The organism is Pseudomonas stagnisoli, assembly GCF_048595745.1.
In the GTDB taxonomy this organism is placed as follows: Bacteria; Pseudomonadota; Gammaproteobacteria; order Pseudomonadales; family Pseudomonadaceae; genus Aquipseudomonas; species Aquipseudomonas alcaligenes_A.
Map to the genome: position 1 here is coordinate 2,708,780 of NZ_CP184361.1, position 110,956 is coordinate 2,819,735.

A 110,956-nucleotide genomic window follows, 5' to 3' on the forward strand; every position below is an offset into this window, starting at 1 on the left:
CAGAGAAAACCGCTTGCCAACTTATTTCATCAGATGGAATATGTTGCCATCTCCAGGGCAACGAGGAATGCCAAGATGAAAATCGCCAGCTTCGACGTCGATGCGCAAAAGGGCTTCACCCCGCTGTGCCCGGACGAGCTGCCGGTTCCCGGCGGCGATACCATCGCGCCAGCCCTCAACCAGCTGGCCGCGCGTGCCAGCCTGCGCCTGGGCAGCAAGGATGCGCACAGCCCGCAAGCCGCCTGGGTGGCGCCGAGCCATGCGGAGATGCTCAAGCCGCTGCCGCTGGCCAATGCCGACCTGTCCTGGGTCAGCCACTGCGTGCCGGGCACGCCGGGCTTCGAGCTGCTCGACGAGCTGCCCGCGCCGCTGGACTACGACTACTTCGTGTGGAAAGGCGTGGAGCCGGACCTGCACCCCTACGGCGCCTGCTACCACGACCTGGCCGAGAAGCGCAGCACGGGCGTCATCGAGTTTCTCCGGCACAATGACGTGAACCGCGTGCTGGTCGGCGGCCTGGCCCTGGATTACTGCGTGAAGACCACCGCCCTGCAACTGCGCCGCGCCGGCTTCACGGTGGATGTCTATCTGCCGGCCTGCCGGGCCATTGCCGACGATACCGCCAACAGCGCCTGCGCCGAGATGCGCGCCGCCGGCATCGCCCTGCACGCCAGCCTGGATGAGCTGGATGCCGCGCTGAACATGGATGGAGACAACTGAGATGACCGAGAGCGTATTCGCCGAGCGCATCGTGCAGAACCTGCTCGACACCGATTTCTACAAGCTGACGATGATGCAGGCGGTGCTGCACAACTACCCCAATGCCGAGGTGGAATGGGAGTTCCGCTGCCGCAACGCCGAGGACCTGACGCCCTACCTGGCCGAGATCCGCTACCAGATCGAACGCCTGGCCGAACTGGAGGTGACCGCCGACCAGCTCGCCTTCCTCGAGCGCATCCCGTTCATGAAGCCGGACTTCATACGCTTCCTCGGCCTGTTCCGCTTCAACCCGCGTCACGTGCAGACCGGCATCGAGGATGGCCAGCTGTGCATCCGCCTGCGCGGTCCCTGGCTGCATGTGATTCTCTACGAGATCCCGCTGCTGGCGATCATCAGCGAGGTGCGCAACCGCTATCGCTACCGCGAAGTGCTGCTGGAGCAGGCCAGCGAGCGCCTGTACCAGAAACTCGACTGGCTCAGGGCCGAGGCTTCGGACAGCGAGCTGCAAGGCTTCCAGGTGGCCGACTTCGGCACCCGCCGGCGCTTCTCCTTCCGCGTGCAGGAGCAAATGGTGAAGATCATGAAGCGCGACTTCCCCGGGCGCTTCGTCGGCACCAGCAACGTGCACCTGGCGCGCGAGCTGGACCTCAAGCCGATAGGTACCATGGCCCACGAATGGCTGATGGCCCACCAGCAGCTCGGCCCGCGCCTGATCGACAGCCAGATCGCCGCGCTGGACTGCTGGGTGCGCGAATACCGCGGCCTGCTCGGCATCGCCCTGACCGACTGCATCACCATGGATGCCTTCCTGCGCGACTTCGATCTGTACTTCGCCAAGCTGTTCGACGGCCTGCGCCATGACTCCGGCGATCCGCTGCAGTGGGCGGAGAAGGCTATTGCCCACTACGAGAAGCTCGGCATCGACCCCATGAGCAAGACCCTGGTGTTCTCCGACGGCCTCGATTTCGAGAAGTCGCTGCAGCTCTACCGTGCACTTTGCGGGCGTATCCACGTAAGCTTCGGCATTGGCACCAAGCTGACCTGCGATATACCGGGCGTCGAGCCGATGAACATCGTGATCAAGATGACGGCCTGCAACGGCCAGCCGGTGGCCAAGATTTCCGACGCACCGGGCAAGACCCAGTGCCGCGACGAGAACTTCGTCAGCTACCTGAAACATGTTTTCCGTGTCTGAGGACCCCGCCATGAGCAACCGCCAAGCCGAAATCGCCGCCGCACTCGACGTCGTGCCGCCCTTTGCCGACGAAGCCGCCCTGGTGGCGGAAGTCGAGCGGCGCAAGCGCTTCATCAAGAACTGCCTGAAGAACTCCGGCCTCAAAGTCCTGGTGCTGGGCATCAGCGGCGGCGTCGACTCCACCACCGCCGGGCGCCTGGCCCAGCTGTCGGTCGAGGAGCTGCGTGCCGAGACCGGTGATTCGGGCTATCGCTTTATCGCCGTACGCCTGCCGCATGACACCCAGCACGACGAGCACGACGCCCAGGACTCGCTGAAATTCATCCGCGCCGACGAAAACGACACGGTCAACATCGCCGCCAGCGTGCGCGGCCTGGGCGAGCAGGTCGCGCACCTGCAGAAGCTAAGCGAAGCCCGTCGCGACTTCGTCAACGGCAATATCAAGGCACGCATCCGCATGGTCGCCCAGTTCGCCATCGCCAACGCCAACAACGGCCTGGTAATCGGCACCGACCACGCCGCTGAGGCAGTGATGGGCTTCTTCACCAAGTTCGGCGACGGTGCCTGCGACCTCGCCCCGCTGTCCGGTCTGGTCAAGGGCCAGGTGCGTGCCATCGCCCAGTATCTGGGGGCGCCGCAGCACCTGGTAATGAAAACGCCAACCGCCGACCTGGAAGAGCTGCGCCCCGGCAAGCCGGACGAGGAGGCTCACGGCGTGACCTACGCCGAGATCGACGCCTTCCTGCATGGTCAGCCGGTCAGCGAGGCCGCCTACGCCACCATCGTGCGCACCTATGACAACACCCGGCACAAGCGCGAGCTGCCACTGGCGCCCTGAGGCAAGCAACGAAAAAGCCGGGCGATTGCCCGGCTTTTTTCTGTCCCGACGCCATCAGGCCTTGGGCAGAGTCACACCCGTCTGGCCCTGGTACTTGCCGCCACGGTCGGCGTAGGACACTTCACAGGCCTCGTCGGACTGCAGGAACAGCATCTGCGCCACGCCCTCGTTGGCGTAGATCTTCGCCGGCAGGTTGGTGGTATTGGAGAACTCCAGCGTCACGTGACCTTCCCACTCCGGCTCCAGCGGGGTGACGTTGACGATGATGCCGCAGCGCGCGTAGGTGCTCTTGCCCAGGCAGATGGTCAGCACGTCACGCGGGATACGGAAGTACTCGACGGTACGGGCCAGGGCAAAGGAGTTCGGCGGAATGATGCAGACGTCGCTGTTGATGTCGACGAAGCTTTTCTCGTCGAAGTTCTTCGGGTCGACCACCGCCGAGTGGATGTTGGTGAACACCTTGAATTCGGCAGCGCAGCGCACGTCGTAGCCATAGCTGGAGACGCCGTAGGAGATCACCCGGCTGTCGTCGGCACCACGGATCTGGCGCTCGACGAAGGGCTCGATCATCCCGTGTTCCTGGGCCATGCGGCGAATCCACTTGTCCGATTTGATGCTCATGGCAGGCGTCCTGAAAGCAGTGGTTGAAAAATGATCGCGCATCTTACCGGTCACCAGGGCATCCAGCAAAGGGGCGCGGGCGAGTCGACGGGCAGCTCAGCCATCGTTAGGCTGTGCGCCTTTTCCAGTGCGCCACGGATGACCACATGTTCAGAAACCTGACACCCCTGCTCTACCTGAAGCTCAGATCACAGAGTATCAGCGGCCTGCACCTGCCTTCCGGCATGGCCTTCGACGAACCGCCCGTCCTGGCACTGCAGACCATCAAGGGCAAGCGCGAGGCCATTGCCGTTGGCCACGCTGCTGCAAAGCTGCAGGGGCAACCACAGGTGGAGATACTCAACGGTTTCGACCACCCGCGCACACTGCTGGCGGACTTCGCTGTTGCGGAGAAGACCCTGCAACTGCTCGTACGCCAGATCGCAGGGAAAACCTTTCTCAAGCCGGAAGTGGTGTTACATCCGCTCGAGCACCTGGAGGGAGGACTGACGCAGGTGGAGCGGCGCGGTCTCTATGAACTTTGTCACTGTGCCGGCGCGAGAAAAATCCACCTATGGGTCGGTCGCGAGCTCACCCTTGAGGAACTGCGCGCGCGGCAGTTCCCCACAGACGGCGGAACCCTGCTGACGCCCTGAGGCGTCAGTCGTCGCTGATCTCGATGGTCGGCATGGCCGATGCCCCCAGCCCTGCCAGAGCGATACGCGCACCGACGCTGCGCGCCATCTCCTGGTAGATCATGGCGATCTGGCTCTCGGTATCGGCCACCACGGTCGGCTTGCCACCGTCGGCCTGCATGCGGATGGCCATCGACAGCGGCAAGGATGCCAGCAGGTCGACGCCGTACTGGGCCGCCAGTTTCTCGCCACCACCCTCGCCGAACAGGTGCTCGGCATGGCCGCAATTGCTGCAGATATGCACGGCCATGTTCTCCACCACGCCGAGCACCGGGATATTGACCTTGCGGAACATCTCCACGCCCTTCCTGGCGTCGAGCAAGGCCAGGTCCTGCGGGGTGGTGACGATCACTGCGCCGGCCACCGGCACCTTCTGCGCCAGGGTCAGCTGGATGTCACCGGTGCCCGGCGGCATGTCGACGATCAGGTAGTCCAGGTCGTCCCAGGCGGTCTGGGTCACCAGCTGCAGCAGCGCGCCGGAAACCATCGGCCCGCGCCACACCACCGGCGTGTTGTCGTCGGTGAGGAAGGCCATGGACATCACCTGCACGCCGTGGGCCTCCAGCGGCACGAAATACTTCTGGTCGCGCACCCTGGGCCGCGTCCCTTCCGGGATGCCGAACATGATGCCCTGGCTGGGGCCGTAGATATCCGCGTCGAGAATGCCAACCCGGGCGCCCTCGCGAGCCAGCGCCAGCGCCAGGTTCGCGGCAGTGGTGGACTTGCCCACCCCGCCCTTGCCGGAGGCCACGGCGATGATGTTCTTCACCCCGGTCAGCGCCGGCACCTGCTCCTGGGCCTTGTGCGCGGCGATGGCCACATCCACCTGCACCTTGGCCGACTCCACGCCATCCAGGCCTTCCAGGGCCATCTGCAGCATCTGCGCCCAGCCGTTCTTGAACAGCCCGGCGGCGTAGCCCAGCTCCAGGCGCACGGCGACCTTGCCGCCCTGGATATCGACTTCGCGCAGGCAGCCGGCGGAGACCGGGTCCTGGTTCAGGTGGGGGTCGGTGAACTGACGCAGGCGGGCTTCGACCGCTTCGCGGGTGACGGCGCTCATGGGGCAACTCCGAAAGGCTGAGCAAAACAGGCGGGCATCTTACCGTAGGGTGGAAAACCACCGCAGGTCTTTTCCACCGCAAGCTCCGTCCGGAGGAAAATGCGGTTCGGTTTTCCTCCGTACACCCGGCCCCGCGGATGAAAAAAACCTTCCGCGCCTATATAGTGGCCGACTTCCCTCGTAACACCCGATGGCCCGATCACCATGTCCGAAGCCCGCAAGATTCTCGTCACCAGCGCCCTGCCCTACGCCAATGGCTCGATTCACCTCGGCCACATGCTCGAGTACATCCAGACCGACATGTGGGTGCGCTTCCAGAAGCTGCGCGGCAACCAGGCCGTGTACGTCTGCGCCGACGATGCCCACGGTTCGGCCATCATGCTGCGCGCCGAGAAGGAGGGCATCACGCCCGAGCAGCTGATCGACAACGTGCGTGCCGAGCACATGGCCGACTTCGCCGACTTCGGCGTGGCCTTCGACAACTACCACTCGACCCACTCGGACGAGAACCGCGAGCTGTCCGCGTCGATCTACCTGGCGCTGCGCGACAAGGGCCATATTGCCACCCGCGCGGTGACCCAGTACTTCGACCCCGAGAAGGGCATGTTCCTCGCTGACCGCTTCATCAAGGGCACCTGCCCCAAGTGCGCGGCCGAGGACCAGTACGGCGACAACTGCGAGAAGTGCGGCGCCACCTACGAGCCCACCGAACTGAAGAACCCGCGCTCGGCCATCTCCGGCGCCGTGCCGGTGCTCAGGGAGTCCAAGCACTTCTTCTTCAAGCTGCCGGACTTCGAGGCCATGCTCAAGCAGTGGACCCGCAGCGGCGCCCTGCAGGAAGCGGTGGCCAACAAGATCGCCGAATGGCTCGACGGCGGCCTGCAGGAGTGGGACATCTCCCGCGACGCGCCCTACTTCGGCTTCGAGATCCCCGACGAGCCGGGCAAGTACTTCTACGTCTGGCTGGACGCGCCGATCGGCTACATGGCCAGCTTTAAAAATCTGTGCTCCAAGCGCCCGGAACTGGACTTCGACGCCTTCTGGGGCAAGGACTCCACCGCCGAGCTGTACCACTTCATCGGCAAGGACATCGTCAACTTCCACGCCCTGTTCTGGCCGGCCATGCTCGAAGGCGCCGGCTACCGCAAGCCCACCGCGGTCAACGTGCACGGCTACCTGACGGTCAACGGCCAGAAGATGTCCAAGTCGCGTGGTACCTTTATCAAGGCGCGCACCTACCTGGACCACCTGAACCCGGAATACCTGCGCTACTACTACGCGTCCAAGCTGGGCCGTGGTGTCGACGACCTCGACCTCAACCTCGAAGACTTCGTGCAGAAGGTCAACTCCGACCTGGTCGGCAAGGTGGTCAACATCGCCAGCCGCTGCGCCGGCTTTATCCATAAGGGCAACAATGGGGTTCTCGTAGACGCCAACCCCGAGCCGGAGCTGTGGGCCGCCTTCCAGGCCGCCGCGCCGAGCATCGCCGAAGCCTACGAGGCGCGCGACTTCGCCCGCGCCATGCGCGAGATCATGGCCCTGGCCGATCGCGCCAACGCCTGGATCGCCGACAAGGCGCCCTGGGCACTGAACAAGGTCGAGGGCAAGCAGGCCGAGGTGCAGGAAATCTGCGCCCTGGGCGTCAACCTGTTCCGCCAGCTGGTGATCCTGCTCAAACCCGTGCTGCCCAAGCTGGCGGCCGACGCCGAGGCCTTCCTCAACGTCGCCCCGCTGACCTGGCATGATCTGGCCACCCCGCTGGCCAACCATCAGCTGAACCCGTTCAACCCGCTGCTGACCCGTATCGAACCCGCGAAGATCGACGCCATGACCGAAGCCTCCAAGGAAGACCTCGCCGCCGAAGCCAGCAAGCCGCAGGGCAATGGCGAACTGACCAAGGACCCGCTGGCCGCCGAGATCAACTTCGACGCCTTCGCCGCCGTGGACCTGCGTATCGCCCTGATCGAGAAGTGCGAGTTCGTCGAGGGCGCCGACAAGCTGCTGCGCCTGTCGCTGGATATCGGAGACGAGAAGCGCAACGTGTTCTCCGGCATCAAGTCCGCCTACCCGGACCCGAGCAAGCTGGAAGGCCGCCTGACCCTGTACGTGGCCAACCTGGCCCCGCGCAAGATGAAGTTCGGCGTCAGCGAAGGCATGGTCCTGGCCGCCGGCCCCGGCGGTGAGGAAATCTACCTGCTCAGCCCGGACAGCGGCGCCAAGCCGGGTCAGCGCGTCAAGTAATCATCTCCACCAGCACGGACGCTGCAATGACACCACGGATGGCTGCACCGCAGTCGGCCTCGCATGCCGACTGCGCAGAGCGGCACACCACACGCACCCGCATCGCGCACTGGCCGATAGCACCGGGACACCTGAGTCCGGTGGAGATCGCGGTCGCCCCTGGCCAACTATCCAGGTGCTGGCCTGTATCTCCGGCGGGCAGTCCTGCGGCGCGAGCACGCGCCGGTGACAGCCGGCTCGTCGCCCCGCGCCCCTCCGCTCAGCTGTTGCGCCCGGCCGCCTGCCGTGCCGCTCCCCATGCCACTCGAAACGAGACACTGGATGAAGAAGTCTGAACTCGTCACCACCTGCGTCATTTCTGGCGGGGTGCTGCTGGCCGCCCTACACCATGGCACCGTCTATCGGGACCAGTACCGTACCCGGGCGGAGTGTGAAGCCGACTGGGGGCGTTACTCAGGCTACTGCCAGGAGGAAAGCACTGGTGGCTCAGGCTATCGCTACTACGGTCCCAGCTACGAGTCCGGCGCTCGCCCGCGCACACTTGAGCCGCGCAAGGTGGCCGCTCGCGAGACCATCAAACGCAGTGGCTTCGGTTTCAGCGGCGCCCGCTTTTCGGCAGGCGGCTGATGCGCAGAATCGATTTTTTGCCCCGCCCGCACTGGCGCCAGCAGTGCGAAGACCTGGGCTTCACCTTTCACAGCATCGACGGCACTTACTGGGATGAGTCCGCCGCCTACGAGTTGACGTTGACCCAGGTCGAAACGCTCGAAACCGCGGCAGAGGAACTGCATCAGCTGTACATGGAGGCCGTGGAATGGGTGATCGAAACGCGTCATTTCGCCCCGTTCGCACTGCCTCCGGCTGCTGAAGCGCTGATCACCGAGGCCTGGGCTCGACGCGAACCGGCACTGTATGGCCGCTTCGATTTCTCCTGGAGCGGCCAGGGACAGCCGAAGCTGCTGGAATACAACGCCGACACCCCCACCGGACTGCTGGAAGCCAGCGTGGTGCAGTGGTACTGGCTGCGCGATGTGCTACCCGCTGCCGATCAGTTCAACTCGCTGCATGAGAAGCTGATCGAGCGGTGGCGCCAGATTGGCAAAGGGCGGGTACATTTCGCCGCCATCGAAGGCCACGAGGAGGACACCGGCAACGTTCTCTACCTTCTGGATGTGGCGCACCAGGCGGGGCTTGCAACGCACTACCTCCCCATCGAGGCTATCGGCTACGACACGCAGCGGCGCGCCTTCGTGGATCAGCATGCACACGTCATTGAGCACTGCTTCAAGCTGTATCCATGGGAATGGCTGCTCCAGGACGAGTTCGGCGCTCACATCGCCGAGAGCGGCATACTCTTTCAGGAGCCGGCCTGGAAGCTGCTGATGTCGAGTAAAGCCATGCTGCCAATCCTCTGGGAGCGCAACCCGGGCCACCCCAACCTGTTACCCGCAAGCTTTGCCGCCGACCTGCCTGAGCCCTACGTGCGCAAACCGCTGTATGCGCGCGAGGGACAGAACATCCAGATCATTGGTGCCGGGCAGCGCCTCGAAAGCGATGGACCTCATGCCAACGACGCCTGCATCTATCAAGGCTATGCACCGCTGCCGAGATTTGGCGACAGCTACACGGTGCTGGGTTGCTGGATGGTGGGGGACCAGGCCGCGGGGCTTGGTATCCGCGAGGACGCCACCCCCATCACCCGCGACAGCAGCCGCTTCCTCCCCCACTACTTCATCGAGTGATCGCCATGGCCATCCTGCACAACCTGCCCAACTTCCTGCTCTACTTCGCTACCGCGCTGGGCCTTTTCAGCCTGTTCATCAGCCTCTACCTGCACCTGACGCCCTATGCCGAGTTGCGGCTTATCCGCCAGGGTAACCTCGCCGCCGCAGTAGCTTTGCTGGGCGCGGTATTGGGCTTCGCGCTCCCGCTGGCAAGCAGCATCGCACACAGCGTGAGCGTGCAGGACATGCTGATCTGGGGCTTCATCGCCCTGCTGGTTCAGGCCTTGGTCTACGGAGTGGCCGCCCGCCTGCTGCCCGAGCTGAAACAAGGTATCGCCGAAGGCGAATTGGCGCACGGCGTGTTTCTCGGCGGCCTGGCCCTGAGCGTCGGCCTGATCAACGCGGCCTGCATGGTCTACTGAGAGACCCTGCGGTTGTAGCGCCCTGCCTGCGCCGGGATAATAGGCAACCTTTTTTGTGATCGCTCAGCCACGCGCATGACCGACTTCCTCCTCGCCCTGATCGGCGCAGCGCTGGTCAGCAATCTGATCCTCGGCCTGCCGCTGGCCGCCGATGCCCTGCGCCACACCCGCGCGCAGGCGCTGGGGCCGGCCGTCGCCTTGCTGATCCTGTTCGCCGCACCTGGCGCCTGGGTATTGCAGCAACTGCTGCAGGCGGTCGACCTGGCCTACCTGCACCTGTTGCTGTGCATACCGCTGCTGGCCGTGCTCGGCGGGTCGGCCCTGACCCTGCTGGCACGCTGGCGCCCCGACCTGGCCCAGCCCCAGCTATGGCCATTGCTGCTGGGTAATGGCCTGGGCGCCGCCGTTCTGGCCCGGTCGCTGGAGAGCTTCTCTGCCGCGCTGGCGCTGGGTATCGGCGGCGGCCTGGGCTTCTGGCTGGTGCTGCAACTGATGAGCGACCTGCTCGGGCGCATCGAGCAGTGCGATGTACCGGCCGTCTTGCGTGGTACACCGCTGCTGCTGATCGCCGCGGGCCTGATGAGCCTGGCCTTCCTCGGTTTCAATGGCCTGGGGGCGGCATGAGCGCACTGATCAGCATCCAGGCCATCGACGCCCTGCTGCCGCAGACTCAATGCGGAAAATGCGGGCACCCCGGCTGCAAGCCCTACGCCGAAGGCATCGCCAACGGCGAGGCAATCAACAAGTGTCCGCCCGGCGGCGACGCCACCATCCAGGCACTGGCACAACTGCTCGATGTGCCGGAGCTGCCGCTGGAGCTGCCCGCCGTACCGCCACAGATCGCCCTGATTCGCGAGGCCGAGTGCATCGGCTGCACCAAGTGCATCCAGGCCTGCCCGGTGGACGCCATCGTCGGCGCGGCCAAGCTGATGCATACGGTGATCAGCGCGGAATGCACCGGTTGCGAGCTGTGCGTGGCGCCCTGCCCGGTCGACTGCATCGACATTCTGCCGCTGGCCGACGCCGAAGCCTTGGCCCAGCGCCAGCGCGCCGACCAGTTCCGCCGCCGCCATCAGGCGCACCTCGCCCGCCTGGCGCGTGACGAAGCCAGGCGCAAAGCCGAGCGTGCCGCCCGTGCAGCGGTGGTTCCACCTGCCCCCGTCGCACAGCCAGCAGCGGCCAGCGACGACCAGTACAAGCGCCTGAAGATCGAGGCGGCCATGGCCAAGGTGGTGCTGGCCAAGGCCGAGAAGCAGCTGGCCCAGCGCGGCAATGCCGAGCTGCAGCGCCAGGTGGAGGAGCTGCGTCAGGCCGCCGAGCGTGCCCAGCAAGCTCTGGATCAAGCCACGCCGCCGGCGCCCGTTGCGCCCACTGCGGGCATCGCCGCGCTCAAGCAGGCCAAGATCCAGTTCGCCCTGCGCCGTGCCGAGCTGGACAAGGCCGTCCGCCAGGGCGCCGACGAAGCGACTGTGCAAAAGCTGCGCTCCACTCTCGAAGCTGCCGCTCAGGCCCTGCATGCCGCCGAGGACGCCAGTGGCAAGCCACTGCCCCAGCTGGTGCGTACCGACAAGCACCCCGTGGATCTCAGGCTGCGCGAACTGAAGACCGAGCACGCCTACGCCCGCGCCGAACTGCAGCGCCTGGAGCGGCGCCTGACGGCCAATGCCGCAGCGGTCGACCCGCAAGCCCTGCAGCAGGCCCGCCAGCGCCTGGCGGATGCCGAGCGACAGCTGCATGACCACCAGCAGCAGTGAACTGCGCTTCGACCCGCGCCCGAGCATGCAGCGGGTGCTGCTGGCCTGCCTGCCCGGTGCACTGGCACTGCTCTGGTTCAACGGCTGGGGCCTGCTGATCCAACTGCTGCTGGCCATCGCTACCTGCGTCGCCTGTGACCTGCTGACCCGCCGCCTGCGCGGCCAGCCACTGACGCCGAAGCCGCACAGCCTGTTCCAGCAGCCGTTACTGGCCGAAGGCAGCGGCCTGATCAGCGCCCTGCTGCTGGCCCTGGCGCTGCCCAGCTATGCGCCCTGGTGGCTGACTGTGGCCAGCGCCGCCTTCGCCAGCCTGTTCGGCAAGGCGCTGTTCGGCGGCTTCGGCAACAACCCATTCAACCCGGCCATGCTCGGCTACGCCTTCGCCCTGGTCGCCTTTCCCGCGCAGATGGTGCACTGGCCGGCGCCCGGCAGTGGCCACGACCTGCTGGCCGGGCTGCAGCAGATCTTCGGTTTCGGCCCCGGCCTGCCGGACGGCTGGAGCCAGGCAACGGTGCTCGACAGCCTGCGCCACAACGACCGCCTGACCGTCGACGAGCTGTTCGCCAGCCACCCGGCCTTCGGTGGCGTCGGCGGGCGCGGCGTCGAATGGGTCAACCTGGCCTTCCTCGCCGGCGGCCTGTTCCTGCTGCAGCAGAGGGTGATCCGCTGGCAGGCGCCGGCCGGCATGCTCGGCGCCCTGTTCGTCGCCAGCCTGCTGTGCTGGAACGGCTCGGGCTCGGACTCCAACGGCTCGCCACTGCTGCACCTGTTCAGCGGCGCGACCATGCTCGGCGCCTTCTTCATCGTCACCGAGCCGGTCAGCGGGCCGGACAGCCCGCGCGGCCGCCTGTACTTCGGCATCGGCGTCGGCCTGCTGACCTACGTCATCCGTACGTGGGGCGGCTACCCGGACGGCCTGGCCTTCGCCGTGCTGCTGATGAACCTGTGCGTCACCCGCCTTGACCGCCTGGGAGCGCCGCGATGAAGCGTGCCGTCTTGCTCCTGCTGCTGATCGCCCTGCTCGGCGCCGGCCTGCTCGCCCTGCTCCAGCATTTCGCCGCACCGCGCATCGAGCAGCAGCGCCAGGCCGCCGCCGAACGCGCCCTGCTCGACCTGCTGCCCGCCGGCAGCTACGACAACCGCCCGCTGCAGCAGCCCATCGCCCTGCCGGCTGGCGGCCTACTGGGCAATGGCCGCGCCGAACAGGGTTACCTGGCCAGCCTGAACGGCAGGCCCAGCGCCGTGCTGCTGCCAGTGTCAGCTCGCGGCTATGAAGGGCCGATCCAGTTGCTGGTGGCCGTCACCGCGGATGGCCGCCTGCTCGCCAGCAAGGTACTGCAGCAGCAGGAGACGCCGGGCCTGGCCGACCTGTCGGCACCCGCGCGGGTCAGCTGGCTGCGCAGCCTCGATGGCAAGAGCCTGGGTGCAGACTGGCGCCTGCGCGTGGACGGCGGGCGCATCGACCAGATCGCCGGCGCCACCGTCACTTCCCGCGCAGTGACGGATGCATTGCAGCGCGCCCTGCGCTTTTTCGATGCCGAACGCGAGCAACTGCTGGAGGCGCAACCATGAAGCGCGGCCTGCAGCTGCTTACCCTGGCGCCGCTGATCGGCTGTACCGACCTGCTGATCAAGGCACTCGGCATTGGCCTGGCCGGCCTGTTGCTGATCCCGCTGTGTGCCCTGTTGCTGGCGCCACTGCGCGCTCGTCTCAGCGGCAACGGCCTGGTGCTCGCCGCGCTGCTGATTGGCGCCACGCTGGCCAGCTGCGCCGAGCTGGCACTGCAGCTGTTCAGCACCGAGCTGGCCAACGCGCTCGCACTGTTCCTGCCATTATTGGCGCTGCCATGCCTGGCCCAGGCACTCGACGACGACACCAATATCGAGCGTGCTGCCCAGACAGGCCTGCTGTTCGCCCTGACCGCCCTGGCAATGGGTGTGCTGCGCGAGGTCCTCGGCCACGGCAGCCTGTTCGCCCACGCCAACTGGCTGCTCGGCCCGGCCGCCACGGGCTGGCACTGGAATGCCAGCCTACCCCTGCTGACGCACAGCGCCGGTGGCTTTATCCTGCTTGGCCTGCTATTCGCCCTGCTCTGCCACCTCAACCAAGACGACGCCCGATGAACGCCGCCAAGCGCTTTGAGATCTTCCGCCGCCTGCACGAAGACAACCCCGAGCCCAAGACCGAACTGGCCTACAGCACGCCCTTCGAGCTGCTGGTGGCGGTGACACTGTCTGCCCAGGCCACCGATGTCAGCGTCAACAAGGCCACGGCCAAGCTGTTTCCGGTGGCCAACACCCCGGAGGCGATCTACGCCCTGGGCGTCGAGGGCCTGTCCGAGTACATCAAGACCATTGGCTTGTACAACAGCAAGGCGAAGAACGTCATCGAGGCCTGCCGCCTGCTGATCGAGAAGCATGGCAGTGTGGTGCCAGACAACCGCGAAGACCTCGAGGCGCTGCCAGGGGTCGGCCGCAAGACCGCCAACGTGGTGCTCAACACCGCGTTTCGCCAGCCGGCCATGGCGGTCGACACGCACATCTTCCGGGTCAGCAACCGCACCGGCATCGCGCCCGGCAAGAACGTGCTGGAGGTGGAGAAGAAACTGCTCAAGTTCGTGCCCAAGGAGTTCCTGCTGGACGCCCACCACTGGCTCATCCTGCACGGCCGCTACGTCTGCCAGGCACGCAAACCGCGCTGTGGCGCCTGTCGCATCGAGGATCTGTGCGAATACAAGGGCAAGACTTCAGACGATTGACGAGCCTTTGAATCCCACATGGCTCCGATTGAAAAAATCTTTTTTACCGGCTCCAGCTTTGTGGTTATAAGGTGCGCCATCAGCATTCCGAACGCTGGAGTGGCCCCTTATGAGCACTGACAAAGAAGAACTCGAACTCGAAGATGATTTCGTCGTCGAGGAAGTTGAAGACGCCGGCGAGCGCACCGTGGAAGTCGCCAAGACCAACCTGACCAAGCGCCGCATCATCGACAACCTGCTCGAGGAACGTCGCCTCAAGAAACAGCTGAGCGACTACGACTTCGACCTCTGAACGCCGAACAGAAAAAAGCCCCGCGATGCGGGGCTTTTTCGTTGCAGCGCGGCCTCAGTCGTTGCGCGAGGGCGACAGCAGCTCGATCTTGTAACCGTCCGGATCCTCGACAAAGGCCAGGATGCTGCTGCCATGCTTCATCGGGCCTGGCTCGCGGGTGATCTTGCCGCCACGGGAGCGGATGTCCTCGCAGGCCTTGTAGACGTCTTCCACTTCCAGGGCGATGTGACCGTAGCCGGTGCCCAGCTCGTACTGATCCACGCCCCAGTTGTAGGTCAGCTCGATCACGCTGTTCTCGGCCTCGTTGCCGTAGCCGACGAACGCCAGGGTGAACTGGCCGTCCGGGTAGTCCTTGCGACGCAGCAGGGTCATGCCCAGCACTTCGGTGTAGAAGGCGATGGAGCGGTCCATGTCGCCGACGCGCAGCATGGTATGCAGCAGTCTCATCAGGTTTTCCTCTTCGTAAAAAACAGAACCCCGGCTCGTGGCCGGGGTTCGTCTGGCACGGGTGTTCAGCTTATCAGAACAGCTTGCGGCCCTTGCCGGCGGCGATGCGCATGCGCAGCGCGTTGAGCTTGATGAAGCCGGCCGCGTCCGCCTGGTTGTAGGCGCCGCCATCTTCCTCGAAGGTCGCGATGTTGGCATCGAACAGCGAGTCGTCGGACTTGCGGCCAACCACGATGACGTTGCCCTTGTACAGTTTCAGGCGCACCACACCGTTCACGTTGGTCTGCGAGGCGTCGATCATCTGCTGCAGCATAAGACGCTCCGGGCTCCACCAGTAGCCGGTGTAGATCAGGCTGGCGTACTTGGGCATCAGCTCGTCTTTCAGGTGGGCCACTTCGCGGTCCAGGGTGATCGACTCGATGGCGCGGTGGGCGCGCAGCATGATGGTGCCGCCGGGGGTCTCGTAGCAGCCGCGCGACTTCATGCCGACGTAGCGGTTCTCGACGATGTCGAGGCGACCGATACCGTTGGCACCGCCGATGCGGTTCAGCTCAGCGAGCACCTGGGCCGGGGTCATTTCCTTACCGTCAATGGCGACGATGTCACCCTTGCGGTAGGTCAGCTCGATGTAGGTCGGGACGTCCGGGGCCTTCTCCGGGGAGACGGTCCACTTCCACATGTCTTCTTCGTGCTCGGTCCAGGTGTCTTCCAGCACGCCACCTTCATAGGAGATGTGCAGCAGGTTGGCGTCCATGGAGTACGGCGACTTCTTCTTGCCGTGGCGCTCGATCGGGATGGCATGCTTCTCGGCGTAGTCCATCAGCTTCTCGCGGGACAACAGGTCCCACTCGCGCCAGGGAGCGATCACCTTGACACCCGGCTTCAGCGCATAGGCGCCCAGCTCGAAACGCACCTGGTCGTTGCCCTTGCCGGTGGCGCCGTGGGAGATGGCGTCGGCGCCGGTCTCGTTGGCGATCTCGATCAGGCGCTTGGCGATCAGCGGGCGAGCGATGGAGGTACCCAGCAGGTACTCGCCTTCGTAGATGGTGTTGGCGCGGAACATCGGGTAGACGAAGTCGCGGACGAATTCTTCGCGCAGGTCGTCGATGTAGATTTCCTTGACGCCCATGGCCTGGGCCTTGGCACGGGCCGGCTCGACCTCTTCGCCCTGGCCGAGGTCGGCGGTGAAGGTCACCACTTCGCAGTTATAGGTGTCTTGCAGCCACTTGAGGATCACCGAGGTATCCAGGCCACCGGAATAGGCCAGAACTACCTTCTTAACGTCCGCCATGCCAATCAACTCCACGGGTTGTACGGAAAACCGGGGATTCTACCGGCCGTGTGGAATGATTTACAGGGGCGCGACAGACTCTAGCGACAAAGCGACAGTTTTATTTGCCGGCGCGACGTCAGGATTTCGCCGCCGGGGCCGCCGTGGGAGCAGGCTCACTGGCGGCCGGTGCAGCTTCGGGCGCAGGCGCAGCGGGAGCTGCGGCGGGGGCCGGCTCAGGCGTCACGACTGGCTCGCGTGACAGCGTCAGGGTTACGCGGCGGTTCTGCGCGCGGTTGGCCTCACTGCTGTTTTTCACCAAGGGATAGCGTTCGCCATGGAAGCGCACGACGATCTGCTCGGCAGGAATCCCTCTGGACCTCAGGTACTCCTCCACCGCCAGGGCGCGCCGCCTGGAGTTATCGCGATTGGTCAGACGATTGCCACTGCTGTCGGAGTGGCCGTCTAGCTGGAAGCGATTGACGCTGGGGTCGGCCTTGATGAAATCGAGAATGATGTCGAGCTTGGCCTGGGCCAGCGGCTCCAGCTGCGTGCCGTTCGGAAAGCCCAGCTGAGTCTGGCGGATCTGGTCGAAATTCACCGGCAGCAGACCCGCCGTGCACTTGAGGTAGTCGTTATAAGCCTTGTTGAAGCGGATCGGCAGCAGGCGCACTTCCAGGCTGTCGCCCCCATGCAGGGTGCGATGACGCACCAGCGGACTGCGCCCCTCCATCAGGCCGGAAAGCAGGCGCCCGGCCTGCTCCTGGTTGCTGTTGAACGGTACCTGGCCGCTGCCAACCGCCAACGCCCCCAGGTTGATGTCACCGCGACCCGGCTGCCAGGGCGCCGCTGCCGCCAGCAGGGTCGCCGATCCGGATCCCAGCCAGCGCTCGCGCACTGTGAGCCGGAAAGTCGCCTGCTCGCCGGCGCGGCGCACGAACTCACCGCTGCCGAAATCGGCGATGGGTTGACTCAGACGACACTCGAACTGATCGCCCTCAACCTTCCACTCCACTTTCTCCATGCGCGTCTGGAAAGTGATGGCCGCGGCCGGCATGCACCAGGGCAGGCAGGCGAGCAGGCTGAACAGGAAGGCAGGGGATCGGCGCAAAGTCGGCTCCGTCGGGAGAAACGGCTATCACAGCCCATATCGGCGGCGCCGGAACAAACTTGATAGGCACAACGAAACGACAGCAGGGCCACTGGCAAAACTGGTAGCATTCGCCCCACGTTTCACCTGCCGGGAACTCCCATGTCCGACCGCCTTACCCTGCTGCGCCCAGACGACTGGCATATCCACCTGCGAGATGGCGCCGTCCTGCAGCACACCGTCCGCGACGTCGCGCGGACCTTCGCCCGCGCCATCATCATGCCCAACCTGGTGCCGCCGGTGCGTACCGCCGAAGAGGCCGATGCCTATCGTGCCCGCATCCTGGCTGCTCGCCCGGCCGGCAGCCGCTTCGAGCCGCTGATGGTGCTCTACCTCACCGACAAGACCTCGACCGACGATGTGCGTGCGGCCAAGGCCAGCGGCTTCGTGCATGCCGCCAAGCTCTACCCGGCCGGCGCCACCACCAACTCCGACTCCGGCGTGACCAGCATCGACAACATCTTCCCTGTGCTGGAAGCCATGGCCGAGGTCGGCCTGCCGCTGCTGGTGCATGGCGAGGTGACTCGCGCCGAAGTCGACGTGTTCGACCGCGAAAAGCGCTTCATCGATGAGCACCTGACCCGCGTGGTCGAGCGCTTCCCGACCCTGAAGGTGGTGTTCGAACACATCACCACCGGCGACGCCGCTGCCTTCGTCAAGGCCGCGCCCGCCAACGTCGGCGCCACCATCACCGCCCACCACCTGCTGTACAACCGCAACCACATGCTGGTCGGCGGCATTCGCCCGCACTTCTACTGCCTGCCGATCCTCAAGCGCAACACCCATCAGGATGCCCTGCTGGATGCCGCCACCAGCGGCAATCCGAAGTTCTTCCTCGGCACCGACTCGGCACCGCACGCCAAGCACGCCAAGGAAGCCGCCTGCGGCTGCGCCGGCTGCTATACCGCGCATGCTGCCATCGAGCTGTACGCCGAAGCCTTCGAGCAGCGCAACGCGCTGGACAAGCTGGAAGGCTTCGCCAGCTGCCATGGCCCGGACTTCTACGGCCTGCCGCGCAATACCGACCATATCACCCTGGTCCGCGAGGACTGGGTCGGTCCGACCGAGTTGCCGCTGGGCGAGCAGGTCGTGATCCCCCTGCGCGCCGGCGAGAAGCTGCGCTGGCGCCTGCAGGAGGACCAGGCATGAGCGAGGAACATTTCGACGACGAACTCGACGGCAGCCTGCCGTCCGGCCCGCGCCACCCGATGGCCGCGCGTTTCCGCGGCTACCTGCCGGTGGTGGTGGATGTCGAGACCGGCGGTTTCAACGCCGCAACCGACGCCCTGCTGGAGATCGCCGCGACCACCATCGCCATGGACGAAGGCGGCTTCCTCTATCCGGACCACACGCACTTCTTCCGCGTCGAGCCCTTCGAGGGCGCCAATATCGAACAGGCAGCGCTGGAGTTCACCGGCATCAAGCTGGATCACCCACTGCGCCAGGCGGTGAGCGAGGAGCAGGCGCTGACCGAGATATTCCGGGGCCTGCGCAAGTCGATCAAGGCCAATGGATGCAAGCGCGCCATCCTGGTCGGTCACAACAGCAGCTTCGACCTCGGCTTTCTGAATGCCGCGGTGGCCCGTTGCGACATCAAGCGCAACCCCTTCCACCCCTTCTCCAGCTTCGACACCGCCACGCTGGCCGGCCTCGCCTACGGCCAGACCGTACTGGCCAAGGCCTGCCAGGCGGCCGGCATCGATTTCGACGGCAAGGAAGCGCACTCCGCGCGCTATGACACCGAGAAAACCGCCGAGCTGTTCTGCGGCATCGTCAACCGCTGGAAGGAAATGGGCGGCTGGGATGAATTCGACCAGTAAGCCCCCTGCCCCGTGATGAAGAACCCGGCCCAGGCCGGGTTTTTTGTGCCCCATCGAAAGAAGGCGCAGCGCCGGCCAAAGGGAAACTCACGCAGCTGTGAAATCAATTCGCCAATCTTTGACAAGCATTCTCATTAGCATTAGTATCCTGCCAACAGTAATCCTACTCGATAGAGCCTGCAGCATGTACGTTTGCCTGTGCCACGGTGTGACAGACGGCCAAATCCGCGAAGCCATCTACGAAGGCTGCTGCAGCTATCGTGACGTGCGCGACAGCCTCGGCGTGGGCACCCAGTGCGGCAAGTGTGCCTGCCTTGCCAAGCAGGTGGTGCGCGATACCCTCGGCGAACTGCAGAGCAGCCAGAGCGCCCTCGCCGGCCAGGCAAGCTTCGTCGCCGCCTGACCCCGAACACAAAAAAGCCGGACCCAGGTCCGGCTTTTTCATGCCCGCAGGAAAACCTCAACCCTGTGGCACACCGCTGTGGAAACGGAACTCCTGATCCGGCGACTCGATCAGCTCACGCTCGGTGGCACGCACGCGCTCAACGGTGCGCTCGACATCACTCGCCTCGCCGTACTGATAGGCCAGCTTGAGATAGCCCTGGAAATGGCGAGCCTCGGACTTGAGCAAGCCGCCGTAGAACTTGCCCAGCTCCTCGTCCAGGTGCGGCACCAGCGCCTCGAAACGCTCACAGCTGCGCGCCTCGATGAAGGCGCCCACCACCAGGGTATCCACCAGTTTCTGCGGCTCATGGTTACGCACCTGCTTGCGCAGCCCGGAGGCATAACGCGAAGCGGACACCGGGCGCGGCTCGATGCGGCGCTTCTTCATGATGCGCAGCACCTGCTCGTGGTGAACCAGCTCCTCGCGCGCCAGGCGCGACATGAAATTGACCAGATCGAGCGCCTGGTTGTACTTGGCGATCAGCGCCATGGCCGTGGAGGCCGCCTTGAACTCGTTGTTCTTGTGATCGATCAACAGCGTCTGCTGATCGGCCAGGGCCGCCTCGACCCAGGCAGCAGGCGTCGGGCAGGCAAGAAAGTCATGGATGCTGAGTTCGGTATTCACGGCGCGAATGTTGGCAGGCAGTAACGAGGCGCGCCATTATACGGATGAAGGCGCGCGGGGCCAGCGATGCCGTGATGCAGGTCAAGACGCCGCCAGCGGCCGCCTCTATAGTGGGCTGCATTCAAGCACCTCAAGCACAGGGAGACGCTCATGCAAGCCATACGCAGCATTCTGGTGGTGATGGACCCCCAGCACCCCGAGGGCCTGGCGCTCAAACGCGCCAAGCTGATCGCCGGAGTGACCCAGTCGCATCTGCACCTGCTGGTCTGCGACAAGAAAGGCGACCACGCCGACTACCTCGCGCAGCAACAGGCCGCACTGCAGGAGGAAGGTTTCAGCGTCAGCATCCAGCAGGCGTGGCACGAAGGCCTGTACCAGACCATCATCTCCGTGCAGCAGGCCGAGGGCTGTGGCCTGGTGGTCAAGCAGCACGTACCGGACAACCCGCTGAAGAAGGCCCTGCTCACCCCCGAGGATTGGAAGCTGCTGCGCTACTGCCCGGGCCCGGTGCTGATGGTCAAGACCGACAATCCCTGGACCGGCGGCGTAATCCTGGCGGCGGTCGATGTCGGCAACAGCGATGCCGAGCACCGCACCCTGCATTCAGGCATCGTCAGCCACGGCTACGACATTGCCAACCTGGCCAAGGGCACCCTGCACGTGATCAGCGCACACCCCTCGCCCATGTTGTCCGCAGCCGACCCGACCTTCCAGCTCAAGGAAACCATCGAGGCGCGCTACCGTGCACAGTGCAAGGCCTTCCAGGCCGAATACGACGTGAGCGACGAGCGCCTGCATGTGGAGGAAGGCCCAGCCGATGTACTGATCCCCTACACCGCGCAGAAGCTGTCCGCGGTGGTCACCGTGGTCGGCACCGTGGCGCGCACCGGCCTGTCTGGCGCTTTGATCGGCAATACCGCGGAGGTGGTGCTGGACGCCCTGGAAAGCGACGTGCTGGTGCTCAAGCCGGACGAGATCATCGCCCACCTCGAGGAGCTGGTCGCCCAGCGCTGATCGCCCACACGAAAAAGCCGCCCTCGGGCGGCTTTTTTCATGGTGCCAGGTCAGACTCGGATTTCCATGCCCTCGCGCAGGAAGCGCGGTGCGATATAACGCTCGTAATGGGCCTCGGAGAGCAGGAAGAACTCGCGATCGATGGCCTCGCGCAGCTCCGGCAACGGCCAGTCGCGAAACTCCGGCAGCAGCACCAGGCCATAGGCATCCAGGCGACTGATCAGCCTCGAGGCGCGGGCAATCAGCTGATAGGCCCAGCAGTATTCCGACTGCTCGGGCACGAAGCGCACCTGGCGCTGCTCCAGCTGGGCGCGCAGGCGCAGCGGATCGAACACCTCGACCTTGCCCTGCATCACCTGCACCAGCAGCACCTCCAGGCGCCGCCACACGGCGCGCTTCTCCTCGTCGTTGTAAGCATTCCAGTTCACCACTTCATGGTGGAAACGCTTGCAGCCGCGACACACCAGGTCGCCGTAGACGGTGGAACAGAGGCCGACGCAAGGCGTCTTGATGCGCTGACTGGACATGTGTTGCTGGTAGATACGCGATGAAACGGGCGGCCCATGATAGCGAGTCCACCCCGGAGGGTCACCATGACCAACCAGACCTTTGTCGACTTGCCAGACAAACGACAAGCAGTAGCCTTAGAGGCCGATTGGATCCGGGTTTGCGCTTAACTTTGGCGTCCCGTTCCAGTAGAATCGGACCGCCTTTTTAGGCATCGATGTCCGTCAGAAGCTGTTTTCAAAGCGTCACGAGCACAGTTATCCGCCAGGAACGATGTTGGCGCAGCAAGGCTGCGCCAGCCCTCATCCCCCCTCGCTCCTGCGGCGTAAAACTTTGAAAGCAGCTTCTAGTATGAGGCTGTCGACACGTCGGCCAGTGCGCTCACAAAGCGCAGCGGCGCAATGTGCGACGGTTTTATGGATGAGCGTTGCGGGCCGCCGCGACCACTGATGAGGGTAATAACTGTGCTTGAAGCCTATCGCAAACACGTAGAAGAGCGCGCCGCTCTGGGGATCGTTCCTCAGCCGCTGAACGCCGAGCAAACTGCAGGCCTGGTCGAGCTGCTGAAGAACCCGCCGGCTGGCGAAGAAGCCTTCCTCGTTGACCTGATCACCAACCGTGTTCCGCCGGGTGTGGACGAGGCCGCCTACGTCAAGGCCGGTTTCCTCTCCGCTCTGGCCAAGGGCGAAGCCAGCTCCCCGCTGATCGACAAGAAGCGTGCCGTCGAACTGCTGGGCACCATGCAGGGCGGCTACAACATCGCCACCATGGTCGAGCTGCTGGACAGCGCCGAGCTGGCCGAAGTGGCCGCCGAGCAACTCAAGCACACCCTGCTGATGTTCGACGCCTTCCACGACGTCGCCGAGCGCGCCAAGAAGGGCAACGCCGCCGCCAAGGCCGTGATGCAGTCCTGGGCTGACGGCGAGTGGTTCACCAAGCGTCCGGCCGTACCGGAAAAAGTCACCCTGACCGTATTCAAGGTCACCGGCGAAACCAACACCGACGACCTGTCGCCGGCGCCGGATGCCTGGTCCCGCCCGGATATCCCGCTGCACGCCCTGGCCATGCTGAAAATGGCCCGCGACGGCATCAACCCGGATCAGCCGGGTTCCGTCGGCCCGATCAAGCAGATGGAAGCGCTGAAAGCCAAAGGCTTCCCGGTTGCCTACGTCGGTGACGTGGTCGGTACCGGTTCCTCCCGTAAGTCCGCCACCAACTCGGTGCTGTGGTTCTTCGGTGACGATATCCCCTACGTGCCGAACAAGCGCGCCGGTGGTTTCTGCTTCGGCACCAAGATCGCCCCGATCTTCTACAACACCATGGAAGACGCCGGCGCCCTGCCGATCGAATTCGACTGCACCAACCTGGCCATGGGCGACGTCATCGACGTGTACCCGATCAAGGGCGAAGTGCGCCGTAACGGCAGCGACGAACTGGTCACCAGCTTCCAGCTGAAGACCGACGTACTGCTCGACGAAGTCCGCGCCGGCGGCCGTATCCCGCTGATCGTCGGCCGCGGCCTGACCGAGAAGGCGCGTGCCGAGCTGGGCCTGGCCCCGTCCACCCTGTTCAAGAAGCCGGAATCCCCGGCCGACAGCGGCAAGGGTTTCACCCTGGCCCAGAAGATGGTTGGCCGCGCCTGCGGTCTGCCGGAAGGCAAAGGCGTGCGTCCGGGCACCTACTGCGAACCGAAGATGACCACCGTCGGCTCCCAGGACACCACCGGCCCGATGACCCGCGACGAGCTGAAGGACCTGGCTTGCCTGGGCTTCTCCGCCGACCTGGTGATGCAGTCCTTCTGCCACACCGCGGCCTATCCGAAGCCGATCGACGTCAAGACCCACCACACCCTGCCGGACTTCATCATGACCCGCGGTGGCGTGTCCCTGCGTCCGGGCGACGGCATCATCCACAGCTGGCTGAACCGCATGCTGCTGCCGGACACCGTCGGCACCGGTGGTGACTCGCACACCCGCTTCCCGCTGGGTATCTCCTTCCCGGCCGGTTCCGGTCTGGTGGCCTTCGCCGCCGCCACCGGCGTGATGCCGCTGGACATGCCGGAATCCGTACTGGTGCGCTTCAAGGGCAAGCTGCAACCGGGCATCACCCTGCGTGACCTGGTCCATGCCATCCCCTACTACGCCATCCAGGCCGGCCTGCTGACCGTCGAGAAGAAAGGCAAGAAGAACATCTTCTCCGGCCGCATCCTCGAGATCGAAGGTCTGAACGAGCTGACCGTCGAGCAGGCTTTCGAGCTGTCCGACGCCTCCGCCGAGCGTTCCGCTGCCGGTTGCACCATCAAGCTGCCGGAAAGCGCCATCGCCGAGTACCTGAAGTCCAACATCACCATGCTGCGCTGGATGATCGGCGAAGGTTATGGCGATGCCCGTACCCTGGAGCGTCGCGCCCAGGCCATGGAAGCCTGGCTGGCCAACCCGCAACTGCTGGAAGCCGACAAGGACGCCGAGTACGCCGCCGTGATCGAGATCGATCTGGCCGACGTCAAGGAGCCGATCCTGTGCGCCCCGAACGATCCGGACGACGCCCGCCTGCTGTCCAGCGTGCAGGGTCGCAAGATCGATGAAGTGTTCATCGGTTCATGCATGACCAACATCGGTCACTTCCGCGCTGCCGGCAAGCTGCTGGACAAGGTCAAAGGTGGTATCCCAACCCGCCTGTGGCTGGCTCCGCCGACCAAGATGGACCAGCACCAGCTGACCGAGGAAGGCTACTACGGCATCTACGGCAAGGCCGGCGCCCGCATGGAAATGCCGGGTTGCTCGCTGTGCATGGGTAACCAGGCACGCGTGCAGACCGGTGCCACCGTGGTCTCCACCTCCACCCGTAACTTCCCGAACCGCCTGGGCGACGCCACTGACGTCTTCCTGGCCTCGGCAGAGCTGGCCGCCGTTTCCTCGATCATCGGCAAGCTGCCGACCGTAGAGGAGTACATGGCCTACGCGAAGGATATCGACAGCATGGCTGCCGACATCTACCGCTACCTGAGCTTCGACCAGATCGCCGAGTACCGCGAAGCCGCGGCCAACGCGAAGATCCCGGTCATCCAGGCCTGAGCCTAGCCGAATGAAAAAGCCCCGCCCCGTGCGGGGCTTTTTCTTGACACAAAGCAGCACCCGGCGGGCTCGCGCCCGGTTAGAGTGCCGCATAACCACACACTGGGAGTGAAACGATGAAACGCCACCTCTGTATCGCCGCGCTGTGTCTGCTGAGCCTTACCGGCTGCGCCAGCGAGTACATCATCACCACCAACGATGGGCAGATGCTCACCAGCTACGGCAAGCCGGAACTGGACGAAGACACCGGCATGCTCGAGTTCGAAGACGGTGAGGGACGCAAGCAGCAGATCCCGCAGACCCAGGTCAAGCAGATGCTGGAACGCTGAGTTCGCGCCGCCCTCCTGACCCCGCTTCGGCGGGGTTAGTTTTGTCTGGCACATCGCTTGCTTAGTCCATCGCAACAAGCTGACACCAACGGCGGTGACAGCACTCAGACAATGGCGTCGTTTCCCGCGGGCACTGGCTGCACGCGTGAGCGACGCTTTTTTGTTCAACGGCGGAACAAACACGATGACCGATACCAGCAATACCCGTAGCGATGCCCTGGCCTGGGTCGCCGGCAGCGATGCACCGGAGAAGAGCGCACTGAATCTGGGCTTCATGGCCCTGACAGACTCCGCCTCGCTGATCGTCGCTGCGACACAAGGCTTCGCCCAGCCCTACGGACTGACCCTCAACCTGCAGCGCCAAGCTTCCTGGGCCGGCCTGCGCGACCGCCTGCTGAGCGGCGAGCTGGATGCCGCGCAGATGCTCTACGGTCAGGTCTACGGCATCGACCAGGGGCTCGGCGGTCCGGCCACCGAAATGGCCATCCTCATGGGCCTGTGCCAGAACGGCCAGGCCATCAACCTGTCGCAACCGCTCAAACAGGCCGGCGTGACCAGCGCCGAGGCATTGGCCGCGCGCGTGCACCAAGGTGGCGCAAAGCTCACCTTTGCCCAGACCTTCCCCACCGGCACCCATGCCATGTGGCTGTACTACTGGCTGGCGGCCCAGGGCATCCATCCGCTGGAGGATGTCAGCACCGTGGTGGTCCCCCCCTCGCAGATGGTCGCCCACCTGCGCGCCGCCCGCATCGACGGCTTCTGCGCCGGCGGCCCCTGGGGCGCCCTGGCGGTCGAGGAAGACCAGGGCTTCACCCTGGCCACCAGCCAGGACATTTGGGCAGACCACCCGGAAAAGGTGCTCGGCGTGACCCGTGAATTCGCCGAGCAGTACCCCAACACCGCCCGCGCTCTGACCATGGCCGTGCTGGAAGCCAGCCGCTTCATCGATGAGAGCGAAGAGAACAAGCGCGGCACTGCGCAGCTGATCAGTGGCAGCGACTACGTCGACGCACCGCTCTCGGCGATTCAGCCACGCTTCCTCGGACCAGTACGAGGACGGCCTCGGCCACGCCTGGCTGGACGCCCACCCGCTGCGCTTCTTCGCCGGCGGCGAGGTGAACATGCCGTGGCTGTCCGACGGCATGTGGTTCCTCACCCAGTTCCGCCGCTGGGGCCTGCTCAAGGACGATCCGGACTACCTCGGCATCGCCCGCCGCATCCATCGCCTGGACCTCTACCGCAGCGCCGCCGAAGCCCTCGGCATCGCGGTGCCGGAGCAGCCGATGCGCACCTCCACGCTGCTCGACGGCAGCGTCTGGGACGGCAGCGATCCAGCCGGATACGCCCGCTCCTTCGCCATTCATGCCCGCGCCAACGGCGCCGCCGCCATCGCCCTGTAACGGACCGAGATAACCGCCAGATGCTACGCATACTCCTGATCAACGATACGCCGAAAAAGGTCGGTCGCCTGAAGAGCGCGCTGGTCGAAGCCGGCTTCGAGGTGATCGACGAATCCGGCCTGACCATCGACCTGCCCGAGCGGGTCGAGGCGGTGCGCCCCGACGTGGTGCTGATCGACACCGAATCGCCCGGCCGCGATGTAATGGAACAGGTGGTGCTGGTCACCCGTGACCAGCCACGGCCGATCGTCATGTTCACCGACGAGCACGACCCGCAGGTGATGCGCCAGGCCATCCAGTCCGGGGTCAGCGCCTACATCGTCGAGGGTATCCAGGCCGAGCGCCTGCAGCCGATCCTCGACGTGGCCATGGCCCGCTTCGAGAGCGATCAGGCCCTGCGTGCCCAGCTGCAGGCCCGCGACGCCCAGCTGGCCGAGCGCAAGCGCATCGAGTTGGCCAAGGGCCTGCTGATGAAGATGAAGAGCTGCAACGAGGAAGACGCCTACACCCTGATGCGGCGCCAGGCCATGAGTCGCCAGCAGAAGCTGATCCAGGTGGCCGAGCAGATCATCGCCATGCACGACATGCTCGGCGACTGAGGCCTCGGGCGGTGCAACTGTACCGCCCGCAAGCCAACTGTTACTCCCGCTGCGACGGAGCAGATCCGCACTGTACGACCATCTGCAGACAACTGTGTACCTGCTGCTGCAGAGACACTGCGGCTATCGTGAGGGCATCCACCTGCCATCACGGAAGCGCCATGCCCACCGAAGAACGCCAGCTGCTGGCCGAGGCTGACCGCCGCGCCCTCGCCTACCTTGACCAGACACCCGCACGCCGGGTGTTTCCCGACGCCGATGCCATTGCTGCACTGGACACCTTCGATCAGGCCCTGCCGGAGCACGGCCGGGCCCCCGAACAGGTTCTGAAACAGCTCGACGAAGTTGGTTCGCCAGCCACCGTAGCCAGCAACGGCCCGCGCTACTTCGGCTTCGTCATCGGCGCCACCCTCCCCGCCGCTGCGGCTGCCGAGCGCCTGGTGCTGGCCTGGGACCAGTGCGCTTCCTCCTTCGACAACTCGCCGGTCGCCGACCGCCTGGAGAAAGTCGCCGGGCGCTGGGTCTGCGAGGCGCTCGGCCTGCCCCGCGAAAGTGCGGTGGGCTTCGGCACCAGCGCCACCGCCTGCACCCTGGCCTGCCTTTCCGCAGCACGGCGCACGCTGCTGGCCCGCCTGGGCTGGGACTTCGATGCCGACGGTCTGATAGGCGCACCGGAGATCCGCGTGGTGCTCTCGGAAACCGCGCACATCACGGTGAAGAAGGCCCTGCGCATCCTCGGCTTCGGCATGAACCGCCTGCACTACGCCGCGGTCGATGCCCACGGGCGCGTCGATCCGGCGCGCCTGCCCGCGCTGGACGCACGCACCCTGCTGATCCTGCAGGCCGGCGAAGTCAACACCGGCGAGTTCGACCGCTTCGCCGAACTGATTCCCGGGGCCCGCGCTGCCGGCGCCTGGGTACATGTCGACGGCGCCTTCGGCCTGTGGGCCAGAGCTTCCTCCTCGACACACCTGGCCGAGGGCGTGGAGCTGGCCGACAGCTGGACCAGCGACGGCCACAAGTGGCTGAACACCCCCTACGACAGCGCCATGGCCATCTGCCGCGACGCCGACGCCCTGGCCGCGGCGATGAACAGCGATGCCGCCTACGCCACGGCAAGCAAGGATGCACAGAAGAACCTGACCCTGGAATTCTCCCGGCGCGCCCGCGGCGTGGCGATCTGGGCGGCACTGGCCAGCCTTGGCCGCGACGGCCTGCGCGAGATGATCGACCGTCATATCCGCCAGGCCGGCGAGCTGGCCGAGGCGCTGCGCGCCGGTGGCTACCAGGTGCTCAACCGCGCGGTGCTCAACCAGGTGCTGGTGCGCGGCGACTCGGATGCGCAGACCATCGCCATCCGCGAGGCAGCCCAGGCCTCCGGCGAGGTCTGGTTCGGTCCGACCGTCTGGCAAGGCCGCCCGGCCTTCCGCCTCAGCCTGTCGTCCTGGCGTACCCAGGATGAGGACGTGCAGGCCCTGGCCGAACTGCTGCTGCGCCTGAAGCGACAGCTCTGACGCGGAAACGCCCCTCTCCCCAGCCCTCTCCCGTAAACGGGAGAGGGAGCCAAAGCGAGCCGCATGTACCCGACCCGCTGTGCAGACACGTCCCTGGTTCCAACAACTGCTCCGCCCCATTGCCACAGAACTGCTCTGGACAACGGCAGGCCCGCACCCTTATCTTCGCGCCAGGCCACATGCAGGTGGCCTGCGTCGCTCGGACGGTTCCGGGCGCTTACGTACTTCGAGGACAGCATGGCTGACAATGCCAAGCGCCGCTTTGCGCGCATCGATCGTCTCCCCCCCTACGTTTTCAATATCACCGCCGAACTGAAGATGGCCGCCCGCCGCCGTGGCGAGGACATCATCGACTTCAGCATGGGCAATCCGGACGGCGCCACCCCGCCGCATATCGTCGAGAAGCTGGTGCAGGTCGCCCAGCGCGAAGACACCCACGGCTACTCCACTTCCCGCGGCATACCGCGCCTGCGCCGCGCCATCTCTCGCTGGTACAAGGACCGCTATGACGTGGAGATCGACCCGGAAAGCGAAGCCATCGTCACCATCGGCTCCAAGGAAGGCCTGGCACACCTGATGCTGGCCACCCTGGACCACGGCGACACCGTACTGGTGCCCAACCCCAGCTACCCGATTCACATCTATGGCGCGGTGATTGCCGGCGCTCAGGTGCGCTCGGTGCCGCTGGTGCCGGGCGTGGACTTCTTCGCCGAGCTGGAGCGGGCCATCCGCGAAGCGATTCCGAAACCGAAGATGATGATCCTCGGCTTCCCCTCCAACCCCACCGCGCAGTGTGTGGAGCTGGACTTCTTCGAGCGGGTGGTGGCCCTGGCCAAGCAGTATGACGTGCTGGTGATCCACGACCTGGCCTACGCCGACATCGTCTACGACGGCTGGAAAGCCCCGTCGATCATGCAGGTGGAAGGCGCCAAAGATATTGCGGTGGAATTCTTCACCCTGTCCAAGAGCTACAACATGGCCGGCTGGCGCATCGGCTTCATGGTCGGTAATCCGGAACTGGTCAGTGCCCTGGCGCGGATCAAGAGCTATCACGACTACGGCACCTTCACCCCGCTGCAGGTGGCGGCCATCGCCGCCCTGGAAGGCGACCAGCAGTGCGTGCGCGATATCGCCGAGCAGTACCGGCAGCGCCGCAACATGCTGGTCAAGGGCCTGCATGAAGCTGGCTGGATGGTGGAGAAGCCCAAGGCCTCCATGTACATCTGGGCCAAGATCCCCGAGCCCTATGCCCATATGGGCTCGCTGGAGTTCGCCAAGAAGCTGTTGCTGGAGGCCAAGGTCTGCGTCTCGCCGGGCCTGGGCTTCGGCGACTATGGCGACGACCACGTGCGCTTCGCCCTGATCGAGAACCAGGACCGTACCCGTCAGGCCATCCGCGGCATCAAGGCGATGTTCCGCGCCGATGGTCTACTCGAGGCGCCACCCACCAAACCGAAACGCGCCACCGACAAGGCCAAGCCTGCAGCGGTGTAAGAAGGCCAAGGCCCTGACACGAGTCGGGGCCTTTTCATTTCAGCCCGAGTAATCCAGCGCCGTCCAGGCCCGCGACAGGTCGCTGGCAATGCTGCACCCGGGCCGCTCCAGAGCCTCGCCGGCACCATGGGCCAGGCGTGTCACCTCACCCTCGCCACCGCGCTCGGTCAACCACTGCAGGCGTCCGCAGTTGGGCGTTTCGATCACGTAGCTGGCGGCGATGCTCGATTCCTGCCCCGGCAGCTTGACCACGTCGAGCACCCTGCCGGCCTCCTCGATCCGCTTGCCATCGCGCACCAGCACGGCCCAGGCCGCGCCGCCCTCGATCACCAGGTAGGCGCCGTTGGCCTTGGGTTGTTCCAGTTGCGGCTGGGCACAACCCGCCAGCACGGCCAACAGCAGAAATGTCATCAGCTTGTGGTGCATATAAGCGACTCCTGTTCCGACTTCGGTTGCGATGCGCCGACGGCACTTGAGCTGTACTATTATCCAGTAGTGTTTATTTGTACAGTATTTTTCATTTACTCTTGTGCGGCCCTGGAACCCGAGGAGATCGACCATGCTGGACGTGCTGCAGCTGAAGAACAAAGTGAACCAGATGCCGCTGGAGAGCATCCGCGCCACGGTCGACGAGCTGCGCCTGGAAGGCCTGGTCACCGGCAGCAAGACGCCCTTCAAGCGAGTGCATTTCAACACCTGTTTCGCCGAGATCGAGGCGCTGCTGCAGCGCGCGGGCTACCACCGCCAGGTCGACGTGGTCGGCTACCAGGGCCAGGCCTACGCACTGTTCGATCCAGGCCGCTGGGAGGCAGTGGAAGTGTTGCGCTGGCTCAAGGAGTACGTCGAGGAGGCACAGCGCCAGCGCGTCTGAATCGGCGAGGCACCGAACCAAAAGCGCTCACACTGGCACACACCTGGCCCCCGCACGGTGCAGATGCTTGCACCGCCCTGCACCTGCGACAGCCAAGTCGCACCGTCCCTGGAAGCACCTAAGGTACTGACCAGAAAGACTTTTGTAGGCAGTTAAGGACATCGGAGAGGGTCTTGCCGACGACGCTCTCTGAGCGCGAAGGAAAACTGGCAAGGGCCTTGCAAAGGCCTTGTCAGATTCCAGCGCAGCACACCAACGGCGGTGAGCCGCGGATCACGGACAACGGCGTCCGTCAGAACACCCTCCCCCATCGGGCGTTCTGGCGTACGCCGTTTTTTATTGCCCATGAAAAGGAACACCCCATGAGTGAGCGTGATTCGAAAAAACCGGTCGACAACAGCCGCCGCAATTTCCTCAAGCAGTCCATCGCCATCGCCGGCACGGTCGGCGGCATCGCCGCCCTGGGCCTGTCCGCCCCCGGCTTCCTGCGCAGCGCCGCCTATGCCGCCGGCTCCGACGCCCCGGAAAAAGCCGCACTGAAGATCGGCTTCATTCCGCTGACCGACTGCGCCTCGGTGGTGGTCGCCGCCACCCAGGGCTTTGCCGCCAAGTATGGTCTGACCATCACCCCGAGCAAGGAGGCCTCCTGGGCCGGCGTACGCGACAAGCTCAACACCGGCGAGCTGGATGCCTCGCACGTGCTCTACGGCATGATGTACAGCTCCCAGCTCGGTATCGCCGGCCCGCAGAAAGACATGGCGGTACTCATGGGCCTCAACCAGAACGGTCAGGCCATCACCCTGTCCAAGCAGCTCAAGGAAGCCGGCATCACTACCGGTGAGCAGCTTGCCGCGCATATCAAAAAGGGTGGCAACCCGCTGACCTTCGCCCAGACCTTCCCCACCGGCACCCACGCCATGTGGCTGTATTACTGGCTGGCCCACTACGGCATCAACCCCTTCACCGACGTGAAGACCATTACCGTGCCGCCGCCCCAGATGGTGGCCAACATGCGCATCGGCAACATGGACGGCTTCTGCGTCGGCGAACCCTGGGGCGCACGGGCGATCTTCGACAAGATCGGTTTCACCGCCACCACCACCCAGCAGATCTGGGCCGACCATCCGGAGAAAGTGCTCGGCTGCTCCCGTGAGTTCGTCGAGCAGAACCCCAATACCGCCCGCGCCCTGGTCATGGCCCTGCTCGACGCCAGTCGTTTCATCGAAGCCAGCGCGGAGAACAAGAAGGCCACCGCCAAGCTGATATCCGGCAAGGCCTACGTCAACGCGCCGACCGAGGTGATCGAGCAGCGCTTCCTCGGCAACTATGAAGATGGCCTGGGCAACAGCTGGGAAGACAAGAACCCGATGGCCTTCTGCAAGGACGGCAGCGTCAACTTCCCCTACCACTCCGACGGCATGTGGTTCCTCACCCAGTTCAAGCGCTGGGGTCTGCTCAAGGACGACCCGGACTACGCCGCCGTGGCCGCCCAGGTCAACCAGACCAAGCTCTACAGCGAAGCCGCCGGCGCTCTCGGCATCGCCGTGCCAAGCAGCCCGCTGCGCAGTAGCACGCTGATCGACGGCAAGGTCTGGGACGGTTCCAACCCGGCGGCCTATGCCGCGTCATTCGCGATCAAGGCCTGAGGAGGTAAGTGAGCATGAATGCCCCTGTCAACGCGCCACTGCCGGTGGTCAAAGCCGCCGCGTCCAGCGTGCCTCCGCGTCCGGCCTCGCCGGTCGCGGAGGCGCTCGCCGCCCTGTGCAAGGCGGCCATCCCGCCACTGCTAGGCATCGCCCTGTTCATCGGCCTCTGGGCCCTGGTAGCAGCGCGCAGCGAAGGCCTGCCGGGCCCACTCTCAACCTGGTACGCGGCGCTGGAACTGTTTGCTGATCCGTTCTACGACAATGGCCCCAACGACATGGGCATCGGCTGGAACATTCTCAACTCGCTCGGTCGGGTGGGTGTCGGCTTCGGCCTGGCGGCGCTGATTGGCATCCCACTGGGTTTCGCCATTGGCCGTTTCGCCTTCCTCGGCGGCATGCTTGCACCGATCATCAGCCTGCTGCGTCCGGTATCGCCACTGGCCTGGCTGCCGATCGGCCTGCTGGTGTTCGAGGCCGCAGGCCCCGCCTCGATCTGGGTGATCTTCATCAGCTCGATCTGGCCGATCATTCTCAACACCGCCGCCGGCGTGGCCAGCGTGCCGCAGGACTACCTCAACGTGGCCCGCGTGCTCAAGCTGTCGGAGTTCAAGGTGCTGACCCGCATCCTGTTCCCCGCCGTGCTGCCGCACCTGATGACTGGCATCCGCCTGGCCATCGGCGTGGCCTGGCTGGTGATCGTCGCTGCGGAAATGCTCACCGGCGGCGTCGGTTTGGGCTTCTGGGTATGGGACGAGTGGAACAACCTCAACGTCGAGCACATCCTCATCGCCATCATCATCGTCGGCCTGGTCGGCTTGGCCCTGGAGCAGGCGCTCCTGCTGCTGGCCAAGCGCTTCGACTACGCGAATTAAGGAGCCATCGATGGACAAGTTCGTTGAGCTGACCGCCGTCAGCAAACACTTCGACACCAAGAAGGGGCGCTTCCAGGCCCTCAGTGACGTCAACCTGAGCATCGCCAAGGGCGAGTTCGTCTCGCTGATCGGCCACTCCGGCTGCGGCAAATCCACCGTGCTCAACCTGATCGCCGGCCTGCTGGAGGCCAGCGAGGGCGGGCTGATCTGCAACGGCCGCGAGATCGACGGCCCTGGCCCGGAGCGCGCCGTGGTGTTCCAGAACCACAGCCTGCTGCCCTGGATGACCTGCTTCGGCAACGTCCACTTGGCGGTAGAACGGGTATTCGGCGGCAAGGAAAGCAAGGCGCAGCTGAAGGAACGCACCCTGCAGGCACTAAATATGGTGGGCCTGAGCCACGCTACTCACAAGCACCCCAACGAGATCTCCGGCGGCATGAAGCAGCGCGTCGGCATCGCCCGCGCCCTGGCCATGGAACCCAAGGTGCTGCTGATGGATGAGCCCTTCGGCGCCCTGGATGCCCTTACCCGCGCGCACCTGCAGGACGAGCTGCTGCGTATCGTCGGCCAGACCCACAGCACCGTGGTCATGGTGACCCACGACGTCGACGAGGCGGTACTGCTCTCTGATCGCATCGTGATGATGACCAACGGCCCGGCCGCGACCATCGGCGATATCGTGCAGGTCGAGCTGGCCCGCCCGCGCGACCGCCTGGCGTTGGCCAATGACAGCCAGTACCACGAGTACCGCACGGCCGTGCTGGAGTTCCTCTACCAGCGCCAGCAACGCCCGGCGGCTTGAGCATGGCGGCATCATGAGCCCGGCCACATGCCGGGCTTTTTCTTGCCGCCAGGCAATCAGGACTGCGCCAAAGCCATCTCGCGCGGACTGCCTGTCGCGGTCGTCAGCCACTGGTCGATGCAGTCGACCACCGACTGTGGCGCACGCAACCAGGCGCTATGCGGGTTCTCCTGCGGTGGGCGCGGTGAAGCCAGATACAGCAGCTGCGGCTCGACCTGGATCAGTTCGGCCAGGCCCTGCGTGGATGCGGGCGGAGCGAACTTGTCACCCTCGATCTGGATATACAGCGAGGCCACCCGGTTGCGCGCTGCCGGCGCCAGGGTCAATCCCAGATGGCGATAGTGGCCACTGAAAGCCACCCGCCCCCAGTCGCGCATCAGCGAACGCGCCTCGCGGCCACCAAAGCCAAGCCGCTGTCCAGGCAGATGACCAAGCAGGCTGGCAAGCAGCCCGAACAGCAGCGCCACGCCGGGAGTCAGCAGACGACTCGGTCCCTGCCAGTGGCGATAGTGGATATTGCCGCAGGCCACGCCGACCACCGCCACCGGGCTGTCCGGATGGGCCGCGGCATAGAGCGTGGCGATATGGCCGCCGAGGCTGTGCCCCAGCAGCACGGGCACGGCCTGGGGAAAGTGCCGTCGCGCCAACTGCAGCAGTTTGGGCAGGAACTCCTCGACCAGCTGGCGGTAGCCGTAATTGAAGCGCCAGCCAGGCCGCGGCAGGCTCTCGCCCTGCCCAGGCCAATCGGCTACCAGCACATTGTGACCGGCCGCCACCAGGCGTTGGGCCAGGCCTGCATACTTGCGTGCCGTGACCCCCAGGGCCGGCAGGATCACTACCGTTCTGCGCGCTTCGGGATGCGCCGCATAGAGAGTGACCGGGCAATGGAACTTGCCACCGGCGAACTGTAAGGCATCGACCATGGCATTCACTCCTGTTGCTGTTGCGGCGAATCTAGAGCAACTGCTCTAGAAATTCCACAGCACGCAGAGCGGACATTGTCACCTCAAGCCCCCTGAGAAAAAGCAAAAAAATGCCGCGATATTCGCGGCAGGAGAGGTGAGCCAGAATCGGCCTGTATCAACCGTGATGTTCCACTTCCTGTGTGACAGGAAGATGACTGGCCAGCACGGGCAGGTCATGCGGGGCTTCCAGGCGTTGCTGCAGGCGCTCGACGAAACGCCCGGCGTCTGCCTGGGTACGGAATGGCACATCGCAGTCGTCCAGCCTGACGATCCAGCCGCCAGGTGTCGCTTCGGTCACGCTAATGTCCATGGTGTTTCCCCTCTCGGTAATGGCCAAGGCCAGGCGAGCATAGGCCAGGGTCGTGGCCGCTCGAAAGTTCGATTTCGTCTAGGCCCATAACCGATGATGCTGAACCAGATGGCGACATAAACCGCTCTAGCTCGCACCTTCAGGGACCACTCACTGCGCCAGATTGAAGCAGCGCCAGGTTGCCGGGAGATGACAGTGAGCGCTATCGTGGCGCATTGCCCCCGAAGGAGCTCCCCATGCCCTGGTACGCCTGGCTGATCATCGCACTGGCCCTCGGTTCGATCCTTGGCAGCCTCCTCCTGCTGCGCGACAGCGCGCGCAGGCTGCCGCTCACGCAAGAACAGCTCAAGCGCATCCGCGAGCGCAATGCCGAAGCCGATGCGCAGGACGCCAAGGACCGCTGAACCGACTCGCGCAAGGAAGCGGCATGCCCTACCTGATACTGCCCCTATCCGCACTTGGGCTGGGCCTCAGCCTCGGCTACGTCGATGGCGTGGGGGCCGTACTGACCGTCCTCTATATGGCCTGGGTAATGCGGGGCGCATATATCCTGCCGCACTGGTTGTGGTGGAGCATCGGACTGGCCGGTGGCATCGGCCTGGCTGCGCACCTGCTGCCCGGTTTCCAGGCCACGGCACTGTGGCCAGCCCGTCAGCTCAGCAGCGATGCTCCACCCTTCGCCTTGCGCCTGTCCTGGGACAAACTGCTGCTCGGCCTGATATTGCTGGCCTGGTGGCTGTCATGTCGCAAACCTCAGGTCCGGAATGCGCGCCTGGCGGCCGCGGCCGGCGCAACCACCCTGCTGCTGGTCCCCCTGCTGGCCATGGCTCTGGGCGTTGTCGGCTGGCAGCCCAAATGGCCGGAGCAGCTTTGGCTCTGGCTGGCGGTGAACCTGGGCGTGGCGGTGCTGACAGAAGAACTGCTGTTCCGAGCCTGGCTGCAACCCATGCTGGTGGCGCGCCTGGGTGCAGCATGCGGGATAGCGCTGACCGCCCTGCTGTTCGGCGCGGCACATCTGCCCTTCAGCCCGTTGTTCGCGCTGGTGGCCGGCTTCGCCGGACTGGGTTATGGCCTGGTGTTCCATCTCAGCGGCAGGCTATGGCCGGCGCTGTTGCTGCATGGCGCGGTCAATCTGACGCACTTGCTGTTGCTGAGCTACCCGCTACGTTCGGCCTGACGTCGATGCCGTAGGGCGCGAAGATGCGCTGCATCTCGCCGTTGTCACGCAACCGCTGCAGGGCCCTGCGGAAGTCCGCAGCACTGATAGGTGCCTGGGGGCTGAGGATGGCGTAATGCCGGTAACGCTGGTCCTCCCAGTCAGACACCAGCAACTGCTCGCGCAACTGAGGTTGCTCGCGCAGGCGCGCGCCGAGCCAGGAGCGGGTTATCGGCGCAACATCGGCGCGCCCCAGCAACACCAACCGCAGGTTGCTCTCGTGGGAATAGGTCAGGACGGCGTTGAAATGCTCTTCGAGCCACTTGGGGTCGTTATTGAAACCAGCGAAACCGTAGTGGTAGCCATTGAACAGCGCCATGCGCTTGTTCATCAGGTCATCGAAGTAGCGCTGGTCACGCTCCGGCGCTCGGCGAGCCACCAGCACCTCGGCATCCTCCAGCCCCATATCGATGCGGGTACCGGCAATACCCTGCCAGTTCCAGTCGGGATTCTCGAATATCGCGACATGCACGCGCGCCTGACGGAAATCATCGAACCGACGGTTGAGCGAGGTGGCGCGCAGGCCAAAGCGATGTTGTGTCTGTACCGCGTTGAGAGCCGCAACCAGCTCACCGAGCAGGCCGCGGTGCGCATCCTGCTCCGGCTTGATCACGTAAGGCGGGAAATGCACGGCGGCAATCACCACTTCATCCGCCGCACGGGCACCCGAGCTGAACAGCACTGCCAGCAGCAGAGCGCCAAGCAATCCCTGTCGACGCCGACACATATTGACCTCAAGGACAACGTAGCTGCACGAAGACTAGCCCAGCCGCAAGGCGGCGTAAATCAATACCTCTGCGCACTCAGCGTGGCATAGGGTTGGCTGTCTCGGCCACGGCATCTTTCGCTGTCCGCAGGTGATAACGACTGACCAGATCACCGAGCTTGCCGCTCTCCTGCAGCCCCTGCAGCAGCCCGGCCAGCTGCGAGGCATCCAGCGGCCCCTGCGGGCGCAGCAGGGCATGGTGGTGGTAGACCTGATCAGTGCGCTCGGACACCAGCAAGCGCGCGCTCTCCTGCGGGTGCTCGAGCTGGTAAAGGTGCAGGTAGGAGCGCGTTACCACACTGATGTCGGCTCGGCCATGCAGCAGCATGCGCAGGTTGCTGTCGTGGGAATAGGTCAGTACCGCGTTGAACTGGCGCCCCAGAAACTCCTGATCGGAATTGAAGCCGGCGAATCCGTAGTGATAACCACTGTACAGGGCCATGCGCTTGTCACCCACACGGTCGAAGTAGTGCTGGTCACGCCCCTCTTCCGCGCGCGCCACATAGACCTCGGCATCGGTGATCTGCAGATCAAGCTTCTGCAGGGGAATGCCCTGCCAACCCCAGTCGGGCGACTCGAACAGGATCATGTCATAGCGTGCCTGCAGCAGGTCACGATAGCGGCGGGTCACCGAAGTCGGGACCAGGTCGAAGCGGTAGACCTGCTGGCTCTGGTTGAGCGCCGCCAGCAGTTCCGGAAGCAGCCCCGAGGGCTCAGTGCTCTCGGGTTTTACTGCATAGGGCGGAAAGTGATAGGCGCCGACTCGCACGCGCTGCTCGGCCTGGACTTTTGGCATGCACAGCACGAGTGCTGACAGCAGCAGACAATGAAGAAGGCGCAATGCCAGAACCTCGACAGGGAGAACGCCGGAGAAATCAACACATCCCTGTGGCCCAGGCTGGCAGCTGACCAGCCCTGAAAGCAGCTTAGCCTATCCGTCAGGATTCCTTGAAGACCAGAGCCAGCGCCTCCTCGGCCAGCTGATCCAGAGTCATCTTGCCACCTGGGCGGAACCAGGTGGTGGTCCAGCTCAGCGCGCCGGTCAGGAAACGCCGCAGGACGAAGGGATCGGCCTTGAAGAAGCCGGCGGCACGCGCCTCGCCCAGCACGTCGAGCCAGATCTGCTCGTAGCTGTCACGCAGGCTGAGGATGTAGGCCTGGCTCTCCTCGGAGAGCGAGCGCCATTCGTATACCAGCACCCCCATGGCCTCGCCGGTACCGCCCATGATCGACTGCAGCTCGCAGCGGATCAGCCCCAGCACTCGCTCGCGCGGGCCGCGGGCCTCGTCCAGGGCGGCGCGCATCAGCGCGGTGTTGTAGAGGATGGTTTCCTCCATCACCGCCTTGAGGATTTCGTCCTTGCTTTTGAAGTGGTGAAAGATGCTGCCGGACTGGATACCCACGGCGCTGGCCAGGTCGCGGACCGTGGTGCGCTCGTAGCCCTTGCTGCGGAACAGGTGGGCGGCGGTCTGCAGCAGCTTGCCGCGAGCGCTGTCCGGGTCGGTCAGCTCGCCATTGGCGACCAGCTTCTGCATCACTTTTCGGGCTTTCTGTTCGTCCAGGCTCATCGCTCCCCCAGCTTGCGCTCGCGTACAGCGCCGATTGTACGCGAGCTTCATGGATACCGAGCAAGCGCTTGGGTAAAAAGAAGCACACAAAGGCTTTTCAACCAAGCGCTTGCTTGGTAGCCTTCACGACATCTGCCCCGCACGGACCCACAACCATGACCAAGACCGTACGCATCGGCTGCGCCTCCGCCTTCTGGGGCGACACCTCCACCGCCGCCGCCCAGCTGGTTCGCGGCGCCGAACTGGACTACCTGGTGTTCGACTACCTGGCCGAAGTGACCATGTCGATCATGGCCGGCGCGCGCATGAAGAAGCCGGACGAGGGCTATGCCACCGACTTCGTCGAGGTGATGGCGCCGCTGCTCGGCGAAATCGCCGAAAAACGCATCCGGGTGATCAGCAATGCCGGCGGGGTCAACCCGAGCGCCTGCTCCGCCGCCCTGGCCACCGCCTGCGACAGGGCCGGGGTGAGCCTGAAGATCGCCGTGCTGCATGGCGACAACCTGCAACCCAAGCTGGGCGAGCTGGCCAAGGCCGGCACCGTGGAGATGTTCAGCGGTGCCCCGCTGCCGCCGATGTGCGTGTCGGTCAACGCCTACCTGGGCGCACCGGGCATCGTCGCGGCGCTGGAAGCCGGTGCGGATATCGTGATCACCGGCCGCGTGGTCGACAGCGCCGTGGTCAGCGCTGCCCTGGTGCATGAGTACGGCTGGGCCTGGAGCGACTACGACAAGCTGGCTCAGGCCGCCCTGGCCGGCCATATCATCGAATGCGGCGCGCAGTGCACCGGTGGCAACTTCACCGACTGGCGCGACGTGCCGGACTACGAACACATCGGCTTCCCCATCGTGGAAGTCGGCGCTGACGGCAGCTTCGTGGTCGCCAAGCCGGAAGGCACCGGCGGCCTGATCTCCACCCTGTCGGTCGGCGAGCAGATGCTCTACGAGATCGGCGACCCGCGTGCATACTACCTGCCGGATGTGGTCTGCGATTTCACCCAGGTGCAGCTGCGCCAGGTCGGCGACAACCGCGTCGAGCTGAAAGGCGCACGTGGTCTGCCACCCACCACGCAATACAAGGTCAGCGCCACCCACCCGGACGGCTTCCGCTGCACCGCCAGCTGTCTGCTGGCCGGTATCGACGCCGTGGCCAAGGCCGAGCGGGTCAGCCAGGCGATCATCGCCAAGACCGAGGAAATGTTCGCTGCACGCGGCTGGGGCCCCTACAAAGAGGTGTGCATCGAGCTGCTCGGCTCGGAAGCTACCTATGGCCCGCATGGCCAGCGCCGCGATACCCGCGAGGTGGTGGTGAAGATCGGCGTGCGCCACGCGAAGAAAGAGGCGCTGATCCTGTTCTCCCGCGAGATCGCCCAGGCCGCGACCGGCATGGCGCCGGGGCTGACCGGTATCGTCGGCGGCCGCCCCACCGTATACCCGGTGATCCGCCTGTTCAGCTTCCTGGTGGACAAGAGCGCCTGCAACCTGGAAGTGGAATTGAACGGCGAGCGCCACCCGCTCGCCCTGCCTCAGCTGGACGCCTTCAGCTCGGCGCAGATCGCCGATGCAGAAGCCGTGGTCGCACCGGTTGGCCACGCCGACAGCAGCGTGCCGCTGATCAAGCTGGCCGTGGCCCGCTCCGGCGACAAGGGCAACCACAGCAATATCGGTGTGATGGCAAGAAAGCCCGAGTATCTGGCGTGGATCGCCGCTGCGCTGAGCGAGGCTGCCGTGGCCGAATGGATGCAGCATGTGCTCGATGGCCAGACCGGCAAGGTCAGCCGCTGGTACCTGCCCGGCAGCCACAGCCTCAACTTCCTGCTGGAGAACGCCCTGGGTGGCGGCGGCGTGGCCAGCCTGCGCATCGACCCGCAGGGCAAGGCCTTCGCCCAGCAACTGCTGGAGTTCCCGGTGCCGGTGCCCAAGGCCCTGGCCGAGCAGCTGTAACGCACAGGTTTTCGGTGACAGCGGACAGGAGCCGCTGCCCACCCAACGACGAGGACGATAACAACAATGGCATACGACTCAGTCTTCAAACCCGGCCTGTTCGCCGACCAGACCATTCTGGTCACCGGCGGCGGCAGCGGCATCGGCCGCTGCGTGGCGCATGAACTGGCCTATCTGGGGGCCCATGTGGTGCTGGTCGGACGCAAGCTGGAGAAGCTTGAAAGCACCTGCGCCGAGATTATCGGGGACGGCGGCAGCGCCAGCTTCAAGGTCTGCGACATCCGCGAGGAAGAGGCGGTCAAGGCGATGGTCGCCCAGGTGCTGGCCGAGCGTGAGCGCATTCACCACCTGGTCAACAACGCCGGCGGCCAGTTCCCGGCTCCCCTGATCGGCATCAACCAGAAGGGCTTCGAGACCGTCGTTCGCACCAACCTGGTGGGCGGCTTCCTGGTCGCTCGCGAAGTCTTCACCCAGAGCCTGTGCAAGCACGGCGGCAGCATCGTCAACATGCTCGCCGACATGTGGGGCGGCATGCCCGGCATGGGCCACTCCGGCGCCGCCCGCGCCGGCATGGAGAACTTCACCAAGACCGCTGCCTTCGAGTGGGGCCACTGCAACGTGCGGGTCAATGCGGTGGCACCGGGCTGGATCGCCTCCAGCGGCATGGACACCTACCCCGAGTCGATGAAGAGCCTGATCCGCAATCTCAAGGAGCACGTGCCGCTGCAGCGCATCGGCACCGAGTCGGAAGTGGCCGCGGCGATTGTCTTCCTGCTGTCGCCGGGTGCCAACTTCATCAACGGCAACACCATCCGCATCGACGGCGCCGCCAGCCTCGGCACCCGCGCCTGGCCGTTGGCCAGGGCGAAGAAGAGCGAGTCCTACAACGGCTTCCACCGGGCCTACATGCCCGACGTGTTCAAGGAGTAAGTCATGCCGGTCATCCAGAGCGACATCGACGTCCATGGCGACACCTTCGCGCAGAATCGTCAGGCCATGCTGACCGCCATCGCCAGCTTCCGCGACGTGGAACAGAAGGTGCTGGACAAGGCCGCCGAGGCCAAGCCCAAGTTCGTCAAGCGCGGCCAGCTGCTGCCGCGCGAGCGTATCAACCTGCTGCTCGACCCGGGCGCACCCTTCCTTGAGCTGTCCTCGCTGGCCGGCTACAAGCTGCACGACGACAAGGACGGTACCCAGGCCGGCGGCGGCATCATAGCCGGCATCGGCTACGTGGCCGGCGTGCGCTGCCTGGTGATCGCCAACAACAGCGCGATCAAGGGCGGCACCATCTCCCCCACCGGGCTGAAGAAATCCCTGCGCCTGCAGCAGATCGCCGTGGAGAACAAACTGCCGGTGATCACCCTGGCCGAGAGCGGCGGCGCCAACCTCAACTACGCCGCCGACATCTTCGTCGAAGGCGCGCGCGGTTTCGCTAACCAGGCGCGCATGTCGGCCATGGGCCTGCCGCAGATTACCGTGGTGCATGGTTCCTCCACCGCCGGCGGCGCCTACCAGCCGGGCCTGTCCGACTACGTGGTGGTGGTGCGCGGCAAGGCCAAGATGTTCCTCGCCGGCCCGCCCCTGCTGAAAGCCGCGACCGGCGAGATCGCCACCGACGAAGAGCTGGGCGGCGCCGAGATGCACGCCCAGGTCGCCGGTACCGCCGAATACCTGGCCGAGAACGATGCCGACGGCGTGCGCCTGGCCCGTGAGATCACCGGCCTGCTGCCGTGGAACGCGCAACTGCCGGTACGCCCGCCACGCCAGTACCGCGAGCCGCTGTACCCAGCCGAGGAGCTGCTGGGCATCGTCCCGGCGGATGCCAAGAAGCCCTACGACGTGCGCGAAATCATCGCCCGTATCGCCGATGGCTCGGAGTTCCTCGACTTCAAGAACGAGTTCGACAGCCAGACCGTTTGCGGCCACCTGGCCATCGAAGGCCAGCCCTGCGGCTTTATCGGTAACAACGGCCCGATCACCCCGCGCGGCGCGGCGAAAGCCGCGCAGTTCATCCAGCTGTGCGAGCAGAGCAACACGCCGATCCTGTTCTTCCACAACACCACCGGCTTCATGGTCGGCACCGAGTCGGAGCAGAACGGCGTGATCAAGCACGGCTCCAAGCTGATCCAGGCCGTGGCCAACTGCAGCGTGCCGAAGCTGACCATCGTCGTCGGCGGCTCCTACGGCGCCGGCAACTACGCCATGTGTGGCCGCGGCCTCGATCCACGTTTCATCTTCGCCTGGCCCAACAGCAAGACCGCCGTGATGGGCGGCGCCCAGGCCGGCAAGGTGCTACGCATCGTCACCGAGGACAAGCACCGCAAGGAAGGCAAGGAGGCCGACCCGAAGATGCTCGACATGCTGGAAATGGCCACCGCGCAGAAGCTCGACAGCCAGTCCACCGCGCTGTACGGCACCGCCAGCCTGTGGGACGACGGCCTGATCGACCCGCGTGACACGCGCAAGCTGCTCGGCTTCCTGCTGGATATCTGCGCCGAAGCCGCCGTGCGCCCGCTCAAACCCAACACCTTCGGCGTGGCCCGGCTCTGAGTCGGTCGCCCACCTTTCATTCGAGATCGCAGGAGAACAACAAGATGATCTTCACCCAGGAACACGAAGAACTCCGCCGCACCGTACGCAACTTTGTCGACAAGGAAATCAACCCGCACGTCGACGAGTGGGAAAAGGACGGTCGCTTCCCGATCCACGAAATCTTCAAGAAGGCCGGCGACCTCGGCCTGCTGGGCATCTCCAAGCCGGAGAAATTCGGCGGCATGGGCCTGGACTACAGCTACTCCATCGTCGCGGCCGAAGAGTTCGGCACCATCCGTTGCGGCGGCATCCCGATGTCCATCGGCGTGCAAACCGACATGTGCACCCCGGCACTGGCCCGCTTCGGCTCCGATGAGCTGCGCGAGCAGTTCCTCAAGCCGGCAATTGCCGGCGACATGGTCGGCTGCATCGGCGTCTCCGAAGTGGGTGCCGGTTCCGACGTGGCCGGCCTGAAGACCACCGCGCGCAAGGACGGCGACGACTACGTGATCAACGGCAGCAAGATGTGGATTACGAACTCTCCGAGTGCCGACTTCATCTGCCTGCTGGCCAACACCAGCGACGACAAGCCGCACGTCAACAAGTCGCTGATCGTGGTGCCGATGAACACCCCGGGCATCACCGTAAGCCCGCATCTGGACAAGCTCGGCATGCGCAGCTCGGAAACCGCCCAGGTGTTCTTCGATAACGTGCGCGTGCCGCAGCGCTACCGCATCGGCCACGAAGGCGCCGGCTTCATGATGCAGATGCTGCAGTTCCAGGAAGAGCGTCTGTTCGGCGCGGCCAACATCATCAAGGGCCTGGAGTACTGCGTCGACTCGACCATCGAGTACTGCAAGCAGCGGCAGACTTTCGGCAACCCGCTGATCGACAACCAGGTCATCCACTTCCGCCTGGCCGAACTGCAGACCGATATCGAGTGCCTGCGCGCCCTGGTCTACCAGGCCACCGAGCAGTACGTGAAAGGCCGCGACGTGACCAAGCTGGCCTCGATGGCCAAGCTCAAGGCCGGCCGCCTCGGCCGCGAAGTCTCCGACGCCTGCCTGCAGTACTGGGGCGGCATGGGCTTCATGTGGGACAACCCGGTCTCACGTGCCTACCGCGACGTGCGCCTGGTCTCGATTGGCGGCGGCGCCGACGAGATCATGCTCGGCATCATCTGCAAGCTGATGGGCATTCTGCCCGGCAAAAAGAAAGGCTGAGGACGCGACCATGGCCGAACTGCCGAACTGCCAAACCCTGCTGCTGGAACAGGTCGAGGGCGTGCTCTACGTCAGCCTCAACCGCCCGGAAAGCCGCAACGCCATGAGCCTGGCCATGGTCGAGGAGCTGCGCGCAGTGCTCGCGGCCGTGCGCAGCGACCGAGGCGTGCGCGCCCTGGTACTGCGCGGCGCCGACGGCCACTTCTGCGCCGGCGGCGATATCAAGGACATGGCCGGGGCGCGCGCCAAGGGAGGTGACGCCTATCGCGACCTCAACCGCGCCTTCGGCCGTCTGCTGGAAGAAGCCCAGGAGGCGCCTCAGGTGCTGGTCGCGGTGCTGGAAGGTGCGGTGCTCGGCGGAGGTTTCGGCCTGGCCTGCGTCTCCGATATCGCCATCGCCCACCAGAACGCCAAGTTCGGCCTGCCGGAAACCAGCCTGGGGATTTTGCCGGCGCAGATTGCCCCCTTCGTGGTCAAGCGCATCGGCCTGACCCAGGCCCGGCGCCTGGCCCTGACCGCCGCCCGCTTCGACGGTGCAGAGGCTCTGCGCCTGGGCCTGGTGCACTTCTGCGAAGGCGATGACCAGGCGCTGGTCGACCGCCTCGCCGAGTGCCTGCAGCAGGTACGCCAGTGCGCCCCCGGCGCCAATGCGGCAACCAAGGCCCTGCTGCTGGCCACCGAAACGGAGCACCTCGCCGGCCTGCTCGACCGTGCGGCTGGCCAGTTCGCCGAGGCCGTGCTGGGCAGCGAAGGCGTGGAAGGCACCATGGCTTTCGTGCAGAAGCGCAAGCCCAAGTGGGCGGAGTAACGCTCCCCTCGGGGAGAGGGAACAAATCGAAGTAGCCCGGATGCAATCCGGGAACCGACACCCCGGATTGCATCCGGGCTACGACTAGCAGGAGCACGACGATGCCCGCCTTCAACAAGATCCTGATCGCCAACCGCGGTGAAATCGCCTGCCGCGTCATGCGCACCGCCAAGGAACTCGGCTACCGCACCGTGGCCGTGTACTCCGAGGCCGACGCCGGCGCCCGCCACGTGCAGGTAGCCGACGAGGCCGTGTGCATCGGCCCGGCGCAGGTCAACCAGTCCTATCTGGTGATCGACAACATCATCAAAGCGGCGCAGAAGACCGGCGCCGACGCCATCCACCCAGGCTACGGCTTCCTCTCCGAGAACGCCGACTTTGCCCGCGCCTGTGAGGCCGCCGGCATCGTCTTCATCGGCCCGACCGTGGAAGCCATCCACCTGATGGGCAGCAAGCGACTGTCGAAGATCGCCATGCTCGAAGCCGGCGTGCCCTGCATTCCCGGCTACGAAGGCGCAGCCCAGGACGACGAGACGCTGGTGCGTGAAGCCGAGCGCATCGGCTACCCGCTGATGATCAAGGCCAGCGCCGGCGGCGGTGGCCGCGGCATGCGTCTGGTGCATCAGGCCAGCGAGCTGCAGGAGCAGATCCGCACCGCACGCTCGGAGGCGCAAAATGCCTTCGGCTCCGGCGAGCTGATTCTGGAGCGTGCGGTGATCCGCCCGCGTCACGTCGAGATCCAGGTGTTCGGCGACCAGCACGGCCACATCGTTTACCTCGGTGAGCGTGACTGCTCGGTGCAGCGCCGCCACCAGAAAGTGGTCGAGGAAGCGCCCTGCCCGGTGATGACCCCGGAACTGCGCCAAGCCATGGGCGAGGCGGCGGTCAAGGCCGCCGCGCGGGTCAACTATGTCGGCGCCGGTACCGTGGAATTCCTGCTCGATGCCAGCGGCGAGTTCTTCTTCCTGGAAATGAACACCCGCCTGCAGGTGGAACACCCGGTCACCGAGCTGATCACCGGGCAGGACCTGGTGGCCTGGCAGATCCGCGTGGCCGAAGGCCAGGCGCTGCCGCTCAAGCAGGACGACATCACCCTCACCGGCCACGCCATGGAAGTGCGCCTGTACGCCGAGGATTCGGCGCACAACTTCCTGCCGCAGACCGGTCGCGTGCTGCGCTGGGAGCCGGAGCTGCTCGAAGGCATCCGCATCGACCATGGTCTGGTCGAAGATCAGGAAGTCACGCCCTTCTACGACCCCATGCTGGCCAAGGTCATCGCCTACGGCGCGACCCGCGAGGACGCCCGCCGCAAGCTGGTGCGTGCCCTGGAGAACTGCGTGCTGCTGGGGGTCAACGGTAACCAGCGCTTCCTCGCCAACCTCTTGGCCAACCCGGAGTTCGCCGCCGGCAACGCCACCACGGCCTTTATCGCCGAGCACTTTGCCAGCGACGAAAGCCTGACCCCGCAGGCGCCAGCCGCCAGTGAGCTGGCCATCGCCGCCGCCCTGCTCTATCAGGAATCGGCCAACAGCCGCAGCCACCAGGCTGGCCTGGCCGGCTGGCGCAGTGCCGGCAGCGCGCCGTGGCGCTTCGTCCTCAGACAGGACGAACACAAACACGAGGTCGAACTGGACGTGCTTGGCGATGGCGCCCAGCCGCAGCTGCAGGCCCGCGTGGGCGACTGCCAGATTGAACTGCGCCTGCTGGCCAGCGACGGCCGCTGGCTGACCCTGGAACAGGACGGTATCCGCCGTCGCCAGGCCTATCACCACGACGGCGACCGCCTGTGGCTGTTCGGCCACTTCGGCAACCTGGAACTCACCGACGTGACCCACGAACCGGCCGGCGGGCAGAACGCCGCCAGCTCCGGCGCAGTGAAGGCGCCGATGGATGGTGCGATCGTCGATGTCCTGATCGAAGAAGGCGCCCGCGTCAGCAAGGGCCAACTGCTGGTGGTACTGGAAGCCATGAAAATGGAACACCCGCTCAAGGCCGGAGCCGACGGCGTGGTCCGCCGGGTCGGCGTGAGCCAGGGCGACCAGGTCAAGAACCGTCAGCTGCTGGTGGAAATCGAAGCCGACGCCTGATGCCGACTTAGCCCGGATGCAATCCGGGGCCAATCCAACCCGGATCTCATCCGGGCTACGCAAGACAGCCCCCTCTCCCTCCGGGAGAGGGTTGGGGTGAGGGACCAACGAGCCCACACTCAACAGACCACAAGAGACCGAGCATGTCCCTTTCCGGCAAGACCCTGTTCATCACCGGCGCCAGCCGCGGCATCGGCCGCGAGATCGCCCTCAAGGCCGCCGCCGACGGCGCCAATATCGTGGTCGCGGCCAAAAGCGCCGAGGCCCACCCGAAACTGCCGGGCACCATTTTCTCGGTGGCCGAGGAAATCGTCGCCGCCGGCGGGAAGGCCCTGCCCCTGCAGCTGGATGTGCGCGACGAGGAAGCGGTGAAAGCGGCCATGGCCCAGGCTGCCGAGCACTTCGGCTGCATCGATGCGCTGATCAATAACGCCGGCGCCATCCGCCTCAAGGGCGTGGAGCATCTGGAGCCCAAGCGCTACGACCTGATGTTCCAGATCAATACCCGCGCGGTGATGGTTTGCAGCCAGGCGGCGCTGCCCTACCTGAAGAAAACCCAGGGGCATATCCTCAGCCTGTCACCGCCGCTGAACCTCGACCCCAAGTGGTTCGCCAGCTACGGCCCCTACACCACCACCAAGTACGGCATGAGCATGCTGACCCTGGGGATGCACGAGGAATTCAGGAAGTACGGCATCAGCGTCAACGCGCTGTGGCCCAAGACCGTGATCGCCACCGCCGCCATCGAGTTCGAGGCCGGCGGCCCCGCCGTGATGAAGGCGGCACGACTGCCGGCGATCATGGCCGATGCCGCCTACGCCATCCTCAGTAGCAGTGAGCGCAGCATCAGCGGTCGCCTGCTGATCGACGAGGAGATTCTTCGCGAACAGGGTCAGACGGACTTCGAGCAGTACCGTTATGACCCGGCCGGCAAGCTGATGACCGACCTGTTCGTCGACTGACGCCGGCCCAAATGGTGCGGAGTCGCTCCGCGCCGCCGTCACTCAGTCGAGCAAACCATAATGTGGAGTAAGAGGGCTATTGCCGGGGTGCTGGGGACATGTCTGCCCAGAAGCGAATCCGGTGAGACAAGCCGGGCCGATGCTGTGATCGTTGGCATTCGCGGCCTGGATGTCTGGGATATAGGCTCATGGCTTCTGACTCGCAGAAGCCCTCTCCACAAGATCAAAGGCCCGGAGGCTCGCGCCGGGCAGGTTCGGCATACCAGTTTTCCTTTGGCACCCATTTGGCGTCCTGCGGATCGGCGATGTAGTGCGGCGACATGATCTGTACGCCGTACTCGTTGAAGACATCCTGAATATGGGCATGCAACGCTGACAACAGCGCTGCACGGGGGCGCGGCTGACTCGGTACAGCCTGCGCCACCAGTCGGTACTCCGGGTAGTAGTCCGAGAGTGCCGTCTGGAAAACCTGCGGCTTTGGCTCGGCCAGAATACCCTCGGTACGCCGGGCCGCTTCGATGAGCATCGCCTCAACCTGCCGCCAGGGGGTGTCGTAGCCGATGGTCACCGTGGTATCGATCACATACCCCTGACCTTTCACGCTGCGCGAGTAATTCTTGGTCACGCTACCGGTAATCATGGAGTTAGGAATACTCAGCACCTCACCCAAACCGGTACGGATACGGGTGTTAAACATGCCCATTTCAGTGACGGTGCCTTCGTGCTCCCCTATCCGCACGTACTCTCCCGGTCGCAACGTGCGGGCGTAGGTCAGGATCAGCCCGGAAGCCGCCTGGCCAATCACACTGGAAGCGCCTAGCGACACCATCAGGCCAAGCAACACCGAAAGGCCCTTGAATGCCTCGGTACCCGCACCGGGCAGGTAGGGATAGGCCATGGCCAATGCAAACAGCCACACGGCCAGCGCCGAAAGACGCCGCGTGGGGGCCAGGGTCTCCTGATTCAACCACGCATCGTTGTCGCCATGCGCAGCCATGCGTTTGAGCAGGCGCTGGACAAAGGCACTGAGCCCCCGGGCGATGAAGAAGATCGCCACGGCAACTCCCAGCCCCGGCACCGCGCTGACAATCCCATCAAACAGGTAGCGGGCCAGTTCGACCAGGTAGCTGTTGAGGCTCTCCCCCCAGGGGCGCGTATAGGGAAAGCGCGACAGCACAAAGCTGAGCCACTCATAGGTCAACAACAGGACTATCAGCCAGCGCACCACGTGCAGCACCCGCGAGACCACCGGGAACAGCTGATGGGCATCGACGACCTGAGTACTGCCCAGCTTGAGTGCTCTGGTATGCCGCAGCATCACGCCAGGCAACGCTCCGAGAACCTTACCGCGCACAAAATAGATCAGCCGGATCAGAAGCAGGAACACAACAGTGGCAGCAACCGAGTAAACCACTGCCAGCAGCATGAAACGCAGGTTGCGGCTTTCCTCGTTCTCGCTGACCACCTGATGCAGCACCTGGGCCGCTGCATTGGCAGCGGCCTCGACCGAGTCATGCTGAACAGGATCGACGTCCCCCGGCGAGACGATAAAGGCGCGGCGATCGCCCAGGCGCACAATGATGCTGTCGTGAACCGGTTGCAGACTGACCTTCAGCTCACTGCTGCCATCCAGCACCTCATTGATCACTGCGCGGGCACGTGCAGCTCGGATTTCAGGGGTTTCTCCGAGCAAAGTGGCACGCAAGACCAGAATCGTGCGATTGGCTACTTTCAGATCTGCAGCCGGCGCCTTCGTCTCACCGCCCGAATCATCTGCAGCCAGCGCGGCGGACGGCAACAGACACAGCAGCAAAACACGAAGCAGCCATTGCCACCGCACGGAATTCGCCATCGATGTCACTCCCCTGTGCATGCTCCAATGATCGATCAACTCATATTAGGGCACGCGATTAATACCGCGCCCAGGTTCAACCTACTCTCTGGTGAAGGGTCAACAACAATTCGTACGAATCAGCGCACGCCCAGCGCATTGCTCAGGAGATACCTCCGAAGGTACTCACCGCCAGCGAAGCTCGCGCCAGCCTCTATCGACACATGAATCAGTCGGCCGAGTCGCATCAGCCGGTCATGATTGCTGGCCAGCGGACTCATTCCGTGCGGGTGCCTGCAGAGGATTGGGAGGCCACTGTATCTGCTGTCTATTTCAGGCATGCGCGAGTCGATCAAGAAGGGCATGGCCGAGACTGTCGACGACTGCCCTAAGGAACTGGACTGGCAACTTGGCCTCAGAAAGATGCGCAGAAGCTCGCTGCAGCGGGCTTGAAGGATAAGGCAAAGGCGTTGAAGGACGCGGCACGGGAGAACCCGCTCCAGCCCCGCGCTGCGGGGAGCTGGTCGGTGCATACTCCCACCGCATCAGTATCCAGTATCGGCTGGTGTTTCAGGTGCTGCAGGAAGAGCAGACGTCAAAGGCACTCAGACTCTGGTCGCACTACGAGTAAAGCCGCTTCGACAAATCGTCGACAGTTCGTACCCCAGAAAAGCAAAAGCCCCGAAAACTGTTCGTTTTCAGGGCTTTTACAATGGGTTCTGGCGGTGAAGGAGGGATTCGAACCCTCGATACGGTTTCCCGTATACACACTTTCCAGGCGTGCTCCTTCAACCGCTCGGACACTTCACCGGATCTCGCCGCACCAGTCTGGTCCGTCGAGGCGCGCTAATGTAGCCGCACGCTCCTTCGAATGCAAACTTTTTTTCAGTCGATTCATGCGCTTATGCAGAATGGCCGGAATCCTGGTCGAGGTGCCGGGCGCCGAACAGCAGGTAGCCCAAGGATACGAACAGGCTGAAGGCCGATAACAACACCACGCCGGACTGACTGTGGATATGGGGGCTGCTGGCCAGCAGGGTCAGGCCGATCAGCAGCAACGGCAGCAGATAGGGAATGATACGGGTCATGGCAGTGCTCCTCAGGTGCGCGACCAACCTAAGTCATCGCTGGGTATAGCAGCCAATTGCCGATACCGATGGGGGTGATAGTCACTCAGGCGACAGATGGATGACCCTCCGGTCAGCCAAAGCGCTTTACCCCCGCGCCTGTGCTGGGTAACGTCAGCGCCACTTCCAGCAACCCAGGACTTGGATTTCCGCTATGAGCGACCTGATCAGCTATCAACTCGAAGACGGCATCGCCACCCTGACCCTCAACAACGGCAAGGTCAATGCCATCTCCCCCGACGTGATCGCCGCCTTCAATGCCGCCCTGGATCAGGCCGTGCAGGACCGCGCCGTGGTGGTCATCACCGGCCAGCCGGGTATTCTCTCCGGCGGCTATGACCTCAAGGTGATGACTTCCAGCCCGCAGAATGCCGTGGCCCTGGTCACCGCCGGCTCCACCCTGGCTCGCCGCATGCTGGCTCACCCCTACCCGATCATCGTCGCCTGCCCGGGCCATGCCATCGCCAAGGGCGCCTTCATCCTGCTGTCGGCCGACTACCGTATCGGCGTGGAAGGCCCGTTCAACATCGGCCTGAATGAAGTGCAGATCGGCATGACCATGCACCACGCCGGCATCGAGCTGGCGCGCGACCGCCTGCGCAAGTCCGCTTTCCACCGCTCGGTGATCAACGGCGAGATCTTCAACCCCGAAGGTGCCGTGGATGCAGGCTTCCTCGACAAGGTGGTGCCGGCCGAGCAACTGATGGCAACCGCCGTAGCCGCCGCCCAGCAGCTGAAGAAGATCAACATGACCGCGCACAAGAACACCAAGCTGAAGGTGCGCAAGGCTCTGCTGGAGACGCTGGACAAGGCCATCGAGCTGGATCAGCAGCACCTCGGCTGATTCCCGCCACCGATACACAAGCCCGGCCCAGCGCCGGGCTGTTTGTTTGTGGCGATCCGCGGGGAAACGCCTGGCAACAACCTCTGATCGGCGTCAATTGCCGAAAGCAGTGCACGCCCGTACACTTCGCCACCTTTTGTCTGCCGGTAGGCTCTCCAGAATGCTTTTCGTCGCGCGTATGTTGTTGATGGGCCTGCACTTTATTGCTGCTGGCGTGCTCGGTCTGCTGCTCGGCCTGTGCCGCCCGTTCAATCCGGACAACAGCCGCCTGTGCGCACGCCTGTACTCGCTGCCAGCCTTGTGCATGCTGCGCATCAAGCTCAAGAGCGATGTGACAAGCCTGTTTGGCCAGGACCGACCCTGCGTCGTGATTGCCAACCACCAATCCAACTACGACCTCTACGTGCTGGGTCGCGTGGTACCACCGCGCACCGTCAGCATCGGCAAAAAAAGCCTGAAATGGGTGCCTTTCTTCGGCCAGCTCTACTGGCTGGCGGGTAACGTGCTGATCGACCGCGGCAACGGTCGCCAGGCCAAGCAGGCCATGCTGCAAACCACCGAAACCCTGCAGCACCGCGACACCTCGATCTGGGTCTTTCCGGAAGGCACCCGCAACCAGGGCAAGGGCCTGCTGCCATTCAAGAAAGGCGCGTTCCAGATGGCCATTGCTGCCGGTGTGCCGATCATTCCGGTCTGTGTCAGCACCTATGCCGGCCGTTTCAAGCTGAACCGCTGGGACAGCGGCAAGGTGCTGATTCGCTCGCTGCCGGCCATCCCCACTCTGGGCCTGACCCTGGACGACCTGCCGCAGCTGATGGAACGCTGCCAGCAGGTGATGCGTGAGTGCATCGAACAGCTCGACCAGCAGCTGGCCAAGGCCTGACCCACCCGCCACCCATGGGGTAAGCTGCGGCATCGCCATGCAGAGGACACCCCATGGGTCAGGTCGTTGCCGCCGCTGCCTATCATCAAGGCCGCAAAGTCGCCGATATCGCTCTCGATGAGGGTCATCAATGGGCCGCCCGCCCCGGACACTTCGTCTGGATCGGCCTGCGTGATCCCGACAGCCGCCAGCTTCATGCCTTGCAGGAACAGTTCAACCTGCATGAGCTGGCCATGGAAGACGCCATCGCCCAGCACACCCGTGCCAAGCTGGAGATCTTCGGCGACGCACTGTTCATGGTGCTTTACTCGCCACTGCGCAAGGACGGCCGCCTGGAGTTCATCGAAACCCAGCTATTTGCCGGCAAGGGTTATGTAATCAGCGCCCGCTATGGCAACTCCGCGCCCTACTCCACCGTGCGTCAGCGCTGCGAGGCACGCCCGCTGCTGCTGGAGCACGGCGAGGATTTCGTACTCTACGCACTACTCAGCTTCGTGATCGAGAACTACCGGCCGCTGCTGGATACCATCCATGGCGAGCTGGAAGACATCGAGGAAAGCATCCTGGGCAGGCCGCTACAGCAGAGCGACGTGGAGCGTATCCATGGCCTGCGCCGCGACCTGCTGCGCTTGCGCCGACAGGTCGCGCCCATGACGGAAATCTGCAAGGAGCTGCAGCAACTCGATTTCCCATTCATCGACAAGCACATGCGCCCCTACTTCCGTGACATCGCGATTCACGTCAGCCGCCTGATGGAAGATCTCACCGGCCTGCGCGAGATGGCCGATCATGCCATCGAGATCGGCCTGCTGCTGGAGTCGTCACGGCAGAGCCTCACCCAGCGCAAGTTCGCCGCCTGGGCAGCGATACTGGCGTTTCCCACCGCCGTAGCGGGCATCTACGGAATGAATTTCCAGAACATGCCCGAACTGACCTGGCACTACGGCTACTTCGGCGTACTGGGCATCATCGGCATCGGCTGCGTCGGACTATTCGCCAACTTCAAGCGCATGGGCTGGCTGTAACGACGCCTGAGCCGTTCGCTAGACGCGCTCAGGCGCTCTGCGCACGTTTGCCTTGCGCCACGAAGCGCATCATCCATTCAGCCACCGTGGTGCCCTGGTGCTGTTGTGCCAGGCTCTCCACGGCACGGCTGTAGACCGGTTCGCCGATGCACTTCTGGCGAATGTCGAGCAGCGCGCGCGAGTAGTCGTGGACAAACTCGGGGTGGCCCTGGAAGCACAGCACCTGATCCTCGATGCAGTAGGCCGCCACCGGGCAGAATTCGCTGGCCGCCAGCAGGGTGGCGTTTTCAGGCAATGCCGTAACCTGGTCTTGGTGGCTGATCAGCAGGGTCAGCTCCTCCAACGCCGGGCTCATCCACTGCGGCCGCTGCTTCACCTCGTAGCGGTGGATGCCCACGCCCCAGCCCTGGCTAGCCCGCTCGGCGCGCCCCCCCAGCAACAGGGCCAACAGCTGATGACCGAAGCAGATGCCGAGCAGCTTGTCGCCCTGCTCGTAACGCTGCAGCAGGAAGGTCTTGAGCACCTGAATCCAAGGGTCGCTACCGAAGGAATCGGCCTTGCTGCCCGTCACCAGGTAGGCGTCATAGCGCTCGCCAACCGCCGGGTAGTCGCCCTGCACCACGTTGAACACCTCGAATTGCGCCGCCAGCGGCTGCTGCGCGAACAGCCGCTCGAACATGCGGCCATAGCCCTGATATTGGTCGACGAGTTCGGGGCGGAGTACATCGGTTTCCAGAATGCAGATACGCAGCGACATTGAGCGGATTACCTGAGGCGACCTGGGTGGTTGAGAAGGCGCCTAGCGTGCATCGAAGCCCCCTGGAACGCAATATCCACGGGGCTTTCCAGCGTGATCGGGCGATGTCCGGCAATTATCACTGCGTTCGATAGCCAACATGCCGAGCATTCACTTCTGTCGATGACCAGGCTCGGCAAAGATGCAGCCATACCCAGCCACCTCCAGAGGAGCCCGATATGAGCAGTTTCGCCGCCATCGCCAACCTGATAGCCGCCTCGGCCTTTCACAGCACCCCGACCCACCAACCGGATCGTGCCCGTCAGTAACCCTGGCGGCACGCTCACGCGGAGAATCCGCCATGACCATCAGCGCAGTCATCGACAGCAGCATCAGCTACGGCGTCACCTACGTCAGCCTCAGCGACTCCGGCCTGCACTTCGAGTCCGAAGCCGCCTTGCACATGGACGACGGGAGCCTGCTGACCCTGCGCACGCCGACCCGGCAGAGCGAGAAGCTGGCCATCCACGCCCTGCTGTGCGTGCAGAACGGCTGGTGCCAGGCAGCCTGAAGGCTCAACTGCCGCTCAGGCGCGCTGCCAGCCCCTCGCCCAGATGCCGGGCGAGAATGCGCCGCCAGCTACCATCGGCCTGCATCTGCACAAAGGCCTGCTGCATATCCAGCTGCAAACGCGGCGCCTCATGCAGCAACGGACTGCCGGCGATAAAGCTATGGATAGCGCCGACAGCACGGCCAAAGCGTATCGTCTCGTCGGCGTAACCAAGGCGCCGCCACAGGTAATGCACGCGCAGGTCGATCTCGTACCAGGCGATGACCCGACCACCGTGAAGCATGCGCGCAGCCTGTTCCGGATCAGTCACCTCCACCACTTTTTGCCCGGTCTGTTTGAGCGCCTGCGCCTCCTGCGCGCGTGGCGTTCCGCCCATTACCACCACTGGACCGGCGGCCAGCGCGTCACCCAGGGTGTCGAACGCCTGCTGCGGGCTGGCCAGCACGTATGAAGTCGGCAGCACATCCAGCAACCAGACAAAACCCTGCTCGCGCTCGGCCGTGCGCCCGAGGTTGAGCACGATGCCGTCGGGGTCATGGGCAACCGCCACCTGAACCCGTTTCCAGGGCACGCTGTGGTAGCGGCACTCACGCTGCAGGCGCAGGCACAGTTCGGCCATCAGATCACCAAAAAGGCCGCGATTATCGGCCCGGTCATCAGCGAAAGGCATTTGCCCCTGGCCGATATAGATATTCAGCGGCCGGTCCGCCAGTGCCCCCAGCGAAACCAACAGCAGGACCGCCATCAGGATGGCCCTGCATCCCATCATGTTCTGTACGCGCATCCGCACTCCTTATTGCGCACCCCGGCAAGACGGCAGGCAGCCCCGAAAAGCAAAACCGGCCACATGGGCCGGTTATGCTTTTCGCGCTCACAGGACGATCAGAAGCCTTCCCCTCTGGCCGCCTTCTCCAGCAACAGCGCGGGCGGCAGGAAACGCTCGCCGTACTGCTCGGCCAGGTACTGGGCGCGGGCGACGAAGTCCTGCACCCCGTACTGGTTGATGAACTGCAGTGCGCCGCCGGTCCAGGCCGCGAAGCCGATGCCGAATATGGAGCCTATGTTGGCATCGGCCACCGATTTAAGCACGCCCTCTTCCACGCAACGCACTGTTTCGATGGCCTGGATGAACAGGATGCGGTCACGCACGTCCTCCTGGGAAATCTGCGCATCGGCCTTCTCGAAGCGCGCCTTCAGCTCGGGCCACAGGTGCTTCTTGCCACCTTCCGGGTAATCGTAGAAGCCACCGCCGGCGGCCTTGCCCGGGCGCTTGTACTCCTTGAGCATCAGGTCGATCACGGCGAACGCCGGGTGCTCGGGGATGCTCTTGCCCTCGGCAGCGAGGTCGGCCACGGTCTGCTTGCGGATATGGTCCATCAGGCTCATCGACACTTCGTCGCTGATCGCCAGCGGGCCCACCGGCATGCCGGCCTTGCGCGCCTCGGCCTCGATCATCGCCGCGCTGACGCCCTCGCCGAGCATGGCGATGCCCTCGTTGGTGAAGGTGCCGAACACCCGCGAGGTGAAGAAGCCGCGGCTGTCCTCGACCACGATCGGGGTTTTCTTGATCTGCAGCACGTAGTCGAAGCCACGCGCCAGGGTTTCGTCGCTGGTCCTGGCGCCACGGATGATCTCCACCAGCGGCATCTTGTCGACCGGGCTGAAGAAGTGCAGGCCGATGAACTTGTCCTGCTTCTGCACCGCCGTTGCCAGGCCGGTGATCGGCAGGGTCGAGGTGTTGGAGGCGATCACCGCATCCGGCAGCGCGGCGGCCTCGGCGGCGGCGTTGACCTTGGCCTTGAGGGCACGGTCCTCGAACACCGCCTCGATGATCAGGTCGCAGCCCTCGAGATCGGCGTCACTGGCGGTCGGCTTGATGCGGGCGAGGAAGGCGTCGCGCTTGTCGGCGCTCATGTGGCCACGGCTAACCTTCTTGTCCAGCAGTTTGGCCGAGTAGGCCTTGCCCTTCTCCGCCGCTTCGACGGACACATCCTTGAGCACCACCTCGATGCCGGCGGCGGCCGACACATAGGCGATGCCGGCGCCCATCATGCCGGCGCCGAGCACGCCGACCTTCTTGGTCACGTACTGCGGGATGCCCTGCGGGCGCGAGCTGCCGGCGTTGATCTCGTTCAGCTGGAACCAGAAGGTGCCGATCATGTTCTTCGCCACCTGGCCGGTGGTCAGCTCGGTGAAGTAGCGCGCCTCGATGATCTGCGCGGTGTCGAAGTCGACCTGGGCGCCCTCGACGGCGGCGCACATGATCTTCTCCGGCGCCGGGAAGCAGCCCTTGGTCTTGTCGCGCAGCACGCTCGGCGCGATGGCCAGCATCTGCGCCACGGCCGGGGTGCTCGGCGTACCGCCGGGGATCTTGTAGCCCTTGGCGTCCCACGGCTGCACGGCACTCGGGTTAGCGGCAATCCAGGCGCGGGCCTTGCTCAGCATCTCTTCCGGAGTCGCGGCGATGTCGTGGATCAGGCCGGCCTTGAGCGCGGCGTCCGGGCGCACCTTCTTGCCTTCGGCCAGGTACGGCAGCGCCTTTTCCAGGCCGAGCAGGCGCACCATGCGCACCACGCCGCCACCGCCCGGCAGCAGGCCGAGGGTCACTTCCGGCAGGCCCAGCTGCACGCTGGAGTTGTCCAGGGCGATACGGTGGTGACAGGCCAGGCAGATCTCCCAGCCGCCACCCAGCGCGGCGCCGTTGATCGCAGCCACTACAGGCTTGCCCAGGGTCTCCAGGCGGCGCAGCTGGCCCTTGATGTTGAGGATCATGTCGTAGAACGGCTTGGCATCGGCCTTGGTGACCTTGATCAGCTCGTTGAGGTCGCCGCCGGCGAAGAAGGTCTTCTTCGCCGAGGTGATGATCACCCCGGCAATGCTGTCCTTCTCGGCTTCCAGGCGAGCAACGGTCTGGCCCATGGCCTCGCGGTACACCGCGTTCATGGTGTTGGCGCTCTGGCCGGGCATGTCGATGGTCAGGACGACGATATTGTCCTGGCCCTTTTCGTAACGGATGGCGTCAGTCATGTCTTCTGGTCCTTTTCGGGAGCCTGTAGGGTGGAAAACCCGCAACGCGGTTTTCCACCGCGCCGCCACGGTGGATGGCTGCGGCCATCCACCCTACACAGCCCTTAGATTCGTTCGATGATGGTCGCGATACCCATGCCGCCGCCGACACACAGCGTGGCCAGGCCGAAGCGCAGCTCGCGCTTCTCCAGCTCGTCGAGCAGGGTGCCGAGGATGGCGCAGCCGGTGGCGCCCAGCGGGTGGCCCATGGCGATGGAACCGCCGTTGACGTTGACCTTGCTCTCCGGCACGCCCATGTCCTTCATGAACTTCATTACCACCGAGGCGAACGCCTCGTTGACTTCGAACAGGTCGATGTCCTCCACCGACAGGCCGGCCTTGGCCAGCGCCTTGCGCGTGGCCGGCGCCGGGCCGGTGAGCATGATGGTCGGGTCGGTGCTGGTCACCGCGGTGGCTACGATGCGCGCGCGCGGCTTCAGGCCCAGCTCCTTGCCCTTGGCTTCGGAGCCGATCAGCATCAGCGCCGCGCCATCGACGATGCCCGAGCTGTTGCCCGGCGTGTGTACGTGTTCGATGCGCTCGACGTGCGAGTACTTGCGCAGGGCGGTGGCGTCGAAGCCCATCTGCCCCATCATCTCGAAGCTCGGCTTGAGCTTGCCCAGGCCCTCCAGGGTGGAATCACCGCGGATGAATTCGTCGCGGTCGAGCAGCACGATGCCGTTCTGGTCGGTGACCGGGATCAGCGACTTGGCAAACGAACCATCGGCGCTGGCGCGCGCGGCCTTCTGCTGCGAGCGCAGGGCGAAGCTGTCGACGTCGGTGCGGGAGAAGCCTTCGAGGGTGGCGATCAGGTCCGCGCCCACGCCCTGCGGCACGAAGTTGGTGTGCATGTTGGTCGCCGGGTCCATCGCCCAGGCGCCGCCATCCGAGCCCATGGGGATGCGCGACATGGACTCGACGCCGCCGACCACCACCAGGTCCTCGAAGCCCGAGCGCACCTTCATCGCGCCCATGTTCACCGCCTCCAGGCCCGAGGCGCAGAAGCGGTTGAGCTGCACACCGGCCACGCACTCGGCCCAGTCGGCGGCCAGCACGGCGGTCTTGGCGATGTCGGCGCCCTGGTCGCCCACCGGCGTCACGCAGCCCAGCACCACATCGTCGACCTGGGCGGTGTCCAGGCGATTGCGCGTTTCCAGGGCCTTGAGCAGGCCGACCACCAGGTCCACCGGCTTGACGCTGTACAGCGCGCCGTCCTTCTTGCCCTTGCCGCGCGGGGTGCGCACGGCGTCGAAAATATATGCTTCGGTCATGACGTCCTCGGTGCATGGCAGCGGCAAATGCCGGGTCGCCCTACCTTAAATCCACGCCCCATGGACTCAATGACCGATGCGCTCAGGCCCATTGACCGTTCGGCTCAGACGAGCGGTCGCACGGCAACGACGCAGGGTCCTCCGGGCCGCGAGTGGTCTGGCTCAAGGTCCGCGACGCCGGCAAAGACAGCTGCCAATAACCACGTGATTCTGCCGCTCAGACGCTAGAAACGAAGTGGTCTAAGCACGGTGTGACGAGGCCCCTAGGATTAACCATGCAAGGTGCCGCCGCCGGGTTTTGCCGGGGCGGCTTTTTTGTCCGCGCCACGGTGCCAGGCCCCGCCCTGCGAAGCTCTGCAGGCCACCGGCCGACACACCAACAAGAACAAAGGCAGAAGCGCCATGTGGAAACAAGCGAAGTACCGGCAGGCGACCCTGATCGTCCTCGCCACCACCGTCATCCTGATCCTGCCCAACGTGACTCGTCTGGTCAGCTGATCCTCCCGATACCCGCCGTGGCCCGATGCCGTAGCGCTCGGGCCGCGGAACAACCCCCGCAGAGACTGTGCTAGCGTGAGCTTTCAACGCTTCACGAGGTCTTTGCCATGCGCCATTTCCTGCTCTGCCTCAGCCTCGCGCTGAGCCCGCTGGCCGCCCAGGCCGGCGACATCGACTCCGCCGCTGCCCTGCACGCCCTGGCCCAACCCGGCGCCGTGCTGATCGACGTACGCTCCCAGGAAGAATTCGCCAGCGGCGCCCTGCCCGGCGCGAAGCTCATCCCCCACGGCGACATCGCCGCACGCATCGCCGAAGTGGCGCCGGACAAGAACACCCCGGTGGTTCTCTACTGCCGCAGCGGCCGCCGCTCCAGCATCGCTCAGGACGAGCTGCAGGCGCTGGGCTACACCCAGGTGATCAACGCCGGCGGCTACGACCAGTTCAAGCTGGCCCGCGACAACCAGAGCGAGAGCCCCACATGCACCAACTGCTGAGCCGCCTGCTGCTGGGCGCCGCCCTGCTCGCCCCGCTGACCCAGGCTGGCGAACTCAAGCTGGAACTGCCGCAGGGCAGCCGCAGCTGGAGCACGGCACAGCTACTGAGCCACCCCCAGGCGCAGCAGATCGAGATCGCCGCCGACGTGGCCTACAAGCGCGCCATGAGCTACCGCGCCTTGCCGCTGGCGGCGCTGCTCGACGGCGTGCAACCCGGCGACCACCTGCAGGCCGTGGCCCTGGACGGCTTCGCCGCCGAACTGCCCGCCGCCCCGCTGCTCAGCACCCAGGGCGCGCGCGCCTGGCTGGCGGTGGAAGACCCGGCGCAGCCCTGGCCGGCGCTGTCCAAGAACAAGCCCAGTGCCGGGCCCTTCTACCTCGTGTGGCAGAACCCCGAGGCCGCGCAGATCGGCCCGGAGCAGTGGCCGTTCCAGGTGGTTAGATTCCGTCTGCTGGCCCCGGTGGCGCAGCGCTTTCCGGCGCTGCTGCCGGCCGCCGATGCCAGTGCCGAGGTGCAGGCGGGGTTTGCGGTGTTCCAGAAGAACTGTCTGGCCTGCCATCGCCTGAATGGCGCGGGGGATTCGCAGTTCGGGCCCGATCTGAATATTCCGCATAACCCGACGGAGTATTTCGCGGGAGACTTTTTGCGGCAGTACATTCGGGACCCGCAGAGCCTGCGGAGGTGGCCGCAGGGGCGGATGCCGGGGTTTAGTGAGGCGGTTTTGAGTGACAAGGAGCTGGGGGAGTTGATTGGGTATTTGGGATACATGGCAAAAAGAAAGCTGCCCGCACACTGAGAGCACTGCAATCTAGTAGGGAGCGCATAATGACTGCGTTCCTTTATATGCTTATTCCCCTATGCCTGCCATGAAGTCAGTAGTCATTGCACGAGGATGCCATGATTCTTGAACCACTCGACAAACGAAATATAAACTGGGATTCATCCTGCCTCGAAATTAGAGACTGCCCTTTTTGCGGCACGGAAAATATTGATCCATCGTACATTCGCCCAGACAGACGCCCTATTCTAAAGTGCTCCAACTGCACTTCCTACTATGTATCCCCGGCGCCATCAGAGGATGCACTTAATGAATTTTACAGCTCTTATCATGAGACATATTTCGGAGGAAAAACTATAATCCCCAGCTCCGACCCGAGATTGAAATTCATTAAAAAGGACATGTCACACAACCGCAAATCCACATATAAAGTCTTGGATTTTGGGTGTGGAACTGGTTCTTTTTTATATCAAGCTAAAAAAATGGGCGCCTCGGTGACGGGTATTGAGCTTAATAGCTCCGCGGTATCAAAGTGTCACAAGCTTGGTCTCGACTCTATTTTTCTAGGCGGCTTTGATATTTTGAGGTCTCTTGATGAAAAATATGACCTTGTTGTTTTAAATGATGTAATTGAGCACCCATTAAATCCAGCCCAGCTGGTCACCGAACTGTGCGGCCTGCTCTGTGAAACCGGTAAAATTTTAATATGGACCCCAAATGGGGATGCCATAGATTCAGATCATCAAAAAATCACTCTCCGCGTGGACTTAGAACATATGCAATACTTAACCAGCGGAGCTGTATCAGCGCTATGCCACGAAAACAATCTTTCAGTTTGGCACTACCAACAACTTGGCTTTCCATCGAGCGGTAATTTTATAACCAATGCAACCGAGGGAGCTTGGACTTCAAAACTCAAAGGCAGACTGACTGCTCTTTTAAGGTCTTTGAAGCTGGTCGGCCTTGTAAAACCTTTATTGTCGCGCCTTGGATTTGCGAATAGCACTTACTCAACTCGCGGAAATTACAATCTGTTTTGCGTATTATGTAGAAATAAATAAGAACTGGGAATGATCTGAAGTAGCGAGCAGCCCGGATGTTCGTAGGGTGGACGACGCTCTGCTTATCTACTCTCGGAGCGAAACGGGACTTTCTGTATATCTGGAATCATGCTTCGCGCCCTTACGGCGCCTTACTTTTCTTTGTTTGCGGATCGTCGCCCGGCGCAAAGAAAAGCAAACAAAAGAAAGCGCACACCGACATCCAGGTTTGGCGGCTGCACCGCCAAACCTCCCTCCTTCCGGTGCCGCTCCGGGGGCCGGCTTAAAGGGCCATCCATGGCCCTTTAAGCGGGGACGCCTAGTCCTCTCGCCGCATCCATGCAGCTCGTCCACCTTCGCAACACCTCCACTCGGCCTCCTGACGGGGACTCGGGCTCCGGGTTGCCTGGTGGTTTTACTTTGCGCTGCGCGCAGTGATCGTTCCCACGCTTTGCGTGGGAATACAGCTGTTGGCGCTTTGCGCCAGTTGTGGAATTTGGTTGCTGATAGCTCTAAACGGAGCGTTGCGGGATGGGTTCCCACGCGGAGCGTGGGAACCGGACACAGGGCTTTCAGGCGGCGCCAAACGCCCCTTCAGGAGGGTGAGTGGAATCGTCGTGGAAAGGGTTGAGCGGCATGGATGCCGCGAAAGACGCGATGGGCCAGGGATGGCCCATCGTCGGTTGGCCGCATCCGGTCGTGCCCCTGGAGCAATGATGGAGTGAGGGAACCCCGCCGCAGGCGGGGCCGGATGTCGGGGGCAAGCGTTTTTGGTTACTTTTTCCCGGCCGGGCATGGCGCGACTGGAAAAAGTGACCCGCCCAGCAGGGCGGAACTGATGTCTCAACAAACACGCAAACGAGCAACGGCACATACAAATAACGCCAATCCTCAGCCAAGCAAGCCTCTCAGGTGCGCCAACAGCCCTGCCCCTCGCAAATCCAGACTTCGCATTACCGAACGGCGCCCCCCAGACGCGAACACACCGACTAAGAAATGCTTGCCGATACACCATCAGGAACTAGCGTATTCCTGACGGCCCAGTCCCGAAGACAAAGCCCCCACGCTCACCGCGCGCAAAGGAGGTAGCCCACCATGCCCACAGGAATCGTCGATGCGCTGTTCAAGGTCGGCTCTGCTCTGTTCGACCTGAGAAATGCACTGTCCGAGGCTCGCCAGGTCCGCAAGAAGACCGTCGCGGACTTCCTCAGCGGCATCGCCCAGACCATCGAGACAACCAGTGCCTCGCTCAGGCAAGGCATCTACCCACACGGGACCTGCCAGGAACTGCTGGCACACGCGGACCATATGGTGAAGGCCATCGGCGATCTGGTTGGTGAAACCGAGGCAACAGACCTGGCTAGCCAACTCAAGGAAGTCTGGCAAATTGAACAGCTGTACGGTCAATTGCAATCCGCAGCGCCGGAGGACAAACACAGAAGCCTGGACACCCTGGATCAGGCCGCCGGACTATTCCGCGCAACAGCGGCCTTCGTGCTGGTCAGTCCGTAAGCCAACTCAGCTCTTGAGTCATAGCAACGAACTGTCAGGCAGCACCAAACGCCCCTTCAGGAGGGTAAGTGGAGTCGTTGCGTAGAGGGGTAGCCGCATGGATGCGGCGAAAGAACTAGGCGCCCCCGCTTAAAGGGCCAGGGACGGCCCTTGTAAGCCGACCCTCAGAGCGGCGATGGAGCGAACGAACCCGGAGCGAAGCGGAGGGCCGGATGGCGGGGCAAGCGCTTTTGGTTACTTTTGGCGGGGCCGGCCATCCGGCAACTGCCAAAAGGAACCCGCCCAGCAGGGCGGAACAGATGCATCAGCCAGCGCGGCAACGGGCATCGACACGAACATAAAAGGTGGATAACGCCGCGCGGTTATCCACCCGACGGGCTCAAGCTCAGCAGGCAGTGCGGAGTATCAGGGCAGCACCCTCACCCCTGCCCCTCTCCCAAAGGGAGAGGGGTTGAAGAGCAGAAGCGCGCTCCGCGCGCCACGCCTCACTGCTGCTGTTGCTGCGTCTGCATCAACGCCGCCACATTAACGCGAGCATGCATCTGCTCACCGCCACCTCCACGCCGCATACCCCGCACCGGGCAGGCATCCAGGTAATCCAGCCCCACCGCCAGCTTCAGATGGCGCTCCGGCCGCGCCAGCTGGTTGGTCACATCGAAGCTGTACCAGGCATCGCCCAGCCAGGCCTCGGCCCAGGCATGGCTGGCCAGGTGGCCGCTGTCCTCGGTGTACAGGTAGCCGGACACATAGCGCGACGGCACCCCCAGGCTGCGCGCGCAGGCCAGGAAGGCATGGGTATGGTCCTGGCACACCCCGGCGCGGCCGGCGAAGGCTTCGGCGGCGGTGCTGTCCACCTGGGTGGCGCCCGGCGTGTAGGGCATGTGGGCGTGCAAGCCGTGCATCAGGCCGATCAGGCCTTCGCGGTCGTTGCGCCCGGCGCTGTTGGTACGGGCGAACTCACGCAGGGCGTCGTCGGCCTGGGTCAGGCGGGTGCTGCGCAGGTACGGCAGCGGCGAGCGGGTGTCGCGCTCGGATTCGCAGTGCTCGTCGATGTCCACCTGGCCGCGTGCGCCGATCACCAGCGCCTCGTGCGGCTCGTCCAGGGTCAGTACATGCAGGATGTTGCCGTAGGGGTCGCGCTGCGCGCGTACCGGGCGCGGCAGGTCGAGCTGCCAGCTGATCACCCGCTGGCGCGCGCTTTCCTGCGGGGTCAGGCGCAGGTACTGAATGCTCGCGCGCACCTGGTCGTCGTAGTTGTAGGTGGTGTCGTGGCGGATCGAGAGTCTCATACGACCTCCAGATAGGACGTGTGGATGGCGCTGCCCAGTTGACGGACGAGCAGGATGAAATCGGTGAGCCAGGTGTGCAGGCCCTCGTCGAGGACCTCGTCGATGCTGGTGTAGCGCAGGCGCGCGTCCAGTTCGGCGGCCAGGCGCTGGGCCGGGCGGCCGTTCTCGCCGGGCAGGCCGGCGAGCATCAGGTTGAGTTCTTCCATGCAGGCACGCAGGGAGCGCGGCACTTCCGGGCGCAGCAGCAGCAGTTCGGCGATCTTGCGGGTGCGCGGCGAGCCGCGGTAGATCTCGGTGAAGGACTCGAACGAGGACAGCGCACGCAGCAGTGCACTCCACTCGTAGTAGCCACGCGCCGAGGTGTCGCTGACTTCGTCAGCGGCCTCGCCGAGCATTTCGTAGCGTGCGTCGAGCAAGCGCAGGGTGTTGTCGGCGCGCTCGATGAAGGTGCCCAGGCGGATGAAGCGGTAGGCCTCGCCACGCATGATGGTGCCGAAAGTGGCGCCACGGAACAGGTGCGAGCGCTCCTTGACCCACTCGCAGAAGCGACTGATGCCATAACGCCCCAGGCCCTCGGCGGCGATGCCGCGCATCTCCAGCCAGGTGGCGTTGATGTTCTCCCACATGTCGGCGGTGATCCGCCCGCGCACCGCGTGGGCGTTGGCGCGCGCGGCCTGCAGGCAGCAATAGAGGCTGGCCGGGTTCTCCGCGTCGAGGGCGAAGAAGTGCAGCATGCGCTCGGCGTGCAGCTGGCCGTGGCGGGTCAGGTAGTCATCCAGGGTGCCGGTGATCAGCAGCGGCAGCGCCAGTTCATCGAGGCCGTCGCCACAGCCGTCGTGCGGCATCAGCGACAGCGAATAGCTGACGTCGAGCATGCGCGCGAGGTTCTCGGCGCGCTCCAGGTAGCGCGACATCCAGTACAGGTCGGAGGCAGTTCTACTCAACATGATCAGTCCTCCACCACCCAGGTGTCCTTGGTGCCGCCGCCCTGCGACGAGTTGACCACCAGCGAGCCCTCACGCAGCGCGACGCGGGTGAGGCCACCGGGCACCAGGCGGGTTTCGCGACCGGACAGCACGAACGGACGCAGGTCGATGTGGCGCGGGGCAATGCCGCTCTCGACGAAGGTCGGGCAGGTCGACAGGCTCAGGGTGGGCTGGGCGATATAGGCCTCGGGGCGGGCCTTGAGGCGTTCGCGGAAGGCCTCGATCTCGGCCTTGGTAGCGGCCGGGCCGACCAGCATGCCGTAGCCGCCGGAACCCTGGGTTTCCTTGACCACCAGTTCGGGCAGGTGGGCCAGCACATGGGACAGTTCCTCGGGCTTGCGGCACTGCCAGGTGGGCACGTTCTTGAGGATCGGCTCCTCGTCCAGGTAGAAGCGGATCATGTCGCCGACGTAGGGGTAGATCGACTTGTCGTCCGCCACCCCGGTACCGACCGCGTTGGCCAGCACCACGTTGCCGCTGCGATAGGCAGCCAGCAGGCCGGGCACGCCGAGCATGGAGTCCGGATTGAAGGCCAGCGGGTCAAGGAAGGCGTCGTCCAGGCGGCGGTAGATCACATCAACCGGCTGCGGGCCGGCGGTGGTGCGCATAAATACCTTGTCGTCACGCACGAACAGATCGGCGCCCTCGACCAGCTCCACGCCCATCTCGCGGGCGAGGAAGGCGTGCTCGAAGTAGGCGCTGTTGAAGCGCCCCGGGGTAAGCACCACCACGGCCGGATTATCCATCGGGCTGGAGCTTTTCAGGGTATCCAGCAGCAGGCTCGGGTAGTGGTCGATGGGCGCCACGCGCTGCAGGGAGAACAGCTCGGGGAACAGGCGCATCATCATCTTGCGGTCTTCCAGCATGTAGCTGACGCCGCTGGGCGTACGCAGGTTGTCTTCCAGCACGTAGAAGCTGCCGTCGCCGTCGCGCACCAGGTCGACCCCGGCGATGTGGGCGTAGATGTCGCGGTGCAGGTCGAGGCCCTGCATGGCCAGCTGGTAGCCCTCGTTGGCCAGCACCTGCTCGGCCGGGATGATGCCGGCCTTGAGGATGCGCTGCTCGTGGTAGATATCGGCGAGGAACAGGTTTAGCGCCTTGACCCGCTGGATGCAGCCGGCCTCGACGATGCGCCACTCGCTGGCGGGAATGCTGCGCGGAATGGTGTCGAAAGGAATCAGGCGCTCGGTACCCTGCTCGTCGCCATAGAGGGTGAAAGTGATGCCGGCGCGGTGGAACAGCAGATCAGCTTCGCGGCGGCGCTGGGCTTGCACTTCGGCGGGCGTATCAGCCAGCCAGCGGGCAAATTCCCGGTAGTGCGGGCGGACTGCGCCGCTCGCGTCGTACATCTCATCGTAAAAAGTGCGGGCCATGCCGTACTCCTTGTCACCCGGACAACGGAGTCATCGCAAGGGCCGTGCCACGAAATAAAATCCTTTTATTTCAATAACTTGACAATTCGCACCGAACATCACGCACCAGTTCGGGGCGCTTTTCGAGACACCACAATGGGTTACGCCCCAGCGCGTGGCAGTCACTCTATGAGGCACATAGGCAGCTTCGATTTCACCCTGCGCGGCGCGGCGGGCAGACTGCACAGCATCGAACGGCGGCTGCATCAGGCCCGCCACTTCGCCAGATCGGCGCTCCCCTACCTGCCGATCGCTCCTGCTGGCCGCTCCTGCTTGAGCGGCCTTTTTTATGGCTGCTTGAAAGCGCTAACCCGGATGTAATCCGCGAGGCAGGCGACTCCACCCCAAGATTGCATCCGGGCTACAGGGTTGTGCCCGCTCTGCGGCACGCCGGGGCCGATCAGACGGCGCGCGCCACCGCCGGCTCGCCAAAGGCCAGGCCCAGCCAGTGACGATAGAAACCCTCGGCCACCTGGTTCAGCGAGGCGATGCGCGCCGGCAGGTCGGTCAGCATCTGGCGCAGGCCCTGCTGGCTGGCCTGGGTTTCATCGAGCAGGTGCGACCAGTCCTGCAACCACCAGCGCACCAGCTCCTCGGTGACTTCCGGGTGGCCTTGCAGGGCCAGCACCTTGTCGCCCCAGGCGAACGCCTGGTTCGGGCACCAGGGGCTGGACAGCAGCCAGTCGGCGCCGGGCGGCAAATCGAAGGTGTCGCTGTGCCACTGGTACACCGGAAACTCGCGCGGCAAATGCGCCAGCCAGGGGCTGCCGGCATCGCGCCGCACCAGCGGCTGCCAGCCCACCTCGGTGTAGGGCATACGGTGCACCGCCGCGCCCAGGGCCTTGGCGATCAGCTGCCCGCCCAGGCAATGGCCGATAAGGGGGATGTCACGGCGGATGAAATGGCGCAGTGCTTCGATTTCCGCCCTGATCCAGGGCAGGTCGTCGTTGACGCTCATCGGGCCGCCCATCACCGCGACCGCGCGGGGGCGATCCAGGTCATAGCCGTCCAGCTGGTTGAGGTCGGTACGTAGCACTGTGAAGTCGAGGCCATGCTGTTCCAGAACGGTAGCAAGGTGGCCCGGAGCACAATAATCGACGTGGGTCAGAATCAGGATGTCGGTCATGACTACTCTCCGTTGTCCGCTTGCAAAGGCAAGGCCCGTGCCGAAACACGAACCCTCCCCCGTCTTACGAACTTATTTTTTCGAGCAGGCTAACCGAGGCGGGGCAGACAGGCCAGCCCCTCTCCCTTGAGAGAGGGTTCCCGCGAGGGCGGGTGAGGGTATTACAGGCCACTCGGAGTCGGCCCCGGCACCCTCACCCTACGCGGGCCGCCCCCCCCCTCTCCCGGAGGGAGAGGGGGGGCAAGGCTCAGGGAATGCACACGCCCTGCTTGTCGCTTTGCGCCAGGTCCATCAGCTCACGACTGGCCACGGTGTACATGGCGTAGTCGGTGCCGGTGGCCGCCCGCAGTTCGGCAAGCATGGCCAGCCAGCGCTGCACCAGCGGCCTGTGCTGGTCGAGCCAGTAGGCCACGCGTTCCTCGATGTCCTTGGGCCCCTCGGCCATCTGCAGCACGGCCACGGTGATGGCGCGCTGCTGCCCGTCCAGGTCATCGCGGAACGCCTCGCGGGCCAGGGCCTGCCAGTTGTTCTCCACCGGCAACGAGGTGAGCTGCTGCAGGTACCAGGACAGCTCCAGCGCGCCGCCCACGGCGAAGTAGGCAGTGGCCACGTCCGCCGCCGGCTGGCCGGTGACGTCGGCGGCCTCGATGATCGGCAGCAGGGTGTACAGGTGGCTGGTGCCCGCCACCACGCGCGCCAGCTCCTCGGGTGCGCCGGCCTCGACGAAGCTCTGGTAGCGCGCCAGCCATTGCTCGCGGGCCGGGCCTTCGAGCAGCTCGTCCAGGCGCCCGGCCAGCTCGGCCACACGCGGGGCGAAGTGACCGACGTCGCGGGCGGCGTCCAGGTCCTCGCGGCGGCTGCGCAGGAACCAGCGGGTGGCGCGACGGCCCAGGCGCATCAGCTCATCCATCAGCTGCAGCTGCAGTTCGGCCGGTACCTTGTAGTCCAGCGCCTCGATCTGCTGCCACCAGTGCGGCAGGCGGAACACGTCGCGCACGATCACGTAGGCGCCGGCAACGTTGGCCGCGCTCATGCCGGTGGACTCCTTCATGCGCTGCACGAAGGTGATGCCCATGTGGTTGACCAGGTCGTTGGCAATCTGCGTGCTGACGATCTCGCGCTTGAGGCGATGACGGCGCATGGCCTCACCGAACTTCTTGGTCAGCTGCGCCGGGAAGGCGGTCTCCATCTCGCGGGCCAGGTAGTCGTCGTCCGGCACCAGAGATTTCAGCAGCGCTTCCTTGAGGTCGATCTTGCTGTAGGAGATCAGCACCGACAGTTCGGGCCGAGTCAGCCCCTGACCGTTGGCGGCGCGCTCATTCAGCTCGTCATCCGTGGGCAGGAACTCCAGGGCGCGATCCAGCTTGCCGGCCGCTTCCAGTGCGGACATCAGGCGCTTGTATTCCGGCAGGCGCTCGCGGGCACGGCGCTCGGCCAGGGACAGGGCCTGGGTCTGCTTGTAGTTGTTGCCCAGCACCAGCGCACCGACCGCATCGGTCATCTCGGCCAGCAGCTTGTTGCGCTGCTTGCCGGTCATGTCGCCGGCCGCAACGATTTCGCCGAGGAGAATCTTGATGTTCACCTCGTGGTCGGAGCAATCCACACCACCGGCGTTGTCGATAAAGTCGGTGTTGCTGGCGCCACCGTTGAGGCCAAACTCGACGCGGCCGAGCTGGGTCATGCCGAGGTTACCGCCCTCGCCCACCACCTTGGCGCGCAGTTCGCAGCCGTTGACGCGCAGACCGTCGTTGGCCTTGTCGCCGACGTCGGCGTGGGTTTCCCTGCTCGACTTGACGTAAGTACCGATGCCACCGTTCCACAGCAGGTCGACCGGAGCCTTGAGCAGCGCGTTGATCAGCTCGGTGGGCGCCAGCTTGTCGGCCTGGATGTCGAAGCGCTGCTTCATCTGCGGGGTGATGGTGATGCTCTTGGCACTGCGCAGGAAGATGCCGCCGCCTTCGGAGATCAGCTTGCTGTCGTAGTCGGCCCAGGACGAGCGCGGCAGGGCGAACATGCGCTGGCGCTCGACGAAGCTGGCGGCCGCATCCGGGTTGGGGTCGATGAAGATATGCATATGGTTGAACGCAGCGACCATCTGCAGTTTGTCCGACAGCAGCAGGCCGTTGCCGAACACATCGCCGGCCATGTCACCGATGCCGATCACGGTGATCTCGTCCTTCTGCACATCGATGCCACGCTCGCGGAAGTGGCGCTGCACGCTGACCCAGCCGCCCTTGGCGGTGATGCCCATGCCCTTGTGGTCGTAGCCGGCCGAGCCGCCGGAGGCGAAGGCGTCGCCGAGCCAGAAGCCGTAGTCCAGGGCGATGCCGTTGGCGATGTCGGAGAAGGTCGCGGTGCCCTTGTCCGCCGCCACCACCAGGTAGGGATCATCCGGGTCGTGGCGCACCACGCCTTCCGGCGGCACCACCTTGCCTTCCTTGAGGTTGTCGGTGATGTCGAGCAGGCCGCTGATGAAGATGCGGTAGCAGGCGATGCCCTCGGCCAGTACCTCGTCACGGTTGCCACCCAGCGGCAGGCGGCGCGGGATGAAGCCGCCCTTGGCGCCCATCGGCACGATCACCGCGTTTTTCACCTGCTGCGCCTTGACCAGGCCCAGCACCTCGGTACGGAAGTCCTCCTCACGGTCGGACCAGCGCAGGCCGCCGCGGGCCACGTCGCCGAAGCGCAGGTGCACGCCCTCGACGCGCGGGCAATAGACGAAGATCTCGAACTTCGGCACAGGCCGCGGGATGTCTGGGATCAGGCGCGGGCTGAGCTTGAAGCTGAAGTAGTGCTTGGGCTGGCCGTCAGCGCCGTTCTGGAAGAAGTTGGTGCGCAGGGTGGCCTTGATCAGGTCCAGGTAGCGCCGCAGGATGCGGTCCTCGTTGAGCACCGCAACGTTGTCCAGCGCGGCGAGGATGGCCTGCTCGAGCTTCTGCTGCTTGTCCTCCAGGTCCTCAGCGGACAGCTTGCGCGCCAGGTAGAAACGGGTGCGGAACAGGCGCACCAGCTCCTTGGCGATATCGGCATGATTCACCAACGTCGCCGCGATATAGCTGAGGTCGAAGCCCAGGCGGATCTGTTTGAGATAGCGGGCGTAGGCGCGCAGCAGCGCCACGTCGCGCCAGGGCATCGAGGCGGTCAGCACCAGGCGGTTGAAGCCGTCGTTCTCGGCCGCGCCCTCGACGATACGCACGAAGGCATCCTGCAGGGTCTCGTTGAGCTGCTGGATATCGACATCGACGCCTTCGGCGGTGGTGAAGGCGAAGTCGTGGATCCAGAACTCACGGCCATCGGCTCGGCGCAGCTTGTAGGGGAACTCGCCAAGCACGCGCAGGCCGAGGTTCTCCAGGATCGGCAGGACGTCGGACAACGGCAGCGGCGTATCGGCGTGGTACAGCTTGCAGTGCAACTCCTGCTCGCCCTGGGCCAATGGCTGGTAGAAGCTCATCACCAGCTGGCGCTCGTCGGACAGGCTGAGCAGATGCTGCATGTCGACCACCGCCGAGTGCGGGGCGAAGCGTTCGGTGTAGCCGGCCGGGAAGCCTTTCGGGAAATCGGCCAGCACCTGGGTGCCCTGGGCCTCGCCGAAGCTTTCGACGATCAGGCTGGCATAGTCGTCCTTCCACGAACGGCAGGCCTGGATGACTTCCTTCTCCAGGCGCGCCGGGTCGATCTGCACGCGGTTCTTCGGGTCCACCTTGAGGATGAACTGCACGCGCGCCAGCACCGACTCGGAGAAGTAGGTCCAGAACTCGCAGTCGCTGGCCTGCAGGCGCTCCATGAGGATCTGCTGGATCTTCACCCGCGTCTCGGTGGAATACACGTCGCGCGGCACGTAGGCCAGGCAGTAGGCGAAGCGACCGTAGGGGTCGCGACGCAGGAACAGGCGCAGCTTGTTGCGTTCCTGGATCTGCACGATCGCAATGGCGGTGTTGAACAGCTCGTCCACCGGGGTCTGGAACAGGTCGTCGCGCGGCAGCACCTCCAGTACCTGCTCCAGCTCCTTGCCCAGGTGGGCCTTGGGATCGAAGCCCGAGCGCTGGACGATCTCGGCCACCTTGCGGCGGATATAGGGGATGCGGCTGACGCTGTCGGCATACACCGAGGAGGTGTACAGGCCCATGAAGCGGCATTCCTTGACCACCTTGCCCTTGGCGTCCAGCTCGCGGATCGAGACGAAGTCCGGGTAGGCCGGGCGGTGCACGCGGCTTGGCGTGGCGGCCTTGGCGAAGGACAGCAGCTGAGGTTCACGCAGGTAGTCCAGGGCCTCTTTCTCGATGTGCAGCTCATCCTTCTTCAGGCCGGCGCGCAGCTGTTTGGACAGGCCGAGCAAAGAAGCCTCGTCATAAACCAGGTGGCCACCGTCCTTCTCGTCGACCAGGGTGAACTCCTCGTAGCCAAGGAAGGTGAAGTGGTTGTCCAGCAGGTATTCGAGGAAGGTCTTCACCTCGGCCAGCTCGGCGCCGTCGACCTTCAGCTTGGCCTTGCCCAGCCAGGCCAGCAGCTGCTCGGCCTTGGCCTTCATCGGGGCGAAGTCGGCAACCGCCAGGCGCACCTCGGCGAGCACTTCGAGCAGGGCCTTCTCCAGGGTACGCAGCTCGCCGACATTGGCGCAGCGGTCGATCTCCAGGTACATCAGCGCTTCGTGCTGCACCTCCTTGCCGGTGCTGCCCTTGCTCAGCAGCTCTTGCAGCTCGCCGCCCTTCTTGCGCTTCACGCTGAACACGCTGTTCTGCAGGGTGTGGATGCTGTAGCCGCGACGGTTCAGCTCCATGCGCACCGAGTCGACCAGGAACGGCAGGTCGGCGTGCAGGACCTCGACGACAGTGTGGGTGGACTGCCAGCCGTGCTTTTCATAGTCGGGGTTGTACACGCGCACCAGCGGCTTGCCATCGAAGCGTTCGAGCAGGCGCCAGGAAGAAAGGGTGCTGCCGGCCAGGTCGCCAAGGCGGCGCTGGGTCAGCTCATCGAGGGAGACGATGCCGAAGAACTGCTCGGCGAACAGGCCTACTTGTGGCAGCGCCTTGTCGCTGACGTGCTGGGCCAGGGCCGCTTGCAGTTGATGCTGGAAGTCGGCCTTGCTGGCAGCAGTGAAGAACGCCATGGTGATGCTCCGCTGGTGTTGTTATTCGTCTTGGGCGCTAGGCGCCGGGCTTCCAAGCAGTCTAGGCGATAGCTGGAACTCGGCAGACGCACAGCGACCATTAGGTCAGCGCAAGCTTAGCGGCCGCCCATGGCAGCTGGATTGCGCCGGCGCGACATATTCGTTCATCGCCATGCAGGCACCTGCGCTGATAAGGTTCAGCTCTATGCAATCGGGAAAGGAAGCCATGCAGTCTCCGCTCCACCGTCATCTGTTCCTTCATTACGGCAACCTGCTGGTCAGCGCCATCGGCCTGGTGCTGCTGGCACTGGCTGCCTGGCTGCAGCCGCAGCTGCTGCCCGCCTTGCTGTGGGCCGGCCTGCCCATCTACCTGGGCGTGCTGCTGCCGCGCTGGGTCGGCCGCCGCGAGCGCCAGCGCCGCGCCGCCGCCATCCGCGATGCGACCCTGGCCAAGTGGGGGTTCAGCCAGCGCGACCACAGCGGCCCCTGGCTCAACTACATCGACCGTCCCTTCGTGCGCCATTGCCCGGAGTTCGCCGGGCGCTACTTCTATGGCGAGTGGCTGCTCCTGCACGACGGCTGGCTGGTGGTCAATCCGGGGCAGTCGAGCCTGAGTGAGGACGGCGCTGCGGTGACCTACGATTTCGACCGCCCCGGCACCTACGCCTGGGACGGCTGCACGCCCAAGGTGCCGTTCTACTGGCTGGCGATCATCGGCATCCCGGACTGGTGGGAAAAGCGCCATCGGGTGCTGCAACTGCGCGAGGGCGAGTTGCGCGATGTCGAGGTGTTCTGGCCGCTGGCGCACCCGGCCAGCCTGGTGCATGACGCCCTGTACCAGTACCTGAACGCCGCCCCGGTAGCCAAGCACGAGGCCGATCTGCTGTTTCTGCGCATGCTGCGCGAGGCCGGCATGGTGAGGCCGCTGGCCTTCGCCTACTACCTGGCGGTGCGCCTGTTCGGTGCGCCGGATGTGCGCGGACCGGCGCCTGCCAGCAGCCATCTGCAGCTGGCCAGCGAGCTGCCGGCGGCACTGCTGAACTTCGCCGAGAAACGGCGGTCTGCTTGAGCCACCACGGAAGTGGAACTGGTCGGCAGAGCCCATCCCGAGGGCATGCAAGCGCACCCGCCAATGCAGTAGAGTTGGCAGCCCGACCACCCGAATCCGGCACCGGTCAGTCCCTTTCCAGGAAGATTCTCGATGGAACATCGTGAGGCGCTGCTCGCGCTGCGGCAATTTCTCGCTACCCAGATCCTCGGGCAGGAAAAGCTCATCGAGCGCCTGCTGATCGCCCTGCTCGCCGACGGCCACCTGCTGGTGGAAGGCGCCCCGGGCCTGGCCAAGACCAAGGCGATCAAGGAGCTGGCGGAAGGCATCGAGGCCGAGTTCCACCGCATCCAGTTCACCCCTGACCTGCTGCCCGCCGACATCACCGGCACCGAGATCTACCGTCCGGAAACCGGCAGCTTCGTGTTCCAGCAGGGGCCGATCTTCCACAACCTGGTGCTGGCCGACGAGATCAACCGCGCGCCCGCCAAGGTGCAATCGGCGCTGCTCGAAGCCATGGCCGAGCGCCAGGTCAGTATCGGTCGCTCGACCTACGACCTGTCGCCGCTGTTCCTGGTGATGGCCACGCAGAACCCCATCGAGCAGGAAGGCACCTATCCCCTGCCCGAAGCCCAGCTCGACCGCTTCCTCATGCACGTGAAGATCGGCTTCCCGGACGCCAGCGTGGAACGCAAGATCCTCGCCCAGGCCCGCGGCGATGCGCTGAACGGCGAAGCCAAGCCGGAGCAGCGGGTCAGCCAGCAGGCGATCTTCGCCGCGCGCCAGGAAATCCTCGGCCTGTACATGGCCGACGCCGTGGAGGAATACCTGGTGCAGCTGGTGATGGCCACCCGCACCCCAGCCAAGCATGACGCCGAGCTGGCCGAGTGGATCGCCTACGGCGCCAGCCCGCGCGGCTCGATCGCCCTCGATCGCTGCGCGCGCGCCCACGCCTGGCTGGCCGGGCGCGACTTCGTCAGCCCCGAGGACATCCAGGCGGTGCTGTTCGACGTGCTGCGCCACCGCATCATCCTGTCGTTCGAGGCGGAAGCCGCCGGCATCGACCAGGACCGCGTGGTGCAACGCATCCTCGACGTGGTGGCGGTGGCCTGAGTGCAACCGCAAGTCGTAGCCCGGATGCCATCCGGGATTGCCCGCACCCCGCTCCCGGATTGCATCCGGGCTACCGGCTGACTGCCCCATGCACATCCAGCCCACGCCCCCCGGCATCCGCGTCAGCCTCGCCGAGCTGATCGAGATGCGCCATCGCGTGCGCGAGGTGCAACTGTTCTCCACGCCCGCAAGGCGCAGCCCGCTGATCGGCCTGCACCATTCCAAGCTGCGCGGGCGCGGCGTCGACTTCGACCAGGTGCGCGTGTACCAGGCCGGCGACGACGTACGCACCATCGACTGGCGCGTCACCGCGCGCACCCAGGAGCCGCACACCAAGCTGTTCCATGAGGAGCGCGAGCGGCCGATCTTCATCATGGTCGAGCAGAGCCGCCGACTGTTCTTCGGCTCGGCCCTGCAGTTCAAGTCGGTGCTCGCCGCGCATGCCGCTAGCCTGTTCGGCTGGTCAGCACTGGCCCACAACGACCGCATCGGCGGCCTGGTGTTCGGCGATGCCGAGCACCACGAGATCAAGCCGCGGCGCAGCAAGCAGAGCCTGCTGCAGCTGCTCAACCGCCTGGCTCGCGCCAACCAGGCCCTGCATCCGGAGGCGGCCGGTGAGCGCGACAGCTTCGGCCTGGCCCTGCGCCGCGCGCGCGAGGTGCTGCGCCCGGGCAGCCTGGTGATCATCGTCTGCGACGAGCGCACGCTGAACGATGCCGCCGAGCAGCAGCTCGCCCTGCTGGCCCGGCACACCGACCTGATCCTGCTGCCGGTGTCCGACCCGCTCGACCACGAGCTGCCCGACGCCGGCCTGCTGCGCTTCTTCGAACGCGGCGCGCAGCTGGAGCTGGACACCCGCGGCGGCGATTTGCGCGTGGCCTACGGCGGCCTGGCAGAACAGCGCCGCGCGCGCTGGCAGCGCCTGGCGCAGAAACTCGGCGTACCACTGCTGGCGCTGAGCACCGCGCAAGACCTGATCGAGCAGCTGCGCGATCACCTGAGCGGCCCGCAGGCGGGTAAGCGCGCATGAACCCGCTCGATCAGCTGCAACCGACCATCGCCCCGCCGCCGGTTTCCTGGTGGCCGCTGGCACCCGGCTGGTGGGCCCTGCTGGTCCTGCTGCCGCTGCTGCTCTGGGGCCTGTGGTACCTGCGCCGCTACCTGCCGCAACGCCGGCAGGCCGCACAAACCCAGGAACAACCGCTCGACCCGCTGCGCCAGGCTGCCCTGGCCGAGCTGGCGCGCCTGGTACGCCCCTACGACGGCCAGCATGCCGGTCCCTGGCTGCAGCAGCTCAACGCCCTGCTCAAACGCCTGGCACGTGCGCACTACCCCAACGACAACAGCCACGTGCTCAGTGGCCGCGCCTGGCTGGCGTTCCTCGACAGCCGCTGCCCGGCTGCCGGCCTGACCCGCTGGATGATCCTGGTCGAGGGTACGTACCGCAGCCACTGCAGCCTTGACGACAAGGCCATCAACGGTCTCAACCAGGCCGTCGACACCTGGATCCGCAAGCATGTTTGAGTTCGCCTGGCCCTGGATCTTCCTGCTCGCGCCGCTGCCCTGGCTGCTACGCGCCCTGCTGCCGGCGGCCGACAGTGGCGAAGCGGCACTCAAGGTCAGCTTCCTCAACGAGCTGGAGGGCCTCAGTGGCCAGCGTGCCCGCGCCAACCTGCCGGCCTGGCGCCAGCAGGCGCCCTTCGTGCTGCTGTGGATGTTCCTGATGCTCGCCGCCGCCCGCCCGGAATGGGTCGGCGAGCCGCTGCCACTGCCCACCAGCGGCCGCGACCTGCTGCTGGCGGTGGACGTCTCCGGCTCCATGGACCACGACGACATGCAGTGGGAAGGCGAGGACATCCAGCGCCTGGCGCTGGTGAAGAAGCTGTTCGGCGACTTCATCGAGGACCGCCGCGGCGACCGCATCGGCCTGATCCTGTTCGGCAGCCGCGCCTACCTGCAGTCGCCGCTGACCTTCGACCGCCACACCGTGCGCACCTGGCTGGATGAGGCGCTGATCAACATCGCCGGGCCGCAGACCGCCATCGGCGATGCCATCGGCCTGGCGGTCAAGCGCCTGCGCCAGCGCCCGGCCGACAGCCGCGTGCTGGTGCTGATCACCGACGGCGCCAACAACGGCGGCGAGATCGAACCCAAGGTCGCCGCGCGCCTGGCCGCCGAGCAGAAGGTCAAGATCTACACCATCGGCATAGGCTCCGACCCACAGCAGAGCGGCATCATGGGCATGCTCGGGCTGAACCCCGGGGTGGACCTGGACGAAGCCACCCTGATCGACATCGCCGAGCAGACCGGCGGCGCCTACTTCCGCGCCCGCACCAGCGAGGAGCTGCAACACATCGAGGAGACCCTCGACCAGCTGGAACCGGCTGCCCAGCTGCCGACCCGCGCCCGCCCGGCCAAGGCCCTGTATCCCTGGCCACTGGCCGCTGCCCTGCTGGTCAGCCTGTTGCTGGTGGCGCGCGAGCTGTGGCCGCAGCGCTGGCAGGCGCTGAACGCCCGCCTCGGAGGGCGCAGCTGATGGAGATGCTTTGGCCGCAGTGGCTGCGCCCCTTCTGGCTACTCCTGCTGCCGCTGCTCGGCTGGCTGCTCTGGCAGCTGTGGCACCGCGAGCGGCGCAGCGGCCGCTGGCAGTTGCTGCTGCCGGCGGCGTTTCAGGCCGTGCTGCTCACCGCCGGCCGCGCGCGCAGCAACAAGCTGCCGTGGATCGCCCTCGGGCTGGCCTGGCTGCTCACCCTGCTGGCCCTGCTCGGGCCCAGCTGGCAGCGCCTGGAGCAGGCCAGCCAGAAACGCGCCGACCCGCTGGTGGTGCTGCTTGAGCTGACCCCGGCAATGCTCGCCACCGATGCCGCGCCGAACCGCCTGGAACAGGCCAAGCGCAAGATCATCGACCTGCTGCAGGCACGTCGCGACGCGCAGACGGCGATCATCGTCTATGCCGGCAGCGCCCACGTGCTGGTCCCGCTGTCCGATGACCTGGCCACCGCGCGCAACCTGCTGGAGGCGGTCAAACCCTCGATCATGCCCGAGCCGGGGCGCCGCGCCGACCTGGCCGTGCAACGCGCCCTGGACCTGCTGGACCAGGGGGCTCAGGGCCGTGGCCGGCTGCTGCTGATCGGCAGCGAACTGAGCCTGGATGAGCGCGACGGCCTGCGCAGCGCCCTGGGCAACCGCGGCGAGCGCCTGGCCATCCTTGGTATTGGCACCGCCGAGGGCGCGCCGATTCGAGGAGCTGACGGCAGCTTCCTCAAGGATGCCCAGGGCGCCATCCTCGTACCGCGCCTGGACGCCGCCAGCCTGCGCCGCTTCGCCGGCGAGCTGGGCGGCCAGTACCGCAGCGCGCGCCTGGACGATAGCGACCTGCAGGGCCTCGACCTGCTCGCCGGCCCCGAGCAGTTGCGCGAGGGCGCCGAACCGACCCAGCTGGCCGCCTGGGCCGACCAGGGCCACTGGCTGCTGTTGCCGCTGCTGCTGCTCGCCGCCTGCGCCGGACGCCGCGGCTGGCTATTCTGCCTGCCCCTGCTGCTGTGCCTGGCGCCGCAGCCGAGCTACGCCCTCGGCTGGAACGACCTCTGGCTGCGCCCGGACCAGCAGGGCGAGCGCCTGTTGCAGGCGGACAAACCCAAGGAGGCCGCCGAGCACTTCCGTGATCCGCAGTGGCAGGGCGAGGCGCTGTACCGCGCCGGCGACTACACGGCCGCCGCGGAGCGCTTCGCCCGCAGCGACAGTGCCATCGCCCACTACAACCGTGGCAACGCCCTGGCCAAGAGCAACGAGCTGGCCGCGGCGGTGGATGCCTACGAACAGGCGCTGGAGCGCGACCCCGAGCTGCAGCCGGCGTTGCACAACAAGGCCCTGGTCGAACAGCTGCTGCGCCAGCAGCAACAGCAGCAACAGCAGCAGTCCCAGCAGAACGACGACCCGCAGCAGGGCGAGGAGCAGCCACAGCCCTCCTCCGGTCAGCCCCAGCCCGGTCAGCCGCAACAGGCCCAGGACTCGCAATCCCCCGCGCAGCCACAGCCCGCGCAGGAGCCGCCGGCCAACGCCCAGCCGCAGCAACAGGGCCAGGCCCGTGATGGCGCCGATCAGCCGCCCGCGCCGGACGGCCAGGCGCAACCCGGCGCCGGCGACCCGCAGGACGCACCCCAAAGCGCCAGCGCCGAACCGCTGGACGGTGAGCAGCGCGACGCGCTGGAACAATGGCTGCGGCAGATTCCGGACGACCCGGGCGAGCTGCTGCGGCGCAAATTCCTCTACGAACAACAGCAACGCCAGGAAAGATCACGATGAAACGCCTGCTTTGCGCCCTCCTCCTCTGCCTGTGCGGCACCCAGCTGTGGGCCGCCGGCTTCTCCGCCACCGTCGACCGCGCGCGCCTGAACGAGGGCGAGACCTTCGACCTGATCCTCGAATCCGAGGACGTCACCCAGTTCGGCATGCCCGACCTCGCGCCGCTGCGCGACCAGTTCGAAGTCGTCAGCACGCGCCAGGAGAACCGCCTCTCCACCTTCGCCGGCCAGGCCCGTTCCAGCACCCGCTGGATCGTCACCCTGCTGCCGCGGCAAAGCGGCTACGTGGTGGTGCCGCCACTCAAGCTGGGTGACGCACAGAGCCAGCCGATCACCCTGCAGGTGCTGAAGAACGACCCCAACAGCGGCGGCAAGCTGGCGCCGATCTTCATCGACGCCAGCCTGGATCGCGAAAGCGTCTATGTGCAGGCCCAGGCGGTGCTGACCCTGCGCATCTACCACTCGGTCTCGCTGTATGACGACAGCAGCCTGACCCCGCTGAGCATCCCCGATGCCCGCGTCGAGCAACTGGGCGACCCACGCACCTTCGAGACCGACATCAACGGCGTGCGCCACGGCGTGATCGAGCTGCGCTACGCCATCTTCCCGCAGCAAAGCGGCGCCCTGAACATCCCCTCGCAGGTGTTCAGCGCCACGCCGGTGGAACGCTCCAACAGCTATGAGTTCAACCCGTTCGGCCCGCGCCCCGGGCGGCCGACGCGGGTCAAGTCGCCGGAAATTCCGCTCGAGGTGAAGCCGCGCCCGGCCAGCTGGCCGGCCGACGTGCCCTGGCTGCCGGCGCGCGCGCTGAGCCTGAGCGAGGCCTGGAACCCGGAACCCAAGGCCGTGACGGTCGGCGACTCGCTGACCCGCAGCCTGATGCTGCGCGCCGAGGGCCTGTCCAGCGCCCAGCTGCCGCCCCTGCCGATCCAGGACAGCGCCGGCCTGCGGCGCTATCCGGACCAGCCGCAGCAGCGCAACGCGGTCAACGACAAGGGCCTGATCGGCAGCCGCGAGGAAAGCGAGGCCCTGGTACCGAGCCAGAGTGGCCGCATCACCCTGCCGGAAGTGCAGGTGCTGTGGTGGAACACCGAACTGGACCGCCTGGAAAGCGCCAGCCTGCCAGCCCGCACCCTGGAAGTGGCGAGCAACCCGAGCCTGGAAGTGGAAGCCCCGGTGGGCGGCCAGGCCGTCGCCCGCGACGCGGCCCAGGTCCTGCTGTGGCCCTGGCAGCTGGCCTGCGCCCTGCTCGCCCTGACCACCGTGCTGGGCTTCGGCCTGTGGTGGCACGCGCGCCGCCAGCCGGCCATCCTGCCCACCGCACAGACCGGCCCCAGCCCGCGTACCCTGCTCGACGACCTCAAGCGCGCCTGCCTGGCCAACGACCCGCAAGCCACCCGCCAGGCGCTCGACGCCTGGGCTCGCCAGCAACCGGAAACCCTGGCCGACATGGCGGCGCGCTTCGCCACCCTGTCCGATGCGCTCGACGGCCTGAACGGCGCGCTCTACAGCGAAACCGGCAATCAGTGGCAGGGGGAAAGCCTGTGGAAAGCCATTCGCAGCCTGCCGCCACTGGAGGCGGCGGCCAGCCCGCAGGAGAGCAGCCCGCTGCCGCCTCTGTACCCGCGCTGACAACCACGCCAAGGATGGAACCCATGACTCTCAGGGAAGAACTCGCCGCCTTCTACCGCCGCTGCGGCTTCAGCGACACCGCCGACCGCCAGGCCTGCACGGTGCCGGTCTACACCGGCTGCCTGCTGGTGCCGCTGCCGAACATCGAGACGCGCCACATCTACCTGAAGTACCACGACCTGCACCACATCGTGACCGGCTACAGCACCGGGCGCATTGGCGAAGGCGAGGTCAGCGCCTGGGAGCTGGGCACCGGCTCGATGCTCAACTCGCCCCTGCTCGGCACCATGAACCTGATCGCCCTCTCCACCGGCCTGGTGCTGCAGCCGAAACGCATGTGGCGCGCCTTCCGCTGCGGCTGCCGCAGCCGCAACCTGTACCCGCTGGCCATGCGCGAGCAAATCGACGCCGACCACTGGCCCGACCTGCCCGCCCTGCGCCAGGAACTGTTGGAAAGCCGCCGCGATCCGCTGCCGCTAGCCCTGCGCGCCATCGAGTTCGGCGCCTACGCGGCGGTGGCCATGCTGATCCACGCGCTGATCGCCATCCCCGCCATGATCACCCGCGTGGTCACCGATATCGGCCTGGGTTACAGCTTTATCCAGGCGGTAAAGCCGACCAGGCGCACCGACCTCTACTGATGGGAAGGAGTTCGATGCCCAACCTCAACAGCGTGGAACTCAAAACCCTGGTGCCGGCCAGGGACTTCGCACGCTCCAAGGACTTCTACCAGGCACTGGGCTTCCAGATGCCCTGGAGCGACGACCAACTCGCCTATCTGCACCACGGCACCTGCTCCTTCCTGTTGCAGAACTTCTATGTGCACGGGCAAGCGGAAAACTTCGTCATGCACCTGCTGGTCGAAGATGTCGACGCCTGGCACCGCCACCTCGCGAAAGAAGGTATCGCGGATCGTTTCGGCGTGCGCATGGGCGAGTTGGTCGAGCGCCCCTGGAAGATGCGCGAGTTCGTGCTGTTCGACCCCAGCGAAGTGCTTTGGCGCATTGCACAGAACATCCAGGCTAGATAACAGCGGTGTGTCGCCCATCCCGAGCGCAGCCGATAGCTAGAAGCAGGCAGATGTTCACGATGACGTCGCGTCCATCGTCGGGAGCCCAGCAAGTGGCCACCTTGCTCTACAGGATGCTGGGGGCCATCTTCCAAGCCACCTTTTACCTTGATGTTCGACATGCGCTTGGTGGAAGGCCATACCAGCGCTTGTAGGCTTGGGAAAAAGATGACTGGTCACTGTAGCCAAGGGCTTCGGCAATCTGGGCCATGGTGAAGGCTCCGGAATTGAGCATGTCACCCGCCAACTCCATCCTCAGTTCAGCCAGCAATTCTCTGAAGCTGGTTGCTTCATTCTGGAGGTGACGGCGCAGAGCGCGCTCGCTCATGTGAAGTTTGCTGGCGAGTGTTGGAAGATCCAGCATGCCCTGGCCGCTGAAAGCTCGCAGGTAGGTTTTCGCAATGGCAGCGACCCCCTGCCTGGTACGCCGCTTCTGGATCAGAGCGCTGCACAGTTGCTCGCACGACGCCGAAGTCAGGGGATTGCTCAACGGCAGTGGCGTTTTCAGGAAGGCGGGATCGAAAACCAGCGCGTTCAGCGCGCTGTCGTACTCGATGGTGATGTTCCAGTCACTGGGCACTGCCCCGTCGTTTCGCCCTGGTCTGGGGCCGCTGTAGAGAAATCTGCCCACGTCGAACTCATCAACCTGCAGGCTGCGTATCAGCTTATGGGCTGCCGCCATGTCGCGTTGAATGATGAATGATCGGATGGGCTCCGGGGCGACGGGCTCCCCGAACAGCAGAGCCATCTGCCCCTGAAGTGGCCTGGCTGTTATCGGGCACAGGGCGTAAGTCAGCGGCAGGAACCTGAGCGCCAGCTCCATGGCTTCCTGGACATTCTTGCTGCTAAGCAAGGCGAAACCCCATACGCCATAAGTAGTGATGCTGTACTCCCAGCCGACCTGTATGCCCAATAGCGGATGAGATCCGAGCTGGTTGAGCAGACTCTCGATGACCCGGATTTCCTGATGCGCCTGGATTTCTACCAGCGGATCTTCCAGTTGATCCCTTCGCAGCCCCGATCGCGAGAGCAGTTGCTGTTCGGTCAGGCCATTTCTCAGCCCAAATTCGACCAGGATACGGACGCTGCCGGGGTCTCTCAGGTAGGTCGCACTCATGGATAGCGCCCTTATCAAATCGGCCTTAATGGCCGAAAAACTAAAATCTTAAGCCGACACCGTTATTCGCGCTACCCGGTCCGGATTTCATAATTTCGCACGTAACTCCAAGCAGCTTCGTTCACCCGAGCAGTGGAAACGTACGTAATGGCCCTGACTTCAGAAGAGCTACAGATATTTCTTGAGGAGATATCCCGATATGCCCAGCAGCATATCGTTCCTGCCACCACGCCCTACGAGCACCCCATGGACACACAGACCATGGTCAGGTTTCTGGGCGAAATCGAATCGATGGGCATCATTCCCCAGATCGAGGGCGAGGCTATTGGTCTATGGGCTGATACCGACGACTCCTCGACGACCCAACTCAGCCTCGGGCTGCTGCGAACCCTGGGGCGAGCCAACACGGCACTGGCGTTAGCGACACATCGCCAGTCGCTGAGCAACTGGTTGTTGCGCGAGAGCGGCCTGCCGGCTTCAGGGGACGAAACTGCGTTGATCGTCACCGGGCACTTCGGCCTTGCACGCGGGAGCCTGGGACGCTGGCTGCAAGGCAGCGTAAGCCTCACAGATGAAGATACTGCCCTTCTCGAAGACTGGCTGAACCGCAGCAATCACGAGTCCGTCGCCTGCTCACTGCCGGACGTTCGACAGGTGCTGTGGCCGATCTGGCGAACTGGGGCGGTCCAGTGGCAGCTCGTTGCGATCGATCAGCTGGACCCTGTCGTTCAGGTTGCTCACGGTCTGGATGAGCTGGAGGTCCGCACGCTCCGGGCACGCACGGAGGCAGTCGGCGTGCATACGGACATGCCGACCGAACAAGCCCGCAAGCTTTACGCCAACATGCTCAAGATGGAGTTTCTTGGCCTGACAGCCATAGGTCTTGGCGTCCTTGACCGGAGCAGCGAGCTGGCGGTCGAGTTCAGCGGCATTCGCTCACAAGGCGGAAAGCCGATCAGGGAACACCCAGCGGTACAGATCATGCTCAGCGAGGTTCGTACCACCGTCCGGCAAGTCGAACAACGGCTCCACGGCCTCCAGTCCAGCGTTGAGGAGATTGCGCTCGAGGACGCCGCCTCAATTCGCATGACTTCCTGCGAGGCACTTGTACATGCCTGTCATCAGGTCATTCAGATCCACGGTGGCATCGGCTACATGCGTGATGCCGGGCCCGAGAAATACGTACGCGACCAAAACATGCTGAGACTTTCATCCGGTGCTGTTCTGGATCTGCCGCTCTTTATCCATGGAGTTGCGCAATGACCCTTTCCAAGCGTGATCTGCATCTGGATGGATATCTGCCACTCGACTCGAAGTTGTCGCCTCGCTGGCAGTTCGACGATCTACCGCTACTGGGACGTTTTCTGACGGCCTACAAGCAGGATGACCTCTGGATTCAAGACACCCTCCAGCTTCCGTGGCCATTGCAGGGTATCCGCAAGCGCGCCAGGGCATTTGCGGATGACCATATCGCGCCGATCTCGGCAAAGCTCGATCTTGCCGAGCACTTGCCCGCAGGCGGTATTCATCCTGATGCCCATCAGCTTCTGGTCGAAGCGGGTAAAGCGGGCTGGCTGAGCTATTTCCTGCCCAAGCCACTGGGCAGCATGCCGCTGCTCGCCGGGCTTTATCCGCCAATCCTGCAAGCCTCGCTGGTAGTGGAAGAGTTCAGCCGTGCCTGCGGCGGCATCATGCTGCTGCTCTCGGCGCATCACCTGGGCGCCATGCCGCTGATTCTATCGGGGAATCTTGCCGCGATTCGGCAGTACCTGTTGCCCGCCTACCGCGAATGCGAGGTGGGAACGCCCCATCTGATGGCTTTTGCCATCACCGAGCCCGGAGCGGGTTCCGATGCTGAGGAAGGGCATGGTGCGGAGCTGTACCGTCCCAAGGTATTGGCGCGACGCACCTCTGGGGGATGGCTGCTCAATGGGCGCAAGTGCTACATCAGCGGCGGTGACCTGGCTAAATCCATGACCGTGTTTGCGGCATTGGAAGGTGAAGGCATGGAGTCCTGGACATGCTTCTACGTCAGGAGCTCAGCAGCGGGCTTCAACGTGGCTCGCACCGAAATCAAGATGGGGATGAGAGCCTCGGGTGCCGCCGAGTTGGAATTCAATGATGTTTTCGTACCCGACGAAGCTGTCATCGGTGGCCTAAGGCAGGGCTGGGCCCTGAACCGGGCGACCCTGAACGCCTCCAGAATCCCTGTCGCATCGATGGGAGTTGGCTTGGCGCGTGCGGCAACTGAAGCGGCGGTCGAGTTTGCCCGCCATTACCAACTCGGCGGCAGAGCCCTGATCAATTATCAGGAGGTCCAGCTTCAGCTCGCAACGATGCTGGCCGAAACCCGCGCGATAAGGGGCATGGTCTGGCATGAGGCCAGAGCCAGCTGGAAACCCCGCCAGTTAAACGCGTCCGCCTGTAAGTTCCATGCCACTGACCGTGCGCAGAAAGTCTGCGAGATGGCCATGGATCTGCTGGCCGATCATGGCGGCCTGCATCGCAATCGCGTGGAGCGCGCGCTGAGAGATGTGAGGCTCACAAGGATCTTCGAGGGCACTAACCAGATCAATCGCCTGGCACTCATGGAGGACTGGCAACCCCAGTTACTCAGCCCGGTCGCGCATGGGATTGGAGCTTGACGATCCCGCAAGGCAATCAACCTTCATGCCGATACGCGCTGCCGCCCGGATTGAGAGCAGGCCAGCCAGCGCAGAGCATGAAGTCAAAGCACCGCATCGGAGAATAAACATGAGAAAAATACCGCTCTGGCAGGATGTCTTCTTCCAATACCCGGTCAATGAACTCGAGGTCAGCACCGGCAATGTTGCTCTGCCGATTTTCTACTACGACAGCTCTGTATGCATGGCGATCTTCATGGTTAACCTGGAGAACGCTCGCTCATTGGTCATGGACGAACGCCTGGAGGTCGTGCGTTTTCGCGGCGATCAGGCCATGGTGGCCATCGCCTTCTACGAGTATCGCCTGACTGCAATTGGCAGCTACAACGAAGTCGGCGTGGCGATCGCTGTTGAGCCCAAGGGAGTGGTCTCTCCGCGAATGCCGCTGCTGACCATGCTCGGTCCATTGGACAAAAATCCGATGGGCTTCCACGTCATTGATCTACCGGTCACGACTGACTCTGCCTGCGCAGCAGGCAGAGAGGTCTGGGGGCTGCCAAAGTTCGTCACGCCGATTGAATTCAATCTTCGGGGAAACAGGTTTCTGGGGCAGGTCAAAAGCCCAGATGAAGAATGCTCGATCATCTCACTGGAAGGCGCGGGTACCTTTGGCCTCCCGGCGCCATTGCTGGATTTGTCCCTCTATTCCGTGCGTGACGGCAAGCTCCTCAGATCCCTGGTCAATACACGCGGCGGATGCAAGTGCATGCTCGGCGGCAGCATGAGGGCAAGGGTTGATCGGCGGTCTTCTCATCCGATGGCCAACCGTTTGAGACAGCTCGGACTGGATAACGCAAAGCCGCGTTTCGTCATGGCCAGCCACAGACTCCAACTGCGACTGAATGCGGGCGCTCAGGTTCCGTCAATTGAGACGCCGCTGCCCCCAGGAGAACTGCGGTGATCGATTTCAGGGTTGAGGTGAAGTCGGATTCGGAAACTCGCAAGCCATTTGACGTTGGTTTCGAGTCCGGACTTCGTGGTCAGACACTCTTCGAGTGCCCTTATGACCATCAGAAACCTGATGGCCTGCGTTTGCGCCATGAATGGCTAAATGGCTATTTGACCGCTCTGGCGAACAAGCGGGTGGCGTCGTTTTTTTAAAGCGCATGAACATGCGCAGTGGCCCTTCAAGAAGGCTGATTGCGCATGAAGTTGCCCACACCAGGACAGCGCCTTATCACGCGCAGCGTGCCGCAAGGTCAAAAGCCCTTGCCAAGGCCACATCCAGATCAACGTGGGAAAAGCTGTGTGGTGCAGGTGGTAATCAAACGACTTGAACTCCGGCTAAGCACCGTACCGAAGGCTGCAACAAAAGGAGAAAAAAGCATGAGCTACGACCTCCGGGGGAAAGTGGTTCTGATCACCGGCGCAGCGGGCGGTATCGGCTCCGCTACCGCGCGGGAACTGTATAGGAATGGCAGCAGCCTGGTACTAACCGATACATCGCAGATAGCGGTGGACACCTTGGCTCAGGAGTTCAACAGCCAGAACGTACTGCCGCTGGTGTTCGATGTCACCGATGCCGAGGCGGCCAAGGAAGTGGTCCGCAGGGCGGTCGAGCGCTTCGGCCGTCTGGACGTTGCCTTCGCCAATGCAGGCATCTCCTGGCGGGGGGTGCCCGCGACACTGCGCACCTGCGACGAGGCTGAATTCAGGCGCATCATCGAGGTGGATCTGTTCGGGGTCTGGAACACAATGCGCGCCGCTCTCCCGGAGATCGTGCGCAACCGGGGCCAGGTACTGGTCACCTCCTCGATCTATGCCTACTTGAACGGTATGGCCAATGCGCCCTACGCCGCGTCCAAAGCGGCCGTAGAGTCACTGATCCGATCACTGCGCACCGAACTGGGTGCGACAGGAGCAAGCGCGAGCGTGCTCTATCCCGGCTGGACGGAGACCGCCATCGCCAAGGTCGCATTCGGCGGCAACGCCATCGCGACCGAGATGAACAGAACCGCATTGCCTGCATTTCTGCGCCGAACAATTCCGCCAGAGCAAGTGGCGCAGGGAGTGGTGCGGGGCTTACAAAAACGCCAGCCACGAATCGCCGTACCTGCACGCTGGGCGCCGATATCGATGATGCGAGGCTTGTTCAACATGTTTGCCGACCGGCTGCTGACACGTAACACGCACCTGCACCGACTCATCGGCCAACTGGAAGAAGAGGTCGTTCGAACGCGTGACTGCGACTGATACTCGCCCTGCCGCGAACGAAACCATCATGAAACGTACGACTCTCACCATCACGGCTAACGCTGGTGACCTCGACCAGGCCACTGAACAAGCCTTTCAAGAGTCTGGGTCAATGATCTGGGTAGCCCTGTCACTGCCAGGTTGAATCGTCCGGCGGGCACGGCGAGTCACGCTGCACGCGCGTTGATTCCTGGCGCGGCGCAGCCATCAGCCGGGGGCTTGATAAAGGCTACAGGCAATGTCCGATTTGGCAGGTCGGGGACGGATACAACCGTCAGCTACTCCGGCTGTAATCCGATGGGGAAGAACTCACCGCCGCTCCAGACGCCCAGCCAGGTCTGCCCGTCGATCTGCCGCTCCACGGCCAGGTCGACCAGCTGGTAGAACACGTTGCGGTGCACCAGCGCTTCCAGGTTGCGCCGCACGTGCAGGTAGGGTGCGGGCTCCTGAGTCTCGGGGTCGATCTCCACGCGCAACGGGTGTTCAGCGCCGGCCTCGATTTCCTCGTCGACATTGGTGGTGAAGCGCAGCAGCTGCCCTTCCCCCTCACCTTCCACCTGCAGGGTCACCGCAACGAAAGGCGCGTCGTCGACGATGATGCCGACCTTCTCCACCGGGGTGATCAGGAAGTACTTGTCGTCGTCGCGCCGGATGATGGTGGAGAACAGCTTGACCATCGGCTTGCGCCCGATCGGCGTGCCCAGGTAGTACCAGGTGCCGTCGCGGGCGATGCGCATGTCGATGTCGCCGCAGAAGTCCGGATTCCACAGGTGTACCGGCGGCAGGCCCTTGCCCTCGCCCTTGGGAATCTGCGCCAGCAGGTCGCCGGCCTTGCCCGGATCGGTCATGCGGATATCTCCTTGTACGGGTCGCCAGCAGTATGGCGGCTAGCGCTCGCTGACGCCCAGCAAGGTGCGCGCGTACTGTTCGAACGGCGCGCGCAGCTGGTCAGCGGGCTGGTTATCGTAAAACGTCAGGATTCCGCCGCGAACATGGATGCGCGCGGTATCTACCAGGTAGCGGGTGCCGGTCTCGATCAGCATCAGCTGGATCACCCCGGAGTCGACACCGAGACGGTCCAGCGCCTCCTCATCCTCCCACTCCACCACCGTGCCGATACGGTCGTCGGCACCGGCGAAACGGGCGTACAGCAGGTAGTGGGCACCGGCCGAACGCGCGTCGATCATCGCCTGGTCCAGGCCCTCGGGCTGGCTGGCACGACGCACCAGCGGGAAGTACTCGACGAAAGCCTTGAACGCTTCTTCCGCCACCACGTTGGGCCGCGGATGGGCGTCGCCCGGCGGCACGTAATGGCTTTGGGCGATGTAGACGAAAGAGTCGGCCTGCAGGCGCCAGGACGCGGAGCGACGAGTGTCGCTGTGGTCGAGCACGCCGGCATCGCGCAGGTGGTATTCGGCGCCAGCGGCCAGGTCGCTGGCCTTCATGCAGCCGCCGAGCGCGCACAGCGCCAGCAGCAGGATCAAGCTACGCATTGGGTTTCTCCCTGCCGGTGACGGAATACCGGCGGATAGAGCGACATAGCAGCTTCCGCGCCAACCCTCACAATCCCCTCTGCCACTCCTGACGCAGCTGTGCACTGTGCGGCCGCTCGATGGCCTGGCGCACCTGAGCCAGCAGGCGTGCCTTGTCGGCGCCCAGGTTGCCCTTGAGCACCAGGTAGTTGGAGGCGTGGTCGCTGCGGAACACGGTGTTCTGCAGCTCCAGCCCCTGTAGCAGGCGCTCCACTTCGAGGAACAGCTGCTGCTGGCCGAGCGGCTGGAAATCGGCGAAGCCTTCGCGGAAACGCGCCTCGCCCATAGGGAAGCTGACCACCAGGGTGGAGAGGAACTCCGGCTGGGCGGCATTCATCAGGCGCGCCGAGTTGTCGGCATGCTGCTCGCTGAGGACGGTACCGCCCAGGCCGTTGAGGATCATCACCGAACGGGTGATGCCGGCTTCGCCGAGTTTTTCCAGGGCGCTGAGGCTGGACTCATAGGTCTCGCCCTTGTTGACCCGCGCCAGCACCTCGTCGTCGCCCGACTCGCAGCCGACATAGGCCATTCTCAGCCCGGCGTCGGCCAGCTCCTTGAGCTCGGCCACCGACTTCTTGCGCAGGTTGCGCGGCAGGCAGTAGCTGGAAACGCGGTCGACCTCGGGCATGTGCTCGCGAATGGCCTGCAGGATATTCAGCAGGCGCCGGGTCGGCAGCACCAGGGCGTCGCCGTCGGCGAGGAACACCCGCTGCACGATCAGCCGTTCGCCGGCGCGGCGGATTTCCTCCAGCACCTGGTCCTCGTCGCGGGCACGGAATTTCTTCTGCGGCGCGGTGTACATCTCGCAGAAGGTGCAGTGGTTCCACGAGCAGCCGTTGGTCACCGGCAGGATCAGGGAATGGGCTTCGCTCGGCGGACGGAACACCGGCTCGATATAGGCGATGGGGAATTCGGCGGACATGGCTTTCTGGCTTGGTACGGGGCGGCCGATCAGCCGCCGATGATTTTCATGACGGTGGCACCGCCGGCAAAAGCGACCTCCTGCTTGTCCGCCAGGGCGCGCACCAGCAGGCGTTGCAGGGCCGGCAGGGCCTGGTGGCGCGGCTTGTCGAGCAGATCGCCGACATAGTGGCGGTTGCTCGACGACAGGCAGCCATGCAACCAGCCGGTCGACGACAGGCGCAGGCGTGAGCAGGTACGGCAGAACGGCACGCTCTCGTTGGCGATCACGCCGAAGAAGCCGCGGCCGGGAATCTCGTAGCGCAGCGCGGTGGCATCCAGCGGAGCCGGCGCCTGGACGAACTCGTGACGCTCGGCGACCTTCTCCAGCAGCTCGGGCATGCCATAGAACTGCTGCTGGAAGCTGGCCCCCTCTCGGGCCAGATGGCCCATGCGCATCAGCTCGATGAAGCGCAGCTCGAAGCCGTTCTCCAGGCAGTAGTCGAGCATCGGCAGCACCTGCTCGTGGTTCTGCCCGCGCAGCGGCACCATGTTGATCTTGATCTTCAGCCCGGCCGCCCGCGCTTCCGCCAAGCCTTGCAGCACGGTCGGCAGATCACCACCACGGGCGATGCGCTTGAAGGCGACGGGATCGAGGGTATCCAGAGACACGTTGATGCGCTTGAGCCCGCACTCCAGCAGCAACGGCAGCTTGCGCGAGAGCAGCTGGCCATTGCTGGTCAGGCCGATGTCCTGCAGGCCCAGGCGGCTGACGCCGCGCAGGAAGTGTTCGAGCTTGGGGCTGACCAGCGGCTCGCCGCCGGTGATGCGCAGGCGTTCGATGCCGGCCGCCTCAATCAGATAGGCCACGCCGCGCACCATGGCCTCGGCGGACAGCTCGTCCTGCGCCGCCACCAGACGCTTGCCGTCCGGCACACAGTAGGTGCAGGCGTAGTTGCATGCGGCGGTCAGGCTGATGCGCAGGTTACGAAAGCGCCGACCCTGGCGATCAACGATCATGGGCAACTCCGACAGTGTTCGCTTCGGAGTATATGCCCGCCGCCGATGGCAAAAAACGCATCATTGGCGGGCTGAATGGCATCAGGCTGCCGGCGCTTCGCCGTCGCGCTTGCGCTTGTTGCCCATGCGCACGCCGATGTCCATGAGGAACTGGAAGAAGCCGTCCTGGTCCTCCAGTACGCTGCTCCAGAACGGCGAGTGGTACAGCGCCACGGCGCCGTGCACCAGCGCCCAGGCGGCGCAGTAGTGGAAGTAAGGCGGCACGTCCTCCAGCTTGCCCTCCTCGATGCGGCCCTTGATCAGCTGGGTCAGACGCTCGAAGTTGGAGGTACGGATCTTGTGCAGCTGCTCGACCATCTCCGGCACCTGGTTGCCCTTGACCACCTTCTCTTCGAGGCGGTCGAACAGGCGATAGCGCTGCGGGTCGCGCATGCGGAACTCGAAGTAGGCGCGCGCCAGCGCTTCCTTGTCCTTGGCCACGTCCTCGGACAGCAGCAGGGCATTGAGGTCGCGCTCGTAGTCCAGCATCAGGCGCAGGTAGACCTCGGCCTTGGACTTGAAATGCTTGTAGATGGTGCCTTTGCCGATACCGACGGCGTCGGCGATCATCTCGACGGTGACGCTGTCTTCACCCTGTTCAAGGAAGAGCTTGAGCGCGGTATCGAGAATTTCCTGTTCGCGACGACGGAATTCACGGACTTTGCGAGGTTCTTTGTTCATAAAATGACTACAGGATGAAAAATCGAGGCGCAATATTATGCCTGTTCAGCACGAAAATGCACGGATCATCGGCCCCATGCCCAATCTAAGCGACGAATTCCCTCTAGCTGCAGGCCTTTGCTACCTCAATCACGCTGCCGTGGCGCCCTGGCCGAAGCGCGCCAGCGAGGCCGTCAGCCGCTTCGCCGAAGAGAACTGCCGCAGCGGTGCCCGTGATTATCCGGCCTGGCTGCAGGTGGAGAGGCGCCTGCGTGAGCGCTTCCACCGCCTGCTGAATGCAACGAGCACCGCGGATATTGCACTGGTCAAAAACACTTCGGAAGCCCTCTCCTTCGTCGCGTTCGGACTGGATTGGCGAGCTGGCGACCAGGTGGTGATCAGCGACGAGGAGTTTCCCTCCAACCGCATCGTCTGGGAGGCCCTAGCGCCGCGCGGTGTCGAGGTGGTGCAGGTCAACCTGGGTGGCAATAATCCGGAAGCCGCCCTGCTCGCCGCCTGCGGGCCGCGCACGCGGCTGCTGTCGATCAGCGCGGTGCAATACGCCAGCGGCCTGCGCCTGGACCTGCTGCGCCTGGGCGCAGGCTGCCGCAGCAAGGGCGTTCTGCTGTGCGTGGACGCCATCCAGCAACTCGGCGCCCAGCCCTTCGACGTCCAGGCCAGCGACTGCGCCTTCGCCATGGCCGATGGGCACAAATGGTTGCTCGGCCCGGAAGGCCTCGGCGTGTTCTATTGCCGCAGCGACCTGCGCGATCAGCTGGCCCTGCATGAATACGGTTGGCACATGCTGGAGCATGCCGGCGACTATGACCGCCGCGAATGGCAGCCAGCACGCAGCGCGCGACGCTTCGAGTGCGGCAGCCCGAACATGCTTGGCGCCATGGCCCTGGAGGCCAGCCTGTCGCTGCTGGAGGAAGTTGGCATGGCGCAGGTCGCGACACTGATCGAGGAGCGCGTGCAGCAGCTGCAGGAAGGATTGCAGCGCATCGCCGGCGTCCAGCTGCACAGCCCGCTGAACCCAGCCCGGCGCGCCGGCATCCTGACGTTCAGCTGGGACGACTGGGACAACCAGGTGCTGTTCGCCCGTCTCAGGGAGCGACAGGTGATCTGCGCGCAACGGGGCAAGGGTATCCGTTTGTCGCCGCACTTCTACACCGAGCCGGCGGTGATCGAGCAGACGCTGGCCGTGCTGGACCAGTTGCGACAAGACTGAGTGCTCAGCAGAGGCGGCGGTATTCCAAATACGTTTAAGAAACCGCTCAAACCAATCTGGACGATCGGAATTCCTGGCCAATACTGGAACTACTGGTGTGCGGCATCTCCCCCCAAGTGCCCCGCCAGTCTGGGTACCGTGGATCGCGTACCTTGTTTTACTCCTAATGGTCTTGACCCGGATTCATCCCCCAGAACCCGGGTTTTTTTTGTCCGCGATTTTTACCCGACGAGCCGATCAGGCAACCCTGGCCAGCGGAAACAGGCGCTTGAAGTTGGCCGTGGTCTGCGCGGCCAGGTCCTCGAAGCGCTCGCCGCGCACCATCGCCAGGAACTCCGCGACCTCGCGAACATACTGCGGCAGATTAGGCTTGCCACGGTGCGGGATGGGCGCGAGATAGGGTGCGTCGGTTTCCACCAGCAGGCGGTCGGCCGGCACCTTGCGCGCCACTTCGCGCAGGGCATCGGCATTGCGGAAGGTGACGATGCCGGACAGCGAGATGTAGAAGCCAATATCCAGCGCCGCCTTGGCCATCTCCCAGTCCTCGGTGAAGCAGTGCAGCACGCCGGCCTGCGGCAACGCCGCCTCGCGCAGCAGCGCCAGAGTGTCGGCACGCGCCTCGCGGGTGTGCACGATCACCGGTTTGCCGGTGATCTTCGCCGCCTCCAGATGCAGGCGGAACGACTGCTGCTGCAGCTCGGCCGCCTCCGGCTCGTAGTGGTAATCCAGCCCGGTTTCGCCAATGGCCACCACATGCGGGTGGTTCAGCTCGCCCAGCAGCCAGTCCAGTGCCGGCGCCTCGCCCTGCTCCAGATCCAGCGGATGCACCCCCACCGAGCAGTCGACATCGGCATAGCGTTCGGCCAGCGCCTTGACTGCCCCGGCGTTGTCGGCGCTGACGCCGATGCACAGGAAGTGCTGCACGCCACGGGCGCGGGCGGCAGCCAGCGCCGCATCGAGGGAACCATCGTGGGCCGCCAGATCGAGGCGGTCGAGGTGGCAGTGGGAATCAACCAGCATGGAATTTCTCTGTCTCTGAAATGACGAAGCGCCCGATTCGGGCGCTTCTACCTTGAAGCTCGATACTCACGAGTTACATGGTGTGGGTCGGGCGATCCGACTTCAGCGCACCGGCCAGGTAAGTTTCGATCTTGTTGCGCGCGGTGTTGTCGCCATCGTTGAACTGCACACCGACACCGGCGGCGCGATTGCCCTGAGCGCCCTTGGGGGTGATCCACACCACTTTGCCAGCCACCGGAATCTTCTCCGGCTCATCCATCAGGTTCAGCAGCATGAACACCTCGTCGCCCAGCTTGTAGCTTTTGGCGGTGGGGATGAACAGGCCGCCGTTGCGAACAAACGGCATATAGGCCGCATAGAGAACGGATTTGTCCTTGATGGTGAGGGACAGGATGCCGTTACGCGGTCCCAGATTCGGTGGCAAACTCATGCGCTAATCCTGGCAACTTAATCCAATTTCTCGATTCTAGCCCGGTCCGGGCAGGCTTGCCCACTGCACCAGCAGGGCTTCGAGAAGCAGAGCACCGTTCAGGTTGGCCTTGCCCAGCACCTTCTGCCGTTGCTGCAGCAACCAGTCCTGCATGGCCAGCAGCTTGTGCTGGGGGGTTTTGTCGGCCAGGTACTGCACCACCTTGCGCATGTCGGCCAGGCCCAGCCCCTCTTCATCGCGGCTCAGCTGGTAGCGCAGCATCAACTGCGCCCAGTCGCAGAACCAGTCGAACAGCATGGCCATCGGCAGGGTCTTCCACGCCTCGGCCAACTGACTGGGACTGGCCTGCTGCTTGAGCAGCTTCTTCACCCCCTCGACCACCAGCGCGCGCTGCTCCAGTACGCCCTGAGCGTGCAGGCGGCGCGCCATCAGCGGCGAGCCGGCAGCCAGCGCAAGCAGTTCGCCACGCTGCTCGTCACTCACCTCGGGCAGCGCCTGGGCCAACCAGGCCAGGCTCTGCTGCGGGCTCGGCAACGGACAGGCCTGCTGCACGCAGCGGCTCTTGACGGTCGGCAACAGGCGACTGGGCTGGTGACTGACCAGCAGCAGCACGGTATCGCCGGAGGGCTCCTCCAGGCTCTTGAGCAGGGCGTTGGCGGAGTTGAGGTTCATCGCCTCCACCGGCTCCAGCAACACCACCTTGCGCCCGCCCAGCTGTGCAGTCTGCACCACGAAGCTGACCAGCTCGCGCACCTGGTCGACCTTGATCGCCTTGTCCGCCTCCTCCGGCTCCAGCACGAACACATCCGGATGGGTACCGGCCGCCAGCAGGTGACAGGCCTTGCACTGGCCGCAAGCCTCCAGGCCCGCGGGCTTCTGGCACAGCAGCCGGGCCATCAGGCGCTCGGCCAGGTCGCGCTTGCCGATGCCGGCGGGCCCGTGCAGCAGGTAGGCGTGGGCATGCCGCGGGCGGCTCGCCAGCTGCTGCCAGAGTGGCTCCTGCCAGGGGTAGGCCTCAGCCACGGCAGCGCTCCAGAATTTCCGGCAGCAGCGCATCGATGGCCCGCTGCACTGCCTCCAGCGACTGCGCCGCATCCAGCACGCGATAGCGCGCCGGCGCGGCTTGGGCACGCTGCAGGTAGGTATGGCGCACGGCCTCGAAGAAGGCGCGCCCCTCCTGCTCGAAACGATCCAGGCGCCCGCGCGCGGCGGCGCGCGACAGACCGATCTCCACTGGCAGATCGAATACCAGAGTCAGGTGTGGACGCAGCTCGCCCTGGACGAAACGTTCCAGTTCGGCAATGCGCGCCTCGCTCAGGCCGCGGCCACCGCCCTGGTAGGCGTAGGTGGCGTCGGTGAAGCGATCACAGAGCACCACGGCGCCGCGCGCCAGGGCTGGGCGAATCACCTGCGCGAGGTGCTGGGCACGGGCAGCGAAGACCAGCAGCAGCTCGGTATCGCTGTCCATGATTTCGTCACTGGGCGCCAGCAACAGCTCACGGATGCGCTCGGCCAGCGGCGTGCCGCCGGGCTCGCGGCTCAGCACCACCTCGATACCCTGCTCGCGCAGACGCTCGGCGAGGTACTCGCGGTTGGTGCTCTTGCCGGCCCCTTCCGGGCCCTCCAGGGTGATGAACAGACCGTTCACGGGTTTTCCTTATCTGGGCGCGGGGCTGGAACGGTAGTCGGCGCGGCGCTTGAGCTGATACTCGCGCACGGCACGGTTGTGCTGCTCCAGGGTTTCCGAGAATACATGGCTACCATCGCCGCGGGCGACGAAGTACAGGCTCTTGCCGGCCACCGGATTGAGCGCGGCATGAATCGCTTCGCGGCCAGCCAGGGCGATGGGGGTCGGCGGCATGCCATCGATCACATAGGTGTTGTAGGGCGTCGGCTGCTGCAGGTGGGCGCGGGTCAGGTTGCCGTTGTAGCGCTCACCGAGGCCGAAGATCACCGTCGGGTCGGTCTGCAGGCGCATGCCGCTGCGCAGGCGGCGGACGAACACACCCGCGATCTGCCCGCGCTCCTCGGCCACGCCGGTCTCCTTCTCCACCATCGAGGCCATGATCAGAGCGTCGTAAGGCTTGCGATAGGGCAAGCCATCAGCGCGCCTGGCCCACTCCTCGTCCAGTACCTGGTCAAGGCGCGCGCTGGCCTGCTTGAGCAGATCCAGATCGCTCATGCCGCGCACATAGCGGTAGGTATCGGGAAAGAAACGCCCTTCCGGGCTGACACCGGCCAGGCCGAGCCGATCCATCAGCGCCTTGTCATCCAGATCGGCCAGGCGTTGCTCGAGCTTTTCCTGGCGCCCCAGGGCCGCGCGCACCTGGCGGAAGCTCCAGCCCTCGACCAGGGTCAGGCTGTACTGCACCACCTCACCGCGCCGCCACAAATCGAGCAGGTCGCGCGCGCTCTGCTGAGGGATCAGACGATATTCGCCGCTGTGCAGCGCCTGCCCAGACAGATTGAAGCGCCAGTAGAGACGCAACCAGAATGCGCCGTCGAGCACCCCCTCGCCCTCCAGGCGATTGAGCAGGCCACCAGGCGTATCGCCCGGCACGACCTCGATCAGGCGTTCACTCTCCAGCTTGAGCGGCTGGTCCAGGGCGATGCGCAGGCTCCAACCAGCCAGAGCCAACGCCAGCACGAGTGCCACCAGGCCGGCGACCAGCAGCAACAGCAACTTGCGAATCACGAATCAGGAATCCAGAAGACTGCGGATAAGGGCCTGCAGTTTACGGGTGAGCGGGCCGGCCGGCCAGACGCTGGCAGCCAGTTCGCGCACCGGCCAGATGCCATAGAGGCTGTTGCAGAGGAAAACCTCGTCAGCCTTGAGCAGTTCGTCGTAGCCAATGTCACGCACCTCACAAGAGATACCCAGGCGCCTCGCCTGCTCCAGCACCTCGGCGCGCATCACGCCGGCTACGCCGCAACGCGACAGGTCGGCGGTGACCAGTACGCCGTCCTTGAGCAGAAACAGGTTGCTGTAGACGCCTTCGATCACCCGCCCGGATTGATCACGCATAAGCCCTTCGGCGAAGGCAGGGTCCTGCCATTCTCCGCGGGCCAACACCTGCTCCAGGCGATTGAGATGCTTGAGGCCGGCCAGCAGCGGCTGCTCGGCCAGACGCGTGACACAGGGATAAAGGCATACACCCTGCTCGGCATTGGCGGCGGAATAGCGGGGTAGCGGGTTGCCCAGCAGGATGCGGCGCGGCTGCGCGGGTTGCGGCGGCGCATAACCGCGCAGACCGTCACCACGGGTGATGATCAGCTTGGCCACGCCCTCGCCCAGCTCGCTGAAAAAGGCCTGCAGCTCGATCTCCAGCGCAACCAGGTCGAGGTCGATGGCCAGCCGCCGCAGCCCCTCGGCCAGGCGAGCCAGATGGCGCGCCAGCAGAACGGCGTGACCGCCGCGCACGGCGATGGTCTCGAACAGGCCATCGCCATAGGCCAGACCACGGTCGCCCAGGGGCAGATCCGCGGCCGGACGGCCGTCGACCCAGCTCAGCATCAGCCGTTGAAACGGCGGAACACCAGCGATCCGTTGGTGCCGCCGAAGCCGAAGGAGTTGGACAGCACCGCGTCGATCGCCAGCGGCTTGGCCTGGTGGGCGACGAAGTCGAGGTCGCAGCCCTCGTCCGGCTCGTCCAGGTTGATGGTCGGCGGCGCCACCTGATCGCGCAGGGCCAGCACGCTGAAGATCGCCTCGACCGCACCGGCAGCTCCTAGCAGGTGGCCGGTCATGGACTTGGTCGAGCTGACCGACAGCTTGTGCGCATGCGCACCGAACACCGACTTCACGGCACAGGCCTCGGCCTTGTCTCCCGCCGAGGTGGAAGTGCCGTGGGCGTTGATGTACTGCACCTGCTCCGGATTGAGACCGGCATCGCGCAGGGCGTTGGTCATGCAGCGGGCAGCACCGGCGCCATCCTCGGGCGGCGAGGTCATGTGGTAGGCATCGCCGCTCATGCCGAAGCCCACCAGCTCGGCGTAGATCGTCGCGCCACGCGCCTTGGCGTGCTCCAGCTCCTCCAGCACCAGGGCGCCGGCGCCGTCGGACAGCACGAAGCCATCACGGCCTTTGTCCCAGGGACGGCTGGCCTTGGTCGGATCGTCATTGCGCGTGGACAGCGCGCGCGCTGCGCCGAAGCCGCCCATGCCCAGACCACAGGTGGCCATCTCGGCGCCACCGGCGACCATCACGTCCGCCTCGCCGTAGGCGATGTTGCGCGCGGCCATGCCGATGCAGTGGGTGCCGGTGGTGCAGGCGGTAGCGATGGCGTAGTTCGGGCCCTGCAGTCCCAGGTGAATCGACAGGAAGCCGGAAATCATGTTGATGATCGAGCCGGGCACGAAGAATGGCGAAATACGCCGCGGCCCCTGCTCGAACAGGGATTTGCAGTTGTTCTCGATGTTGGTCAGCCCGCCAATCCCCGAGCCCATGGCCACGCCGATGCGCTCGCGGTTGGCATCGGTGACTTCCAGGCCGGAATCACGCATCGCCTGGAAGCTGGCAGCAAGACCGTACTGGATGAACAGGTCGAGTTTGCGCGCCTCCTTGGCCGACAGATACTCCTCGACGTTGAAGCCCTTCACCGAACCACCGAAGCGGGTGGAGAAGGCCGACAGATCCATATGCTCGATCAGGCCGATGCCACTGCGGCCGGCCAGAATGCCCTGCCAGCTGCTGGCAACATCGGTGCCCAGGGGCGACAGCATGCCCATACCGGTAACCACGACGCGTCTACGCGACACTGCACATTCCTCTTGTTCGTTGAAACTGGCCGCCCCGACAAAGAAAAACCGCACGCCTTTTGAGGGGCAGTGCGGCTTCTCGGGGCCGAAAACCGGCGATTACAGGCGCTTAGGCGTGCGCGGTGATGTAATCGATGGCTTCCTGAACGGTGGTGATCTTCTCAGCCTGCTCGTCCGGGATTTCGGTCTCGAATTCCTCTTCCAGAGCCATCACCAGCTCAACGGTGTCAAGGGAATCGGCGCCCAGGTCTTCGACGAAGGAAGCGCTGTTGGTCACTTCATCTTCTTTGACGCCCAGTTGCTCGGCGACGATTTTCTTGACGCGTTCTTCGATGGTGCTCATGTCTAGTTTTCACTCCTAGTGGAAAAATTCCGTGCAGCTGGGCTGCAGTGTATAGAAAGGGTTTTCTAAGTTTCAAGCCGAATCCCCGGCCCCTTCCGAACTGCCGTCTACCGCCGGTTGCACTTTTGTAACGGACTTTAGACTGGTTTTATGACAGTTTCCTGAAGCGGCGAGTCACATTCAGCTCATGTACATGCCGCCATTCACCGGCACCGTGGCACCGGTAACGTAGGCCGCACCATCGGAAGCGAGAAAGCCTACGACCTTGGCAATCTCTTCGGCCTGGCCCAGGCGACCCAGCGGAATCTGGGTCAGTAGCGCTTCGCGCTGGGCATCCGGCAGCTCGCGGGTCATGTCGGTATCGATAAAGCCCGGCGCTACCGAGTTCACGGTGATCGAGCGCGAACCGACTTCACGCGCCAGGGCGCGGCTGAAGCCTTCCAGGCCAGCCTTGGCCGCCGCGTAGTTGGCCTGCCCGGCGTTACCCATGGCACCGACCACCGAACCGATGTTGATAATCCGCCCCCAGCGAGCCTTGGTCATGCCGCGCAGCACGGCCTTGGACAGACGGAACAGACTGTTGAGGTTGGTATTGATGACGTCGAACCACTCCTCGTCCTTCATCCGCAGCATCAGGTTGTCGCGGGTGATGCCGGCGTTATTGACCAGGATGGCGACGGCGCCAAAGTCCTTCTGGATCTGTTCCAGAACAGCCTCCACCGACTCGCTGTTGGCCACATCCAGCACCAGGCCGGCACCCTGAATACCCTGCGCCTTGAGCGCCTCGCCGATGCGCGCGGCGCCGGCTTCGCTGGTGGCAGTACCAATGACGATGGCGCCCTGACGGCCCAGCTCGAACGCGATGGCCTGACCTATGCCACGGCTGGCGCCGGTGACCAGAGCGACCTTGCCTTGCAGACTCATGCTTCTCTCCTTGTATCTCAGGCCAGCGCCGCATGCACGGCGGCGAAGGCTTCCGGGGTTTCCAGGCTGTGAGTGTTGATGCCTTTGACGCAACGCTTGTTGAGACCGGCCAGGACCTTGCCCGGGCCGCACTCGACCAGTTCGGTGACGCCTTGAGCGGCCAGGTAGGTCACGCTCTCCACCCAGCGCACCGGGCTATACATCTGAGCCAGCAGATCGCGCTTGAGGGTATCCAGATCAGCCGGCACCACCGCGCTGACATTCTGCACCAGGGCGATCTGCGGAACCTGCCAAGACAGGCCGTTGACTGCATCGGCAAACTTCTCGGCAGCCGGGCGCATCAGCGCACAATGCGACGGCACGCTGACCGGCAGCGGCATAGCGCGCTTGGCGCCGCGCGCCTTGCAGGCCTCGATGGCGCGCTCGACGGCAGCGGCGCTACCGGCGATCACCACCTGGCCGGGCGCATTGAAGTTGACCGCACTGACCACGTCGCCCTGCGCCGCCTCGGCACAGGCGGCCAGCACGTCGGCATCCTCCAGACCGAGAATGGCGGCCATGCCACCCTGCCCGGCCGGAACGGCCTGCTGCATCAGCTGACCACGCAGCTCGACCAGCTTGACCGCATCGCGGAACTCGATGGCACCGGCAGCGACCAGAGCCGAGTATTCACCCAGGCTATGGCCAGCGACAAAGGCCGGGCGCGAACCGCCTTCGGCCTGCCACAGACGCCACAGCGCAACCGAAGCGGTCAGGATGGCAGGCTGGGTCTTGTCGGTTTCATTGAGGCGCTCTTCCGGCCCCTGCTGGACCAGCGCCCAGAGGTCATAACCGAGCGCCTCGGAGGCCTCGCCGAAGGTGTCCCGGATCAGCGCCTGCTGGGCGCCAAGCTCGGCAAGCATGCCGAGCGACTGCGAACCTTGGCCGGGGAAGACAAATGCGAGGGAGGCAGACATCAAAACGTTCCCTTATCTAGTCGGAGGAAGCGGCGCGGGAGAGCCGAGCCGGAACTGCAGATTGGATGAAGCAACCACGAAGGGGGTCACAGGCTGCCAGGTTTGGCGATCGTCAAACAGCAGGCATTCAGGAGACGGGGCGGCACGGCAACAGGACACATGACCCGAGCCATGCGTCAGAGCAACAGATCCTCGAGACGACCGTGCAAACGCTGCGGCAGATTCTCGCGCACCTCGATCACAGCCCGACGAATGGCACTCTGGAACCCCTCGCTGCTGGCCGCGCCATGGCTCTTCACCACGATACCCTGCAGACCCAGGAAGCTGGCTCCGTTATGTCGCGCAGGTGCCAGCTCGCCACGCAGACGCTTGAGCAGCGGCAGCGCCACGGCACCCGCCAGCCTGGAGACAAAGCCTTCATTGAACAGCGCTTCGATCCGCTCGGAGATCATCGACACCAGGCCCTCACTGGACTTGAGCAGGATGTTGCCGACGAAGCCGTCACACACCACCACATCCGCCTCGCCGCGATACAGGCCATCCCCTTCGACGAAGCCGATGTAGTTCAGCCCCTGCGCCTGCTGCAGCAGGCTGGCAGCCAGCTTGACCTGCTGGTTGCCCTTGATGTTCTCGGTACCGACATTCAGCAGCGCCACCCGCGGGCGCACCACGCCCTGAGCCTCGGCCGCAACCGAGCCCATGACGGCGAACTGGTAAAGCTGCTCGGCGCTGCAATCGACATTGGCGCCCAGATCGAGCAGATGACAGACACCCCTGGCGGTCGGCACCGCGGTGACCATCGCCGGCCGATCGATGCCGGGCAGCGGCTTGAGCACATAGAGGGAAAGCGCCATCAGCGCGCCGGTATTGCCGGCACTGACGCAGGCCTTGGCCCGACCGCTGCGCACCAGCTCCAGCATGACGCGCATGGAGGCATCCGGCTTGCCGCGCAGGGCATGAGTGGGGCGCTCGTCCATGCTGATCACCTCGCTGGCGTGCTCGACCTGCAGGCGCGCGCGATCGACACCCGGATGGAGGGCAATCAGTTCTTCGAGGACGGGGGCTTGGCCGACAAGGACCAGATGAAGCGAGGGGAATTCAACCAGACTGGCGATGCAGGCTGGAACAATGAGATGGGGACCGAAGTCCCCACCCATTGCATCGATAGCGATCAAAGCGGACAAGGATTACTCGTCGGCGCCCTTGTCGATCACTTTACGGCCGCGGTAGAAACCTTCCGGCGACACGTGGTGACGCAGGTGAACTTCACCGGTGCTCTTCTCGACGGACAGAGCGTTGGCCTCGAGAGCGTCGTGCGAACGGCGCATGTCGCGGGCAGAGCGGGATTTTTTGTTCTGCTGAACAGCCATAACTCATTAACTCCTAAACGTTTGGGTCACGCTTTAACTGCGCCAAAACACTGAACGGGTTGGACCGCGATACCTCGTCCTGGCTCGGCTCGGGCTCGTTAGCACCGGCCGGCTGCTGGCAATCCTCAGGGTCATGGGCCGGAACGATGGGCAGAGCGAGCAAAAGCTCATCTTCGACCAGCGTCATCAGATCCAAGGGATCCTCACCCACTTCCAGCACGTCATAGCCCTTCGGCAGCGACTGGGTATCCGCACCTTCCTTTACCACCGCGTAATGACACTCGCTGCGGATCGGCAGGGCGACCAGTTCCAGACAACGCTGGCAAACCATCTTGACCTCAACCTCGAGCTCACTGTGAATACTCACAGCTCGACGCTCGCCACGTTCGAAGACCAGCTTCGCGCGCACCTTGCCGGAGTTATCTTCCAGCGAGTCGCACAGTCGCTCGAAACTGGCCAGCGGCATTTCCCCTTCAAGGGTAACACCGCGATCGGCGAGTTTGCGCGGATCAACGTGAGGTGGAATCGGTCCATTCGACATAGGCGCGGTATTCTAGGGATGCACCCTGCCCCTGTCAAAGGAATTTCCGCCCTGTCCGTTCACCGTCGCGGCCGCTAGAATCGCCGGCCCACCAAGAGAACGATCATGCTGCCACTGGTACTCGCCTCTAGCTCTCCCTATCGCCGCGAACTGCTTACCCGGTTGAGACAACCTTTCACCTGGGCAGCGCCGGCGATCGACGAAACGCCACTCCCGAACGAAAGCGCCGAAGCCCTGGTGCGCCGCCTGGCCGAAGCCAAGGCCCGCGCCCTCAGCGAACTGCACCCAGCGCACCTGATCATTGGCTCGGACCAGGTCGCCGTCCTCGGCAACCAGATACTCGGCAAACCTCACGATTTCAGTCGCGCCCGCAGCCAGCTAATGGCCGCCAGCGGCGCCAGCGTGACCTTCCTGACCGGCCTGGCCCTGTTCAATAGCACCAGTGGCCACTGCCAGGTTGATCTGGTGCCTTTCACCGTACACTTCCGCGCACTCAGTGAAGAGCAGATCAGCCGCTACCTGCAGGCGGAGCAGCCTTATGATTGCGCCGGCAGCTTCAAGGCCGAAGGCCTGGGCGTCAGCCTGTTTCGCGCCACCGAGGGCGAAGACAACACCAGCCTGATCGGCCTGCCACTGATTCGCCTGGTGCAGATGCTGGAGCAGGAAGGCATCGCCATTCCCTGAGCGCCTATATAAAGGAAGAAACCCGGCACACGCCGGGCTTCTCGCGGGCGCCATCAGCGCAGCGCCGGTCCCTGGAAGCCCATCCACAGCGCCAGACGCTCGGCCACGCTGGCGCCGAGTTTCTTGGTGAAGCGATCGAAGGGATTCTCTTCGCGAGTGAAGTCGACGATATCCTTGGCGCCGATCACCTCGCGGGCGACGTAACTGCTGCTACCCAGCGCATCAACCAGGCCCAGCTGCAGAGCCTGCTCGCCCGACCAGATCAGACCGGAGAACAGCTCCGGATGCTGCTCGACCTTGAGACGCTCGCCACGCCCCTTTTTCACGCTGTCGATGAACTGCTTGTGGGTGGTTTCCAGCACGCCCTGCCAGAAGCGCGTCTCTTCCTCCTTCTGCGGCTGGAAGGGATCCAGGAAGGCCTTGTGCTCACCCGAGGTGTAGACGCGGCGATCGACACCCACCTTCTCCATCACCCCGACGAAGCCAAAGGTGGCCGCAGTGACTCCGATGGAGCCAACCAGACTGGCCTTGTCGGCATAGATCTGATCGGCGGCGCTAGCGATGTAGTAGGCACCGGAAGCCCCCAGATCGCTGATCACTGCATAGACCTTGATGTCCGGGTACTCGCCACGCAGACGCTTGATCTCGTCATAGATGTAGCCCGACTGCACCGGGCTGCCGCCCGGACTATTGATGCGCAGGACAATGCCCTTGGTCTTCTTGTCCTCGAACGCCGCGCGCAGGCTGCTGACGATATTGTCGGCACTGGCCTCCTCGTCAGCCATGATCATGCCGCGCACCTCGATCAGCGCCGTGTGGTGCTCCGCCGAGGAGGCCGTCTTGTCCAGCTTCAGGGCCGGAGAGAACAATACAAGGGCGCCGAACAGATAAACGAACGCCAACAACTTGAAGAAAATGCCCCAGCGCCGCGCACGACGCTGCTCGACTACGCCTGCCTGGAGGGTTTGTTCCAGCAGTTTCCAGGCCTTTTCGTCACCCGATGCATTCCACTGATCAGACATACTCGCCAACCTCGACAGAGCCAACAGGTGCGCACCCTTCCAGCCAGGCACGCAATTCGGAAAACTCATTGATCGCCAACCGGGGCTCGTGAGCCCGCAGGCTATCCAACGGCTGCGCGCCGAAGCCCACCGCCACCGAATCGACCCCCGCATTGCGCGCCATCAGCAGGTCGAAGGCCGAATCACCGACCATCAGCGCCCGCTCCGGCGCAACAGCGCAATGCGCCATGATTTCATGCAGCATGCGCGGATGCGGCTTGCTGGCCGTCTCGTCAGCGCAGCGGGTGATATCGAAATAATCCAGCCAGCCGTGCCCTTCCAGCACCTTGTGCAGGCCGCGGCGACTCTTGCCGGTAGCCACCGCCAGACGATAACCCTGATCCCGGAAGGACTCGAGCGACTCGGCAACCCCCGGAAACAGCGCCGACGGCTCACTCTCCAGGGTCATGTAGTGCTCGCCATACCCCACCCGGAAGCGCTCGACCTGCGCCGCCTCGCGCAACTGGGGGTAAAGGGTCTGGATAGCCTCAGGCAGACCGAGACCGATAATGCCCTTGATCGCCTCGTCACTCAGCTGCGGCAGACCACAGACATCGGCAGCGCGACGCATGGACTCGACGATACGACCGATCGAGTCGACCAGAGTGCCGTCCCAATCGAAGATCAACAGCTGATAGTCAGGCACCGAGGCGCTCCAGGGTCTGCGCCCACATGTCGTCCACCTCGGCCTGCAGCTCCAGAGACTGACCATCCGGCAGCTCGATCTTCAGCTGGTAGGCATGCAGGAACAGGCGCTTGCCGCCCAGCTCGCGCACCTCGCGCGTGAACTCCTCGTCGCCGTACTTGGCATCGCCGGCAATCGAGTGCCCGGCGTGCTTCGCATGCACGCGAATCTGGTGCGTGCGCCCGGTGATCGGACTGGCTTCGACCAGGGTGGCGAACTCGCCGAAACGGCGCAGCACGCGAAACTCGGTGAGCGCCTCCTTGCCTTCGGGATTGACCTCGACCATGCGCTCACCGGAGCGCAGGTTGTTCTTCAGCAGCGGCGCCGCCACCTTCTTCTTGGAAGTCGGCCAGCTGCCACGCACCAGGGCCATGTAGCGTTTATCCACGCCATCGCCGCGCAGCGCCTCGTGCAGGTGGCGCAGCATGCTGCGCTTCTTGGCGATCATCAGCAGGCCGGAGGTGTCGCGATCCAGGCGATGCACCAGCTCGATATCCTTGGCATCCGGGCGCAACTGGCGGAATGCCTCGATCACCCCGTAATTGAGGCCGCTGCCGCCATGCACGGCGATGCCGGCCGGCTTGTTCAGCACGATCAGCGCCCTGTCCTCATAGACGATGGCCGCCTCCAGGCGCTCCAGCAGACTCTGCGCCAGCGGCGCTGGCTCGTCTCGCTCGGCCAGGCGCAGCGGCGGCACGCGAACGATATCGCCCGCCTGCAGCTTGTAGTCGGGCTTGATGCGCCCCTTGTTTACCCGCACTTCGCCCTTGCGCAGAATGCGATAGATCAGGGTTTTCGGCACACCCTTGAGGCGGGCGAGAAGGAAATTATCGATACGCTGGCCGGCATGATCCGGCGCAACCTCAAGCAGCTGAACGCCGGAGGTTGGGGAGTTGTCTGTAGTCATGCCCGCGATCATAACAATTTTTTATGGAATTGAAGCACTTAATCATTACTGCTATAGTCGCGAACGCCGCCAAAAGCGGCCCGGTCAGCGGATGATCGACAACCTTGCCATCCCTGCCGAGCGCAACCCATTCAGGACGTGAGGCCGTCCGACGGGATTCTCGCCGCACAGAGCGCGATGAATTCCGGAAACAAAGCCTTGAGCCAAAGAGCCCTGAGCGCAGAAGTCGCAACCAGGCTCGACAGACGCGCAGGCCCAGCCTGCGGTAATGCAAACCCGCTACGGATTCAGCGAGCGGCACCCGATTTCAGCGATACGTGTAGGGTGGAGATGCACAACCGTCGGACAGCGTAGCTACAGGCATTACCCAGACGCTTCACATTCGTCCGCACCGACCGGTTGATTCCTCCCCTGACTGAGTGCTTCTGTCACCACAGCAAACAGGAGCGTTGTCGCGGCCCCAGGCCCCGTTGGCTTGGCCGCTGGACACCGGAGTGATTTACGACCACTCCGAAAGACGCGCCCTGACACCGACCGTGAGAGTCGTGTGTGCCAAACGCCGTTTCCGGTAGCCCGGAAACCATTGGTACAACATGAAAAGAATGCTGATCAACGCAACTCAGCCCGAAGAGTTGCGTGTCGCCCTGGTAGACGGCCAGAAACTCTACGACCTGGACATCGAGTCCGGCGCCCGCGAGCAGAAGAAGGCCAACATCTACAAGGGCCGCATCACCCGCGTCGAGCCCAGCCTCGAAGCCGCCTTCGTCGACTTCGGCGCCGAGCGCCACGGCTTCCTGCCCCTCAAGGAAATTTCCCGCGAATACTTCTCCAAGGCTCCCGAAGGCGGCCGCGTCAACATCAAGGAAGTACTGAAGGAAGGCCAGGAAGTCATCGTCCAGGTCGAGAAGGAAGAGCGCGGCAACAAAGGCGCCGCCCTCACCACCTTCATCAGCCTGGCCGGCCGCTACCTGGTGCTGATGCCGAATAACCCGCGTGCCGGCGGCATCTCCCGCCGCATCGAAGGCGAAGAGCGCAACGAACTGCGTGAAGCGCTGAACGGCCTCAACGCCCCGGGCGACATGGGCCTGATCGTGCGCACCGCCGGCCTGGGCCGCTCCAGCGAAGAACTGCAGCTCGACCTGGATTACCTGATCCAGCTGTGGACCGCGATCAAGGAAGCCTCGCAAGGCCGCGCCGCGCCTTTCCTGATCTATCAGGAATCCAACGTCATCATCCGCGCCATCCGCGACTACCTGCGCCAGGACATCGGCGAAGTGCTGGTCGACAGCATCGAAGCCCAGGAAGAAGCCCTGGCCTTCATCCAGCAGGTCATGCCGCAGTACGCCAGCAAGATCAAGCTGTACGAAGACAGCGTGCCGCTGTTCAACCGCTTCCAGATCGAAAGCCAGATCGAAACCGCCTTCCAGCGCGAAGTGAAACTGCCGTCCGGCGGCTCCATCGTCATCGACCCGACCGAAGCCCTGGTGTCCATCGACATCAACTCGGCGCGCGCAACCAAGGGCGGCGACATCGAAGAAACCGCCCTGCAGACCAACCTGGAAGCGGCCGAAGAGATCGCTCGCCAGCTGCGCCTGCGCGACATCGGCGGCCTGATCGTGATCGACTTCATCGACATGACTCCGGCCAAGAACCAGCGCGCCGTGGAAGAGAAAGTCCGCGAAGCCCTGGAAGCGGACCGCGCCCGCGTACAGGTCGGCCGCATCTCGCGCTTCGGCCTGCTGGAAATGTCCCGTCAGCGCCTGCGTCCGTCGCTCGGCGAGACCAGCGGCATCGTCTGCCCGCGCTGCAACGGTCAAGGCATCATCCGTGACGTCGAATCGCTGTCGCTGGCCATCCTGCGCCTGATCGAGGAAGAGGCCCTGAAGGACCGCACCGCCGAGGTTCGCGCCCAGGTGCCGATCCCGGTTGCCGCCTTCCTGCTCAACGAGAAGCGCAACAGCATCACCAAGATCGAGCTGCGTACCCGTGCGCGCATCGTGATCCTGCCGAACGACCATCTGGAAACCCCGCACTTCGAAGTCCAGCGCCTGCGCGACGACAGCCCGGAAGTACTGAGCGGCCAGTCCAGCTACGAAATGACCCCGGCCGAAGTCGAAGACGCCCAGCCGGTCAGCGCCACCCGCACCCTGGTGCGCCAGGAAGCCGCGCTGAAAACCACCCCGCCGCGCCCGGCCGCACCGACTCCGGCCGCCCCGCTGGCACCGGCCGCACCGACGCCGCAACCGAGCCTGTTCAAGGGCCTGGTCAAGTCGCTGGTCAGCCTCTTCGCCGGCAAGGAAGAACAGCCGCAGCCGGTCGCCGAAGCCAAGCCCGCCGAACGCAAGCCGCGTGGCGACGAGCGCCGCAACGGTCGCCAGCAGAACCGTCGCGACGGCCGCGGCAACCGCGAGCGCGGTGAACGCAACGAGCGCAGTGAGCGTGGCGAGCGCGAAGAGCGTAAACCGCGTGAAGAACGCCAGCCGCGTGAAGCCCGCGAAGAGCGTCAGCCGCGCGAGGAACGTCAACCGCGTGAAGCCCGCGAGCCACGTGAGCCGCGCGCCGAAGGCCAGGAAAACCGCCG

Annotated in this window: 108 protein-coding genes, 1 tRNA gene and 1 pseudogene (1 of these 110 only partly in view); 63 read left to right on the top strand and 47 right to left on the bottom strand. The window is 64.6% G+C overall.

What is annotated here, in order from left to right:
- Positions 1-33 precede the first annotated feature (33 nt).
- Genes ACOAPY_RS13000 through nadE form a run of 3 tightly spaced genes read left to right on the top strand, consistent with a single transcriptional unit; the run spans position 34 to position 2,753 of the window.
- Entirely contained in the window at positions 34-720 is a 687-nt protein-coding gene (locus tag ACOAPY_RS13000) for a nicotinamidase (protein WP_465153528.1), read from the top strand.
- 1 nt (position 721) lies between these two features.
- Complete coding sequence (gene pncB / locus ACOAPY_RS13005; RefSeq protein ID WP_465153529.1) at positions 722-1,915, top strand: nicotinate phosphoribosyltransferase; 1,194 nt, start codon at positions 722-724, stop codon at positions 1,913-1,915.
- 10 nt (positions 1,916-1,925) lie between these two features.
- Positions 1,926-2,753, top strand: a complete 828-nt coding sequence (gene nadE, locus ACOAPY_RS13010; protein WP_465153530.1) for an ammonia-dependent NAD(+) synthetase — start codon at positions 1,926-1,928, stop codon at positions 2,751-2,753.
- Positions 2,754-2,807: 54 nt separating this feature from the next.
- Here the strand turns inward: nadE and dcd are convergent, their stop codons facing one another.
- Positions 2,808-3,374, bottom strand: coding sequence for a dCTP deaminase (gene dcd / locus ACOAPY_RS13015; protein WP_076578145.1), 567 nt, complete (start codon positions 3,372-3,374; stop codon positions 2,808-2,810).
- A 146-nt stretch (positions 3,375-3,520) separates the two neighbouring features.
- On the opposite strand from dcd, the gene ACOAPY_RS13020 reads away from it, so the two are divergent.
- Positions 3,521-4,009 carry a rod shape-determining protein gene (locus ACOAPY_RS13020; protein WP_076578143.1) on the top strand — a complete coding sequence of 163 codons (489 nt, stop codon included), beginning with the start codon at positions 3,521-3,523 and terminating at the stop codon, positions 4,007-4,009.
- Positions 4,010-4,013: 4 nt separating this feature from the next.
- Here the strand turns inward: ACOAPY_RS13020 and apbC are convergent, their stop codons facing one another.
- A complete protein-coding gene (gene apbC / locus ACOAPY_RS13025; protein ID WP_465153531.1) occupies positions 4,014-5,108 on the bottom strand; it encodes an iron-sulfur cluster carrier protein ApbC in 1,095 nt (364 codons plus the stop codon).
- Between the two features lie 204 nt (positions 5,109-5,312).
- On the opposite strand from apbC, the gene metG reads away from it, so the two are divergent.
- From metG to ACOAPY_RS13080, 11 genes are all read left to right on the top strand, one after another.
- The gene (metG, locus tag ACOAPY_RS13030) at positions 5,313-7,349 is read left to right on the top strand and encodes a methionine--tRNA ligase (protein WP_465153532.1); all 2,037 of its coding nucleotides are present in this window, start codon (positions 5,313-5,315) and stop codon (positions 7,347-7,349) included.
- Between the two features lie 321 nt (positions 7,350-7,670).
- Positions 7,671-7,976 carry a hypothetical protein gene (locus ACOAPY_RS13035; RefSeq protein ID WP_076578137.1) on the top strand — a complete coding sequence of 102 codons (306 nt, stop codon included), beginning with the start codon at positions 7,671-7,673 and terminating at the stop codon, positions 7,974-7,976.
- A complete protein-coding gene (locus ACOAPY_RS13040) occupies positions 7,976-9,091 on the top strand; it encodes a glutathionylspermidine synthase family protein (protein WP_465153533.1) in 1,116 nt (371 codons plus the stop codon). The genes ACOAPY_RS13035 and ACOAPY_RS13040 overlap by 1 nt, the downstream gene beginning before the upstream one ends.
- A 5-nt stretch (positions 9,092-9,096) precedes the next feature.
- On the top strand, positions 9,097-9,495 hold the full coding sequence (locus tag ACOAPY_RS13045) for a DUF350 domain-containing protein (protein WP_076578133.1): 399 nt from the start codon (positions 9,097-9,099) through the stop codon (positions 9,493-9,495).
- Between the two features lie 75 nt (positions 9,496-9,570).
- Positions 9,571-10,119, top strand: a complete 549-nt coding sequence (locus ACOAPY_RS13050; RefSeq protein ID WP_465153534.1) for an Rnf-Nqr domain containing protein — start codon at positions 9,571-9,573, stop codon at positions 10,117-10,119.
- The gene (gene rsxB, locus ACOAPY_RS13055) at positions 10,116-11,249 is read left to right on the top strand and encodes an electron transport complex subunit RsxB (RefSeq protein ID WP_465153535.1); all 1,134 of its coding nucleotides are present in this window, start codon (positions 10,116-10,118) and stop codon (positions 11,247-11,249) included. Before ACOAPY_RS13050 ends, rsxB begins: the two co-directional genes overlap by 4 nt.
- The gene (locus ACOAPY_RS13060) at positions 11,230-12,234 is read left to right on the top strand and encodes an RnfABCDGE type electron transport complex subunit D (protein WP_465153536.1); all 1,005 of its coding nucleotides are present in this window, start codon (positions 11,230-11,232) and stop codon (positions 12,232-12,234) included. The genes rsxB and ACOAPY_RS13060 overlap by 20 nt, the downstream gene beginning before the upstream one ends.
- Complete coding sequence (locus ACOAPY_RS13065) at positions 12,231-12,821, top strand: RnfABCDGE type electron transport complex subunit G (RefSeq protein WP_465153537.1); 591 nt, start codon at positions 12,231-12,233, stop codon at positions 12,819-12,821. The genes ACOAPY_RS13060 and ACOAPY_RS13065 overlap by 4 nt, the downstream gene beginning before the upstream one ends.
- Positions 12,818-13,372 carry an Rnf-Nqr domain containing protein gene (locus tag ACOAPY_RS13070; protein WP_465153538.1) on the top strand — a complete coding sequence of 185 codons (555 nt, stop codon included), beginning with the start codon at positions 12,818-12,820 and terminating at the stop codon, positions 13,370-13,372. The genes ACOAPY_RS13065 and ACOAPY_RS13070 overlap by 4 nt, the downstream gene beginning before the upstream one ends.
- The gene (gene nth / locus ACOAPY_RS13075) at positions 13,369-14,007 is read left to right on the top strand and encodes an endonuclease III (RefSeq protein ID WP_021699636.1); all 639 of its coding nucleotides are present in this window, start codon (positions 13,369-13,371) and stop codon (positions 14,005-14,007) included. The genes ACOAPY_RS13070 and nth overlap by 4 nt, the downstream gene beginning before the upstream one ends.
- A 109-nt stretch (positions 14,008-14,116) precedes the next feature.
- Complete coding sequence (locus tag ACOAPY_RS13080) at positions 14,117-14,299, top strand: PA3496 family putative envelope integrity protein (RefSeq protein WP_076578123.1); 183 nt, start codon at positions 14,117-14,119, stop codon at positions 14,297-14,299.
- A gap of 54 nt (positions 14,300-14,353) precedes the next feature.
- Here ACOAPY_RS13080 and gloA read toward each other — a convergent pair whose 3' ends face one another.
- From gloA to ACOAPY_RS13095, 3 genes are all read right to left on the bottom strand, one after another.
- On the bottom strand, positions 14,354-14,746 hold the full coding sequence (gloA, locus tag ACOAPY_RS13085) for a lactoylglutathione lyase (RefSeq protein ID WP_021699638.1): 393 nt from the start codon (positions 14,744-14,746) through the stop codon (positions 14,354-14,356).
- Positions 14,747-14,819: 73 nt separating this feature from the next.
- The gene (locus ACOAPY_RS13090) at positions 14,820-16,037 is read right to left on the bottom strand and encodes an argininosuccinate synthase (protein WP_465153539.1); all 1,218 of its coding nucleotides are present in this window, start codon (positions 16,035-16,037) and stop codon (positions 14,820-14,822) included.
- A gap of 118 nt (positions 16,038-16,155) precedes the next feature.
- Entirely contained in the window at positions 16,156-17,073 is a 918-nt protein-coding gene (locus ACOAPY_RS13095) for a flagellar protein MotY (RefSeq protein ID WP_465156806.1), read from the bottom strand.
- Positions 17,074-17,268: 195 nt separating this feature from the next.
- Between ACOAPY_RS13095 and pyrC the strand changes: the two genes are divergently transcribed.
- The 3 genes from pyrC to ACOAPY_RS13110 all read left to right on the top strand — a co-directional run bounded on the left by pyrC (position 17,269) and on the right by ACOAPY_RS13110 (position 19,389).
- A complete protein-coding gene (pyrC, locus tag ACOAPY_RS13100) occupies positions 17,269-18,315 on the top strand; it encodes a dihydroorotase (RefSeq protein WP_465153540.1) in 1,047 nt (348 codons plus the stop codon).
- Positions 18,312-18,986, top strand: a complete 675-nt coding sequence (gene rnt / locus ACOAPY_RS13105; RefSeq protein WP_465153541.1) for a ribonuclease T — start codon at positions 18,312-18,314, stop codon at positions 18,984-18,986. The genes pyrC and rnt overlap by 4 nt, the downstream gene beginning before the upstream one ends.
- A gap of 184 nt (positions 18,987-19,170) precedes the next feature.
- Complete coding sequence (locus ACOAPY_RS13110) at positions 19,171-19,389, top strand: bacterioferritin-associated ferredoxin (protein ID WP_465153542.1); 219 nt, start codon at positions 19,171-19,173, stop codon at positions 19,387-19,389.
- 57 nt (positions 19,390-19,446) lie between these two features.
- On the opposite strand, the gene ACOAPY_RS13115 is transcribed toward ACOAPY_RS13110, so the two are convergent.
- Positions 19,447-20,055, bottom strand: a complete 609-nt coding sequence (locus ACOAPY_RS13115; RefSeq protein ID WP_256720026.1) for a MiaE family protein — start codon at positions 20,053-20,055, stop codon at positions 19,447-19,449.
- Positions 20,056-20,205: 150 nt separating this feature from the next.
- Between ACOAPY_RS13115 and ACOAPY_RS13120 the strand changes: the two genes are divergently transcribed.
- A complete protein-coding gene (locus ACOAPY_RS13120; protein WP_076578115.1) occupies positions 20,206-21,069 on the top strand; it encodes a universal stress protein in 864 nt (287 codons plus the stop codon).
- 50 nt (positions 21,070-21,119) lie between these two features.
- Here ACOAPY_RS13120 and ACOAPY_RS13125 read toward each other — a convergent pair whose 3' ends face one another.
- Positions 21,120-21,596, bottom strand: a complete 477-nt coding sequence (locus tag ACOAPY_RS13125) for a DUF1289 domain-containing protein (RefSeq protein ID WP_465153543.1) — start codon at positions 21,594-21,596, stop codon at positions 21,120-21,122.
- A gap of 444 nt (positions 21,597-22,040) precedes the next feature.
- Between ACOAPY_RS13125 and acnB the strand changes: the two genes are divergently transcribed.
- The 6 genes and pseudogenes from acnB to alaC all read left to right on the top strand — a co-directional run bounded on the left by acnB (position 22,041) and on the right by alaC (position 29,986).
- On the top strand, positions 22,041-24,650 hold the full coding sequence (acnB, locus tag ACOAPY_RS13130; RefSeq protein WP_076578111.1) for a bifunctional aconitate hydratase 2/2-methylisocitrate dehydratase: 2,610 nt from the start codon (positions 22,041-22,043) through the stop codon (positions 24,648-24,650).
- 116 nt (positions 24,651-24,766) lie between these two features.
- A complete protein-coding gene (locus ACOAPY_RS13135; protein ID WP_465153544.1) occupies positions 24,767-24,979 on the top strand; it encodes a YgdI/YgdR family lipoprotein in 213 nt (70 codons plus the stop codon).
- 184 nt (positions 24,980-25,163) lie between these two features.
- Positions 25,164-26,379 (top strand): annotated as a pseudogene (locus ACOAPY_RS13140) (CmpA/NrtA family ABC transporter substrate-binding protein).
- A 20-nt stretch (positions 26,380-26,399) separates the two neighbouring features.
- Positions 26,400-26,978, top strand: coding sequence for an ANTAR domain-containing response regulator (locus ACOAPY_RS13145; protein ID WP_076428890.1), 579 nt, complete (start codon positions 26,400-26,402; stop codon positions 26,976-26,978).
- A gap of 161 nt (positions 26,979-27,139) precedes the next feature.
- The gene (locus ACOAPY_RS13150) at positions 27,140-28,492 is read left to right on the top strand and encodes a pyridoxal phosphate-dependent decarboxylase family protein (protein WP_465153545.1); all 1,353 of its coding nucleotides are present in this window, start codon (positions 27,140-27,142) and stop codon (positions 28,490-28,492) included.
- 237 nt (positions 28,493-28,729) lie between these two features.
- Positions 28,730-29,986, top strand: a complete 1,257-nt coding sequence (gene alaC / locus ACOAPY_RS13155; protein WP_465153546.1) for an alanine transaminase — start codon at positions 28,730-28,732, stop codon at positions 29,984-29,986.
- A gap of 39 nt (positions 29,987-30,025) precedes the next feature.
- On the opposite strand, the gene ACOAPY_RS13160 is transcribed toward alaC, so the two are convergent.
- Complete coding sequence (locus tag ACOAPY_RS13160; protein WP_076578105.1) at positions 30,026-30,412, bottom strand: hypothetical protein; 387 nt, start codon at positions 30,410-30,412, stop codon at positions 30,026-30,028.
- Positions 30,413-30,545: 133 nt separating this feature from the next.
- Between ACOAPY_RS13160 and ACOAPY_RS13165 the strand changes: the two genes are divergently transcribed.
- From ACOAPY_RS13165 to ACOAPY_RS13180, 4 genes are all read left to right on the top strand, one after another.
- Complete coding sequence (locus tag ACOAPY_RS13165; protein ID WP_061904031.1) at positions 30,546-30,857, top strand: hypothetical protein; 312 nt, start codon at positions 30,546-30,548, stop codon at positions 30,855-30,857.
- Positions 30,858-31,219: 362 nt separating this feature from the next.
- Positions 31,220-32,503 (top strand): CmpA/NrtA family ABC transporter substrate-binding protein, encoded by a 1,284-nt coding sequence (locus tag ACOAPY_RS13170; protein ID WP_465153547.1) that lies wholly within the window; start codon positions 31,220-31,222, stop codon positions 32,501-32,503.
- A 14-nt stretch (positions 32,504-32,517) separates the two neighbouring features.
- Positions 32,518-33,375: a nitrate ABC transporter permease gene (ntrB, locus tag ACOAPY_RS13175; RefSeq protein ID WP_465153548.1), complete on the top strand. Its 858-nt coding sequence runs from the start codon at positions 32,518-32,520 to the stop codon at positions 33,373-33,375.
- Positions 33,376-33,385: 10 nt separating this feature from the next.
- Positions 33,386-34,177: an ABC transporter ATP-binding protein gene (locus ACOAPY_RS13180; protein WP_076578099.1), complete on the top strand. Its 792-nt coding sequence runs from the start codon at positions 33,386-33,388 to the stop codon at positions 34,175-34,177.
- 56 nt (positions 34,178-34,233) lie between these two features.
- On the opposite strand, the gene ACOAPY_RS13185 is transcribed toward ACOAPY_RS13180, so the two are convergent.
- Both ACOAPY_RS13185 and ACOAPY_RS13190 read right to left on the bottom strand, forming a co-directional pair.
- The gene (locus tag ACOAPY_RS13185; protein ID WP_465153549.1) at positions 34,234-35,100 is read right to left on the bottom strand and encodes an alpha/beta fold hydrolase; all 867 of its coding nucleotides are present in this window, start codon (positions 35,098-35,100) and stop codon (positions 34,234-34,236) included.
- A 157-nt stretch (positions 35,101-35,257) separates the two neighbouring features.
- Positions 35,258-35,452 carry a hypothetical protein gene (locus ACOAPY_RS13190; RefSeq protein ID WP_465153550.1) on the bottom strand — a complete coding sequence of 65 codons (195 nt, stop codon included), beginning with the start codon at positions 35,450-35,452 and terminating at the stop codon, positions 35,258-35,260.
- A 236-nt stretch (positions 35,453-35,688) separates the two neighbouring features.
- Here ACOAPY_RS13190 and ACOAPY_RS13195 point away from each other — a divergent pair, with 236 nt between their 5' ends.
- Together ACOAPY_RS13195 and ACOAPY_RS13200 are read left to right on the top strand one after the other, a co-directional pair.
- The gene (locus tag ACOAPY_RS13195) at positions 35,689-35,856 is read left to right on the top strand and encodes a DUF2897 family protein (RefSeq protein WP_076578092.1); all 168 of its coding nucleotides are present in this window, start codon (positions 35,689-35,691) and stop codon (positions 35,854-35,856) included.
- Between the two features lie 23 nt (positions 35,857-35,879).
- Positions 35,880-36,629, top strand: a complete 750-nt coding sequence (locus ACOAPY_RS13200; RefSeq protein ID WP_465153551.1) for a lysostaphin resistance A-like protein — start codon at positions 35,880-35,882, stop codon at positions 36,627-36,629.
- Here ACOAPY_RS13200 and ACOAPY_RS13205 read toward each other — a convergent pair.
- The 3 genes from ACOAPY_RS13205 to ACOAPY_RS13215 form a co-directional block, all read right to left on the bottom strand.
- Entirely contained in the window at positions 36,580-37,395 is an 816-nt protein-coding gene (locus tag ACOAPY_RS13205; RefSeq protein WP_465153552.1) for an amino acid ABC transporter substrate-binding protein, read from the bottom strand. The two genes, ACOAPY_RS13200 and ACOAPY_RS13205, sit on opposite strands and share 50 nt — an antisense overlap.
- Before the next feature lie 76 nt (positions 37,396-37,471).
- Positions 37,472-38,230, bottom strand: coding sequence for an amino acid ABC transporter substrate-binding protein (locus tag ACOAPY_RS13210; protein ID WP_465153553.1), 759 nt, complete (start codon positions 38,228-38,230; stop codon positions 37,472-37,474).
- 142 nt (positions 38,231-38,372) lie between these two features.
- Complete coding sequence (locus tag ACOAPY_RS13215; RefSeq protein WP_203792480.1) at positions 38,373-38,996, bottom strand: TetR/AcrR family transcriptional regulator; 624 nt, start codon at positions 38,994-38,996, stop codon at positions 38,373-38,375.
- A 161-nt stretch (positions 38,997-39,157) separates the two neighbouring features.
- Between ACOAPY_RS13215 and ACOAPY_RS13220 the strand changes: the two genes are divergently transcribed.
- The 7 genes from ACOAPY_RS13220 (at position 39,158) to ACOAPY_RS13250 (ending at position 48,557) form a co-directional block, all read left to right on the top strand.
- A complete protein-coding gene (locus ACOAPY_RS13220; RefSeq protein WP_465153554.1) occupies positions 39,158-40,945 on the top strand; it encodes an acyclic terpene utilization AtuA family protein in 1,788 nt (595 codons plus the stop codon).
- Between the two features lie 66 nt (positions 40,946-41,011).
- Positions 41,012-41,875 (top strand): SDR family oxidoreductase, encoded by an 864-nt coding sequence (locus tag ACOAPY_RS13225; RefSeq protein ID WP_465153555.1) that lies wholly within the window; start codon positions 41,012-41,014, stop codon positions 41,873-41,875.
- Positions 41,876-41,878: 3 nt separating this feature from the next.
- Positions 41,879-43,495 carry a geranyl-CoA carboxylase subunit beta gene (atuC, locus tag ACOAPY_RS13230; RefSeq protein WP_465153556.1) on the top strand — a complete coding sequence of 539 codons (1,617 nt, stop codon included), beginning with the start codon at positions 41,879-41,881 and terminating at the stop codon, positions 43,493-43,495.
- A gap of 44 nt (positions 43,496-43,539) precedes the next feature.
- Entirely contained in the window at positions 43,540-44,700 is a 1,161-nt protein-coding gene (gene atuD, locus ACOAPY_RS13235; protein WP_465153557.1) for a citronellyl-CoA dehydrogenase, read from the top strand.
- 10 nt (positions 44,701-44,710) lie between these two features.
- Positions 44,711-45,508: an isohexenylglutaconyl-CoA hydratase gene (atuE, locus tag ACOAPY_RS13240; RefSeq protein WP_465153558.1), complete on the top strand. Its 798-nt coding sequence runs from the start codon at positions 44,711-44,713 to the stop codon at positions 45,506-45,508.
- Positions 45,509-45,609: 101 nt separating this feature from the next.
- The gene (locus tag ACOAPY_RS13245; RefSeq protein ID WP_465153559.1) at positions 45,610-47,595 is read left to right on the top strand and encodes an acetyl/propionyl/methylcrotonyl-CoA carboxylase subunit alpha; all 1,986 of its coding nucleotides are present in this window, start codon (positions 45,610-45,612) and stop codon (positions 47,593-47,595) included.
- A gap of 143 nt (positions 47,596-47,738) precedes the next feature.
- Positions 47,739-48,557: an SDR family oxidoreductase gene (locus tag ACOAPY_RS13250; protein ID WP_465153560.1), complete on the top strand. Its 819-nt coding sequence runs from the start codon at positions 47,739-47,741 to the stop codon at positions 48,555-48,557.
- Positions 48,558-48,780: 223 nt separating this feature from the next.
- On the opposite strand, the gene ACOAPY_RS13255 is transcribed toward ACOAPY_RS13250, so the two are convergent.
- From ACOAPY_RS13255 to ACOAPY_RS13265, 3 genes are all read right to left on the bottom strand, one after another.
- Positions 48,781-50,409, bottom strand: coding sequence for a mechanosensitive ion channel family protein (locus ACOAPY_RS13255; protein WP_465153561.1), 1,629 nt, complete (start codon positions 50,407-50,409; stop codon positions 48,781-48,783).
- Positions 50,410-51,108: 699 nt separating this feature from the next.
- Positions 51,109-51,198: transfer RNA gene (locus tag ACOAPY_RS13260), tRNA-Ser, on the bottom strand.
- A 92-nt stretch (positions 51,199-51,290) separates the two neighbouring features.
- The gene (locus ACOAPY_RS13265; protein ID WP_076429665.1) at positions 51,291-51,476 is read right to left on the bottom strand and encodes a hypothetical protein; all 186 of its coding nucleotides are present in this window, start codon (positions 51,474-51,476) and stop codon (positions 51,291-51,293) included.
- Positions 51,477-51,669: 193 nt separating this feature from the next.
- Here ACOAPY_RS13265 and ACOAPY_RS13270 point away from each other — a divergent pair, with 193 nt between their 5' ends.
- The 3 genes from ACOAPY_RS13270 to ACOAPY_RS13280 all read left to right on the top strand — a co-directional run bounded on the left by ACOAPY_RS13270 (position 51,670) and on the right by ACOAPY_RS13280 (position 54,267).
- A complete protein-coding gene (locus ACOAPY_RS13270; protein ID WP_465153562.1) occupies positions 51,670-52,359 on the top strand; it encodes a crotonase/enoyl-CoA hydratase family protein in 690 nt (229 codons plus the stop codon).
- A 160-nt stretch (positions 52,360-52,519) separates the two neighbouring features.
- Positions 52,520-53,242: a 1-acylglycerol-3-phosphate O-acyltransferase gene (locus ACOAPY_RS13275; protein ID WP_465153563.1), complete on the top strand. Its 723-nt coding sequence runs from the start codon at positions 52,520-52,522 to the stop codon at positions 53,240-53,242.
- Positions 53,243-53,295: 53 nt separating this feature from the next.
- Positions 53,296-54,267, top strand: coding sequence for a magnesium and cobalt transport protein CorA (locus ACOAPY_RS13280; protein WP_465153564.1), 972 nt, complete (start codon positions 53,296-53,298; stop codon positions 54,265-54,267).
- Positions 54,268-54,295: 28 nt separating this feature from the next.
- Here the strand turns inward: ACOAPY_RS13280 and ACOAPY_RS13285 are convergent, their stop codons facing one another.
- Positions 54,296-55,024: an amidotransferase gene (locus ACOAPY_RS13285; protein ID WP_465153565.1), complete on the bottom strand. Its 729-nt coding sequence runs from the start codon at positions 55,022-55,024 to the stop codon at positions 54,296-54,298.
- Between the two features lie 340 nt (positions 55,025-55,364).
- Between ACOAPY_RS13285 and ptrC the strand changes: the two genes are divergently transcribed.
- Positions 55,365-55,574, top strand: a complete 210-nt coding sequence (ptrC, locus tag ACOAPY_RS13290) for a type III secretion system co-regulatory protein PtrC (RefSeq protein ID WP_465153566.1) — start codon at positions 55,365-55,367, stop codon at positions 55,572-55,574.
- A 4-nt stretch (positions 55,575-55,578) separates the two neighbouring features.
- Here ptrC and ACOAPY_RS13295 read toward each other — a convergent pair whose 3' ends face one another.
- From ACOAPY_RS13295 to ACOAPY_RS13305, 3 genes are all read right to left on the bottom strand, one after another.
- Entirely contained in the window at positions 55,579-56,358 is a 780-nt protein-coding gene (locus tag ACOAPY_RS13295) for a substrate-binding periplasmic protein (RefSeq protein WP_465153567.1), read from the bottom strand.
- Between the two features lie 98 nt (positions 56,359-56,456).
- Positions 56,457-58,601, bottom strand: a complete 2,145-nt coding sequence (locus tag ACOAPY_RS13300) for a 3-hydroxyacyl-CoA dehydrogenase NAD-binding domain-containing protein (RefSeq protein ID WP_465153568.1) — start codon at positions 58,599-58,601, stop codon at positions 56,457-56,459.
- Between the two features lie 104 nt (positions 58,602-58,705).
- Positions 58,706-59,911 carry an acetyl-CoA C-acetyltransferase gene (locus ACOAPY_RS13305; RefSeq protein ID WP_465153569.1) on the bottom strand — a complete coding sequence of 402 codons (1,206 nt, stop codon included), beginning with the start codon at positions 59,909-59,911 and terminating at the stop codon, positions 58,706-58,708.
- Between the two features lie 605 nt (positions 59,912-60,516).
- On the opposite strand from ACOAPY_RS13305, the gene ACOAPY_RS13310 reads away from it, so the two are divergent.
- From ACOAPY_RS13310 to ACOAPY_RS13325, 4 genes are all read left to right on the top strand, one after another.
- Entirely contained in the window at positions 60,517-60,903 is a 387-nt protein-coding gene (locus ACOAPY_RS13310; RefSeq protein ID WP_061904670.1) for a rhodanese-like domain-containing protein, read from the top strand.
- Entirely contained in the window at positions 60,888-61,700 is an 813-nt protein-coding gene (locus ACOAPY_RS13315) for a c-type cytochrome (RefSeq protein WP_465153570.1), read from the top strand. The genes ACOAPY_RS13310 and ACOAPY_RS13315 overlap by 16 nt, the downstream gene beginning before the upstream one ends.
- A gap of 101 nt (positions 61,701-61,801) precedes the next feature.
- Positions 61,802-62,743 (top strand): class I SAM-dependent methyltransferase, encoded by a 942-nt coding sequence (locus ACOAPY_RS13320; protein ID WP_465153571.1) that lies wholly within the window; start codon positions 61,802-61,804, stop codon positions 62,741-62,743.
- Positions 62,744-63,817: 1,074 nt separating this feature from the next.
- Positions 63,818-64,234 carry a hypothetical protein gene (locus tag ACOAPY_RS13325; protein ID WP_465153572.1) on the top strand — a complete coding sequence of 139 codons (417 nt, stop codon included), beginning with the start codon at positions 63,818-63,820 and terminating at the stop codon, positions 64,232-64,234.
- Positions 64,235-64,719: 485 nt separating this feature from the next.
- Here ACOAPY_RS13325 and ACOAPY_RS13330 read toward each other — a convergent pair whose 3' ends face one another.
- The 5 genes from ACOAPY_RS13330 to ACOAPY_RS13350 form a co-directional block, all read right to left on the bottom strand.
- On the bottom strand, positions 64,720-65,523 hold the full coding sequence (locus ACOAPY_RS13330) for a transglutaminase family protein (RefSeq protein ID WP_465153573.1): 804 nt from the start codon (positions 65,521-65,523) through the stop codon (positions 64,720-64,722).
- Positions 65,520-66,470: an alpha-E domain-containing protein gene (locus ACOAPY_RS13335; protein ID WP_076578057.1), complete on the bottom strand. Its 951-nt coding sequence runs from the start codon at positions 66,468-66,470 to the stop codon at positions 65,520-65,522. The genes ACOAPY_RS13330 and ACOAPY_RS13335 overlap by 4 nt, the downstream gene beginning before the upstream one ends.
- A 2-nt stretch (positions 66,471-66,472) precedes the next feature.
- Positions 66,473-67,882: a circularly permuted type 2 ATP-grasp protein gene (locus ACOAPY_RS13340; RefSeq protein ID WP_465153574.1), complete on the bottom strand. Its 1,410-nt coding sequence runs from the start codon at positions 67,880-67,882 to the stop codon at positions 66,473-66,475.
- 439 nt (positions 67,883-68,321) lie between these two features.
- Positions 68,322-69,047: a type 1 glutamine amidotransferase gene (locus ACOAPY_RS13345; RefSeq protein WP_076578054.1), complete on the bottom strand. Its 726-nt coding sequence runs from the start codon at positions 69,045-69,047 to the stop codon at positions 68,322-68,324.
- 247 nt (positions 69,048-69,294) lie between these two features.
- Positions 69,295-74,154: an NAD-glutamate dehydrogenase gene (locus ACOAPY_RS13350; RefSeq protein ID WP_076578053.1), complete on the bottom strand. Its 4,860-nt coding sequence runs from the start codon at positions 74,152-74,154 to the stop codon at positions 69,295-69,297.
- 226 nt (positions 74,155-74,380) lie between these two features.
- On the opposite strand from ACOAPY_RS13350, the gene ACOAPY_RS13355 reads away from it, so the two are divergent.
- The 9 genes from ACOAPY_RS13355 (at position 74,381) to ACOAPY_RS13395 (ending at position 83,281) form a co-directional block, all read left to right on the top strand.
- The gene (locus ACOAPY_RS13355; protein WP_465153575.1) at positions 74,381-75,223 is read left to right on the top strand and encodes a DUF1353 domain-containing protein; all 843 of its coding nucleotides are present in this window, start codon (positions 74,381-74,383) and stop codon (positions 75,221-75,223) included.
- Between the two features lie 132 nt (positions 75,224-75,355).
- Complete coding sequence (locus tag ACOAPY_RS13360) at positions 75,356-76,315, top strand: AAA family ATPase (RefSeq protein ID WP_021702745.1); 960 nt, start codon at positions 75,356-75,358, stop codon at positions 76,313-76,315.
- Positions 76,316-76,403: 88 nt separating this feature from the next.
- Positions 76,404-77,345: a DUF58 domain-containing protein gene (locus ACOAPY_RS13365; RefSeq protein ID WP_465153576.1), complete on the top strand. Its 942-nt coding sequence runs from the start codon at positions 76,404-76,406 to the stop codon at positions 77,343-77,345.
- The gene (locus ACOAPY_RS13370) at positions 77,342-77,839 is read left to right on the top strand and encodes a DUF4381 domain-containing protein (RefSeq protein ID WP_465153577.1); all 498 of its coding nucleotides are present in this window, start codon (positions 77,342-77,344) and stop codon (positions 77,837-77,839) included. Before ACOAPY_RS13365 ends, ACOAPY_RS13370 begins: the two co-directional genes overlap by 4 nt.
- Positions 77,832-78,851, top strand: a complete 1,020-nt coding sequence (locus tag ACOAPY_RS13375; RefSeq protein ID WP_465153578.1) for a VWA domain-containing protein — start codon at positions 77,832-77,834, stop codon at positions 78,849-78,851. Before ACOAPY_RS13370 ends, ACOAPY_RS13375 begins: the two co-directional genes overlap by 8 nt.
- Positions 78,851-80,620 carry a VWA domain-containing protein gene (locus tag ACOAPY_RS13380; RefSeq protein ID WP_465153579.1) on the top strand — a complete coding sequence of 590 codons (1,770 nt, stop codon included), beginning with the start codon at positions 78,851-78,853 and terminating at the stop codon, positions 80,618-80,620. Before ACOAPY_RS13375 ends, ACOAPY_RS13380 begins: the two co-directional genes overlap by 1 nt.
- Positions 80,617-82,251, top strand: a complete 1,635-nt coding sequence (locus ACOAPY_RS13385; RefSeq protein WP_465153580.1) for a BatD family protein — start codon at positions 80,617-80,619, stop codon at positions 82,249-82,251. The genes ACOAPY_RS13380 and ACOAPY_RS13385 overlap by 4 nt, the downstream gene beginning before the upstream one ends.
- A gap of 23 nt (positions 82,252-82,274) precedes the next feature.
- A complete protein-coding gene (locus tag ACOAPY_RS13390; protein WP_465153581.1) occupies positions 82,275-82,892 on the top strand; it encodes a hypothetical protein in 618 nt (205 codons plus the stop codon).
- Between the two features lie 14 nt (positions 82,893-82,906).
- Complete coding sequence (locus ACOAPY_RS13395) at positions 82,907-83,281, top strand: VOC family protein (RefSeq protein WP_465153582.1); 375 nt, start codon at positions 82,907-82,909, stop codon at positions 83,279-83,281.
- A 142-nt stretch (positions 83,282-83,423) separates the two neighbouring features.
- Here the strand turns inward: ACOAPY_RS13395 and ACOAPY_RS13400 are convergent, their stop codons facing one another.
- Positions 83,424-84,437 (bottom strand): AraC family transcriptional regulator, encoded by a 1,014-nt coding sequence (locus ACOAPY_RS13400; RefSeq protein WP_465153583.1) that lies wholly within the window; start codon positions 84,435-84,437, stop codon positions 83,424-83,426.
- A gap of 147 nt (positions 84,438-84,584) precedes the next feature.
- On the opposite strand from ACOAPY_RS13400, the gene ACOAPY_RS13405 reads away from it, so the two are divergent.
- From ACOAPY_RS13405 to ACOAPY_RS13425, 5 genes are all read left to right on the top strand, one after another.
- Positions 84,585-85,700, top strand: a complete 1,116-nt coding sequence (locus ACOAPY_RS13405; protein WP_465153584.1) for an acyl-CoA dehydrogenase family protein — start codon at positions 84,585-84,587, stop codon at positions 85,698-85,700.
- A complete protein-coding gene (locus ACOAPY_RS13410; RefSeq protein WP_465153585.1) occupies positions 85,697-87,082 on the top strand; it encodes an acyl-CoA dehydrogenase family protein in 1,386 nt (461 codons plus the stop codon). Before ACOAPY_RS13405 ends, ACOAPY_RS13410 begins: the two co-directional genes overlap by 4 nt.
- 109 nt (positions 87,083-87,191) lie before the next feature.
- A complete protein-coding gene (locus ACOAPY_RS13415) occupies positions 87,192-88,022 on the top strand; it encodes an acetoacetate decarboxylase family protein (RefSeq protein ID WP_465153586.1) in 831 nt (276 codons plus the stop codon).
- Positions 88,019-88,222: an Rmf/CrpP family protein gene (locus ACOAPY_RS13420; protein ID WP_465153587.1), complete on the top strand. Its 204-nt coding sequence runs from the start codon at positions 88,019-88,021 to the stop codon at positions 88,220-88,222. The genes ACOAPY_RS13415 and ACOAPY_RS13420 overlap by 4 nt, the downstream gene beginning before the upstream one ends.
- Before the next feature lie 225 nt (positions 88,223-88,447).
- A complete protein-coding gene (locus ACOAPY_RS13425) occupies positions 88,448-89,314 on the top strand; it encodes an SDR family NAD(P)-dependent oxidoreductase (RefSeq protein WP_465153588.1) in 867 nt (288 codons plus the stop codon).
- A 278-nt stretch (positions 89,315-89,592) separates the two neighbouring features.
- On the opposite strand, the gene ACOAPY_RS13430 is transcribed toward ACOAPY_RS13425, so the two are convergent.
- The 5 genes from ACOAPY_RS13430 to ACOAPY_RS13450 all read right to left on the bottom strand — a co-directional run bounded on the left by ACOAPY_RS13430 (position 89,593) and on the right by ACOAPY_RS13450 (position 93,486).
- Positions 89,593-90,162 (bottom strand): DUF1285 domain-containing protein, encoded by a 570-nt coding sequence (locus ACOAPY_RS13430; RefSeq protein ID WP_465153589.1) that lies wholly within the window; start codon positions 90,160-90,162, stop codon positions 89,593-89,595.
- 39 nt (positions 90,163-90,201) lie between these two features.
- Positions 90,202-90,807 (bottom strand): DUF4823 domain-containing protein, encoded by a 606-nt coding sequence (locus ACOAPY_RS13435; protein ID WP_076578030.1) that lies wholly within the window; start codon positions 90,805-90,807, stop codon positions 90,202-90,204.
- Positions 90,808-90,874: 67 nt separating this feature from the next.
- On the bottom strand, positions 90,875-91,768 hold the full coding sequence (locus ACOAPY_RS13440) for a radical SAM protein (protein WP_465153590.1): 894 nt from the start codon (positions 91,766-91,768) through the stop codon (positions 90,875-90,877).
- 29 nt (positions 91,769-91,797) lie between these two features.
- Positions 91,798-92,766: a GTP 3',8-cyclase MoaA gene (locus ACOAPY_RS13445; RefSeq protein ID WP_465153591.1), complete on the bottom strand. Its 969-nt coding sequence runs from the start codon at positions 92,764-92,766 to the stop codon at positions 91,798-91,800.
- Between the two features lie 81 nt (positions 92,767-92,847).
- On the bottom strand, positions 92,848-93,486 hold the full coding sequence (locus ACOAPY_RS13450) for a TetR/AcrR family transcriptional regulator (RefSeq protein ID WP_021700462.1): 639 nt from the start codon (positions 93,484-93,486) through the stop codon (positions 92,848-92,850).
- A 76-nt stretch (positions 93,487-93,562) separates the two neighbouring features.
- Between ACOAPY_RS13450 and ACOAPY_RS13455 the strand changes: the two genes are divergently transcribed.
- Positions 93,563-94,696 (top strand): aminotransferase class V-fold PLP-dependent enzyme, encoded by a 1,134-nt coding sequence (locus ACOAPY_RS13455; RefSeq protein ID WP_465153592.1) that lies wholly within the window; start codon positions 93,563-93,565, stop codon positions 94,694-94,696.
- A 237-nt stretch (positions 94,697-94,933) separates the two neighbouring features.
- Here the strand turns inward: ACOAPY_RS13455 and ACOAPY_RS13460 are convergent, their stop codons facing one another.
- From ACOAPY_RS13460 to ACOAPY_RS13520, 13 genes are all read right to left on the bottom strand, one after another.
- Positions 94,934-95,716 (bottom strand): TatD family hydrolase, encoded by a 783-nt coding sequence (locus ACOAPY_RS13460; protein WP_076424637.1) that lies wholly within the window; start codon positions 95,714-95,716, stop codon positions 94,934-94,936.
- 73 nt (positions 95,717-95,789) lie between these two features.
- The gene (locus ACOAPY_RS13465) at positions 95,790-96,146 is read right to left on the bottom strand and encodes a PilZ domain-containing protein (protein WP_021700465.1); all 357 of its coding nucleotides are present in this window, start codon (positions 96,144-96,146) and stop codon (positions 95,790-95,792) included.
- Positions 96,147-96,182: 36 nt separating this feature from the next.
- On the bottom strand, positions 96,183-97,169 hold the full coding sequence (locus tag ACOAPY_RS13470; RefSeq protein WP_465153593.1) for a DNA polymerase III subunit delta': 987 nt from the start codon (positions 97,167-97,169) through the stop codon (positions 96,183-96,185).
- A complete protein-coding gene (gene tmk / locus ACOAPY_RS13475; protein WP_465153594.1) occupies positions 97,162-97,794 on the bottom strand; it encodes a dTMP kinase in 633 nt (210 codons plus the stop codon). Before tmk ends, ACOAPY_RS13470 begins: the two co-directional genes overlap by 8 nt.
- A 9-nt stretch (positions 97,795-97,803) precedes the next feature.
- Positions 97,804-98,841 carry an endolytic transglycosylase MltG gene (gene mltG / locus ACOAPY_RS13480; RefSeq protein WP_465153595.1) on the bottom strand — a complete coding sequence of 346 codons (1,038 nt, stop codon included), beginning with the start codon at positions 98,839-98,841 and terminating at the stop codon, positions 97,804-97,806.
- A 3-nt stretch (positions 98,842-98,844) separates the two neighbouring features.
- Complete coding sequence (pabC, locus tag ACOAPY_RS13485; RefSeq protein ID WP_465153596.1) at positions 98,845-99,660, bottom strand: aminodeoxychorismate lyase; 816 nt, start codon at positions 99,658-99,660, stop codon at positions 98,845-98,847.
- Positions 99,660-100,904: a beta-ketoacyl-ACP synthase II gene (gene fabF / locus ACOAPY_RS13490; RefSeq protein WP_465153597.1), complete on the bottom strand. Its 1,245-nt coding sequence runs from the start codon at positions 100,902-100,904 to the stop codon at positions 99,660-99,662. The genes pabC and fabF overlap by 1 nt, the downstream gene beginning before the upstream one ends.
- Before the next feature lie 109 nt (positions 100,905-101,013).
- A complete protein-coding gene (acpP, locus tag ACOAPY_RS13495) occupies positions 101,014-101,247 on the bottom strand; it encodes an acyl carrier protein (protein WP_021700471.1) in 234 nt (77 codons plus the stop codon).
- Positions 101,248-101,427: 180 nt separating this feature from the next.
- Positions 101,428-102,171 carry a 3-oxoacyl-ACP reductase FabG gene (fabG, locus tag ACOAPY_RS13500; RefSeq protein WP_465153598.1) on the bottom strand — a complete coding sequence of 248 codons (744 nt, stop codon included), beginning with the start codon at positions 102,169-102,171 and terminating at the stop codon, positions 101,428-101,430.
- Between the two features lie 17 nt (positions 102,172-102,188).
- On the bottom strand, positions 102,189-103,127 hold the full coding sequence (gene fabD / locus ACOAPY_RS13505) for an ACP S-malonyltransferase (RefSeq protein WP_465153599.1): 939 nt from the start codon (positions 103,125-103,127) through the stop codon (positions 102,189-102,191).
- Positions 103,128-103,303: 176 nt separating this feature from the next.
- The gene (gene plsX / locus ACOAPY_RS13510) at positions 103,304-104,311 is read right to left on the bottom strand and encodes a phosphate acyltransferase PlsX (protein ID WP_465153600.1); all 1,008 of its coding nucleotides are present in this window, start codon (positions 104,309-104,311) and stop codon (positions 103,304-103,306) included.
- Between the two features lie 3 nt (positions 104,312-104,314).
- Positions 104,315-104,497, bottom strand: a complete 183-nt coding sequence (rpmF, locus tag ACOAPY_RS13515) for a 50S ribosomal protein L32 (RefSeq protein ID WP_021700475.1) — start codon at positions 104,495-104,497, stop codon at positions 104,315-104,317.
- Positions 104,498-104,510: 13 nt separating this feature from the next.
- A complete protein-coding gene (locus tag ACOAPY_RS13520; protein WP_021700476.1) occupies positions 104,511-105,038 on the bottom strand; it encodes a YceD family protein in 528 nt (175 codons plus the stop codon).
- A gap of 105 nt (positions 105,039-105,143) precedes the next feature.
- On the opposite strand from ACOAPY_RS13520, the gene ACOAPY_RS13525 reads away from it, so the two are divergent.
- A complete protein-coding gene (locus ACOAPY_RS13525; RefSeq protein ID WP_465153601.1) occupies positions 105,144-105,722 on the top strand; it encodes a Maf family protein in 579 nt (192 codons plus the stop codon).
- Positions 105,723-105,775: 53 nt separating this feature from the next.
- Here ACOAPY_RS13525 and sppA read toward each other — a convergent pair whose 3' ends face one another.
- From sppA to rluC, 3 genes are read right to left on the bottom strand one after another with little or no spacing between them, the layout of a single operon-like run.
- Positions 105,776-106,744: a signal peptide peptidase SppA gene (gene sppA, locus ACOAPY_RS13530; protein WP_237044455.1), complete on the bottom strand. Its 969-nt coding sequence runs from the start codon at positions 106,742-106,744 to the stop codon at positions 105,776-105,778.
- Positions 106,737-107,429, bottom strand: coding sequence for an HAD-IA family hydrolase (locus ACOAPY_RS13535; protein ID WP_465153602.1), 693 nt, complete (start codon positions 107,427-107,429; stop codon positions 106,737-106,739). The genes sppA and ACOAPY_RS13535 overlap by 8 nt, the downstream gene beginning before the upstream one ends.
- Positions 107,422-108,375 (bottom strand): 23S rRNA pseudouridine(955/2504/2580) synthase RluC, encoded by a 954-nt coding sequence (gene rluC, locus ACOAPY_RS13540; protein WP_465153603.1) that lies wholly within the window; start codon positions 108,373-108,375, stop codon positions 107,422-107,424. The genes ACOAPY_RS13535 and rluC overlap by 8 nt, the downstream gene beginning before the upstream one ends.
- Positions 108,376-108,968: 593 nt before the next feature.
- On the opposite strand from rluC, the gene rne reads away from it, so the two are divergent.
- A protein-coding gene (gene rne, locus ACOAPY_RS13545) for a ribonuclease E (RefSeq protein WP_465153604.1) crosses the window boundary here: on the top strand, positions 108,969-110,956 show its 5' portion. 1,021 nt of this gene lie beyond the right edge of the window; 1,988 of the gene's 3,009 nt are visible here — the first part of the coding sequence; it begins with the start codon at positions 108,969-108,971; the stop codon falls past the right edge of the window.

Excerpts from the sequence above, each read along its gene's own strand:
- ACOAPY_RS13170 (WP_465153547.1), top strand. The coding sequence starts at position 31,220 with ATGAGTGAGCGTGATTCGAAAAAACCGGTCGACAACAGCCGCCGCAAT.
- ACOAPY_RS13095 (WP_465156806.1), bottom strand. The coding sequence starts at position 17,073 with ATGCCGGCCGCGGCCATCACTTTCCAGACGCGCATGGAGAAAGTGGAG.
- ACOAPY_RS13335 (WP_076578057.1), bottom strand. The coding sequence starts at position 66,470 with ATGTTGAGTAGAACTGCCTCCGACCTGTACTGGATGTCGCGCTACCTG.
- ACOAPY_RS13315 (WP_465153570.1), top strand. The coding sequence starts at position 60,888 with ATGCACCAACTGCTGAGCCGCCTGCTGCTGGGCGCCGCCCTGCTCGCC.
- ACOAPY_RS13180 (WP_076578099.1), top strand. The coding sequence starts at position 33,386 with ATGGACAAGTTCGTTGAGCTGACCGCCGTCAGCAAACACTTCGACACC.
- ACOAPY_RS13080 (WP_076578123.1), top strand. The coding sequence starts at position 14,117 with ATGAGCACTGACAAAGAAGAACTCGAACTCGAAGATGATTTCGTCGTC.
- ACOAPY_RS13270 (WP_465153562.1), top strand. The coding sequence starts at position 51,670 with ATGAGCGACCTGATCAGCTATCAACTCGAAGACGGCATCGCCACCCTG.
- ACOAPY_RS13280 (WP_465153564.1), top strand. The coding sequence starts at position 53,296 with ATGGGTCAGGTCGTTGCCGCCGCTGCCTATCATCAAGGCCGCAAAGTC.
- fabG (WP_465153598.1), bottom strand. The coding sequence starts at position 102,171 with ATGAGTCTGCAAGGCAAGGTCGCTCTGGTCACCGGCGCCAGCCGTGGC.
- ACOAPY_RS13060 (WP_465153536.1), top strand. The coding sequence starts at position 11,230 with ATGACCACCAGCAGCAGTGAACTGCGCTTCGACCCGCGCCCGAGCATG.
- rluC (WP_465153603.1), bottom strand. The coding sequence starts at position 108,375 with ATGACTACAGACAACTCCCCAACCTCCGGCGTTCAGCTGCTTGAGGTT.
- ACOAPY_RS13190 (WP_465153550.1), bottom strand. The coding sequence starts at position 35,452 with ATGGACATTAGCGTGACCGAAGCGACACCTGGCGGCTGGATCGTCAGG.
- ACOAPY_RS13210 (WP_465153553.1), bottom strand. The coding sequence starts at position 38,230 with ATGCCAAAAGTCCAGGCCGAGCAGCGCGTGCGAGTCGGCGCCTATCAC.
- ACOAPY_RS13295 (WP_465153567.1), bottom strand. The coding sequence starts at position 56,358 with ATGCGCGTACAGAACATGATGGGATGCAGGGCCATCCTGATGGCGGTC.
- rsxB (WP_465153535.1), top strand. The coding sequence starts at position 10,116 with ATGAGCGCACTGATCAGCATCCAGGCCATCGACGCCCTGCTGCCGCAG.
- ACOAPY_RS13365 (WP_465153576.1), top strand. The coding sequence starts at position 76,404 with ATGCACATCCAGCCCACGCCCCCCGGCATCCGCGTCAGCCTCGCCGAG.
- apbC (WP_465153531.1), bottom strand. The coding sequence starts at position 5,108 with ATGAGCGCCGTCACCCGCGAAGCGGTCGAAGCCCGCCTGCGTCAGTTC.
- ACOAPY_RS13325 (WP_465153572.1), top strand. The coding sequence starts at position 63,818 with ATGCCCACAGGAATCGTCGATGCGCTGTTCAAGGTCGGCTCTGCTCTG.
- ACOAPY_RS13340 (WP_465153574.1), bottom strand. The coding sequence starts at position 67,882 with ATGGCCCGCACTTTTTACGATGAGATGTACGACGCGAGCGGCGCAGTC.
- ntrB (WP_465153548.1), top strand. The coding sequence starts at position 32,518 with ATGAATGCCCCTGTCAACGCGCCACTGCCGGTGGTCAAAGCCGCCGCG.
- ACOAPY_RS13275 (WP_465153563.1), top strand. The coding sequence starts at position 52,520 with ATGCTTTTCGTCGCGCGTATGTTGTTGATGGGCCTGCACTTTATTGCT.
- ACOAPY_RS13065 (WP_465153537.1), top strand. The coding sequence starts at position 12,231 with ATGAAGCGTGCCGTCTTGCTCCTGCTGCTGATCGCCCTGCTCGGCGCC.
- ACOAPY_RS13370 (WP_465153577.1), top strand. The coding sequence starts at position 77,342 with ATGAACCCGCTCGATCAGCTGCAACCGACCATCGCCCCGCCGCCGGTT.
- ACOAPY_RS13120 (WP_076578115.1), top strand. The coding sequence starts at position 20,206 with ATGCAAGCCATACGCAGCATTCTGGTGGTGATGGACCCCCAGCACCCC.
- ptrC (WP_465153566.1), top strand. The coding sequence starts at position 55,365 with ATGACCATCAGCGCAGTCATCGACAGCAGCATCAGCTACGGCGTCACC.
- ACOAPY_RS13450 (WP_021700462.1), bottom strand. The coding sequence starts at position 93,486 with ATGAACAAAGAACCTCGCAAAGTCCGTGAATTCCGTCGTCGCGAACAG.
- ACOAPY_RS13410 (WP_465153585.1), top strand. The coding sequence starts at position 85,697 with ATGACCCTTTCCAAGCGTGATCTGCATCTGGATGGATATCTGCCACTC.
- ACOAPY_RS13390 (WP_465153581.1), top strand. The coding sequence starts at position 82,275 with ATGACTCTCAGGGAAGAACTCGCCGCCTTCTACCGCCGCTGCGGCTTC.
- ACOAPY_RS13385 (WP_465153580.1), top strand. The coding sequence starts at position 80,617 with ATGAAACGCCTGCTTTGCGCCCTCCTCCTCTGCCTGTGCGGCACCCAG.
- alaC (WP_465153546.1), top strand. The coding sequence starts at position 28,730 with ATGGCTGACAATGCCAAGCGCCGCTTTGCGCGCATCGATCGTCTCCCC.
- ACOAPY_RS13310 (WP_061904670.1), top strand. The coding sequence starts at position 60,517 with ATGCGCCATTTCCTGCTCTGCCTCAGCCTCGCGCTGAGCCCGCTGGCC.
- ACOAPY_RS13255 (WP_465153561.1), bottom strand. The coding sequence starts at position 50,409 with ATGGCGAATTCCGTGCGGTGGCAATGGCTGCTTCGTGTTTTGCTGCTG.
- ACOAPY_RS13445 (WP_465153591.1), bottom strand. The coding sequence starts at position 92,766 with ATGATCGTTGATCGCCAGGGTCGGCGCTTTCGTAACCTGCGCATCAGC.
- ACOAPY_RS13430 (WP_465153589.1), bottom strand. The coding sequence starts at position 90,162 with ATGACCGATCCGGGCAAGGCCGGCGACCTGCTGGCGCAGATTCCCAAG.
- ACOAPY_RS13020 (WP_076578143.1), top strand. The coding sequence starts at position 3,521 with ATGTTCAGAAACCTGACACCCCTGCTCTACCTGAAGCTCAGATCACAG.
- ACOAPY_RS13165 (WP_061904031.1), top strand. The coding sequence starts at position 30,546 with ATGCTGGACGTGCTGCAGCTGAAGAACAAAGTGAACCAGATGCCGCTG.
- ACOAPY_RS13035 (WP_076578137.1), top strand. The coding sequence starts at position 7,671 with ATGAAGAAGTCTGAACTCGTCACCACCTGCGTCATTTCTGGCGGGGTG.
- gloA (WP_021699638.1), bottom strand. The coding sequence starts at position 14,746 with ATGAGACTGCTGCATACCATGCTGCGCGTCGGCGACATGGACCGCTCC.
- ACOAPY_RS13465 (WP_021700465.1), bottom strand. The coding sequence starts at position 96,146 with ATGAGTTTGCCACCGAATCTGGGACCGCGTAACGGCATCCTGTCCCTC.
- atuC (WP_465153556.1), top strand. The coding sequence starts at position 41,879 with ATGCCGGTCATCCAGAGCGACATCGACGTCCATGGCGACACCTTCGCG.
- ACOAPY_RS13460 (WP_076424637.1), bottom strand. The coding sequence starts at position 95,716 with ATGCTGGTTGATTCCCACTGCCACCTCGACCGCCTCGATCTGGCGGCC.
- ACOAPY_RS13250 (WP_465153560.1), top strand. The coding sequence starts at position 47,739 with ATGTCCCTTTCCGGCAAGACCCTGTTCATCACCGGCGCCAGCCGCGGC.
- ACOAPY_RS13040 (WP_465153533.1), top strand. The coding sequence starts at position 7,976 with ATGCGCAGAATCGATTTTTTGCCCCGCCCGCACTGGCGCCAGCAGTGC.
- ACOAPY_RS13145 (WP_076428890.1), top strand. The coding sequence starts at position 26,400 with ATGCTACGCATACTCCTGATCAACGATACGCCGAAAAAGGTCGGTCGC.
- rpmF (WP_021700475.1), bottom strand. The coding sequence starts at position 104,497 with ATGGCTGTTCAGCAGAACAAAAAATCCCGCTCTGCCCGCGACATGCGC.
- ACOAPY_RS13135 (WP_465153544.1), top strand. The coding sequence starts at position 24,767 with ATGAAACGCCACCTCTGTATCGCCGCGCTGTGTCTGCTGAGCCTTACC.
- ACOAPY_RS13525 (WP_465153601.1), top strand. The coding sequence starts at position 105,144 with ATGCTGCCACTGGTACTCGCCTCTAGCTCTCCCTATCGCCGCGAACTG.
- ACOAPY_RS13355 (WP_465153575.1), top strand. The coding sequence starts at position 74,381 with ATGCAGTCTCCGCTCCACCGTCATCTGTTCCTTCATTACGGCAACCTG.
- ACOAPY_RS13160 (WP_076578105.1), bottom strand. The coding sequence starts at position 30,412 with ATGCACCACAAGCTGATGACATTTCTGCTGTTGGCCGTGCTGGCGGGT.
- ACOAPY_RS13195 (WP_076578092.1), top strand. The coding sequence starts at position 35,689 with ATGCCCTGGTACGCCTGGCTGATCATCGCACTGGCCCTCGGTTCGATC.
- ACOAPY_RS13345 (WP_076578054.1), bottom strand. The coding sequence starts at position 69,047 with ATGACCGACATCCTGATTCTGACCCACGTCGATTATTGTGCTCCGGGC.
- ACOAPY_RS13045 (WP_076578133.1), top strand. The coding sequence starts at position 9,097 with ATGGCCATCCTGCACAACCTGCCCAACTTCCTGCTCTACTTCGCTACC.
- ACOAPY_RS13320 (WP_465153571.1), top strand. The coding sequence starts at position 61,802 with ATGATTCTTGAACCACTCGACAAACGAAATATAAACTGGGATTCATCC.
- ACOAPY_RS13150 (WP_465153545.1), top strand. The coding sequence starts at position 27,140 with ATGCCCACCGAAGAACGCCAGCTGCTGGCCGAGGCTGACCGCCGCGCC.
- atuD (WP_465153557.1), top strand. The coding sequence starts at position 43,540 with ATGATCTTCACCCAGGAACACGAAGAACTCCGCCGCACCGTACGCAAC.
- ACOAPY_RS13425 (WP_465153588.1), top strand. The coding sequence starts at position 88,448 with ATGAGCTACGACCTCCGGGGGAAAGTGGTTCTGATCACCGGCGCAGCG.
- ACOAPY_RS13110 (WP_465153542.1), top strand. The coding sequence starts at position 19,171 with ATGTACGTTTGCCTGTGCCACGGTGTGACAGACGGCCAAATCCGCGAA.
- acpP (WP_021700471.1), bottom strand. The coding sequence starts at position 101,247 with ATGAGCACCATCGAAGAACGCGTCAAGAAAATCGTCGCCGAGCAACTG.
- ACOAPY_RS13200 (WP_465153551.1), top strand. The coding sequence starts at position 35,880 with ATGCCCTACCTGATACTGCCCCTATCCGCACTTGGGCTGGGCCTCAGC.
- ACOAPY_RS13305 (WP_465153569.1), bottom strand. The coding sequence starts at position 59,911 with ATGACCGAAGCATATATTTTCGACGCCGTGCGCACCCCGCGCGGCAAG.
- ACOAPY_RS13265 (WP_076429665.1), bottom strand. The coding sequence starts at position 51,476 with ATGACCCGTATCATTCCCTATCTGCTGCCGTTGCTGCTGATCGGCCTG.
- ACOAPY_RS13225 (WP_465153555.1), top strand. The coding sequence starts at position 41,012 with ATGGCATACGACTCAGTCTTCAAACCCGGCCTGTTCGCCGACCAGACC.
- sppA (WP_237044455.1), bottom strand. The coding sequence starts at position 106,744 with ATGTCTGATCAGTGGAATGCATCGGGTGACGAAAAGGCCTGGAAACTG.
- ACOAPY_RS13125 (WP_465153543.1), bottom strand. The coding sequence starts at position 21,596 with ATGTCCAGTCAGCGCATCAAGACGCCTTGCGTCGGCCTCTGTTCCACC.
- dcd (WP_076578145.1), bottom strand. The coding sequence starts at position 3,374 with ATGAGCATCAAATCGGACAAGTGGATTCGCCGCATGGCCCAGGAACAC.
- fabD (WP_465153599.1), bottom strand. The coding sequence starts at position 103,127 with ATGTCTGCCTCCCTCGCATTTGTCTTCCCCGGCCAAGGTTCGCAGTCG.
- ACOAPY_RS13220 (WP_465153554.1), top strand. The coding sequence starts at position 39,158 with ATGACCAAGACCGTACGCATCGGCTGCGCCTCCGCCTTCTGGGGCGAC.
- ACOAPY_RS13440 (WP_465153590.1), bottom strand. The coding sequence starts at position 91,768 with ATGTCCGCCGAATTCCCCATCGCCTATATCGAGCCGGTGTTCCGTCCG.
- ACOAPY_RS13185 (WP_465153549.1), bottom strand. The coding sequence starts at position 35,100 with ATGGTCGATGCCTTACAGTTCGCCGGTGGCAAGTTCCATTGCCCGGTC.
- ACOAPY_RS13360 (WP_021702745.1), top strand. The coding sequence starts at position 75,356 with ATGGAACATCGTGAGGCGCTGCTCGCGCTGCGGCAATTTCTCGCTACC.
- ACOAPY_RS13520 (WP_021700476.1), bottom strand. The coding sequence starts at position 105,038 with ATGTCGAATGGACCGATTCCACCTCACGTTGATCCGCGCAAACTCGCC.
- ACOAPY_RS13435 (WP_076578030.1), bottom strand. The coding sequence starts at position 90,807 with ATGCGTAGCTTGATCCTGCTGCTGGCGCTGTGCGCGCTCGGCGGCTGC.
- ACOAPY_RS13455 (WP_465153592.1), top strand. The coding sequence starts at position 93,563 with ATGCCCAATCTAAGCGACGAATTCCCTCTAGCTGCAGGCCTTTGCTAC.
- rnt (WP_465153541.1), top strand. The coding sequence starts at position 18,312 with ATGAGCGAGGAACATTTCGACGACGAACTCGACGGCAGCCTGCCGTCC.
- nadE (WP_465153530.1), top strand. The coding sequence starts at position 1,926 with ATGAGCAACCGCCAAGCCGAAATCGCCGCCGCACTCGACGTCGTGCCG.
- ACOAPY_RS13050 (WP_465153534.1), top strand. The coding sequence starts at position 9,571 with ATGACCGACTTCCTCCTCGCCCTGATCGGCGCAGCGCTGGTCAGCAAT.
- ACOAPY_RS13375 (WP_465153578.1), top strand. The coding sequence starts at position 77,832 with ATGTTTGAGTTCGCCTGGCCCTGGATCTTCCTGCTCGCGCCGCTGCCC.
- ACOAPY_RS13330 (WP_465153573.1), bottom strand. The coding sequence starts at position 65,523 with ATGAGACTCTCGATCCGCCACGACACCACCTACAACTACGACGACCAG.
- metG (WP_465153532.1), top strand. The coding sequence starts at position 5,313 with ATGTCCGAAGCCCGCAAGATTCTCGTCACCAGCGCCCTGCCCTACGCC.
- nth (WP_021699636.1), top strand. The coding sequence starts at position 13,369 with ATGAACGCCGCCAAGCGCTTTGAGATCTTCCGCCGCCTGCACGAAGAC.
- ACOAPY_RS13405 (WP_465153584.1), top strand. The coding sequence starts at position 84,585 with ATGGCCCTGACTTCAGAAGAGCTACAGATATTTCTTGAGGAGATATCC.
- atuE (WP_465153558.1), top strand. The coding sequence starts at position 44,711 with ATGGCCGAACTGCCGAACTGCCAAACCCTGCTGCTGGAACAGGTCGAG.
- ACOAPY_RS13300 (WP_465153568.1), bottom strand. The coding sequence starts at position 58,601 with ATGACTGACGCCATCCGTTACGAAAAGGGCCAGGACAATATCGTCGTC.
- ACOAPY_RS13070 (WP_465153538.1), top strand. The coding sequence starts at position 12,818 with ATGAAGCGCGGCCTGCAGCTGCTTACCCTGGCGCCGCTGATCGGCTGT.
- ACOAPY_RS13395 (WP_465153582.1), top strand. The coding sequence starts at position 82,907 with ATGCCCAACCTCAACAGCGTGGAACTCAAAACCCTGGTGCCGGCCAGG.
- ACOAPY_RS13350 (WP_076578053.1), bottom strand. The coding sequence starts at position 74,154 with ATGGCGTTCTTCACTGCTGCCAGCAAGGCCGACTTCCAGCATCAACTG.
- ACOAPY_RS13415 (WP_465153586.1), top strand. The coding sequence starts at position 87,192 with ATGAGAAAAATACCGCTCTGGCAGGATGTCTTCTTCCAATACCCGGTC.
- pyrC (WP_465153540.1), top strand. The coding sequence starts at position 17,269 with ATGTCCGACCGCCTTACCCTGCTGCGCCCAGACGACTGGCATATCCAC.
- pncB (WP_465153529.1), top strand. The coding sequence starts at position 722 with ATGACCGAGAGCGTATTCGCCGAGCGCATCGTGCAGAACCTGCTCGAC.
- ACOAPY_RS13090 (WP_465153539.1), bottom strand. The coding sequence starts at position 16,037 with ATGGCGGACGTTAAGAAGGTAGTTCTGGCCTATTCCGGTGGCCTGGAT.
- pabC (WP_465153596.1), bottom strand. The coding sequence starts at position 99,660 with ATGCTGAGCTGGGTCGACGGCCGTCCGGCCGCGGATCTGCCCCTGGGC.
- ACOAPY_RS13000 (WP_465153528.1), top strand. The coding sequence starts at position 34 with ATGGAATATGTTGCCATCTCCAGGGCAACGAGGAATGCCAAGATGAAA.
- ACOAPY_RS13380 (WP_465153579.1), top strand. The coding sequence starts at position 78,851 with ATGGAGATGCTTTGGCCGCAGTGGCTGCGCCCCTTCTGGCTACTCCTG.
- ACOAPY_RS13245 (WP_465153559.1), top strand. The coding sequence starts at position 45,610 with ATGCCCGCCTTCAACAAGATCCTGATCGCCAACCGCGGTGAAATCGCC.
- ACOAPY_RS13285 (WP_465153565.1), bottom strand. The coding sequence starts at position 55,024 with ATGTCGCTGCGTATCTGCATTCTGGAAACCGATGTACTCCGCCCCGAA.
- ACOAPY_RS13400 (WP_465153583.1), bottom strand. The coding sequence starts at position 84,437 with ATGAGTGCGACCTACCTGAGAGACCCCGGCAGCGTCCGTATCCTGGTC.
- ACOAPY_RS13205 (WP_465153552.1), bottom strand. The coding sequence starts at position 37,395 with ATGTGTCGGCGTCGACAGGGATTGCTTGGCGCTCTGCTGCTGGCAGTG.